Consider the following 87,158-nt stretch of genomic DNA (forward strand, 5'->3'; position numbering starts at 1 on the left):
GTAAATAGGCAGTATGCCCGTCATGGCCACATGCGTGCATGACCCCTTCATTTACGGATTTGAACGGAACGTCGGCTTCTTCGGTAATCGGCAATGCATCAAAGTCTGCGCGAAGTCCTATATTTTTTCCCGGCTTGCCACCTTTAATCGTTACGATAATCCCGTAGCCGTTCCCTACGTTTGAATGAATCTCCACATCTTTTCCTTTATAAAAGTCGAGAATATATTGTGCAGTATTTTCTTCTTGGAACGATATTTCAGGATGCTGGTGTAAATGTCTCCGAATTTGAATGATTTCATTTTTGCGGACTTCCAGCATGTCCATTAGTTTTTGTCTCATGATTACCACTCCTAGGCATCTATTTTAAAGAAAATATGCAAGCGCCAGTACTCGACGCTTACATTATTAAAAACTACTCGGCTGATTTGCCTGCATTTTTCGGAACGAGGAATACTACTGACAAGATGGAAAGGACACCGAATATAACATTAATGATAATCCCTGTTGTTGCGGCAAACTCCAGATTGCCGTTTGCAGCAGCCGCGCCGTATGCTGTCATGGAAATGGCGACACCGAACGCACTACCTAAAGAACTTGCCATTTTATATACGCCTGCCGCTTCCCCTACTTTATCGGAAGGTGCATTGGACACAGATGTATCTGTCGAAGGTGTTGCATAAATTCCTAAACCAAGTCCGAATAAGGCGAATCCTACGAACACTGCAATTGTATACGCTAAATCCGGCAGGAAAGTTAATCCCATCAAAGCGACACCAATCGTAGTAATTATGCCACCCCAAATCATTGGCTTTTTCGCACCGACACGTTGAAGAATCTTTTCACCTACACGAATCATCGCCAATACCGTCACTAAATAGCCGAGTGAAAGTAAACCCGATTGGAAAGCATTAAATCCGCGTCCGACTTGTACATACGTATTGGCTACTACTAGTGTTCCCGCAATTGCATTAAGTAAAAAGTTCGATATCGTTGCACCTGTATAGGCTTTATTTTTAAATACCGCAAAATCGATTAATACGACTTCTTTACTTTGTTCTACTTTAATAAATACAATTAGTCCAACAACTGCAACTGCCGCAAGAATTAATGACTTAGCGCTTGTCCAGCCAAAATCTGCTCCATAAGTAATAAAGATGTTTAAAGCAACCATCGTTACAGCAAAGATCGCTAAACCAAGATAGTCAAATCGGAATTTACCTGAAGATTCTTGTTTACTTTCTGGTGTATCTTTCAGTAAAAATAAACCAATAAGAGCAAAGATGATTGAGAAGATGAAAATCCATCTCCAACCTAATGATGTTGCAATGGCACCACCTGCAAATGATGCTACACCTGAACCACCCCAAGAACCGATAGACCAGAAACTTAGCGCTCTTTGACGATCTGGACCATCAAAATATGCTTTGATTAAAGCAATTGTGGAAGGCATAATGAATGCTGCCGATAGACCGATAATAATTCGGCCAATAATTAATAAAACCGCACCTTGTGTCAATACTAAACAGAGCGAACCAAGAATGCTTAGCCAAAAACCGATGACCGCTATTTTTTTACGTCCAATTTTGTCAGCAAGACCACCTGCCGCTACGATGAACATCCCTGAGAATAAAGCCGATAAGCTAATCGCTATATTTATCGTGCCAAGCGAAATACCTAAATCTTCTTGAACAGCCGGTACAACGTTTACCATCGCTTGAGCAAATAACCAGAATGTAATAACACCGAAGACAATTCCGATGATCATTTTATTCGTACCTTTATAAGTATTCATAATAAATCCTCCATATTTTTAAAGCATAACTATAATGTCTTCAAAACTCTTTAAACCATACTTTCCACCCGCAAAAGAATTGGTCAAAAAGAAAAAGCAATCGCTGCGATAAATACGCAACAGTTGCTTTGAACTTTATTACTTATATTAACCACCAGATAAACCTGTTCGCATACGTCATATTTAGATTAACTGTCTGTTATGTTGAATCGTTTCAATAAATTTTTCGATAGTTGTCGTTAAGTACGCATCTGCCCTGCGGATAAAGACTGTTTTAACCTTGCTGTATTCACCCGGCAATTGATGACAAGCAATTTCTCCGCTTTTTTCCAGGTGGGCTACCGCCGATCTTGGCACAAATGAAACGCCTAGTCCCATTGCGACACTGCGTATAATTGTTTCCAATGTGCCGAATTCCATTACTTTTTGAGGCATCGCACCTTCTTGCTCATACCATTTTTCCAGACGTGCCCGGTATCCGCAGCCTTTTCTAAAGCATAGAAACGGGACACTTTCCAATTCATCCAGCTTCAGATGTGGTGAATTCGAAATTAATACAAGCTCCTCATCAAATACTTCATATGACTCAAGATCCGGATGAATATTCGAAGCGGTAATAAATGCCCCATCCAATTTATAATTTAATACTTTTTCCTCTAACTTTTCCGTGACTCCTGTTATTAGTGACAAGTCTACATTTTCATAGCTTTTTATATAGGAAGACAAGATGTTCGGTAAATGATAAACCGTTTCCACTGTGCCGATTTCCAGTTTGCCGATTGGTTCTTCTTTATTAAGGACAGCCCGTTTCATTTCATCCGTCAGCAATAATATCTTTTCACTATAGGCCAATAGTTTTTTTCCTTCAGGTGTTAAAATCATTCCACGACGATGTCTGTTGAACAATGGTGTATTTAACTCCACCTCAAGCTTTTGAATTCTTGATGTAATATTCGATTGTACATAATTCAACTCTTTTGCAACTTCTGTAACGGTGCCTTTTTCTGCAACGAGCTGAAAAATTTCCAAATCTTTAAACTCCATCCTTTTTCACCATCCTTCTATATTCCTTTCTACTATGGTATCAAAAAATATGATATTAACAATGTTTTTTATTCATTTTACGAGATATCATTTCAATTGTAAGATGATGTTGTTAATAATTGAATGAAAGAGGTAAATAAGATTGAAAAATAATGTTCTAATAGGTTCTATCCTTTGTTTTATAGCTGCAGTATCATGGGGTGCAATGTTTCCGGTAGCACATGATGCGTTTAAACATATAGATCCGTTTTACTTTACGATTTTCAGATATGGCGCGGTAACGCTTATTTTAGTTGCGCTGCTATTATGGAAAGAAGGAAAGGGCGCTTTCCATTTGGAAGGGAAAGGCCCTCAGCTTTGGTTTTTCGGTACTATGGCCTTTACAATTTATAATTTGCTTATTTTCTGGGGCGAGGATTTGCTCGGACAATCCGGTGTTATGACGGCCTCTATTATGGAATCGCTCATGCCGATGATTTCGATTGTCATCACGTGGATGATTTTTAAGCACCGTCCAACCCTGTTTACATTACTTTGTGTATTGCTATCATTTATCGGGGCGGTATTAGTAATTACAAAAGGCGACCTGCAGGCATTTTTAGGCACGACGGGTCAGTTTATTCCGTCTCTGTTAATCTTTATTGCTGTTGTTGGCTGGGTTATTTATACAATGGGTGCCAATGAATTCAGTCATTGGTCTGCTTTGCGCTATTCCACTTTGAGCTGTTTACTTGGAACGGTAACCGCATTATTCGTTACTTTAGGTGCAACAATATTCGGTGCTGTACCGGTACCGGCTGTCAATGATGTAGTCGCAGTTGGTCCGCACTTACTGTTTATGATTATTTTCCCGGGTGTCATTGCATTACTCGGCTGGAATATCGGGGTTAGTTACCTTTCACCTTTGAATGCATTACTGTTTATCAATTTCGTTCCTGTCACTACACTGTTCATTTCCATTATTCAAGGAAATGCTGTGACGGTGTTTGATATTGTCGGAACCGTATTAATCATCATTGCGCTTCTATCCAACAATCTGTATGTAAGAGTGCGTGACAAGAAAAGAACCAGTCATTCGGTACAATCTAGATGGAGTGAAGGGGTTTCTTAAATACTGACTAAGACTTAATACAAATAAGCGTATCTATCAAATGAGATAGATGCGCTTATTTAAATTTCGCTACTTTTATCGTTCATTTTAATAGTTTCCTTATAATAGTATCTTTTAGGTTAAAATACGCTTAACAGAAATGTCATTTTATGGCGAAGTATTAATATGAAAATGGCTGTTGAATGTTGAGAAGATTAATTAGCAGGAGTTTGATTATATCGGCTAGACGGCTAATCTTATCGATTATTACTGATTAGCCTTTTTCTATAAGTTAATGTTTATGCCTTTCTGTTCGGCCGCTCTCTCGGTGTAATGTTGATAATATAGTAACTAATAATCAAAATCAGAATTACCCCTGCGAAAATGAGTGTATCAACTGCGGAGTCATGTTCAACAATAATGAGTCGGAGCATTGCCGTAATTCCGATATACATAAAATAACGAAGCGGGAAATGATAATCCTCTTTAAAGTACTTCACAATCATCGTGATAAACTCGAAATACAGAAAGAATACTAAAATTTTAGCCAGAAAGTATTTGTATTCATGCTTTTCCCCATTAAAAATGAACTTTAAAAGCTCAATCATTTCGATGATGAGCATGACGCAAAGAGCCAATGCCAGTATTGTTAAACCAATATTCAATATAACTTGCAGCACTTTCGGAATGATTTCTTTATAGGGCTTAGGTTTGGATAAAAACTTCATTTATACACACCTCCAGACGTTATATTTTCAGATTATTCCATCACTGGAGGTGTGTCAATTTTGTAAGCGATTACTATTCTAAAAAATTATTCGTATAAAAAATTGCTTCCATATTTTATAGGGAAATGGATGGAGATTCTGCTGGCAATTATTTTTTCCTTTTGATTATCAAAGTTATATCGGATTTACTATTTTAATATTATGGTTGGGACAAAATTAAGTTGCATCTGTCCCAGCCATGTTTATTTACTGACTGCCTTTTTCTTATGGACAACGCCATTGATAAATAAAACAACCATTAAAAGTATCGACAGAATAATTGTCACTTTAGAAATTTCCGTATGTAATACAAGGGCTGATAAATTATTTAATAAAATAACTGCGCATAATATAAACGATAAATTAGCAATAAACCGATTGCTCAAGTTCTATGACACCTCTAATCTCATCTTATTTCATTCCGATCGGCAAATAATACGATAAATTATTTGTAATCATCCCGCCAACACGCAATCCCATTGCTGCCGGCTTTCCGCTTATTAAAAAACTGCCGACCAGTAATTCCCCTGTTTGTACTCCTTTTTCGCTTTGGAATGTTGTTTTCGGCTGCTCGATAAATTGCTGGTACACTTTTGGATAGTGCGTATACGATTTTTGGGCATCTTCTTTTATAAGCTGTCCGTCTTCAGCATAAATTCCCACCGTATCCCCCTCGCGGCCATATACCGGTTTCTTCACATAGCGTAACCCTTTTTCGATGAATGGAGTGTCTTCCAAATACGTCGGTAAAAAGTATTCAGCAATCCATTCATGCTCTTCAGGTGTGAAAAATGCATTTTTTTCTTCATGCAATCCCCAGATTATTGCCTGTACTGCTTTATTTTGCAGTAAAAATGCAGAAGGCGGGTTGAGGATCGTCAGCAAATTCATCTCTACCAATTCTATTAACCACAATCCTATTCTATTCTGCGCATCATCTTCGTCCAAAATTAAGTTTTCAATCGGAAATGTCGGACGATACAGTAAGTCGATACGCTTTCCGTCTTCATCAAACAATCCCACACCTTTTTGTATGTGCAACTGATGTAAAGGCGTAAATTTCGCTCCGGGCACAAATTGCATTATGTAAAGCGCAGTGTAATAGTCTTCTATATTATCTTCATGTGCGGTAAAAACAATATGGGCATCAGGCGAAAATATACTTTGGGCAACACTTTTTCGCACATTGCTTTTTAACAGCTCTTCCCTTTCGGCATTCGGATTTTTCATACCGAATGCTTGGCAGATTAGTTCATTTACAACAAACAATTCCTTGATGAATGTAGGTGTATCGGCATTCATTTCAATACATTTATAGCCGCCGTTATTTGCAATGAAATCAAAACGGGCTATTACACTTTCGGCTTCCAGTGTTTTCATTCGTAGTAAAGGAAGCGTTTCTTCCGGATACCCCATTTCAAGCAGTGCTTCATCCGGAATATTACGTAATAAATGGGCTGTCTTAAAATAGATTTTCCCGGCACATTCTGTAGCTATTCGGACTTTTTCGACCTCTTCATCTGTTACTTCATAAATATCATAGAGGGCGTACTCCTCATCATATAAATCTGCCCAAAATTGGTCGATTTTCTCATAAAACAGGCTGCGGTCGCTGTTCGTCATGAATTGCTCAGCTCACTTTCATCTCGGTTACATAAATTACGTAAACCCCACGATCTTCGTCAATCTCCGTAGATGTTACGAGCATTTGCCCAATGGACGGTATATCCACTATGTCTTTCAATAAATAGCGGATCACTTCAAAGTGAGTATTACAAGGAATACGCGACAACAGGCGATAATTTTCACGCTCATTCGGATTTCTGAATTCTATATGTATGCCCCGTTCGCGAAAGTTTTTCTCATCCTCACCGGATAAATTGCGGCCCATCTCCTTTAAAACAAGTACTTCCATATCTTCTTCCATTTCATTCGATACAAGCTCATACTGTGTACCGCGCATAATAAAATAGGTGCAAAGCTGTCTTGCATAAAACTCATCGATTCCTACATTTGTTTCCGTGTATTCATAAAACGGCTCATAATGCCCATTTCCCTTATCTACATAGTAAATTAAACGCTTCACTGTTTTCGCTCCTTAAATTAATAAGATATGCATTTCGCTACAATCCACCCAACCGCAATTGATAACGACAATAACATTGTTCCGACTGCACGATTATCTTCTTCAATCGCCTTTTGAATACTGAATCGGATTGTTATAACTTCAGCTAGGAAAAATACAACTACTTGTGCTACAATCCCAATCGCTCCCCATAACGCCATATCCATTAAAGAAATCGAATATTCGGCAGCTGCGCCTAATACAATTGCCAGTCCGACGACTTTACCACCTAGTAGCATTGCGGCCGATACATTCCTTTGTGCGATCAACTGAAATTCTTTAATCTTTGGTGTACTGAGCGTAAACAGCACCATTCCGATGATTAACAAACCTAAAGATACACCAAGATATGATAAAAAGTTTAAATACCCGTTCATATTATTTTATCTCCCCTATCCTCCATAACTTTTTGTGCCACTGCCAAAACCTGAACTGGTTCTTGCGGCTTTAAAACTATCGCTGTTTTTATAATTTACATAGCTGCTGTCGCTGTTTAATGCCGATTTATTATTGAAGTATCTGCCTCCAAAAAAATAGGCTCCATAATATCCCGAACGGCTTTCGTCACAGCGCCATACACCTTCTTCTTCCGACCAGTCCCAATCCCTGCAGCTTTGGTCAGTAGGCTTTGGCGGTAAACTGCTGTTTGAAGTACCGCAGCCTGCCAAGCTTAAAGTAAGCGCAGTTGCTGAAACACCGGCCATCAATTTCTTCGTCTTCTCCATCTGTCTTGGCCTCCATTCCCTTTCCTATTTATTCTTACGTAACAGCAGTAAAAAAAGATTCTATAAGTTTTTATTTTGGTACTTTTGTAGAATAAAAAAATCCTGTACAGGAAAACAGGATTTATAATATATGTTAATTATTTAGAAACAGAAGAAAATAGCTCCCAGCCCAAACAAACATCGCGATTCGTGTAATTATGTAGACCGCATGTTCGGAAGATGTCAGCTTTTTTTCTTTTTTCATTTTTTTAAAATGCCTGTAAAAATATATACCGCATATAAGAAGGATTACTCCCGAAATTTGAAAGGCATTTTCCAATATATTTTCCAAAACACCCTCTCCTATTCTATTCTCATCATTTCACACAATGAAATATAAACGATTTTGCCTGATTAGTAGCCGGCTGTAACTTGAAATCTTCATAAGTGTTCACTATCGAAAAGCCCGCTTTTTTAAGCGATGACGAAATTTCTTCAAAGCTGCGGAATATTAGCTGGACCTTTGCTTCGTGTGTAATATCCGTGTTAACATTTTTGATTTTTTCATAAAAGGTAAAAACATTACGATCTAATCCTTCATATTCATCCCAATACAGCAAAGGGTCTCCTGTATATACATCTTGAAGTTCGTCTACTGTCTCATCTTTCTGCCACTCTTCCCATGTTTTTGCTTGAGGGTTCCGTGCATCAAAAATAAAGTGCCCGCCCTGCTTTAAAGCTGTGAATACATCTTGCAGTACACTATTCCAGCTCTCTTCGGTAATAAAGACCTGCGCAACATTCGCTGTCATGATTACGGCATCATATGCGTTAGCTGTCAGGTCCTGACTATCGCCGATTATCCATGAAACCGATTGTGCATGAGCTTTGTTTTGCGCACGAAGAACGGCTTCTTCATTTGGATCGATTCCAGTTACTTCATAACCCGCCTTTGCCAATTCTATCGTTACCCTGCCAGTACCACATCCCAAATCGGCAATCTTTTTAGCTTTTGTTAATTGCAGCAACTCCATGAAGAAATCATCTTCTTTCCCCCATGTATGAAGCTGATCGTAGTAATAGGCAATCATTTAACTACCCCTGCCTTCCTTTTGAGCATCCATTCTGTTATTATTCCTACTGCAGCCCCCACAAAGATTGGCAGTAAAGCAATTTCTGTATATGAGAGTGAAATTTTAAATATAAGAAAATTTATATCAGCTAAATAACCGATAAAATATAAAACGGCTATTGTTGCAAACGAGGCAAGTAATGGAATCCAAAATACTTTTCCCATTATTTCATCTCCGTTCTATTCTATTTATTGTCCATTAGCTTTTAATCAACCAAATTTAATTCTCCCTTATACCAAGTCGGTACAGGATTGTTCATACCGTCAAACCATTCCAAAACATTTTTGGCCTGATTTTCCATTATGTTTAAATCGTCTTCCCCGTAATCTAAAGCCCAGGCAAGGGATGACAGCATATTACTGCTAATATAAAAAGTAAGTAGTGAGAAAAACTCCATCGGCGGTGTTCCGTTAAAATAACCGTTAAGCTGCCCTGTAGCAAAGTACGGGCTGATATCGGCGCTCCACACGATCCGGTTAAACTCTTCCCATGGGTCACCATAGTCACTGCGGTTAAAGTCAATTACATACAGCTCTTTCTGCGGAGAAATAACCATATTCCCGACATGGAAGTCACCATGATGAAAACATTGCTCCCTGCCTTCCAAGAGGTGTCTGTTCTCTTCAATATACCGAATAATTTTATCGTCACCAGCTATTTTTACATCACATTCCTGGTACATTTTAATTTTACTGTCCGCTTTACGGTTAAATCGCGTTGCCCATTCTTCCTGCTCTGCCGGTGCAGAAATGCTGTGAACTTCCTTCAGTATTTGCCCTGATTTCACCCCTAGTGAATACTGTTCGGCTTCTGACAGGTTCGGCAGTATGTGCTCCGCGTCTTCACCGTCACACCAAAGGAAAATAGTATAGACACTTTTGCCGTTGTCACACACTCCAAAATCAACAGGCCATGAAACAGGCAAGCCCCTTTCAGCCAAACACTTTATAATTTCATATTCACTTTTCTTTTTGTCATATTCTGCGATATCGCATATGCGAAGCAACAGCCTCTCATTTGTAACTGTTTCAATATAGTACTTTTTATCGTCCGACCATCCCTTATGGATCGCTTCAATTTTTTTGAATGTATTGTAGTTTTTTATATCGACCATAGAGTTCCTCCACTTGTTAGAAATTGTATGTATTAGTTTAACATATTCAAGTACATCATTTTCCAAATCAGTTGAGATTCATATTCTAAAATTTATAGTAAATGCAGATAATATCCGATCAGTCCAAACCCGATTAATATGCCGCATAAAATCTTGAATACAGAAGTTTTTTGAAGTGCGGGATATAAGATTTCCGATACGGTAACTATAAAAATCATCCCCATCGCGAAACTCATGAAGATAGTATTGATTAACGAATGAACAAGAAAACTACCGATAAAAGCCCCTAAAGCTACCGGAACCGATACGATTAGTGAAATTACTAAAACAGTAAATAGATTAAATCCAGCCAAAATTAAAGGAATAAACAAAATTATTCCCTCGGGAATACTATGAAACAAAAGTGTTTGCAGTAAGGCCTTTGTAAGCTCGGGTTGTTCATTGGCCCCTAGCGTGATTCCAATCGGTAAATTGTGAACCGCAAAACTAAGCATTAATATTAAGCCAGTTCGAATATATAATTTCTTTGTTGTGTGACTGTCTTTATCTTGTTTGAAGTGCAATCTGCTATGCAGCACTTTGAACAGCATCATCCCTAGAATAAATCCGATAATCGTACTGAACCAGCCGCCCGATTCTACAGCTTCCGGGAGTACTTCAAAACTGATCAAACCTAGAATTACTCCTGTACAAAGCGCATACATAATATGTGCTCTTTGGTTAATTCCTTTAAAAAGCCAAGCGACCGTGCCACCAATGAATATACCTGCAGAAGTCCAAAAAAAACCTAGGAGCCACATCAATATCACCTTTCACTGAGTATAGTTAGTCGTATGGTTAATGCGGATGATTTATGAACGTAAAAAAACCGTATTTAAGTAGGGGCCTACTTTAAATACGGTAAATATAATTTAATTTGATTATGCTTCCAAAGTTAAAAGTCCGTCTTCCATACGGTAAACTTTATCGCAAAACTCCAGCATACGTTCGTCATGGGTTACCATGATTGCGGCTTTATTGCGTTCTTTAACTTCTTTTCGGATTTGCTTTACGACTTCAAATGCACGCTTAGAATCTAAGCTTGCTGTTGGTTCATCCGCTAAAATGATGTTTGAATTATTGACGAACGCACGGGCGATTGCAACACGCTGCCGTTCCCCACCCGATAGTTCATTCGGGAATTTGTTCAACTTCTCACCTAACCCTAATTCTGTTAATAATGTTTTCGCAAATATTGTATCTTCCGCTGTTACTTTGCCTTTCATTTTGCGTACTAGCAGCAACTGATCCAACACTGTTAAATACGGAATTAAGTTGGATGTTTGTAAAATGAACCCGACATCTGTTAAGCGGAAAGTCGATAGATCTTTTTCTTTCATCTTGCCGATATCTGTACCGTTAACAAGTACTTCACCTGTCGATGGCTGAAGTAATGCCCCAGCAATCGACAAAAGTGTACTTTTCCCTGAACCTGATGGACCGATAATAGCGATGAACTCACCCGGGTTTACTGTAAGGGATACATTTTTAAGTGCATCCACTGTAGAGTCCCCTTCTTTAAATGATTTCGTTACGTTTTTCAGTACTAAACCTGTCATTTATTCCACTCTCCCAATCGCTGTTAAAGGATCAATTTTTGTCACTTGGCGGGCTGAAATAACAGAACCTAAAACGGATACAATCAATAACACAATCGCATATAAAATAACCATTTTAAAGTCTAAGTTAAATGGCATTCCCTCTGGAAAAACAAGAGCTGTCAAGTACGTTAATATAATGCCGGCAATGATGCTGATCAGTGATAACACGAATACTTGTGAAATAATCGATTTTTTAATAAAGCTGTCTGATGCACCAATTGCTTTCATGACACCAAACTGCTGTGTTTTCTGCAAAATGAATACATAGAAGAATACCGCAATAATAATAGCTGAAATGATGAACAGGAAGGCAAGCATCATATAGATTGTTCCGCTTTCTTCTTTATAACCTGGCATTCCCATTACTGCTTCTGATTTTGTAAATATTTCAATTTCATCAAAGTTGTTTTCGATTTTTTCAGCGTCAATTTCTGTACCTTGTAATGCAACGATTGCTACTGGACTCTCTAGACCATTATCTGATTCTGGTGCTGCAAAAGCATAGCTTTGCCAAACGTCCAAGTTTACAAATACACTTGGCAAATGGTTGAATGTTTCACCTTTTGTTATGCCGACTACTGTTAATTCGATGCTAGAGCTTGTCACTTCGATTGTATCACCGATTTCGTAACCTTTTTCTTGTAATGATTCGTCAATGATAACACCCGACTTATCTTCAGCAGACAATTGTTTACCTGCTACAACTTTTGGCTCGATAAACTTACCTGGTTCGATTCCAAGGAATGCTACGTCTACTTTATCTTTCGCATCCGGTGACTTCACGATAACAGTAGATTGTCCAAATTTAGCGGCCTCTTTGACACCATATTGCCCTTCCACATCATCTGCAATCGTACCCGTTACCTTCGTTTTCATCATTGTTGCTTCAGAGCCTTCTTCATAAATAAAAAGATCTCCGTCAATATTTTTCATTGTTGCTGCGGCTAATGACGATAAGCCATTACCTAATCCCGATAAAATAAATACAAGCCATGCGATAAGCATAATAATTGCGCCAATCATCATGAAACGTTTTTTCGCGTGTTTCATTTCTTTAATTGCTAAAAACATTTTAAATCCTCCTTAGTTTATATAGGCACCGATTCTTCAATTGTTCTATTTACTGGAAAACTGACCACCTCTAAATAAGTTATCCTATTTTTAAAAACTATATTTTAATAGTAAATTATAGCTATTAAAAATTGGATAAATTTAATTTTCTTCTATTTCGTTTATAGTATAGACCTTAAATATGAACTTTATATAAACTATTTAATATTTTATATAGAAGTTTTGCGAAGGGTAGTTAGTTATATTAATATAAAAAACCATTCGCTTATTTAATAGATAAGCTGTTAAACGGAAATAAAGTTGTGGACTGTAATAAGTGAAAAGTCTTATATTTAAGTATACTTAAGGTAATAATGTCGCATCCCAATTTCCTAGTTTCATCCATATCAATTTTAGAGCAGCATGAAATAAAGATATGGACTCAATACCTAAAAATTTATTTCTGGTAAGCCACTTATGTATCAAATATTACTACTTTGTATTTATCCTTTTCTTTCCCAACCATTATTCAAAATTTCTTATTAGAGACTTGCATAATCTCCTCTAAATGTTTTTCTGCTTTTGGTTCTAGTTTCCTTAATCCACTAATCGCAAGTATTTTATATTTTTTTATTTCATCATCTTTAAAATGATTTTCAATACATTGATCAATCAAGCGAATTTGATAATCTCCCTTTGATTCTATAAAAGATGAAATATATTTTGCTGATATTGGGTACTTCTCTTTCAACCTCATATCCATACCTATTCTTGTATATAAAGTGAACTGAGTTCTTTTAATTATTTTCCCAGCTTGTTTTTCGTATAAAGACCAATCGTTTAGTATACTTTTGGCTTTCTTTAATAAATTTAAATCTCTTTCATGGTTTATTTTTTCACTTGTTTTACTCTTACCTCTTTGGGAATTCGGTAAGTTTAACTCTAACCATTTGTTGTCATAGCGAGCTAGTCTAGCATACAGACTTTGATTTTTATCATGTAATTCTGAACGAGAATAATTTGGAAATTTATCGAGTATTTTTAGCCACTCTTCCTTATCCGCGTTTTCTTGAATACGTATTTTTTCTTTAAGCTCTTGTTTTTTCTTCATCTTCCCAATTTCTACATAGTTATGGCCTTCTCTTATTCTTCTTAAAACCGTCCCATTACTTATATTTGTTATTTTAGCTATGTCTTTTACAGACATTCCTTTACTAACTAGAATGTCAAATTCTCTCTCCCACTCTTTTCCTTTCGCCTTTACCCTATGATGGAAAGCTTTTATTTCATACGGATTTTTCTCTCCATCATATAAAACATAAGCAAAACCACAACTACATGTAAATAACCCCTGAAACACGTCTCTATTTGTATTGTGAGTAATAGTAGTGTTGGTGAGTACTGCGGAGCGTTTGAGCCAGCAGTGCGGAACTTTAAGCCAGTGAATGCGGAGTTTTGAGCCACCGATTGCGGACAATTGAGCCACTTTTAAGAAAAGGAAAACAACTACTGAAATTGCAGCTAGTTGTTTTCCTTTTTAATTTGAAAATAATCTATCGCTTAAGTGGTTTTAGACCATGGCGCTCGCGCATCGAGACTTCGCCATCAATTAAAATGTGGTAAGAATCATGTACAATACGGTCTAAGATAGCGTCTGCGATTTGGGCATGGCCAAGTTTCGCGTACCAGCCTTCCGGCGCAAATTGAGAACAGAAGATAGTTGAGGCCTTTTTTAAACGAGCCTCCACAATTTCGAAAACGTTTAAAACTTGTTCCTCTGATAGGTCTGTTAAAAGCCATTCGTCTATAATGAGTAAATCGATTTTTTTGTAATGCTGAATAAGTTTTCGGTAGCTGCCATCTGCTTCATATTTCGCTACAGCTAGTTCATCTAGTAGTTCCGGGAGGCGTATATATTTAACTTTGTGAAATTGACGGCAGGCATGAACACCGAATGCATTGGCTATATAGCTTTTTCCGTTGCCTGAAGCGCCCATTAAAATGATGTTGTGGTGATTTTGAATGTAGTTTCCTGTAGCTAATTCTAAGATGAGGTTTTTATCTAAACGGCGATCTGGATGGTATTCAATATCTTCAATGGCAGCCGACGGCTCATTGAACGTCGCTTGTTTGATTAAACGAGCGAGTTTATTCGATTTGCGGCGATCATATTCTGTATCTGTTAAGAGACTAAAAAGATCATTAAAATCCATATCACGATAGGCTGGATTTTGGTTGATTTCCTGATAGAGTTCCGCCATTGCGCTTAAACCCATTTCTGAAAGCTTACGTAGTGTTTCTTGTTTACTCATTTTTTCTCCCTCCCGAAATAAGCAGCACCACGTGTAAATCCGTGATTTTCATTCGAAGTTTTTATGGATGGTACGCTCTTTGTTTTTGAAGCCTGTTTTGTTCTTTCTAATAGGCCTTTTAAAACTGTATTAGAGGGGCTTGATGAGATTTCAAGTAACGTCTTAATGGCTTGCTCAAGTTCTTCTGCCGTATATTTCTTCACCATGTTTTGTAATGTACTTAAAATTTGGAGTGCTTTTTTCTCTACATGATTTTCTAAAATATACGCGACATATTTTTCCGTAAATGAACCGATGGTTGTTGCCCATTTAGTTACGTTTTCAGGATTATGTTCTACGTAAGAACGATGGTGATCTGGCATATGATCAATGTTTGTAGAATATTGTCCTATCTCACCTTTTAATCGTTTATGGGATGCAATTCGTGCTTCTTTAAAGTACACTTCAATTAGATCTGTTGTTAAACGAATATCGACCGATTCACGGGCGTATTCGTAAGGGACGGAATAATACATGCGTTCAACTTGGATGTGGTAGTTCAGTTGAACCTTGGCGGTTTTCCATTCCGTCATTTTGAAGCGTGTTTGAGGCAGTTGCTGGAGAGTGCTTTTCTCTTCTTCCTCAAATACGCTTTTTCGTGTTCCTGGACGTTTTTGAAAATCGGTTGTGTTGATTTCTTCTAATTTTTCAGCGATATACTGATTCAGCTCGTTAATGTGAAAACACTGTGCGTTGCGTAATGCAGCGATGATTTGTCTTGAGGCATGTCCTACGCTACCTTCGGCACTTGGCTTATCTTTTGGCTTTTGCACACGACTTGGCACGATAACTGTACGATAGTGATCAGCCAGTTCACGGTATGCCTCATTTAAAACAGATTCTTCGCGTTTCGCTTTAATGACACCGGTTTTTAAATTATCAGGTACAAGGGTTTCCGTAACACCACCAAAATAATCGAAGGCATGGATGTGTGCTGTTAACCAACTCGTCGATTTCATGTCTAAAAAAGCTTCTACATACATCATTTGGCTGTACGGCAAAGCAGCGACGAATACATACGCAGGCATTTCTTCACCTGTTGCACGGTCTCGAATAGAGAGTGTTGCACCAGCCCAATCGACTTCCATAATTTCACCTGGCTTGCGTCTTAGCGGCATCGTTAGTTTAAATTTTCGCGCATAATGACCATATTTTTCAGCGAATGTCCGATAGGCATAGGGGATTTTCTCTGCTTCCTTTGCAGCTAGCGCGTACTCGTGATGTAAAAGTTTGAGCGTCACATGCTTTTTCTGTAATTCTTTATGCACCTTCTCCCAATCCACAGGATAATAGCCTTTTTCAATTGGCTGTTTCTCGGGGTAAAGATATTCCTCTAGCCAAGCGTTTGTCATCGTGTCGTTTAACAAAGTAATCCTGAGATTTCTCGCACGTTGGATTACGTCAGATATGGTATTGCGAGAGTGTCCGGTGCTAGCGCTAATCGTTCTTTGGCTAATGCCATCAAAGGAAAGAGCTAGTATTTTACGGTAATCAATCATAAAAAATCCTCCTGTTCTGAAGTGTCATGCTGGGTGGCATGCTCCTTCATTATACAGGAGGTTTAAGGGAATATATGTAAGTGGCTCAAAGTTTCCGCACTCGGTGGCTCAATTGTCCGCATTGAGTGGCTTAATGTTCCGCACTAGTGGTCTTTTTTGATCGCAATATTCAGTTGGAAATTACTTCTTCTAAATAATGCTTTGATAATGGATTCATACATGGCCACGGCCCTGTTCCAAATGGTTGATACTGAGGTGTTGCATTAAGGAAATTTTCAACTGATTCATTCAAGGTCATCATTAATAAAATATGTCTAATTGGATGTATATTTTTTAATCTTTCAACACTTAAATGTGATAACCAATCATTTTTTAACGGATTAGAATTAAGTACATCCAATGTTTCCTCATTAAACCTTGCCAGTATTAAATTAGCTAATTTACTTTTTATTTGTATAGGTTGACTTCCAATTCCGCTGATTTTAATAAACTCATAATACTTTTCATAAAGGTCCCTGTAACTTATGGCGTCTACTTTATTTTTAAAGAAATATTCTACATTTCCTGATATATCTAACAATATCTCAAAAACCTTATTTTCTAGTTCAACTTCTTCTGATAAGTTCATATTATGATCTGGCATTATAAATATATTTATAGGATTTTTTTTTATATTTATATTTAATTTGAATAGAGCTTTTTTGTGCTTACTACATACCATTACTCCCGGAACTTGGAATATTCTATTCCAAAAACATTCACCATGATTTTCCAACTCTTCTTTAACGCACTCGCTACAATAAAAGAAATTCTCTTTTTCAGGAATGTCCCAGGTGAACCTTTTTCTACTCTTCACATAAATATCTAAAGAACTTGAAGTAACAGGTCTTCCATTCATAAATGGGGCGTAAAATGGAAAGATGGTATGGTCATATAAAAAATAATCTTCTGTATATTCATTTGAAAAATGTTTGATTTTAGATACAAGTATATTTATGTGGGCAATATAATCTTCATACATAACGGGCCACACAATATCAAATGTATCCTTTATAGCTTTTCTTTTAGATACAATCCCCATATGACTAGCGTATCTAGCAGCTAAGCTATAAATACTTTCATTTTTATATGGTTGAGGAAAATAACCAAACATTAAAGTTTCACCTACTTAAATTAATATATTAGTTTTATACTAACACCCTTTAATAAGTAGCACATACAATTTTTATTTTCATATGGTAGACAATAAAAAGTGTAGAGCACCTGTTTATTAGGTGCTCTACACATCCATAAAAATTTTATTCTCTGGTAAACTAAAAGTTAGCGAAATAAAGTGTAGCTCTCATATCTGCAATATATATCAATATTAGCGTTAATCAACCTGATATTACTTAAAGAGACTCTAAATTTCACCTAGATTCAAAATTTTCCTTCCAATAATAATTACTTAACACTTCAGCAAGAGCTTCCGTTGATCGATGAAGTTCTTCTACCGTATTATCTACTCCCCCAATTTCTATAATTAATGAGTTAGGGGCGAGATCTTGATTATAAATTCCATTTCCCTGACTACTACTTTTTTTAAGTATGCCTTTTGACAAAGCTGGGTATCTATTCTCTAATAGAGTATGTAGATTATTCGCAAACTGAAGATTTTTTTCATATTCCGCATGACCAGTTCCCACTACAAAAAGTAGAGTAGCATATTTTGTTCTATTTATTTCAGTCGTTGTATTTTCTTTTCGTAATGAATCACGGTGAATATCTATAAAGTATTCAAGGTCTTTATTTTCATTTTGTGATAGTTGCACTAGCTCCCTTGAAACATTGTAAGAGCTGGTGTAATCTAAGTTCCTAGAATTCAAAAGTTGTACAATATCTACTGTCTCAACTTTCGTTCCTACTCCCCTTTGGTCCATTGCTCGCCCAAGCATTTTTCCAACTAATGTTATGTTTGCTACTGAATGATAAGCTTCTTCTGGTCTGATTGTATCTTTTAGATAAGGCAAAAAGGATTCCCTACTATGGGAATGATAAATATAAACAACTTCTTTACCAAAAGTAGAGTGGATAGCCGAAATTTCTTTAGGTGATTTCATATTTCCAAAAATCCCCTCAATATTTTTTAATCGAAGAGTTCTGTCTTTTGATACTATTTCCATAGGTGGTTTTAATTCATCTCTATCCGTATTTTCAAAAGTCTTATCCTCTTCTGAATTTTCTATAGAGAAATTAATAGTGGGATCTTTTTTATTTAAAACACTATTTATAACTTCGTTTTCCTCATTATTTTTATTATTAAGATTGTAGGTCATTGCCAACCAAATAGTAGCTATTGCCCAGATAATAAAAAGGAAAATCGCAATATAAAGAAGTAATTTTGCTTTATTATTTCCCTTTCTTTTGTTCTTATCTTCTGTTAATTTAGGAGACATTTTGACCCTTCCCTTGCTATATTTATTAATTTAATCAAGTATTTAAAAACACCCTCAAGTAAATCCCAACTATTACTTGAGGGTGTTTTTATATAGGTTCTTTCTTATTTAATTAGCAATCTAGAAACTTATGTTAGATTACTTCTACTTGTCCCATCATTCCGTTTTCTTCATGTTCAAGAACATGGCAGTGGAACATATATATACCTTTATTATTAAATTTCACGGCTAATTTAACTGTTTGACCAGCTTCAATTGAAATTGTGTCCTTCCATCCCTGCAAGTTTACAGGTGGCTCATTCCCATCTATTGAAACAACTTTAAATTGAGTACCATGAATATGAAACGGATGAATCATGCCACCCATCGCATCTGGTTTATTGTAAATCTCCCAAATTTCTGTTTCACCTTGCTTCTGGGTAAAATCAATTCGATTCATATCAAATTGTTTATCATTAATATATACCATTTTTCCCATACCGAAAAGTTCTAGTTTTTTCGTAACGGATAAACTTCTCTCTTCGTCTGTCACTGCGTAATCATTCAAACTAGTTGAAATTTCTATCGGATTTGTTTTTTGCTCATCAATAATAAATGGTAATAAAATTGTATCGTCTTCATTCAAAAGTGCAATTTCACTTTCAGAATCAAATTTTGAAAAATCCACAATAATTTCTGCACGCTCACCAGGTGCTAATGTAATTTCACTCAATTCAATTGGGCTATTTAGGAAGCCACCATCACTTGCTATTTGTTGGAATTTATCACCCGTATTTAATTTAAATGTGTAGTTTCGTGCATTCGCTCCGTTTAATAAACGAAGTCTCACTTTTTCTTTTCCTATTGTCAGCTTTGGGTTTAATGTACCATTCACTAATAAAGTATCTCCGATAGTGCCATCATCATTGCGTACTGCTTGGTAATCAAACTGTTTTTCGTCAGTGAATTCTCTATCTTGAAATACTAATGGAAAATCATTTACCCCATATTCTTTTGGTAAGGTTAGATTTTTAGAATTAGCATCTTCAATATAAATTAATCCTGCTAGACCTTTATAAACTTGTTCAGCAGTAGAACCCTCCGGATGTGGGTGGAACCAAAGTGTTGAAGCCCCCTGACTAACCGTAAACTTCACGTCTTCCATTGCGCCTGGTTCTAAGAGCTGATGTGGACCACCATCACCTTCACCTGGTATATCTACTCCATGCCAATGAAATGTGGTAGGTTCGGCTAATTCATTTTTTGTTCTAAAAATTACTGATTCTCCTTCATTTACTCGAATAACCGGACCTAAATATGAACCATTATATCCAAATGTTTTAGTTTGAATTCCTTTAAAAATTTCTGTTGTACCTTGTTGAGCATTAATATTAACAATTCCATCTTTCGGTTCAATTAATTTTGGAATAGCTAACTCATTTTCCCCCGTTGAGTTATTAAGTGCAACAAGGTTCGTATGACTTGCATGACCGTTTTCCATATCCATTTCTTCCTTTTCCTCGTCAGTCATGTTCGAATGGTCCATTCCCTCCATGTTTGTCATGTTTGAATGATCCATATTCCCATGTCCGTCAGATTCAGAACTATCTGCACTACATCCCGCAACAATAACACTACTAATTAGTAATGTAGTAACTAAAAAATTAAATTTCATGAGAATTTCCTCCCTATGTTTCGTTACAATTACTGTAACAAATAAATATGGAAAAATTATGGAGTTTAAGGGAGCCACCAAATTTCGTAAGTCAACTGTCAAAGTTTATTCGAACTGTATTTCGGAATGAATTTTTAAATACCCGTTATCATAACTATTTGGAAGCATTTTTATTATTGCAGTATTAAGACATGATATAATTAAAATGTTAAGAAACTCCAATCCATCTAATAGCGAAAATAAAAAGTAGAAGAATTAATACGGGGAATCTTCGGGAGCAACAGCGAAAGAAGAAAGGGGGAAACTATGACGAAAAAAATACGAAGTGATTTATTTTATTTGAAACAATTTGGTTTTAACGATTCACTTTTACAAGCGATTTTTCAGTTGAAATTAGACCCCATCGTGAGTATTTTTAATAACGAAAATGAATTAATTATGGAAATTGAGAGTAAATTTACAGATAAAGATAGGGAATTAGCAAGAGATTATCAGCAATATAAAAACTTCAAATCGGAATTATTTAATACAGAAACTTTTTTAAAAGATAGAAAGAGTAAGATTTATTTTAAATACGATTACAATGAATTGACGGCTTTAATTCCCAAAAAAATCATGCCACTTTTTATGTATTCAAAAGGTGATATTTCACTATTATCCTTAGATAGAAAAAGAGTCGCTATTGTCGGTACACGTAACCCATCAGAGAAATCTATTGAATTAACTAAGAAAATAACCCAAAAATATGTTAGCGATAATTATATTATTGTGAGTGGACTAGCTGAGGGCATAGATACGGTCTCACATGCCACTACTCTAGATCTTGGTGGAAAAACGATTGCAGTGCTGCCAACAAATTTCAATAAAATTTATCCCAAAGAAAATAATGATTTAGCGGATTTAATATCTGATAAAGGTTTATTAGTAACAGCAATCGGTCCTAAAGAAAATACTTATAAATCAAGCTTTTTAGATAGAAATCAATATGTTGCTAATATGAGCGATTTAATAATAGTTGTTGAAACAAACTTAAAAAGTGGCACTATGAATACTATTAGAAATGCATATGAAGCTAATAAAAAGATACTTTTTGTAGATCAAGGTGATGAAGCGCTAAATAATAAAATTTGTGAATTTGGAGGGGAAATGATAAATGACAAATAAATTGATTCTTATTTCAAAGTTAGTTTTTTTTACTGAAGAAAATGAACTGATTGAGAAAAACTTAAGGATATGTGATTTATTTAGTGATGCTAATATTATATTAGCTATTGTTGCTAGACAAAGTACAATTAATATACTGAAAAGTAAATTACCCGAAGAATATAAGAAGAAAATAAAATTATTAAATCGAAGTAAAGATACAGAAGCAAAAATAAAAGATTTGAAAGAAAGAGGTATAATTATAGGAATGGTAGGTATTGTTAATGAAGATGCTTTATTTTCATTCCATTGTAAAATTCCATTGTTTAACCCAGAGTCGTTAAGTAATAGAGTAACTGTTTCAGAGAAAGTTGAAAAATATGGTTTACCCATATATGACTTTAAAGACGTGATAGATTGCTTAAAGGCATATGAAATACACAAACAAAATTACTTTCAAATGATTTTTGGAGACTCATTTAGCGTTATCAGTTTAAATAACGCGAATACACATTATAGACCTGAAGAAGAAGCAAGAGTTAAAAAGATTTTTGAAACTAATTTAAAGGGTATTGAATCTAAACGTGAACAAAGAATATTACTTCTTTTATTATTCCATCTTATAAACGAAGTAACAACTAATAGTTACTACGAAAAGGTAGATTATTGGGGTACCTTTCCATCTTCTAATCCTCAAAACACATTTACTTCAGTTTCATTCTTAAAGGAAGCTGTTAGAGTAATTCTTAATGGAGGACCAAAAAAAGGACCAGAAATATTACTCCGACATCAACAAATGCCAGCTAAACATAACAGTGGGGCAATTCGTTTGAAAACTAAAAGTAATAATGATTTCGAAACTTTAATTGTCAATCCAGCTTTAAAAAATAACATTAAGGGAAAAGTAATTTGTATTATTGATGATTATATTACAAATGGCTATTCAGCCGAGGCAACAAAACACTTACTGTTGGCTGCAGGCGCTAAAGAAGTGATATTCCTTTCATTTGGTAAATTCGGCAAAAAATACTTTTCAACTGATTATTTAATAGAGGGAGATGTATATTCTAAATATACTTATGAATTTATAAAAGAAAACCTTTATGAAGGTAATTTTGGTAAAGAAATATTTTATAATTCCAATAATGATTCGGAAATTTCAAATTTTGCAGACTTGATTTAAACCTGTTATAAATCTATAAAAGATATAGGTAATTTAAGACCTATTAAATTCATCTTTCAGCATCCAGCGACCGCTTTACAGAGAAATACCAATTCTCCAATTGGACTTTTACTTTCCTTTAAGACTCAAACAATCTTCAACAATCGTGTGCGATTGTTGAAGAAAGAATGGCAACCATATTTTTACTCCCTAAAATGTAAACGGTGTACTGCATTTAGGATATGTTATTCCACAGCTAATTCTCTTTCAGTTACCCATTTATGATTGGTTACTTTTTCACCTGTTGTCGAGATGTAATCTACCATATAAACTGTTGTTTTCTCAACAGAATCGATTATTGCAGTTGCACCTTTCATTCCTTCCATGTGATCTGCTATAATCTTGACTTCTGTCCCAACCTCTATAGGCTCCTTACCAACACCCTCCAATTCCTCTTGGATAACCCATTTATGATTTATTACAGGCTCTTCACCATTTGTAGGAGTATATGACACTGTATATACAGTTGTATCGTATGCCCCTATAATTGTAGCTTCAGCACCTTTCATACCTCCCATATGATCAGCCTGTATGATTGCTGTGTTTCCAACAGGAAAGGTGGGGTTTTCAGCTTTTATTATTCCTTTAGGAACTTCACCTGTTCCAGAATGATTCATATTATGCCCTGTCATTTCTTTACTTGAAGCTTCTTCTTGAGATGATTTTTCGTTATCATTCCCTGCACATGCTGAAAGAGTTAGGATTGCTGTAGTTGTAAACATCCAGATTATTAGCTTATTTGCCACATGAATTCCTCCTATCATATAGCAATAGTTTTTGTATGATACCTTTAAATATACATAAATTTTTATAATGAAAGCCCCTCCATTCATAGAATAGAAACAACTATTCATCATTCCAGAATATTTCCAACTTTAATTTTATTTTTCTAACTCCCTAGTGCTAAACAAATTTATAGTAAGAATATTGACGAAAGATACATAATAGTTAATGTTAAACCTATTAACAATGCTAAAAAACTAATTCCCTTAAGGTCTTCATTCTTTTCCTTTTTTCTATATTCTTTATATGTTAATTCCCCCATAGTAAATCTTAAACCATTCTGATTAGGACTTACTGAATAGAATCTCCCCTCAGTATCTTCTAAAACTGCTTTTGATATCAATGCTCTTCCATCTCCAAAGTTTTCAAGATTCTGAGGTTCAATAATACTATCATCAGCAAGCTCTAATTTTATCATCTTGTACTTTGATTGTTTTCTCATTGTTTCACATATCCTATAAGCCTGCAGTTCAATAAAATTACTAGAAATACACACTTAACTCAACTCACTTCTAATTTAGATTTTAAACATGTTATTTTATTATATTCCTTTCCCTTTAAATTTCTCCTATAATTCAGGGTTTAAAAATTTATAAAAAAGCCTAAGAATTCTTAGGCTTTCAGATTGTTGTAACCGTCAAGTAGAATTAAACAGTTTTTCACAAGTAAGTTTCAACAGTTTTCACCAATTAAGTTTCAACAGTTTGATGTTGGAATAAAGCCTTTCTATATTTCATTCGAATACTATCTGCCTCTTTGTCAAATGTGATAATCTCACTTCGATGAAGTAAGCGATCCAAAATAGCGGTTGTTAATGTTGGGTCTCCTAAAAACTTCCCCCATTCTCCTGGACCTTTGTTTGATGTCAATATAAATGCAGCTTTATCATATAAATCATAGATAAATTGAAAGAATAAGTTAGCTTCCTGAGCTTCGTATGTCATGTACATCACGTCATCAATGATAATCAAATCAGATGTAATAATCCGCTTGTAACGAGTTTTCGACTTGTTGGTATATTCTTTTGTTTTTAAAACATACATGAGTTGGCTCATGGAGATAAAGGATACTTGGTATCCTTTCTCCACGGCGTGTATTCCTAAAGCGATCGACAAATGCGTTTTACCAGCTCCAGTTGGGCCCATCATAATTAATGTGAAATATTCTTCAACCCAATTCAATTCTTTTAGAACATTAAGTTGTTTTTCTCCTATTGCTGATTGTTCATTCAAGTTATATTCTTCAAAAGTTAACTTCTCTGGAAACTCAGCCCACTTCATTAATCTCTCATTATTCTTTTTCTCTCTACAGTTCAATTCGTAACTCAAGATTTCGTGAATCAATTCATGATAAGTCCAATTCTTTGATTCCGCTGCTCGCATTAGATTCGGCAACTCTTTTGCTGTCTCAGCCAGACGTAGGGTGCGACATTTGTCTTGTAATAATTCGAAAGGATGGGTCATATTAATCTCTACCTCCAGCTAAGACTTTTAAATAAATATCTTCAGATCGTTCTGGCGCAATCAAATCCTTATATTTCTGATTCAGTTCAATAGCCGAAGGAGAGCCTTTTTGGCTCTGTATAGATAGAGAGTTGGCAATATCCCGAAAATCATTCGCACTTGTCATATTGAGTTTTTTCACCTCTTCTAATGCCTGATCACAATGATTAGGGTAAACCTTTATTGCTTGTTCAAGTACTTTTAATTGATCAGTTAAATGTCGAGGGTATCGCTCTTTTAATTGATGTATTAACCACTGAATATTTTCTTTATCTAAAAATACATCTTCGATTTGTTTGATTAATAATTCTCGTTTAGATGTTCCGTATTCTCGATGGGAAGGGTCAGAAATAACACGACCTCGTTCACTAGAAATTTTATGTTTTGCTAATATTGAGCCAGTTTGCTTTAATCGAATAATTAACCAACCATCATCTTCTTGAACATATGCAATATTAGGCGCATCTCCTCTGAATGTACCTTTTGGTACACTATATCGATTTCCGCCAAAACGAATGACATTGTCCTTTTGTATACTTCTTGTTATACTAGAAGCGAGAATATTCTCGAAAATATAGGTACCAGAGACTTTCTTTAAGTGTTGCTTTTCGAGGGCGTGCACTTCAGAAGGTCTCTTTTTCGTATTATGATGTACCTTATAGTTTCCTGTTCGTTTGAGCCAGGCATGACAAGATTGATTCCAATCTGTGATGTTACCAAATACACGATGTTTACTGAAGTTATTTTTGATAAACTTAACGACTTGTTCGATTTTTCCTTTCGACTCCGGGTCGCTTTTTCTACAAAGATATATATTAAATTGCCGTGTTTGATGGTATTTGGTAAATTCCGATGTCATAATTAAATCACCTGCATTTTCACTTACTGCTAATAACGCATCCTGATCATAAACAATTTCTTCAGAAATTCCCCCGAAATAATGGAAAGCACTCTCATGCATTCGAATGACATCAGCTGTACGAAACGGACGATCTAACCACTCCGCATATTTATACCTTGAATGAGAAAGTATAAAAGCAATGAAGTACAAACGCTTATTATGACCATCTTTATCCTTTACCACTGTTTGACCAAAGTCTACCTGTATTTGTTTTCCCATTGGTAGTTCTGGAACAGTGGCATATGTACGTTGAGTCAAAACTTTCGGGATATGATAACGATCTCTTAATTCATTTAAGTAATTCCGAACGGTATTTTCAGCGACCTCTTTAAAGTTGAATTTCTCCTCCAACCAATCATAAACCTGTGCTCCTGATAAATCAGGATGTTCACGTAACCATTCAAGTATTTCATCATGAAACTGATCCAATTTTTTCTCCCTAGTCCGTAAGGAACTTATGAACTCTTCAAATTCCTCAGTCGTCATATTCAAATAATCTATGACTGTATTTCTTGATATATTTAACTTTTTTGCAATTGCACTTTTTGAGAATCCCTCTTTATATAATCGGTGGATCTCTATATAATTCATAAACCTGTTCACTCCTAATTCCTCACCTTCAATAAACTTAATATAAGTATATTGAAAGAATGATAGTTTTTGGATAACTGTTTAATCTTATTTGGGGAATTCTGTTGATTTCTATTTGTGGAAAACTGTTAACTCTAGTTTAGCGTTTACAATTGTCGACAAAAGGCATCGAGAGTTCGCCTCTCGATGCCTTTTGTCTTTTCGTTCCCCAAATTAATGTACAGAATTTGGGGAACGTATCTCCTCTTCGAGGGAAGATGCCCTCATCTAAGCTCCTTGCCAAGTCCATGTGGCAAGTTTCTTCAAGTTCATGGCAGCAAAAGTAAGCATCGCCTGCATGGACAATTTTTTAAGGCCCCTTAAAGTTGTCCATCGCATACCATGCTTTTCTTTTGCATCCGCAAAGACACGCTCAACCGTTTCTTTACGTTTCGCATAGATTGATTTAATTTCATGATGATGACGAAGATGTTCCGCTTCTTCTACATATTCGGCCCAAATATGACGTTGAATCAATTTCGTATGATTTTTGCTTTCTGTACATTGTGCTAAAAATGGACAGTTGGCACAAATCGCGGAATTTGATTTGTATTGGCGGTAGCCTTCTTTCGTAGTTGTCACATATGGTAACATCTGATCATTTGGGCAAATGTAGCAATCATAATGTTCATCATAGACATACTCATGTTTACGGAAGAAGCCATCTTTCGTTTTGGGTCTTGTATAAGGAAGAACAGGCAACATTTGATTTTCTAACAAAAAGTTCGTAATCGCAGGCGTTTTATAAGCAGCATCCGCAGCAACAGCCACTGGCTTTTTCACACGATGAATGACCTTTTCAACAAGCGGTTGCAGCATATGACTATCATGGATATTACCAGGTGTCACAATCGTTCCTAATACAAAGCCACGTTCATCTGTCGCTGCATGAAATGAATAGGCAAATTGTTTTGTCCGTTCGTCCTTCACATAGTAACCACTTTCAGGGTCCGTTGTGCTCTCTTTGATTTCTTTCCATTCTTCCTTTTCAAACTTCTCCGGTGGAAACGGCTTTTTTCCGTTCTTTTCACGGTCTATGTTTAGTTCTTCCTGTAGCTTTTCTTCATAGGCACGTGTCTCTTTTCGAACCATCTTTTTATCAAATTTTCGTTTATTCGCACTTGCCTTCACATGCGTGGAATCAATAAAGATATGGTCAGCTGATAATAAACCCGCATCAACGATTTCTTTCAAGATGCGATAGAAAATCTGTTCAAATACATCTGTATCCTCAAAACGCCGCGTATAATTTTTCCCAAACGTCGAGAAGTGAGGCACTTCTGTATGAAAACCGAAGCCTAAAAACCAGCGGTACGCTACATTCGTTTCAATTTCCTTAATCGTTTGGCGCATCGAACGAATACCAAAAACGTATTGAATCATTGTCATTTTAAATAAGACAACAGGATCAATACTTGGTCTACCGAAAGGTGAATATAAGTTTTCAACTAATGGATATACAAAAGAAAAGTCAATGGCTGCATCTAATTTACGCACGAGATGATTTTCTGGGACAAGCTGTTCAATCGTCAACATTTCTAATTGATTGCGTTCATTCATTTGGTTTTTAGTCATCATATCGGGACACCTCTTTGATTTAAATAAACTTTATAAGAAAGAATAGATCAAGTTGATTGGAATGGAAGGGGCGACTTCTGCGGGAAAAGCGGGACTGCCGATACACCGCAGGAGCGTAGCGACGAGGAGGATTGGCACCCGCCCGCGAAACGCGTCCCCTGGAATGGAAATCAACGGTTTTCATTAGTTAACTTTATTTTAAAACAAAAAAGACTGTAGGCAAACTCGAATTTCTTCGAGTTTGTCTACAGTCTGAAAGCCTAAGAATTCTTAGGCTTTTTTTATTTTAGCAATTATTAATCTTTAAAAGTTGAGCATTGATTGCACAAATAATCGTACTCAACGACATAACTGCTGCACCTATTGCCGGTGTAATAACAATACCAACGCTATAGAGAACACCAGCTGCAAGAGGAATTGCAATAATGTTGTACCCTGCAGCCCAACCAAGGTTTTGAACCATTTTTCGGTGACTAGCTTTTGAAAGCTTTAATGTGCTTAGGATATCTACTGGATTACTATTTACTAAGACAACATCCGCTGTTTCAATGGCAACGTCTGTTCCAGCTCCAATTGCAATCCCTAAATCTGCCTCAGCTAACGCTGGTGCATCATTCACTCCATCACCAACCATCGCTACTTTCTTTCCACCTTCTTTTAACGCTTTTATATTATTAGATTTTTCATGTGGTAATACCTCAGCGATAACTTGTGTCATTCCCAGCTTTTCACCTACATAGTTTGCCACTCGCTCGTTATCGCCCGTCATCATAATCGTTTCAATCCCTAAATCCTTTAATTCTTTTATCACTTTATAAGATGATTCGCGAATAATATCAGCTAATGCAATCATGCCTTGTAACATATTATCTTTTAATACAAAAATAACTGTTTTTCCTTCTTGAGCTAGCTTTTTAAAAGTTTCTTCTTCGAATGAAATATTACTTTCTCTTAATACACCTGGACTAACTATTGCAATTTCAAAACTGTTAACCTTCGCTACAAGGCCTTTACCAGTTAAATTTTGATAGTCAGTTACTTGATATACTTCTAAATTACGTTTTTTCCCTTCTTTAACAATTCCCTTAGCTATTGGATGTTCAGACTGCAATTCAACAGAATATGCGAGTTTTAATAGTTCTTCTTCACTGATATTTTCTGCTGGATGAACATCTGTTACTCCAAAATTCCCTTCTGTTAAGGTACCTGTTTTATCGAATACAATACGATTTATTCGATAAGCACTTTCAAATGAAGTACGATTTCGTATTAATAAGCCATTTTTTGCTGCAATAGAAGTCGATCTAGATGTAACAAGCGGCGTAGCTAATCCAAGGGCATGTGGACAAGCAATAATTAAAACAGTAACCATTCTTTCTAATGCAAAATCAAAATCACCTGTAACCGCCCAATAAGCCAACGTAATAAGACCTGCAACAATTGCAACATAAAATAGCCACTTTGCAGCAGTATCGGCAAATCCTTGAGCTTTTGACTTCGTTTTTTCTGCATCACTTACTAATTGAATAACCTGAGCAAGGTAAGTATCACTACCTGTTTTTGTTACATTTATTTTTAATACACCATCATTATTAATAGCTCCACCAATAGCATTCATTCCTGCAGTTTTTTCAACAGGAACAGACTCTCCCGTTAACATTGATTCATCTACTGTTGAATGTCCTTCAAAAATCACTCCATCTAAAGGAATTTTTTCTCCTGGCTTTACTAATATATGATTTCCAGGTTTTAAATCTTCTACAGAAACATCAACAATATTTCCAGAGGCATCAATTTTATGAGCCTCTTTTGGCATTAATTTAATCAGCTCTTCTAATGCCTTTGATGCCCCCATAATTGATTTCATTTCAATCCAGTGACCTAATAGCATAATTACTATTAAGGTTGCTAATTCGAAGTAGAAGTCACTTCCTTCAATAAAGAATGCAGTTAACGTACTATAAACATAGGCAGTAACTATAGCCAATGTAATTAATAACATCATACCCGGGGCTCTTTCTTTTATTTCACTCCATGCGCCAAGTAGGAATGGCTTTCCCCCGTAAAAGAAAACTATTGTAGATAATAAGAATAATAAGAAAGTATCACCAGTGAAATCCACATGATACCCAAATAACATTTGAATCATCATAGATAAATACGATATTGGTATAGTTAATACTAATGATACCCAGAAACGCTTTTTGAAATCTCCAATTGAGTGACCATGGTGCTTATCATGCCCTCCTTCATCATGTCTACGGTGAGTATGGCTATGATGTTCAGATTCATTATGTGAATGATGATTCGGTTCAGATTGAATATTTTTGCTATACTCTTCCCCATAATGATTGGACTTCTCATTTAAACTTTGACTACGATGTTCATGTACCTCATGTTTATGTTTAGATTGGTGATGATCATGATGATGTCCCTTATGGTTATAATCCTCTTTGCTTTTTGATTCCATGTACTTACCCCTTTTCAATATTAGATAGGAAAATTATTAAGAATGGTATTACATACTTAGAATTTAAAAAACTACAATAACCTTAAATTGATAGGCGGAAATAAGTTTTACTACATTAAAAATTTTTCATTAGAAATACTACCCTAAATATAATATACATGTTAATTATGCAAAATTTATCAAAATCAATCCTAGTTCATACATTTACGGAGGTAATGGGCATTCTCACTTTTACCTAACAATTATCTTTCCAACCATCCCCAATTCTTTATGTCCTGGAACTGTACAAACAAATTCATATGAACCAACAGTGGTTGGTATAAATCTTATGCTTTGTTTTTCTTTAGAGTTTGCGTGTAAATGAATCATATTAGCTTTCGAACTATGTTCATGATCTGATTCAATCTCATTAATATTAGGTAGTATTACTTCAATATCATGTTCTACATTATCCTCATTATTTAGTATTAGATTTACTGGTTGATTCTTTTCTAAAATAATTTCTGTCTGTTTATATTTCATATTAAAAGTTTGAATAGTAATATTTCTCGTATCTATAGCCTGATTATTATTCTCTGTTTTGGTATGTGCATGGGCGTTATGTATTAATTGCTCTTTAGCTTTGACCTGTTTCTCTGCAAATGTTAACCCTCCCAAAAAATAAGCAGAAATAAATATTCCAATTAATAAAGGTTTTAAAATCGCTACTTTGCTTTGTAAATATTCCGTACCATTTTTTCGAGGCAGAATAGCAAATAAAAAGATTGTTGAAATTGATAAAAAAAGGAAAATCCTCACTAAATACAGCGACTGATTTTCATTTATCATTTCTCCTAACATGGCCCCCATCATACCACTCATTATTCCAGTCATTGTGCCCTCTAATACAGCTAGCAAACTATAGTTCATACCAATTAATAACCCCGCAATCGAACCTATTAGGCAAGCTAACATTGTCGAAAAAAATAATTCACCTTGATATGAAGCACCAAGGAGTATCCCTACTGTTAAACCAGTGTTCATACTAAAAAACATTGTTATCATCATGCATTGCATCAAATTAATTTTGTTCTTCTCATATCTAGATATCATCAAAACACATATTGTTAGCACTGCCAGTGAGGCTAAAATAAATATTTGATAAAACCCCATCAATCCAACCTTTCTCACTTTTTTAATTTATACCCTTATATGGTATGCATAAATCTGTTATTTAATTAAAGCTTCTTGTTTTTTCTAAAAATGATGTTTGCTTCTTTTAGACCTACAAGATTTACAATTAAAGTAATTTAAACTGTTTATTTGATTTAATCTGCATAATTTTGTTACATAAATGAAAAATTTAATGTGCAGTTTCTATGTTAACCTTACATTATTCATATTAAGTAGTGTTTTTTGAGAGGAGTAAGGTAATAGGTGAAGAAGAAATGGTTACTACCAATATTTGCATCCTTTATGATTTTCACAAGTGTTGGTGCAAATAATACAGAAGCAGCAGCAGTATCTGATTTAACAACTACTGCAAAGAATTATCTTGGAGCCCCATATAAACTGGGTGGGACAAATATTAAAACAGGTGTTGATTGTTCGGCATATACACAATTAGTATTTTCTAACTTGAGTATTTCCTTAAATCGAACTTCAAAAGCACAATATCAACAAGGAACTTCAGTTTCAAAAAGCGAATTGGTAGCTGGCGATCTTGTATTTTTTAATACTTCTGGTTCAGGTGTTTCTCATGTTGGAATATACATAGGAAGTGGAAAATTTATATCAGCAACACCGAGTTCGGGTGTTAAGATTGATAAAATAAATGACCCTTATTATTGGGGATCTCGTTACATAGGAGCCAAACGTGTTGCAGATTTCACAACTGAAGAACAAACTGAAGTTAAAGGTTCTGAAATTGATTTCAGTGTTTATGCATCTCGTGGTGAAGTAGCTCTACAACTTGCACAAGCATTAGGATTAAATACCTCTGATACAAGTTCATCATTCACAGATGTAAAATCATCTTCTGAATATGCAGGTGCTGTAACTGCGTTAAACAAACTAGGTATATTTAGTGGCGATACAAACGGTAAATTTAATCCAAATTCACCTATTACACGTGGTCAACTTTCAAAAGTATTAGTTAAAGCTTTCAATTTAAAACAACAAGGGAATGCAGAAGTATTTTCAGATGTTCCCGCATCTCACTGGGCTAAAGATTATATTTCAGTCTTATCCTCTAATAAAATTACGAACGGTAAGGGTGACGGTACCTTTGGCTTAAACGATAAAGTTACGTTAAAACATTTAGATGCCTTTTTGAATCGGTTAACTAAATAAGTGAACGAATAGAATAGAATAGAATAGAATAAAAAAACATTAATATTTCTCTAAAAAAAACGCTTGGTATAATGGATACCAAGCATTTTTTTATATCCCCCAATACGTAATGGTGTCAAGGATGCCAATGAAAATCAGCACAATTCCTGCAATCCTTTGTATGACTCTTCCTGCCTTCAAACTTCTTCTCATGATTAAGCCCTTTACATCAAAACACCATATTAGCCCTAAAATCAAAATAAGAGGTATTGATGTTGCGATTCCAAATATTGCCGGGAGCACTAATCCATAAGATGTAGATGCTACTGTAGGCATTAGCCAAACGAAAAAGAGGACAAACATTGTCGGACAAAATGCAATTGCAAAACTTGCACCTAAAAGGAATGAGCCTACTTTTCCCTTTTTTAAACCTTCTGCTATATGAAAATTAAAGCGACTTAAAAATTGAAACTTTAAAAATCCTAATAGTACAAATCCAGTAATAATTAATAAGGGACCAATTATTTTACGAAATAATGGAAAGTACTCCGTCATTTTTGTTTCAAATGATTGACCAAAAAACCAGGCTAATAATCCGATGACACTATAAACCATTACTTTTCCAATAATGAAAGATGTAATTACTCCCCAACTGTTGTTTATTTGAATCGTTCGATTTCCATAAAGGGTTATTGCGCTAATATTTCCGGTGAGTTGACAGGGAGCTACGGCGCCAATTAACCCTAGAAGAAGGGCTATAAAAATTGGAGAATGATCATATGAATGTAAAAAAACAGAAACCGGGTTACTGATTATTTGACTTATTTGAGACAAAAAATTATACATTTTATTGTCACCTTCTCTAGTTATTTATGGAATGCTAATTTGCCCCAACTTGAACTTTATCTATAGATTGAAAAATATATCTCCCCCTCATTTACATACATTTTCCTACCTTACCTGCTGTATCTCATAGAACATATCCCTAAATCAATTTCATTGTTGTGATACAAGTACCGTCATTTTCAAATGTAGAAAATTCAGATTCAACCTCTTTTCCTTGATGCTCAATTTTTATTTGGAAAGTTTGTTCACGCGGTAGCCATAAATCAATAAATCCATTCACTTCTGTTCTTAATATGTCATCAACTAGGACATTACCTTTTGCATCCTCAATGTATACATTAAACTCTTCACTTACCATTTCACCCTGACACCCCGTTAAACTATGATTTTCGCAAGGATGTGTTTCATTTATGTAAGGGGCAATCGAAACAAAAAATTCATCTTTAGGAAGGTCATATACTTGCTCATTTCCATCGTTTTCTTTTACTAATAATTGTTTAGATGTTATAGAAGCGGACTCAGCTGTAACATTTCGGGCACTATAGTCTTGAACTAATTCCTTAATTTCTCTACTTTCAGTTTTTATAGAACTGTTTTCCTCAATCTTATTTTCTTCACTACAAGCTGTCATTAGAACAACTGCAAAAATAGTACTAATAAGCATTTTAAATTTCATTTTTACTTTACACCTCTTGGTTTTTATTTAAATTTAAGTCCATTTATAACCGATTCCCCAGACAGTCTTTAGAAATTCACTAGTAGGAAAACCTGCTTTCTTCAACTTTTCTCTCAAATTGCGAATATGGGAATCAACTGTTCGAATATCCGTTTCTGTTTCATAATCCCAAGCCGCATTGAGCAATTCTTCCCGAACATAAACTTTAGAAGGTCTAGACATCAGCGCCTTCACAATAAAAAATTCTTTCGATGTAAGTTGAGCTTTCGAATTTTCGTAATACAAGGAATACTTTTCCGTGTCTAAATAGAATTCGTTATAAACAACATTTTCACCATTACTCTCATCTACTTCTGGAACTCTTCGTAAAATTGCATTAACTCTGGCAATCAATTCTCTTTCATCAAATGGCTTTGTGAGATAATCATCAGCGCCGATATTTAATCCCTTTACTAAGTTCAGTTTATCTGATCTTGCGGTAAGCATAATTATAGGGACTTGTGAGAATTCACGTATCTTTTTACAAACTTCCCATCCATCCATTTCAGGCATCATTACATCTAAAATAACCAAATTTACTTTTTCATTTCTAAGTGTTTCTAAAGCATTTTTCCCAGTTTTTTCTTTTAGACATGTAAATCCGTGTGGAACTAGAAATAATTCAACTAAATCTAACATTCTTTGTTCATCATCCACTAAAAGAACGTTTTGCATTTATTTTTTCTCCTTTTATATCGTTATTTTAAACGTACTACCCTTCTCTATTTTGCTTTCGACCTCGATGGTTCCTCCATGTGCATCTACTAACTCTTTCACAACAGCAAGACCGATTCCTGAGCCACCATACGCACGTGATCTTGATTTTTCAACTCGATATAATTTTTCAAATATAAATTCTATTTCGTTTGATGGAATTCCAATACCAGTATCAATGACAGAAATAACTGTTTTTCCATCCTTTTCATATGCTTTTAAACAGACCTCTGAATTCTCGTTGGAGTATTTTAAAGCATTATCTAATAAATTTAGTAGTATTTGTTCTAATCTAAGAGCGTCAGCATAGATGTGTAAATTGCTTTCACAAACAAAATTTAGTCTGATTTTTTTTATTTCAAATAAAGGGGCTACCAACTTATAAATATTCTCTAAAAATGGTTTGGCCAAAAAGTGTTCTTTAGAAATGGTGAAGGAGTTTTCATCCATTCTTGCCAAATCTAATAAGTTTCTCATTAATTCTTTCATTCGATTTGATTCTTCACTAATAATTTCTAAGTAATATTTACGATCCTTATCACTCAAATCTTCTCTTTTTGCAACTTTCGAGTATCCAATCAAATATGTTAGTGGTGTATTTAATTCATGAGCAATAGAAGCAAGGAACTCATTTCTCTCATTCTTTAATCGTTCTAAGTCATTTGCTAATTTGTGAATGGAATTCGATAAGTCACCTAGTTCATCACTCCCTAAATTCGGTAAATTCACTTCAAAATCACCTTTACTTAATTTCTCAGTTGCTTCTTTCATTCGGATTAACGGTCGAGTAAGAATTTTAGATAGTAATGCATATATAATAAATAAAACGATTAAACCTATAATCCCAGATATAACAAAATGCAAGTTCATGTCATCAACCATTTGATTAATTGATTTTGTACTTTGAAACATTAAGACTACACCTGATCGATTTTGATCTACTACGTATGGGTGTACGCTGACAATGTACGGTAGGTTTCTCCAATCCGAAACTACTATGTAATCTTTTCCACCACTAAAATCGTCTACAAAAAGTTGATACTCTTCTTGCAACATATAGGATTTATCGGAACTACCAATAATGCTTCCTGTCCTATCTATTATCATCACTTTTCGATTTTCATTTTTTTCCATTAACACAATATGTTTTATTGTTGTATCTGAATAATGTTCAATAAGGACGTCTCGATGATTTGCACCATTTGCCAATAATAACGAGAACTCTTCTTCGACCCTATTATTAATCATATTTTGATGAAGGTAATACATTAGAAGCGATTCCATTATTAGCACCACTATGAAAAAACAACCCGCTAATTTTGTAGAAATTTTATTCACTTTTATTTTTGCTCTCCTCACATCAAAATGTCTTAAAACATAAATAGATTGTTAGCTAACTTAACTTTCTTTCTAAAATCCTGTGAATCCACCAAAAAATGGCGTTAATAACGCAATAATTTTTGTCATCCAATCAAAATACAATAAAATTCCCATTATAATCATAATAATGCCACCTATCTTCATAAAAACGTCACTACGTTTTTGAAGAAATTTCATTTTCCCTATAAATAGAGACATTATTAAAAATGGAATCGAAAAACCAAGTACATAAAATAACATATACCATATGCCTCTATTTGGATCCGATATCCCTAAAGCAATAACTCCTGCCAAAATTGGTCCAGTACATGGTGTCCAACCTGCAGCAAACCCCATACCGATAATGATGGTGCCTAAATATCCCTTTGGGCGTGATTTAAATAAAAACTTTTTTTCCGCTTGAAGAAAATCAAATTTGAGGAATCCGAGAATTACTAAACCAAAAATAACAATAATAATTGCGCCGATTTGTCTGAGTAAATCTTGATACTGAATGAAAAGTGTTCCAATAATAGAAGTTGAAAATCCTAACGCCATAAAAATTACAGAAAAGCCTAATAAAAAAGATAATGTATGTAATAATGCTTTGCGATTTAATATGCCCTTTTCTTCTTTGAGTTCGTTAAAGGAGATTCCTGTAATATAAGATAAAAATGCCGGATAAAGAGGTAGTGAACATGGAGAAATAAAAGACAAAAGTCCAGCTCCAAATGCAAGAAATAGGTTTAATTGGGTAACCAAATATTTTCACTAATCCTTTCATAAAATCGTTTTCATTATTTTATTTAGTAATAGCTAATGTTAGTATAAGTAATAAATATGGAGAAATTATGCAGAAAATTAATTTATAATTGTTTTGATTTAATAAGATACATAATAACCTGATATAGAAATATGGTAATTTAAAATAAAAAAAGATGTCCACCTTTTGATGGACACCTTTATGACTTTATTTAGTAGATAGTTCGTTTTCTGTTACCCATTTATGATTTTTTACTTGTTCTCCAGTTGTTGAAGTAAAATCAACCATATAAACAGTTGTTTCTTCAGCTGAATCTATTATGGCAGTTGCTCCCTGCATTCCTTCCATATGATCAGCATTAAGTGTTACTTCTGTTCCCGGTTCTAGAGGTGCTTCACCCGCATCCCCTGTTTCTTCATGAATAACCCACTTATGATTTTTAACAGGTTCTCCTCCTGTAGTCGGTGTATAGGAAACAGTATATACAGTTGTATCATAAGCTCCTACAATTGTTGCTTCAGCATTTTTCATACCAGGCATGTGATCGGTTTGAATAATTGCGTTACTCCCAACAGTAAATGTTGGATTTTGAGCTTCTTTCAAGTCTTCTGGAACTTCACCTGACCCAGAGTGATTCATTGTAGCGTGATCCATGCCTGTCTCACTTTCCTTATCAACTCCGGCTTCCTGTTCCTTTAACACTTCGTTTGTTTCTTCTTGTGTGGATTCATTTTGAGAAGTATTTTCATTACCTTCTCCCCCACATGCAGAAAGTGCTAAGGCAGCAGAGATAGAAATAACTCCAACCATAAATTTATTAGCCATTATAAATCCCTCCTATAACTATTAAGGTATTTACCCATAGTTGCCAAAACCAAACTTGGACTGTAGGATTCATTCTCGCTTTGCCCGTTTATGGGTGGCCTACTTCGTATTTAGATAAATTAGAACTATTTCTATGATCATGTCAGGAACAGTTTAAAATGATACCTTCTTCGTATTGCATGCTGCATATAGCTATAGTGCCTGGGCTTATATTTCTAGATTAATTGCGATTGCAAGTAATAATTCAATGCATAGAAGTATTATTCGTATTTTAAAACTACACAAAAATAGCAAGACTACAAACTTTTCACAAACTTTCTCGCTATACTAACTGCATTGTTTTATCAATAAAGGTTAGGAGAATTTCTCATGAAAATATTTCAAAAGTTAAGTCCCGGTATTGGTATTGATTTAGGGACAGCCAATACATTAGTTTATATTAAAAATAAAGGGATTGTTTATAACGAGCCTTCTATACTAGCTAGAAATACACATACACAAAAAACTATTGCGATTGGGCATAAAGCAAAATCAATGCAAGGTCGTACACATTCTGGTATAGAGACAGTTCGTCCTATTCGTGACGGAGTAGTTGCGGATTTTCAAGCGACAACCGAAATGATTCAGCATTATATAAAAGAGTTGACTCAAAAAAGCTTTGTTGGACGAAAACCATTTCTAGTTGTTACAACTCCCTCTTATCTAACGAGTGTAGAGCGAAGAGCTTTCATTAATGCAGCAATACAAGCTGGGGCTAAAGAAGCCATTATAATTGAAAAAACGTTTGCTGCTGCCATTGGTGCGGGTCTTCCTGTTTGGGAGGCAACAGGATCAATGATTGTCGATATTGGTGGTGGCACAACTGAAGTTGCAATTCTTTCGCTTGGCGGTGTCGTTATCTCAAATTCCATAAAAATTGCGGGAGATGAAATGGATCGGCTCATTATCAAACATGCTAAACATGCTCATCAAGTAGTCATTGGTGAAGCGACTGCTGAACAAATTAAAATCAACATCTTTAAAAACGAAGCAAACGGGACACTGGATGTGCGTGGTCGTGATATGGTGACTGGACTTCCAAGGACAGTAAACATAACGGCTACTGAAATTGGCGTTATTTTAGAGGAAGCGATTGAGCAGATTTGTTTAGTTATAAAAAAAACTTTAGAACAAATACCCCCTGAACTTGCCTCTGATATTATTGAACGTGGTTTAATATTAAGTGGTGGTATGGCACTTTTGCCACCACTTGAAAAAATCGTCAGTGAGTACACGCAATTACCAGTTATTTTAACAGAAACGCCTCTAGAAATCGTTGCAAAAGGGACAGCAAAAATTGTAGATGAGCCAAATATCATTATGTAAAAAAGGAGCGATTAATATTAAAAAGATCTTAGTTGTAGAAGACGAACATTATATGCAAGAACTTATGCAAATCCAACTTCAAAATCAATTCGAATTAACATTAAGTGATAATGGAGCAGATGCTCTACAAATTGTGAAATCACAAAATTTTGATGTCATTTTATTAGATATCATGCTCCCGTATCTAAATGGTTTTGAACTCTGTCAGGAAATTCGAAAGTTTTCTAACGTACCCATTCTCATGTTAACAGCTCGCACAGAACTTCAAGATACAGTAAAAGGACTAGAAATAGGAGCAGATGATTATGTGACTAAGCCATTTGATTTTGAAGTCCTAATTGCTCGAATTAAATCACTTCTTAGACGTTCATCTTTTACGATGGACAATGAAAGTAATATACAAATAATTTCTCTTAATAATGGAACATTATTATTAAACTTGGATAATAGACATGTCATATTTGACAAACAATCCATTGAATTAACTAGTAAAGAATTTCAGCTTTTAGCATTATTAGCTGAGTCTCCAGAGCGCGTATTTACACGTGAGAAGCTCCTTGAATTACTTTGGAATTATTCAGAAGAACGAGAACTTCGTGCAGTTGATTCTCATGTCAAAAACATTCGAACAAAATTCAGAAAAGTCCGTCCTGGTGTAAAAATCATTCAGACTATTTGGGGCATGGGTTATCAGCTCATCATTCCCGAGGCGCATTAAAATGAAAAAAAATAGTGTCGTAACGAAGCTTGGCATTGTGATTATGCTGTTATTTTTAACAATCCTTGTCCCCTTCGCCATTTTAATAGACCGTATTTTCTTAAACGTTTATACATTGTACTTAGATGAAAATGTTCGTGCTTTAGGCGATCGTATTGAAGTTGCCGTGACGGAAACAATGGAGAATGACCCGAATGTATTTGTCAAAATCCATTCACTAACAGATCATGATTTAGCATTCTTTAACAAACAAGGCATCATTGAGTCAGAAGGGTACCTCGAATATCATAAAGGCAGTAAAATATCTGAAGACTGGATTACACGCTTACAGTTAGAGGAATATCTAGCAGGAGAACGTGTGATTCCAAAAACAGGAGAAAATATTTATTATATTGTAAAACCCTTCATTAAGGATGGCGAATTTAATGGCGGTGTTGTTATTTTTTCATCCATTAGTGAAATTCATGCCAAAATGCACGATGTACGTGACTGGGTTATTCGAGCTATAGTAGGTGCCATTGTTTTAGCTTTAGGTTATACAATTTTCCTTTCATGGCGTCTGAGTCGTCCATTAGTTGAAATGGAAAAGGCTACGCGTGAAATTGCTAAAGGAAATCTTAAAACAAAGGTAAGTGTTTCTTCAAGTGATGAAATCGGCTCTTTGGCTACGGCCATTAATGACTTGAGTGTTGAGTTGAATGATTATCGAACTAACCGTAGTGAATTTTTAGCTAATATTTCACATGAGCTTCGAACACCAACATCCTATTTAAAGGGATATGGCGAAATCATTAAAAATAAACGCTATGAATCCAATGAAGAACTTGAAAAATACGCTGGCATTATTGAGAATGAAGCGAATCGTTTAGCAAAGCTTATTCAGGAATTATTTGAGCTTTCGAAAATGGAAGAAGGCAATGTACATCTTTATTTTCAGTCTGTTGATATTGAAGATCTTGTAGAATCGGTTGTTGAAAAAGTCCAACTAAAAGTAGAAAATACTAACAATCAAATTCGAGTAAATATTGAAGAAGGGCTACCTGAAATTGAGACAGATGGATTACGGCTTGAACAACTTTTGATCAATTTAGTTGAAAATGCTGTCCATTATACCGATGGCAAAGAAATTGATATCACCGTAAAGCGGCAACATAAACATGTACACTTTATCGTTCGAGATCATGGCCCTGGCATCCCAGAGCAAGATTTACCGTTTATTTTCAACCGCTTTCACCGAGTGGAAAAATCCCGTGCCCGCAATCTAGGCGGCTCCGGTCTGGGGCTTGCTATTGTAGCAGAATTAACCAAGCACTTGAAAGGGGACATTCGAGTTGAAAGCACACTTGGAAAAGGGGCTTGTTTTACTCTTTCTTTACCACTGACCTATCATGATAAATAAAGCGAATTGATAATAATTAATTTGTTTGCTTACCTGTTTATTCTCCATATTTTCTACAAATTCCTTCGCTACACTACAAAGTATCAAGATTTTAAGAGGTGTAAAAATGTGTGGATTTGTAGGATTTATTCATGGATCGCAGCCCATGCCATATAAAAAAATTATGGAGCAAATGCTTAAAACAATCGTTCACCGCGGACCAGACAGTGAGGGTATTTACTCAGATGATAAAGCAACATTAGGTTTTCGTCGTCTAAGTATTCTTGATTTAAGTTCAGCTGCTAGCCAACCCTTTTCATCAGAAGATGGAGAAGTAGTGCTCGTTTTTAATGGGGAAATTTATAACTATCTTGAGCTACGGGAAGAACTTAAGTATTACGGCTATAAATTTGATACTACATCGGATACAGAAGTATTATTAAAAGGTTATCTACATTACGGAATACATGTTTTACAAAAGCTACGAGGAATGTTTGCTTTTTGTATTTGGGATAAAAAACAAAATTTTCACTTCATCGCACGTGACCCTTTTGGCATTAAGCCGCTTTATTATACGCAAAATACCACAGACAATTCTATTTTATTCGGCTCTGAAATTAAATCATTTCTTCCGTATCCTAAGTTTCTAAAAGAGTTGAACGTTCAAGCACTACGACCCTTTCTAACGTTTCAATATTCTGCGTTAAATGAAACTTTTTTCAAAGGGGTTTATAAGCTGACACCCGGTTCATATATGCTCGTTCAAAATGACAATATGCAGATTAAATCGTACTGGTCACATCAACTTATACCGTCAATAGATACACTGGAAACACACGTCCAAAACATTAAAGAGACATTAAAAGAATCTGTTAATAAACACACTATTAGTGATGTAAAAATAGGTTCATTTTTATCGGGAGGTGTCGATTCAAGTTATATTGCAAAGCTTTTAAAGCCAGATACTACCTATAGCGTGGGATTTAAAGGTTATGAATCCATGTTTGATGAAACATCTTTAGCAAAAACCTTATCAGAGGAATTGCATTTCGAAAATAAGCAAAAGCATATTACAGCAGATGAAGTGTTTGAGGCCTTACCGGAAATTCAGTGGCATATGGATGAGCCTGATTCTAACCTTTCTTCACTCCCTCTTTACTTTTTAGCAGAGCTGGCGAGTAAAGATGTGAAAGTCGTCCTTTCTGGAGAAGGTGCCGATGAACTATTTGGTGGTTATGAGTGGTATAAACCTTCTGAAAAAATGGAGATTTATAAAAAAGTACCAGCTTCTATACGCCATATGCTTGCAGTGGTTTCAAAAGCTTTTCCATCAAATAAGTATACAAGGTTTTTTAAAAATGGACCTAAAACGATTGAGAATCGTTTTATCGGACATGCATTTGTTTGGCAAGAAGACGATGCACTTGAATTATTAACTGAAAAATACCACGTTGGACCTTCAGTGTGGGATGTTGTTAAGCCCTATTACGGTAGAATACAGGGTGCTGATGATGCTACGAAAATGCAGTACCTTGACCTACATGTATGGCTACCAAATCAGATACTATTAAAAGCAGACAAAATGAGCATGGCCCATTCGCTTGAACTTCGTGTGCCTTTTTTAGATAAAAAAGTCTTTCATGTGGCAAGTGGTATTCAAACAGATTATAAAATAACATTAGCTGATACTAAAATTGCACTCCGAAAGGCTGCTTTAGAGGAATTGCCTGAAGAATGGGCAAAGCGTAAAAAACTTGGCTTCCCCGTTCCAATGCGACATTGGTTGCGTGAAGAAAAATACTATCGCAAGCTAAGACAAACTTTTGAAAAAGCTTATATTCGTGAATTTTTCGACCAACAATTATTACTAAGCTACTTAGAGGAACATTACGAAGGGAAAGAAAATCATTCACGCTACGTTTGGACAGTTTATGTATTTTGTGTATGGTATGAAAAATATTTCCCTGAAAATTGTGATTTACTCGATTGGCCATACTAAAATTATCATTGAGAATCGATTATACTTAGGCAAAAAACTTAAAGGAATCTATATGGAACAATTATTTTTTGACATTGTACAAAATGAAAAAACCTTCGCTTGGGTATATCAATTTTTAATCATGGTGCTTGTTTCAATGATCCCATTTGCACCGATACCAGTAGTCGCTACATTTGTTGCTAGTAATCATGGTTTTCTCGCTGGTTTTCTAATAAATATACTTGGGACAACAATGGGCTCTACCCTTTTATTTTTACTAAGCAAACGTTTGCTACGACGTATTGCACTGAAATATTTAACGAATCGAAAATATTTAACGAAATATCTTAAACTAATTAAAGAAAATGGATTTTCAGCAGTATTACTTGGGCGAATCGTTCCGATTTTACCATCAGCTGGCATCAATTTCATTGCTGGTATTTCAAATGTTCGTCTCATACACTTTGTTACCGCAACCTTTTTAGGGAAATTACCAACTATTCTAGCCTTTACATTCGCAGGGCAACAAATAGCAGCAGGCAACTGGTATACTGTATTAATTATTGCCATTTACTTATTCGCTTTATTTTTAATTGGGAAAAAAATAAAGCAACAGTGGAGTAAATAAATAGAATCCACTTGTAATTATCCAAATAGATTTACATGTCCCCTCCCTCTATAAATGTTGATATATCAATGGCTTACGCCATTTTTAAGCGTCCAAATAGCCCTGCATTCCAAAATGGACAACTAAATTATATGATTATCATATTCAAAAAGCTAAGGACTTGAAATGGTTTGAGCGGATGATCGTGTTTTAAAACATGGAGTTTGGAAAGTATTTATAATCGTAAAATTTCTAAAGCAACAGGTACAAAAGAAGTAAAGGAGCAGACATATTAGTCACGACTAATATGTCTCGCTCCTTATTTTTTATAACTTTTTGAATTATGTCTTGATAAGTTATAAGCATTCAATCTTAATATTAAACTTAAACTGGCGTTCAAGGTATTAGAGCATTATAGTGTCACCTCTAACTAATTAACGCTGCAACTGTAGGTATTGCAACTCCACCCACAGTAAATTAACGGTTGCAGGTACAACCTAATGTTTAATTTTCAATAGTAAATCAACTGGGGACAAATTTTTCCTATTTCGTTAATTCATCCGCACTGAACACCTTTATACGAAGTATAGAAACCCCTTCTCCAATACCCAGTGATGTTGAGCGTATATTTAAATAGAAATTAGCACAATTCCCTATTATAAAATAGATTTATTAAACCTTTTTATACCGATTCAAGAAATCACTTCCACCCATACGTTTTAAAAATTTATGGAATGCTTCCCGCTTTTTACCTAGTTCTGAATATTCGATAATAATTTTTTCTACGGTATTGTACAATTCTTCCGGAGTAAGATTCTCCAACATCAATGAACCAACTTCTGCGTCTTTCCCTTTTGCCTTTCCACCTACATACAAATTGTAATGGTCTCTAATCTTCATAACACCGATGTCGCTTAACATAGGTTCACCACAACCAATTGGACAACCTGTATAAGCAACTTTCAAGGTAAATGGAACAGGCTTTCCAGCAATACGACGATTTAATTCTTTTGCAATCGGCATTCCTTCTTCTTCTTCCCCTTTACAGAAATTACAAATTCTTAGGCTTTTTACAAAGTTGCCAACTGGATAACAAGCTAATCCTACATTCTGAAATTCTTCTATAATTTCTTCTATCAAATCTTCCGGTATTTCTATATAGAGTTGTTGAAATGTAGTTAACTCAAGTTCTTCGTCTGCATTCATATATTGTAATATGGTAATAAGTTGTTTTGAGTTGAGTTTTGCTCCAAATCCAATTCCTCCATTAATGGCAATCTTAATTTTTTTACCGCTATCTTCCATATAAATTTACCACCTTCCATAATCATTAATCACAATGATAAAGGTAAATAATTGTCAATATTAGACCTGTCACTAAATATAGTGACAGGTGATATTGATTATTTTATTTCTGTAATTTAACTCTTTGTAAGCGTAAAGCGTTTAATACAACTGACACCGAACTGAATGCCATCGCTGCACCAGCTACCCACGGTGCAAGTAACCCTATTGCAGCAATTGGAATTCCAATCGTATTATAAGCAAATGCCCAGAATAAGTTTTGTTTAATATTACGCATTGTTTTTCTACTCATTATGATTGCATCCGCAATACTATTTAAATCTCCCCTAATAAGTGTAATATCTGCAGCTTCCATGGCTACATCCGTACCTGTACCGATGGCCATTCCTATATCGGCTGTTGCAAGTGCAGGTGCGTCATTAATTCCGTCACCAACCATCGCTACCTTTTTGCCCTGTTCTTTCAGCTTTTTCACTTCTTCAGCTTTCCCCTCAGGGAGCACTTCTGCAATAACTGAATCAACACCTACTTCTTTACCAATTGCTTGAGCTGTTCGTTCATTATCGCCTGTCATCATAATCACTTTGATACCCATTTCTTGTAATCGATGTATTGCTTCCTGAGAAGTATCTTTAATTGTATCCGCTACTGCAACTAGCCCTGCATATTTGCCATTAATTCCGGCTAACATAGCTGTTTTCCCATTGCGTTCTAATTCTTCCATCGCAGGAAGAACAGATTGTATATCAATACTGTATTGCTGCATGAGTTTACGAGTGCCAACAATAACTCCTTGACCTGAAACTGTTGCTTGAACACCATAACCCGGAATTGCTTCAAAATATTGAATATTACCAAGTTCAATGCCTTTACCTTGTATCCCTTGAACAATCGCTTGTGCTAATGGATGCTCTGATTGTTTTTCTGCTGCACCTATTAGTGATAAAAATTTCTCTTCATCTTGAGCTTCTACTACTAAAACATCTGTTAATACAGGTTTACCATGTGTTACAGTTCCTGTTTTATCCACTACTACTGTGTCAATGCTTTGTGTTTGCTCTAAATGTTCGCCGCCTTTGAATAAAATACCAAATTCAGCTGCTCGACCTGAGCCTGCCATAATGGAAGTTGGTGTTGCTAAACCAAGTGCACAAGGACATGCAATCACCAGGATTGCAATTAATACTTCAAGTGCCGGTGTAAATTCACCAGGCTGAACCCATATGAACCATACTAGGAAGGAAAAGATAGCAATCCCTACTACAATGGGTACAAAAATACCTGAAATTTGATCCGCCATACGTTGGATAGGGGCTTTTGAGCCTTGTGCATCTTCTACTACTTTAATAATCTGGGCTAACGCAGTGTCACGACCAACTTTTGTTGCTGTCATTTTGATAAAACCATTTTTATTAATGGTTGAGCCGTATAATGTATCACCTGACTTTTTATCTACTGGTAAGCTTTCCCCTGTTAACATGGATTCATCAACAGCAGATGCACCTTCTATTACCTCACCATCAACAGGTATTTTTTCACCCGGCTTTACTAAAATAATGTCCCCTATTATTACTTCTTCTAATGGTACTTCTTTTTCAATTCCATCACGTACGACAATAGCTGTTTTTGCTTGAAGACCCATTAATTTTTTGATTGCTTCTGATGAACGACCTTTTGCCTTTGCTTCAAATAATTTACCCAAAAGAATTAATGTGATTAATACTGCACTTGTTTCAAAGTATAGGTGTGGTCCATGGTGTGTTCCAGCAGTTACAATAGCTTGGTATACACTATAAAAATAGGCTGCTGAAGTCCCCATAGCGACAAGTACATCCATATTTGCACTGCCATTTCGAAGTGCTTTATAGGCACCTACATAGAACTGCTTCCCGATAATAAATTGTACGGGTGTTGCTAATATCATTTGAATCCACGGATTCATTAAGAAATCTGGTACATACAAGAATGATGTAAATGAAAAGTGACCGACCATCGTCCATAATAATGGCAATGATAAAATCGCTGAAAATATAAATTTACGTTGTTGATCCTTAATATGCTTTTCTCGGTGATCTACTTGTTCTTTTTCATCTTGCTTTTGGTGCGCACCGTAACCTAGCTTTTCTACCTTTGCAATAATTTCTGAAATAGTTACTTCCGAAGGGTTAAATTCAATTGTTGCTTTTTCAAGTGCTAAATTGACGTTAGCAATTGCAACACCTTCCATTTTGTTTAATCCCTTTTCTATACGTGTCGCACATGCAGCACAAGTCATTCCAGTAATCTCGAATTCCGTTTTTTGTTTGACGACCCCGTAACCAAGTGCTTCGATTTTCTTTTCAAAATCAGCTTCATTTAGTTTTGAAGGATCATATTTAATCGATGATTTTTCCAGTGCTAAGTTAACGGTTGCTTGCTCAACACCTTCCATTTTATTTAATCCTTTTTCAATCCGTGTTGCACATGCAGCACACGTCATTCCGGTAATTTGAATGCTAGCTTCTTTTGATATTGTACTCACGAATTTCTCGCCTCCTAATACCTCATGGGGGTATATTTTTTTGAAAATGAGAGAGTGCTGTGAAAGCACTCTTATTTTACATCGTACCCTTGGTCATCAATCGTTTCTTTAATGGTATCAATAGATACTTGCGTTTCATTAAATGAAACTTCCACTTGTGCAACATCTAATTTTACTTTTACTTCGTTAACTCCTTCTAATTGACCAACACTTCCTTCGATAGCCTTTACACAATGCCCACATGACATTCCCTGTACATTTAATGTTACATTTTGCATTTATTATCTTCTCCTTTAAATGAAATTTTATTTATTCAGAACTTAAATACCCAGAGGTATTTTTAAGTTTTTATTTTTTCATTAACTTTTGAATTGTTACCACTAATTCGTCGAGTACCGCTTCATCACCTTCTGAAAGTCGATCAACTACACACCCTTTTAGATGACCTTCTAAAAGAATTTTGGCTACACTATTTAATGCAGATTGTGTGGCAGAGAGTTGTGTAATTACATCATCACAATAAACATCTTTGTCTATCATTCCTTTGATTCCTCGAATTTGGCCTTCGATACGATTTAATCGACTTGTTAAATCTTTCTTTACACGTTCCGGGTGATGACTTTTCCTGCATGCTTCATCAGATCCAGTATGACCTTCCACATCTTTCACTGAGTTTTCCATTATCATAACCTCCTTCCTTTAAAAACAATATAACATACCCCCATACCGTATGTAAAGTAGGCAGATAAAACAAAACAAATTCATTACTTTATTAAGTATTAAGCATAGAAATTAACTTACTGCTTTTTAGTCTCAACAATTTAAGAAATTTTACTCTATTATTGAACATTTTAAACAGGTCTACTTTAAAAAACCCTTAATATTTAAGACTTTCTTTAAAATCTTGCACCTTCTAAAAAAATCCCCTATTTCTTGTATTTCGGTTATTTTAAAACCCAATTGGGGTAATATAATACGGAATTAATCAAAGGAGGGAAATATAATGGCACATGAAAAATACCAGTCTGTAATTGATTCACTTCATGAATGTATGATTGCGTGTAACCATTGTTATGATGCTTGCTTAAAAGAGGAAGATATTAAAATGATGGCAGAATGTATCCGCCTTGATAGGGAGTGTGCAGATATTTGCGCTTACTTCGAACAAGCGATAGGAAGAGGTACGCCGTTTATTTCACAGTTTGCAGAATTGTGTGCAACAATTTGTGAAGCATGTGGTAATGAATGCAAAAAACATAATCACGAACATTGCCAGAAGTGCGCTGAGTCTTGTTTTAAATGTGCAGAAGCTTGTAGAAAACTCATTGCTTAAATTCCCCTATAAAAAAGGAGGGCATTTCCTACAGGATACACTTCCTTTTTAACATGATTAAAACAGCCAACCCTTTAAAGGTTGGCTTATTTTAATTGTTTATACGCAACTATGCTCTCCGATGGTAAACGTAGTTTGGAAGCTCAACTCTAGCCAAAGGTTTTAACCAATTATAATTATATAACGCTTGAAATTAACCCAAAATATAACGAAATGATGCAGAATATTCCCATGAAAAAAGGAACAACTGCTTGCGTTCTTTTCTTGAAACTATAAATGCTTAGCACCATAAAGATTGTGGCAACAATGAAAAACAATATATTAATTGTGTTAAATCCAAATTGAAAACTCATCGAAGCGTCTATGGTGCCTGAATAAAAATAACTGAAAACAGGCGATGGCCCACTACTTGCAAGCATAATCTCGATACTATGTGGGGGCTCCTGTTGACCTAAAATTCCAGTTGAAACAAACGTAAAGAATAGGAGGACACTTTCAAACTTCAACCATGGTATAGGGTTAATTTGCTCTCGTCGTTTCAACTTATGCCTTATCCAAAATCCATTTATAAAAGCAAAAATTAGTACTGGTATAATTGAAAGATGCTTTATTAATAGTGCTTGCCCATATGGTACCATCCATGAGTCTGCATACTCCCTAATATCGATAACCAGTGTCATTAGTAAGAATCCAGTTCCTGAAATAGTAATAAAACAAACGATTGCTAAAGGGGTAAACCACTTTAGAAATGAGAGCCAATTTTCTTGGCTTTTAGAGCACCAACCAACAACTAATAAAATCCCAACCCATATAATAACGGCTAGAAAATGCAAAGAATGAAAAACTAGTCCACTCCATTCAGTTAATGATGCTGCATGACTAGCCCACCCCAATGCTAACAGAAAGGCAAGAGTAAATATTAATGAAATACCGGACAGCACTTTGCTCTCTAAAACCGGGAATACTGAAACAAAAAAATAAAAGAAAACTCCAATTATGACTGTAATATTCCAGGCCATTCCTACATCAAAGCCTCCTAGAACATTTATCAATGTAGTTCCTAGACCGATATCTTCATAAAGAAAAAGAACGATTCTTAATACAGATGCAACCGAGAAAATCACAATCCCTAATATTGATAATTGAATTAACCTTTTAGGGATAACTAACTTAGGTTTGCACTGTTCTGGTATAAATTGAATTATAAATGAACCAATAAGTAACGAAAAGCAGAGATACAATAAAGTTTCAGAAATATAAACCAAAATCACTTATTTTGCCCTCTTCCTATAATCCAACCAAAGAAACCTCCAGCTATGGTAAATAAAACCACAAGAATTACAACCAGTATGTCATTTGAAGCTAATTTTGTTGAGGATTCTATTGGCAGTTCTATTTTTTTTTCTTCTATTTCTTCTCCAGGTATATCAGATGGTTCTTCCGTATCTTCAGCTTCTATCTGATTTTGTGAGCCTTCTCGATTTACTGTAAATGGATATTCCCCCTGTATTGGGTGGCCATCCACACCAATAATCTTCCACTCCACTGTATATATACCATTGTCTAACGGTGTCATAAATCCCCCTGTCATTCCATTATTGCTTACTAACACGTTAATACCTATTTCCTCATTTTCCTTATTAATGACTTTTACCGTACCAGATTCAATTTCTGTATTAAATTCTAATTTAACTTCATAGATGTCCTCAGTTATTACTTCACCATCAGAAGGCGATGATTTAGTTAAACCAGTATGTGCATAGACACTCGCTGATAATGTAAATATAAAAATTAGTGTCGAAAAAATTATTCTCTTCAATTCAATTTTTCCTTCCATTATAAATCTTCAAAATAATATTCTAATTATGTAAAGAGAGTTAAAAAACAAATATATAATTATTCGCCACATCTATATAATGATTTATCTTTAAACATCCTCCTTTTAACCTCTTCAATGAAAAAGGGCTTTCATATTTCGAAAGCCCTTATCATTATTCTTTCACTCTCATAAGCCGTAAACTATTTAGCGATACCAAAAGTGTGGCCCCCATATCTGAAAGAATGGCAATCCAAAGTGTTAACCAACCTGGGATTACTAAAAGTAGTGCAAGGAATTTAATACCTATCGCAAAAGCAATGTTAACCTTGATAATATTTAATGCTTTACGACTTAACTTTACAGTGAATGGTAGTTTCTTTAAATCATCGCCCATTAAGGCAACATCAGCGGTTTCTAATGCCGTATCGGTGCCAGCACCACCCATGGCAATACCTACTGTAGAAGCTGCTAATGCTGGTGCATCATTAACGCCGTCTCCTACCATCGCTACATTTCCAAACTGGGATCTTAATTTTTTAATAAAACTTAATTTATCTTCGGGCATTAAGTCTGCTTGTATTTCAGATACCCCAACATAGTCACCGATTGCGCTTGCAGTCCCTTTATTATCACCCGTAAGCATAATTGTTTTTTGAACACCAAGTTGGTGCAATTTATTAATTACCTCTTTGCTCGATTCACGGACTTCATCAGCTACGGCAATTATTGCTAGTATTAATTTTTCAGTTCCAATTACCATTACTGTTTTACCTTTATTTTGAAGTTCCGTTACATCTTGTTCTAAATTGTGGCTAACATTTACCGAACCCATATCCTTAAATAGCTTTGGACTACCAATATAATATGTTGTTCCCTCAATAGTGCCCATAACTCCTTTACCTGTAATTGAAGTAAAGTCTTCTACTACAACATTAGAAAAAGAAATTGAATCCTTTTCTGCCTTTTTAACAATTGCTGTAGCAAGTGGATGTTGAGAACGAGTTTCTAACGCAGTAATTACTGCAAGTAAATCTTTTTCATTTACGTTATTTTCTATGATTTTATAATCTGTTACAACGGGAACACCTTTTGTTAAAGTACCTGTTTTATCAAATGCGATTGCTTTTAAAGCGCCCATTTCTTCTAAATAAACGCCACCTTTTATAAGGACACCCTTCTTCGCCGCATTTCCGATTGCGGAAACAATTGAAATTGGTGTAGAAATTACGAGTGCACAAGGACAACCAACTACTAAAACGGATAATCCTTGATAGACCCAAGTTTCCCAACTACCATCAAAGAAAAGAGGTGGTACTACAGCAACTAATCCTGCGATTAGCATAATGATCGGTGTGTAATACTTTGCAAATTTATCTACGAATGCCTGGGAAGGTGCTCGTTCAGCTTGTGCTTCCTCAACTAATTCAATAATTTTTGAAATGGTTGTATCTTCAACTAATTTTGTTATTTTAACTTCAAGTAACCCTTCTTCATTTAATGTACCTGCAAATACTTCATCATCTAATGTTTTACTGACAGGAACAGATTCACCCGTAATAGCTGCTTGGTTTACAGAAGAATAACCATTTACCACAACACCATCCATCGCAATTTTTTGGCCAGGTTTTACAATCATAATGTCCCCAACTGTGATTTCATCTACATGGATTAATATTTCCTGACCATATCTTCTAACAAGGGCCTCTTTTGGAGCAATATCCATTAATGAACGAATTGATTGTCTTGCTTTATCCATTGAATAGCGCTCAAGTGCTTCGCTGATTGCAAAGAGGATCACAACAATTGATGCTTCTGCCCATTCTCCAATGAACGCTGCACCAATTACAGCAACTGTCATTAATGTTTTCATATCAAAATCCAGACGACGCAAGTTTTGGAAACCTACTTTAAAAAGAGAGAAACCTCCTATAACAATCGATGCGATAAACAGTAACGAAGTAATGAGATTATCTTCCCCATTTACGAACTGTGAAAGATAACCAAAAATAATAAAGAGAACAGCATACAATAAAGTACTGTGCTTTTTGTAAAAGGGTATTTTTACCTCTCTAATCTCTGTACTTTCGTTCTTAGTATTTCCCACTTGTCGATCAGGCTTTTCAGGCAACACCTTTAGATTTTCAAAAGCACCTGCTTTTTCTAAATCTTCAATTGTTGCTTCGCCTACAACACTAATTTTTGAAGCACCAAAGTTCACCTTTGCCTCTTGTACCCCAGGAATTTCTTTTACGTTACGCTCAAACTTCCCTGCACAGTTTGCACAAGAGAAGCCTTCCACCCGGTAAACATTCTTTATTTCTTTTGGAGTTATTTGACGTTTTGGCTTTTCTACAGTGACTTTTAAATTTTCAAAAGCACCAGCTTTTTCTAATTCCTCAATTGTTGCATCACCATATACACTAATTTTAGAGGCACTAAAGTTTACTTTCGCATCTTGTACTCCAGGGATTTCTTTTACGTTACGCTCAAACTTCCCCGCACAGTTTGCACAAGAGAAACCCTCAACTCTAAATACCTTTTTATCCTCTAATTCTTCGGCTGAATTATTCAACTCGAACACCTTCCTTTTGATGGGCAAATGCTACTTCTATGAGTTGCTTAACATGATCGTCATCCAACGAATAATAAACTAATTTCCCTTCTTTACGGTATTTAGCTATTCCTAGATTTTTAAGTAATCTTAAATGATGTGATGCCGTAGCTGTAGTTGCTCCTACAATATTTGCAACGTCACAGACACACAGTTCATTTTGTGACAATGCATAAGCAATTTTAATTCTTGTGTCATCCGATAAGGCTTTAAAAATTTTGGCTACTTCTATTGGGTTTTCCGTAGATAATTTTTTTTGAATCGATACTACATTTTCTTCATTTATACACGTGATTTCACACACATCGTTTGCTTTCTGCAAATTATTCACCCCTTCATTCAAATTATTATTTGATTGTATATATACTATGCTATGCTTTTACATCTAAATAGTCAAATGCATATTTGAATATTGCGATCAAAAAAGACCACTAGTGCGGAACATTAAGCCACTCAATGCGGACAATTGAGCCACCGAGTGCGGAAACTTTGAGCCACTTACATATATTCCCTTAAACCTCCTGTATAATGAAGGAGCATGCCACCCAGCATGACACTTCAGAACAGGAGGATTTTTTATGATTGATTACCGTAAAATACTAGCTCTTTCCTTTGATGGCATTAGCCAAAGAACGATTAGCGCTAGCACCGGACACTCTCGCAATACCATATCTGACGTAATCCAACGTGCGAGAAATCTCAGGATTACTTTGTTAAACGACACGATGACAAACGCTTGGCTAGAGGAATATCTTTACCCCGAGAAACAGCCAATTGAAAAAGGCTATTATCCTGTGGATTGGGAGAAGGTGCATAAAGAATTACAGAAAAAGCATGTGACGCTCAAACTTTTACATCACGAGTACGCGCTAGCTGCAAAGGAAGCAGAGAAAATCCCCTATGCCTATCGGACATTCGCTGAAAAATATGGTCATTATGCGCGAAAATTTAAACTAACGATGCCGCTAAGACGCAAGCCAGGTGAAATTATGGAAGTCGATTGGGCTGGTGCAACACTCTCTATTCGAGACCGTGCAACAGGTGAAGAAATGCCTGCGTATGTATTCGTCGCTGCTTTGCCGTACAGCCAAATGATGTATGTAGAAGCTTTTTTAGACATGAAATCGACGAGTTGGTTAACAGCACACATCCATGCCTTCGATTATTTTGGTGGTGTTACGGAAACCCTTGTACCTGATAATTTAAAAACCGGTGTCATTAAAGCGAAACGCGAAGAATCTGTTTTAAATGAGGCATACCGTGAACTGGCTGATCACTATCGTACAGTTATCGTGCCAAGTCGTGTGCAAAAGCCAAAAGATAAGCCAAGTGCCGAAGGTAGCGTAGGACATGCCTCAAGACAAATCATCGCTGCATTACGCAACGCACAGTGTTTTCACATTAACGAGCTGAATCAGTATATCGCTGAAAAATTAGAAGAAATCAACACAACCGATTTTCAAAAACGTCCAGGAACACGAAAAAGCGTATTTGAGGAAGAAGAGAAAAGCACTCTCCAGCAACTGCCTCAAACACGCTTCAAAATGACGGAATGGAAAACCGCCAAGGTTCAACTGAACTACCACATCCAAGTTGAACGCATGTATTATTCCGTCCCTTACGAATACGCCCGTGAATCGGTCGATATTCGTTTAACAACAGATCTAATTGAAGTGTACTTTAAAGAAGCACGAATTGCATCCCATAAACGATTAAAAGGTGAGATAGGACAATATTCTACAAACATTGATCATATGCCAGATCACCATCGTTCTTACGTAGAACATAATCCTGAAAACGTAACTAAATGGGCAACAACCATCGGTTCATTTACGGAAAAATATGTCGCGTATATTTTAGAAAATCATGTAGAGAAAAAAGCACTCCAAATTTTAAGTACATTACAAAACATGGTGAAGAAATATACGGCAGAAGAACTTGAGCAAGCCATTAAGACGTTACTTGAAATCTCATCAAGCCCCTCTAATACAGTTTTAAAAGGCCTATTAGAAAGAACAAAACAGGCTTCAAAAACAAAGAGCGTACCATCCATAAAAACTTCGAATGAAAATCACGGATTTACACGTGGTGCTGCTTATTTCGGGAGGGAGAAAAAATGAGTAAACAAGAAACACTACGTAAGCTTTCAGAAATGGGTTTAAGCGCAATGGCGGAACTCTATCAGGAAATCAACCAAAATCCAGCCTATCGTGATATGGATTTTAATGATCTTTTTAGTCTCTTAACAGATACAGAATATGATCGCCGCAAATCGAATAAACTCGCTCGTTTAATCAAACAAGCGACGTTCAATGAGCCGTCGGCTGCCATTGAAGATATTGAATACCATCCAGATCGCCGTTTAGATAAAAACCTCATCTTAGAATTAGCTACAGGAAACTACATTCAAAATCACCACAACATCATTTTAATGGGCGCTTCAGGCAACGGAAAAAGCTATATAGCCAATGCATTCGGTGTTCATGCCTGCCGTCAATTTCACAAAGTTAAATATATACGCCTCCCGGAACTACTAGATGAACTAGCTGTAGCGAAATATGAAGCAGATGGCAGCTACCGAAAACTTATTCAGCATTACAAAAAAATCGATTTACTCATTATAGACGAATGGCTTTTAACAGACCTATCAGAGGAACAAGTTTTAAACGTTTTCGAAATTGTGGAGGCTCGTTTAAAAAAGGCCTCAACTATCTTCTGTTCTCAATTTGCGCCGGAAGGCTGGTACGCGAAACTTGGCCATGCCCAAATCGCAGACGCTATCTTAGACCGTATTGTACATGATTCTTACCACATTTTAATTGATGGCGAAGTCTCGATGCGCGAGCGCCATGGTCTAAAACCACTTAAGCGATAGATTATTTTCAAATTAAAAAGGAAAACAACTAGCTGCAATTTCAGTAGTTGTTTTCCTTTTCTTAAAAGTGGCTCAATTGTCCGCAATCGGTGGCTCAAAACTCCGCATTCACTGGCTTAAAGTTCCGCACTGCTGGCTCAAACGCTCCGCAGTACTCACATATTTGAATGTTTCTTTTTATTTTAGTCCCAACTAAATGTAATAAATTATCATATAGATGGGACTAGGATGTTCTTAAATAGTTGAAGTGATTCAGTTTTATCATAATTTTAATATCAAATGATTTAACGTATACACCCAAGGATTGTTATATTCTATTTTCTTTAACAAGAATTATTTTTCTATACATTCCATTCAGCATTACAGAACTATCTTCTTCTACTTGTATATTTTGATTATTTGTTGAGATTATTTCTTCAAAACTACGACCTATATCCGTTCCTAGAAGCATAATAATCGGTCTTATTAGAACTTTTGTAAACGAAAGTTTCTTGTTTTTAGGTATAAATTTATCAAACACAATAATCTTTCCCCCCTTTTTTAAAACCCTTGTCATTTCTTGAAAGCATTTATTTGCATCGGGTACAACAGAAAGAATTAGGCTTGCTACTATATAATCGAAAGATTCATTTTCAAAAGTCAAATCTTGAGCATCCATTTCAATAAATTTTATATCAGAATTAATAAATTTAGCTTTAGCATTTTCTAACATTTCAGGTGAATAATCAATTGCTACTATATCCAAATCAGAGTAATTGATTAATTCTAAATCTGCACCTGTACCGACACCGACAAATAACACCCTTTGTTTCTTTTTGAATGCTATTGAATCAAGTATTTGTCGTCTAGCTTTTAAGAAGATACCCGTATTAAAAAACTGATCATATATAGGTGAACCGATTTTATAAATAAATTTATTCCATAGATTGTTCATTTTGTTCACTCCAACTGTTCATGGTTATGGGAATAAAAAAGGTCGAATCATGTTAATTTCTTTCACTTTCCATTTGAAGATTCCTTTACTTAATTCTTTTTTTTAAAAACAACAAAACCATGCAGATACTTATTAAGGTAAATGCGATTAAAGCTAAAAAAGGTATGGTTATAAATTCAAACCAATTTATGTATTGAGCACTACATGGTACTCCACTTACACAAGGTTTAATTCCACCAAAACCAGGGATTTTTTGTTCTAGATAATGAAAAAATGAGATAACCCCTCCAAAAATTGATAGAGGTAAAACATATTTTCTTACAGATATATCACTTTGGAATGTTCCAATACCCAAAATTAAAACCAATGGATACATAAAAATACGTTGAATCCAACATAAATCACAAGGTATAAACCCTCTTATTTCACTAAAATAGAGACTTCCTAAAGTGGCTATAAGTGATACGAACCAAGCAAAGTATAATATCCATACCTTTTTATCACTTTGAGTTTGATCACTATTCATTTTTATTTGCCCCTAATTCACCATCAATTATCTCCTTGATTTCTTCGTAATCAAACGGATTCTTAATAGTAATTCCATTAATATTAATAGTTGGTGTTTGAGTTACTTTATGTTTCATATATAGATTTTTATCAATATTAACTTCATCTACTGTTAATTCTTGGTCAATATTTTCTTTTAATTGTTCTTGGTTAATAGAAGGAAATTCACTAGCAATTTCAAGTAACTTTTCAGTCGTTACCCATACATCATCATGCATTGCCGCTTCAGGTTGGTTAGCAAATACTTTTTCATGAAAATCCCAATATACTTCTGGATTTAGCTTGTAAACAGCTTCGGCTCCCAACGCTGCCAATGTCGATTCCTCCCCATGGAACAAAACGTTTATATAAGAGAACTTAACATCACCCGATAAAACATATTCTTCAACAAGCTGAGGATAAATTGTCTCTCCCCAAGCTTTACATGATGGGCATTTGAAATCCCCAAATTCAACCACTGTTACAGGAGCATTATCTTCCCCTATTATTGGTTGTCCCTTTATGTTTACATCAAGTCTCACATCTTCTAGTTCATCTGATATTTGATTGTTATTCACAATTACAATTGCTGCAAGCAAGGCAACAGCGACTAATGTAAGAATAACTACAAACTTCATACTTGATTTTTTCAAAATAAAAACCCCCTTTTTTGTATTTAATCTTAGTTTTATTTAGTGAACAAGTGATAACTTTTGCTCTAAATTTTACCATCACCTTTTCCAATTTAATCCTTATTGTAACAAATTGCCTTTCTCATACAAATATTTATTTGATTGTTTGATTGACAATTCTGTGTCTTCGTATATTTAGTAGATCGCGTATTAAATAGGTTAATTAATATAGTAATTATGAATTAATAGGAGCATAGGGGATAACTAAGTCTTTTTTTGAAAATAATAAAGATTAAAATACATACAAATGGGGGATAGCTCTTCTGTAAGGGATTAAATTCCGTATAATCTTATGCCTACGCTATGTATAATGATCCTTTGTATTTGCCTATAAATAGGAAATAATTCAAATTACTATTGATATGAGTTTAGATAATCAAATAAGTTTCATGTTTTTACAAAAGGTGTCTTTCTTTTTTTAGGAAATCTAACATATATTAAATAAAATTTTAAAAACAGGGGGTAATTAAAGTAGGAAGGGGGTTGAGTCCAATGGACAAACGCTTACAGAAAATGTATACTAATCAAAATAAAAGAGAATTGGGAGTGGTGGACTTGACGGTAGAAATTCCAGTAAAACCCACTGAAAAAGTTGATAATAAGGTAACAGAAAAAATAAAATCAATTAAATCCAATAACAAAAACAATATCCATGAAATGGTCGAAGCTTTAGGTTTAGATGGAAAAGCTTTTGGTCAAAATTTGATGGATGTTTATAGGCAAAGTAGGTAAAAAATGACTACAAACAACCCTATTAGCATTCAAGCATCTAAATATTATATAGATGCTTGTTTTCTTTTAACTTTAACGCAACCAAATGATAAAAGACACCAAACTGTAATTGATTTTATTCAGGAAACCGGAAATAGGAATATAACATACGCAATTAGTAATCATGTTTACACTGAAGTTTATAATAATATTTTTAAATTCATCATTAAAAGAGCGTTGTCAACTTTTCTGAAATACCAAAGAAAAATACATGCTAAACATGGGAAAATTGACTTTTTAACTGATAAAGAAAAGGATTTTCTGATAGAATTAGAAGCAGTGCAGTATCTCAATAAAGTAGCCTCTCATAATTTCGACTATTATAATCGAAAGCCAGAAAACTTATTTATTCAGGACTTGATAAAAGTTGCAAAATTAAATGCAAATAAAGTTCAATTATTGGATTGTTTCTATAATAAAGCCAAGGATTTATATGATGGAATAATTCTAATAATTGAAAGCCAAGGAGTAAATTTCTCACACTTAAATTCAAGTGAAAATGATTTACAAAATGCTATTAATTACCAGCTACATTATCAACTTGACTCAAGTGACTCTCTACATCTAGCCATTGCAATCAATAACGGTTGTGATAAATTTGTAACTCTTGATGGTGATTTCAATCACCCTACTCTAGCATTGAATGTACCATTGGTAATTGACAAAATAGCATGATTAAAACAAGCCAACCCCATTAAGGTTGGCTTGTTTTAATGTTCCTAATATATACTGTCCTAAAAATATTTTGCCTTTTATAACTGCGTTTTATTTTATCTTTTACTACTGATTATAAATTAATGAGAAGAATTTACAATTCACGTAACCCTAAAGAATTAGACAATTTCGTTTCTATATTAAGATTAATTTCATGATCTAATTTAGAGTAAAAAGATGCTTTTATTCGTAAGCGTCAAATAGCGGCCACCTAGTTTTAGGCAGCCGCTATTGTTATGTTATCTATATAGTTCGTTTTGGTACGTGGCAGTTGGTCGGAATTTTATCTGACCAAGGCATCAACGCATCTAACGCTGCGTCGTCTGTTCGTTCAATTAACGGCAGCTGTTCCAAGACATACGTTAAATATTTCAGCGGATCGAGTTGGTTCTCTTTGGCTGTTTCTACAATACTGTAAATGACAGCACTAGCCTTTGCGCCTTTTGGAGAACTCGCAAATAACCACGCCTTGCGACCGATAACGAACGGTTTAATCGAACGTTCGCCTCGATTATTATCTAACTCTAGACGACCATCCTTTAAAAATACCACGAGTTTTTGCCACTGATTTAAACAGTATGTAATGGCTTCACCTAATTTTGTTTTTGGTGCGACACGGGCTTTTTCTGTTTTTAGCCATACTAAAAAATCATCTAATACAGGTTTACTCTGCTTCAGACGTTCATCGTAGCGACGTTCAGGTGTACAGTCGTCCATTTTATTAATCTTTTTGTCGATCGCAAATAAACGATTACAGAATTGAAGGCCTATTTTTGCGGCACATGGCTGCTCTGTATTTTGTAGATTTGCTGGTAAGGATTTCAGTGCTTCATCATATTTTCGACGCGCGTGCGCCCAGCACCCGACCAACTCGACATTTTTCAAGTCGTGATAACCTGCATATCCATCGACATGGAGATAACCTGAAAAACCTTGTAAAAATGCTTTGGGATGTTTACCCGAGCGTGTAGTTTGATAGTCATAAAGCACGATGGGCGCTACTTCTCGACCTGTTCGATACATCCACATAAACGATTTGCTTGTCGCAGCGCGACCAGGTTCATTTAATACTTGTAAACTGGTCTCATCCGCATGGGCAATATCCTCTTGTAGTAGTTTTTTATGAAGATGATGATATAAATGGATAAGCCATGTGTTCGCCCCATACATCATCCAGTTCGCCATCGTTTGACGTGAGAGTGAAATGCCCATTCGCTCTAATTGTTTTTCTTGTCGATAAAGCGGAAGACCTTCACAATATTTTTGGCTCATCAAATAAGCCATCGCTGATGGCGAAGCTAAGCTACCTGGATACATAGGCGCTGGCATTTTCGCTGTGACGATAGGTGTTTCTGTTCCTTCTTTTTCACAATGACGGCAGCTGTAAATGTGTTGAACATGTTCGACCACTTCGACTTGTGCCGGAATGATTTTCAATTCACGACGGATTTGTGTACTCATTTCGTGTGTCTTTTCACCGCAACACAAACAAACCTGCTCTTCTTCGCTTAAACGATAGTGAATCGTTTCGACAGGCAAGTTTTCTAACATCGCTTCGATTTGACCCGAACGCTTTTTACGTTTATAGGTAACCGTTTCAAGCGTCGGTTCTTCGACCGTGTTATCTGACGTCATTTCCATTTCATTGAATAGCGTCAGCGTAAGTTGATCTTGGTTGGTTTTTTCACTTGAAGCACCATACTTCTTTTGTTGGCTCAGGCGGAACTGTGCTTCCCACCAGTTGAGTTTAGCCAGTAGGGCTTCATTTTGTTTTTCCAACGCCGCATTCTTTTTTGCGAGTTCTTCAATTGTAAGTGTTGGAGTAAGTTCGATTTTTACCATAGATAAAGAAATTCGACCTGATTAGCCGAATTCCTTTTTCAAATGACAACTTTAGCAGAAATCTTCATATGTGAGGATTTTTGATTCATAGGTAACCCTTCGAGTAACCATTTAAATTGCCTGCCTGAAATTTTCAATGGCGTAGTCGCTTCATCGGGCCAGTCAAACAGGCCATCTTCTAAACGACGATAAAAGAGCCAAAATCCATTATGGTCCCAGTGAAGGATTTTTAATTTATCCTTTTTTCGGTTACAGAATACAAAGAGATGCGATGAAAAGGGATCAAGCTGAAAGCTTTCTTGTACAATTGCAGCGAGACCATCCACGGATTTCCGTAAATCTGTTGGTCCACACGCAATGAACACTTGATCCATTCTTAAATTAGTGAACATGATGTTGGACAACCTGAAGGACTTTCGTTAAAGTCGCTTCATCAAAATCGGGTGGACAGTCAATGGTGATGCCATTTAATTTAATCGTAATGGGAATCGTTTCAGGTAGAACAGGCTCTTGTACAACAACAGGTAACCACTGAGCAGGTTGAATTTTTGTCTGCGTCCGTGATTTACGCAGCCACTGATACATACTTTGAACAGGTACATTTTCTTTTGCGCACCAAGCAGCAACGCTTGCTTCACCACTCGTGTGGAAAGCTTGAATACGAGATTGCCACATCAGCTGACGTTCTGATCGTTTCATAAAAAAACCTCCAACTTCATTCATTGTCATGATTGTCTCATGGCCATTGAATTCGTTGAAGGTGTGCTATATTTGGCGCTTACTTTTATTCCAGCTTTTCGCCTAATTCTCCATAGCGATAGGTCTTCTAAATCTAGATGCTCTATGGACCACTTAATTCGTCTCTTCTGAAATTCTTCTAGTGACTCACTTACATCATCTATATATTCCTTAGTTAGAGGCAGCTTATGTAATTTCTTTTCTAATAAGGATAAATGTCTAATTGTCGTTCCTATTTTACTTAGAGTTAACCTTATAGGTTTTTGACTGTTTCTTAATTCAGCAACTGCTACTTTAACTTCTTTTAATATTTGAAGATCTCTTTCATGCCAGTTAACTCTAGTTAGATTATTTTCTTGCTTAACTTTTGCAGGTGAATTTTCTAACAGCCATTCTTTATCATAGCGATAAAGTCTCATATAAAGTGATGGGTTAATTTTTCTTAATTGTGTTCTTGAATAATCCGGAAATTTATTTCTCAATTCTAGCCAAAGGTTCTTAATTTTATTTTTTTCATTATTAACGACCTCTATTACTGTTTTTTCTTTGCTCTTGGCATATTTAATGACTGTTTTTGCGTCCACTTTTAATATTCTCGCGCAAGCACTGTAACTTAATTTTTCTTGATTAATCAAATGATTAAGCTTTTCAAACCATGTATCACCAAACTCTTTTATTCGTCCAATTTTTAATTTATCTTTTGTTGTGACATCAGGCCCCCTCCTAGAATACACAAACCCACATAGACAATGAAAAGTTCCAACAGGTTTCTTCGTATCACAACATGTTGTTACATTTAAATCTGTAATTACAGGCTTTAAATAATGTTCTGCAGCAGCATTTAAACAGAGGAACGGTCCTATACCAAATGGGTTATAAGCAGTATTATGATGGTCATAAATTGTATCTACAGATTCCCCAAAAAAATGAATAATTAATAAATGTCTAACGGGATGAAAAGATTTCCTCTGCTTTCTAGTTATCGCTCTTAACCAGCATTCTCCATCTACACCACTAGGTAACGATTGCATTAATTTCAAAAAGCCTAAACCATAAAACTTTATAAAATCTTCTTTTAATTTTATTTGGTTGATGTTACCATTTACATTGATATATCCATTTTTTCTTAAAATAGCGCGGTAAATAGCTGATAAATTATCTGGGCAAAAATTATAATTTTTAATTGTAATTTTATAACTTTCCCTTGCTAGAGAAAATAAAAAATGGGTGTTTATCTTTGAAAATTTTTCTATATTCTCCTCTTTTAAAGCACAAATATTAATATTTGTATTAGTAAGTTGGGTATTTACTTGTCTGAAATACTCCATGCTCTCTTCTAGAAAAGACATATGATCGAGACATACAAACACACTAGGTAGCTGATGATACGTTCTCCAATAAGTTTCGCCGTATTTATCCGTGTCTTCTTTCCAACACTTCGGGCAATATTTAAAATACATAGATTCTTTTACTGTACTCGCTACTTGTCCAGTCAAGTAATGTAATTTATTTTCACCATTACCATTTATCATATATTCCTTTATTTTAGCTTTAACAGCATCTGTATTGAAATTCGTATAATAATTGTAAAGCGTATGATTATTGATCCAGTCATTAATACTTCCTTCTGTAAAGTGGCGGGCATTTCTAAATAATAGTTTTAAATCTGTAGTTAAATCTGGAATAATATACTTTTTCTTCCCAAATAAGTCCTTTGTAGTCTGAGTAATTGATACGTTTCCTGAATGATGATGGTACCTGCTTATTACACTATAAATTAACTCATCTTTATAGAACATTGGAAAGAAAGGTATCACATATATTCCCCCTATAGCATAAATTCATCTAAGGGACTTTTAATATATCCCTCTTCCATTAATGCCTCATAAGCGGACTTTTTATTCTTTTTTCCATTATTAATGATTAATTTTAATTTATTATTTCTAGATGTTTCCTTTCTAACAGTTCTCTTCTTTGGTTCATCCTCTATATATTGAAGTGAAGCGGTCATTAACTCCTTTATATTTAAATCAGGATTCTTATTTATTAAATATTTCGCAGTCTTTTCTGCAACCTTCTCATCAATTTCCAAATTAATTAATGACATAACTAATTTTTCAGTAAGAGAAACTTCTGTTATTAATTTCGTTTGTCTCAACTTTTCTTTCTTTAACTTGGCCTGCTCTCTTATATCAATTGCAGGTATTCGATTTAGAAGATATTCTTCAATATCTAAAGGAATAATATCCTCAAAATTTGCTATTTCTCTAGGATTTCCTGATTTAAGAGCATCTAAGGATGCCCGCATTAATTGTAACTCTTCTTTTACAACCTTCTTAATTAAAGCTGGTGTTACTTTTTCGGTCCCTGTTTCGATTGCCCTAGATTGAGCAAGAATAAAAATTTTAACGGCAACATCAATAATTCCTTGGCTTTCATAATATATAGTATCAATCATTTCACGGTTTAGTTCTATTGGATGAGTAGTCCATTGATAATCCCACATTGAAGTAATCAATACTTCCCAATCATCATTATTTTCCATCTGTTGCCAAACCATATCCCCTTGTCCACTACTTCTACGTGCTTGTCTAAAATCTTTTTGTAATAATGCTCTTGCCTTCATCGTTCCAATAAACATAACCGGAATGCCAATTTCATTTACTAATGTGACAAAGAAATTTAACATTGTTTCAGAAGCATTTCCTTTTGCTGTTAGTAAATGTTGAATTTCATCAATGATGAGTACTCCTATGGCATGTATTCTTGAAATTTGTGCAATTCTTATAACCATAGAACTTATTGAATTTCTGTTTTTCCCATATTTATCATAATAATTTGTACCAATTAGTGTATCTATTTGTTGAAAGAAATTTATACATAATGTCTTAATATTCCCATCATGTGGGCAATTTAATTTTAGCCAAACAATTTGTATCGTATTTAAAGGATGTTGATGTAAAATTACTTGTGGATATAAAGATAGAATTCGTTCGATAGCAGAAGTTTTACCTATACCAGGAAACCCCATTAAGGTAAAACTGGACGCTGATGACCTCTTGTCAGGAGATATTTCAAGTTCTTCATCTGTTAAAAGTTTACCGTGCAATTCATTAAGTAATTGTACATGTTTCTTATTTAAAGGATTTCTATTTGTATAGCCATGCCTAATAAACCTGGAAAATTTCTGTTCTAAAGTTATCGTCTGATTTATCGGTTGGAAAAATTGAGTTAATCGTATGAGCGCATGATAACGATGTGTTGCAGAGAGATTTCTTTCTCTTTCGTGATAAGGTGGCAAAAAGTATAATTGATCAAACGATTCTTCACGCGATAAAATAATAGGCATTGCCTCAATTAGAGGATTTCCATTATAATCTACTATCCCTTGATCTCTGTACGTTGCAATAGGAATTTCTCTTCCATTTTCCAACATCACTATTCTGGCTTTTTCCATTTTAACTCCTTTTTTATTTATTATTTTTTTTCCTTCTTTGATTAAATAAATCTTTAATCGAAGGAACTTTTGCTTCTGTACTATTTTCCTTTATTTCTTTAATCTCAATAACTTCAGCACTCCTATCTTCTGAATTAATTGTTAAGTCAAACGCTTCTTTATCACGTTGTATAGATTTTTCAATATGTCTGTTTACCCTAATACTTTTTGTTTTTTGGGCTTTGCTTAAATTACTTGTTTGAGTTTTGTTAGCATCCTTCACTGCTTCCTCAATAATCGACTCTATACGACTATAGAAGTTAATTTCTTCTTGCAAGGTAACCTGTTCATTATCTTTGAAATCTTTATTTTCTCTTTTTCTTAAATCTTCAACTTCTTCAATAGCTCTGTCTATATATCTTTCTTGATGTTTTAAAAGTGCACATGATTCGAAAATTCTTTTATCATTTGTATGCATATAAATATTGTTAACGCTTCTTGGATCATATGAAATATCAACTTTCCATGATTTATTAACTCTAGATTTTACAAACCAAGATTCTTTTAATGCTGTTTCACAGCTATAAAGCATACCCTTAAATTTTATTCCTTTTGGGGTTACAGTCGCTTTATCTTTTGGCATCAAGTAAAACTTAATAATATTATTGTCGACTACTCTTAATTTTCCCGCTCTATTTTTTATTCCCCACTTCCACAGTTCTAATGGAGTAGGCTTGATATTCTCTTCTATCATTCCAGTATCTCTTGTATAGCCTTTAGCATAAAAATTCTTGTTATAATATAATACGAAATTAATAATTAACTTAGTATATTGTTCAAGAGTTAGTTTTGCTTCTAACCGATAATCTGTTGCTCCCCTTTCTCCAAAATCTTTTTGAATAAAGCCGGGAAGAAATGGCTTAATTTTAGATTGTGTTGTATCAAATAGCTTTTCTACAATTCCTTTCCAATCTGGTCGATATGAGGGAGTATTTTCAATAGATATATTTAAACCTTCTATTAAATTATTTACGTTATGTCCTTCTAATTCTCCCCTGTCACCTAAAATTATTTCTGGTAAATGTGCAGAAGGCCACCAATCCTCTAATATGTTTATTCCATATTTACTGCAAAATTCTTTCTTGTTTGAAGCAGCATTGGCAATTGCCATCATCATGCCTGCCCAAGATGGTCCTTCAAAACCTATATAAATACCTGTAATCATCCTTGAATAAACATCTACCACATAATAGACAATAGGTCTACCTACTATCCAATCGGAGTTATAATTCGAAACCAAGTATACATCCGCAATTGTCGCATCAATTTGATATCTTGAACCAGGGCCTAACGTTTCATAAGTTGAAGACCCTAATATGGCTCTATTGTTTCGTTCAAAACTTTTTATACCTTCACGCTCTTTTTTTACATGTTCAATACTAAATTCTTGTTTATACCAATACCTAAACTGATCAAAAGTAGGAATACTATTCTTATCCAAAATAGTAATATATTTAACACCATCCTCATATCTGATACCTGATGCAAAGAAATCCCTAATCGTCATTTTATATGCAAATACTAATGTATTTTTCTTGTCTGACAGATAATATTTCCTTATACCTTTTCGAAAAATCTCCTTAATATCCTCGGTAATATTAATTCCTATGGTATCTCCTAATCTTGGGCGTCCTCTTTTTTTCTCGCTAGTTCCTCTTTGTTTTCCTCTGGCCCCCGATTTGTTGTACATTGGCACTAGAGTATTTATTGTCTTTCCCCCCTGCCAATATCTTCTTAAATATTTATATAAACTTGTTTTAGCAAATTGTTTTTTGCTTTGTAATTTTCTAATTTCTTTGCCTCGTAACTCAGTGATATAAATGGATGGTTCGTTTTGAACCAATTCTTTAATTAAATCCCATGCTTTATTTCTAATTTCTACCTCCCTCTATAAATGTTGATATATCAATGGCTAGCGCCATTTCTGAGTGTCAAAAAAAATTTTTTATGACACATACATCTATCGTTATTTTGTAATTCTTGATTTTTTTTACAATGCGTCCGAACGCTTCGCTAAAGGATGATCCATTAATTGGTAATAGCTATCCTGATCCAGTACCGTATATTGATGCACATTTGGATCTCTGCGTTGCTTATGATGACGGACCCTCCCATGTCTCTAGGCGTCTAATTGCGCGTACATTCCTTCGTTCGGTCTATTCATAAGGCAGAGGCTGGCGATGCTCCTTTAGGGACTCATTTGAATTCATTCAACGGTCGGATGGTGAAAATAATGCCGGCTTCTCCGTGTCATCCTCTTGTTTTTGACTTCTACTAGTGATATTAAGCAGCCGTTTGAAGACTAGCGAAATCGGTCATCATTTGATGTTCGTTAAACATTGTTTTCTTTTTGCATAGGGCATGTAAAATCTTCAGTAACTTCCCACATAACACGACGATGGACTGCTTCTTTCGAAGCGGATTGATGGTGCGTGTAGTGTAATATTCATGTAGTTGTTTGAACGCTGGATTATGCAAGATTAAAGGCATCATTACTCGAAAGAGGAGGGCACGAAGTTTTCTTCTCCCTCGTTTGGAAATCCTTTTTTGTCCCTTTTGCTGACCAGAAGAGTTTTCACGCAATGTGAGTCCCGCTAGTTTAATTAATTGGCGTGGATGTGCATATTGCGTTAAGGAACCTACCTCTGATAATAAATCGACAATTGTAACATCACCGATTCCAGGTACCGATGCTAAATATTCATAATCCGTCATTTGTTTGGCTAACTCTACGAGCTGAGTTGTTAATTCATCAAGCTGAACCTGCATCAATTTGTGCTGTGAAAGAAGCGTGGCAATTTCGAATTTGGCCATCACTAAACCTTCTGTCAGTCCGATTGAGCTTTCTGCAACCTCGACTAATTGCTTTGCCTTTGGTAACTGCGGGCATTTCATACCCTCTACCTGCCGATATAAAAATAGTAATTCTTCTGGTGATTTGCCTACAATATCTGTTGGCAACGGTGTCATTTCAAGGACCGCATACGCCATTTTCCCAAAGCTTTTAAACACTTGTGTGAATTCAGGGAAAAAGCGATCTAGCCAACGGATAATGCGATTTTGTAGGGCATTTAAATCTTCTTGAACCTTTGAACGTAAAGTCGTTCCATTTCGTAACTCAGACTCGATTCCTTCAAGATGTCGGGGATAGCTGAAACGACCGTCTCTCATAAGGCGAGCAATGACTAGCGCATCCTTTTGATCATTCTTCGTTTGCAGATTGTCATCTAATTCTTTCGAACGATTGACGTGCATTGGATTGACCATCACAAATGGAATCCCATAGTTCGTTAAAAAAGCAGCTAAGTTCATCCAGTAGTGACCCGTTGGCTCGAACCCAACGAGAATTTCATGTTTATCATAAGTTGCTTTAAGCGCCATTAGGCGTTCATAAAGGTTTTCAAAACCAATACGTGATTGCGCGATTGGAAATGATTTTTGGAGCACTCGACCTCGATCATCAATTGCACATGCATAATGTTTATGTTTAGCAATGTCGATGCCGATAACTAGAGTATTTTCAGAAACTTGATTAATTTTCTCATTCGTATTAAAATTCATTGGAATGGAGTCCTCTCTGTAGATGTATGAGTCAATGACCGTTGACACTCAAGCATCATACAAGAGGGCTTTTTTATTTTCAAGTCCCCGAAAATCTTTCTAACAGGAATGCTCCTTATTACTCAATTCATTAAAAAGTCTTTTTTGAGAAACATTTTGTTCAAGCTTTATAATTTCCCCATCAATAATTTCTTTAGACAATTCGTCTATTTTCTTTAATTTAGGTAAAGCTTTAGGTGAATCTATATCTATTATATAAGTAATTAAGTTTGATTCATCAATCCATAAAATTCGATATACTTGCTCGTTTGTTATATTTTTCACTAAGTCGTTAACCGCTAATGGAATCAATTTTATCTCCTCCATTCTCTTTAAATGTTAATTCACTCACTTTAAACTTCCTTATATCAAATTTCTCATTCATATTTAGGCGTATTATTTTTCTTGCTGTAGAATATTTAAAATACGAAAGGGCGGTTCCTGTTTCTAAGTTGTACTCTTCATCGAATTTATTACAAAAATCATTAATTTTATAGCTTACATTATATTCAGTTTGTTTTAATTTTTCCAAAAACTCTAACGATAATAATTTATCCTCATCAGACTCAAGCTTGAAAAACTTGTGTAACCACTGAATATTGTTTATCATATCCGTTGGCAACTCTTTCTCCGTAATAATTGCCCAACAAACTCCTTTTCTCTCCCAATAATCACGTTCTATTTCAAATTTTTCAATTACCCTTGGGTTTTCTAATTCTATACTTGGTTTTATCGTCCGAGCTAAATATGTCTTATTTCCATTCTTCATAATAGTAAGGAGAAAATCTGTTGTCATAGGAATTAGTGTTCCTGTAGTTTCATCAATTGAATGAGTAATTCCTTTTTCCCCTGCAATTTTACTAGTAACTTTCCAATCCAAAGGATATTGCTCTCTAATATCTACAATTTCATCCGCCCATTCCAACAGAAAAAAATAATTTCTTTCTAAATTTGAAAAAAATTCATGTTTTCTATTTGTTTTCCATCCCTGTAGCCTAGTAACATTCCCTCTAGAAGAAAAATCTTGTACCTTTAACCAGGGGATATACTCTGATAATTCTCCTTGTCCTCTACCTTCATTTAAATAACGTGTAATTTTTTCTTTTGTCCAGCTACTTTTCCTCTTAGCCATTATTTCACACCCCATTTCTTTGAAATAAAAAAAAAATCGTATTTAAAGTTAAATCACTTTAAATACGATTTTACACAAATAAAGAAAATAGTATATAGTATTTTTTTAGTCCACAACTTTATTTTCTAGTCCATAATTTTATTTTCTAGTCCACTACTTTGTTTCTTAGTCCAGTACTTTATTTACTTTTAACATAAGCGAATGGCTTTTATATTCAATCCTATTCAACCGTAACTGATTTTGCCAGGTTACGAGGTTTATCAACGTCACAACGACGGTGAAGTGCAGCATAGTAGCTGATCAATTGTAATGGTACAACAGATACAAGCGGCGTTAATAGTTCATGTACTGAAGGGATGACTAAACGATCTCCCTCTTCTTCCATGCCTTCCATTGCAATAATACATGCGTTGGCTCCGCGCGCCACTACTTCCTTCACGTTACCGCGAATATTAAGCGCCACACCTTTTTGTGTAGCTAAAGCAAAGACTGGTGTACCCTCTTCGATTAATGCAATCGTACCGTGTTTTAACTCACCACCGGCAAAACCTTCTGCCTGAATGTACGAGATTTCTTTAAGTTTTAAAGCACCTTCCAATGATACACAGAAGTCCATATTACGACCAATGAAGAATGCATTGCGTGCGATTTTTAAATAATCTTCGGCAATCTGCTCCATTTCCTCTTTAGAGTCGATAATTGTCTGGATGCCGTTTGCAACAATCGCCAGCTCCTGTTTTAAATCAAAGTTCAGTTCAACACCTAATTCCTTTGCCACTGCATAGGCAGCTACTGCTAAAACAGCTACTTGCGCAACATATGCTTTCGTAGATGCTACAGCAATTTCCGGTCCGGCATGCAATAGTAATGTATAATCCGCTTCACGTGAAAGTGTCGAGCCCTGTACGTTCGTTACAGTTAACGCCTTGTAGCCAAGCTCTTTGATTTTCACTAATACTTGACGGCTATCCGCTGTTTCACCTGATTGTGAAATGAAGATAAATAAAGGTTTTTTCGATAGCAATGGCATATTATAGCCAAACTCGCTTGAAATGTGTACTTCTACTGGAATACCGGCGATTTTTTCGAAATACTGTTTCCCGATCAGGCCGGCATGGTAACTCGTACCTGCTGCAATAATATATAGACGGTCAGCTTCCGCTAATGCTTTTAGAATATCTTTATCAACCGTAACATCTTCACCCTGTTCATATGCTTGAATGATTTTACGGATAACAGTAGGCTGCTCATCCATTTCTTTTAACATATAGTGAGGGTATGTTCCTTTTTCGATATCAGAAGCATCCAATTGTGCTGTATATGGTGCACGCTCAACAACGCGGCCATTTAATGTTGTAATTTCAACTTTATCTTTACGTACGATTACAACTTCTTTATCGTGCAATTCGATAAACTGGTCAGTTACTTGCAGCATCGCCATTGCGTCTGAAGCGATAACGTTGAAGTCTTCACCTACACCTACTAATAAAGGTGATTTGTTTTTCGCTACGTAAATCGTTTCCACATCTTCATTATCTAAAAGTGCTAATGCATAAGAACCGTGCACTAACGATAATGTTTTACGGAATGCTTCCAGTGTAGATAAGCCCTCTTTTGCAAATAAGTCGATTAACTGTACGATAACTTCTGTATCTGTATCAGAGTTCATCTGAATTCCTTTAAGATAAGCTTTTTGTAATAAGTGATAGTTTTCGATAACCCCGTTGTGTACAAGCGTATAACGGCCTGAAGCACTTGTATGAGGGTGTGCATTTAAGCGGTTTGGTACACCGTGAGTTGCCCATCGTGTATGGCCAATCCCAACAGCTGCTTCTACATCGCCATCAACTGCTTTACGTAAATCTGCAATACGCCCTTTTTCTTTGAAAACTGTTACGCCTTCTTCATTGTGTACAGCGATCCCTGCAGAATCATAGCCACGGTACTCTAGTTTCTCTAAACCTTTTAATAAAATCTCTTTCGCGTCCAATACGCCGTTATATCCTACAATTCCACACATAATCCGTTTCCTCCAATGTAATCGCTGCATCGAAGCACAATTTGGCAACACAAAAGCAGACTACGAAATCTGCCTTTTTTCGCCTAGTGCGCTTTACGGAAAGTTAGTTCGAAGGTGATGTTTGCTCTCGTTTAGCAAAGCTAGCACGCATCGGTAACATTCCTGCTCTTTTTTAAAAGGTGATGTAGCTGAATATTATTTTTAATTGTATGCCGTTTCGCTTTTCTGTCCAGAAAATCACTTCTCTGTTTTAAAACGAAAGTTACAACCGGGCATGTGCGATCGGGAGGCATCCGCCGAAATTTCGATAAACCTCCACCTCGTCAACTAAGGATTGCGTCCGCTCGATTTCCTTAGTTCTGGCGCTATAATTGTTTTCCGATTTTGTATGCGCGTTTTTCTCTCCTTTTGCGCAGCTCAGCCATTTCCTATATCTGAGCATTTACATCATACACATAAACAATTTCACCGTCAATCCTACGCTATCATTGTAAGCGCTTCACAGAAAAACTTTTTCTTTAAGAAGAGTATGGCTGTTTCCCTACTTGTGTGAATTTTTCCCGTAAGAAAAAATATCCCGTTTTGACCTGGGAAATGAGGTTTGTAACAGCAGTAAGTTGTCATTCCCACTGATTACAAGACTCACTCCACATGACATCAAAACGGGATATGCACTATTTTCTATCGTATGCAAAGAGCTCGATTAAAGCCCCTTCTCTTCTAATAAATTTACAATTTCTCGGTTAAATGCAGGTAAGTCATCCGGTGTACGGCTTGTTACAAGCTGTTTTTGACAAACGAATACTTCTTCATCATGGAAGTTTACCCCTGCATACTCCATATCGACTTTAATCGATTTATAACCTGTCGCATCTCGTCCCTCTAATGACTTCGCCGTAATTAGCAGCTGTGGTCCATGGCAAATTGCAAAGACAGGTTTCTTTTCATCCATAAAGTACTTTGCAAATGCTACAACGCGCTCATCATCACGAAGTAAATCCGGTGAAAAACCACCTGGAATAAATAGCGCATCAAAGTCCTGCGGGTTCGCCTCTGCTACCCCTTTATCAATCTGAACTGTCGCTTCGCCATTTTTACCTGTAACCGATTTATTACCTTCTTTATCGATCGTAACAATTGTATGCCCTGCAGCTTCTAGTGCCTGTTTAGGACTTGTGAACTCCACATCTTCAAACTTGTCAGTAATTAATGTTGCAATTTTAGCCAATGTAAAACACTCCTTCGTCTTATTAGGATACTCTACTTAGTTTCCCATATTTCTTGAAATTGAAACATATTTGCACGAGACACGTTCTTTTATTAAAACAAATGTAACTAGTTTCAAATCCATTCCCTCAATAGCAGAACAGTTTAAGTATTCATTAGAACCGTAAAATTTATAACTGGTTTTAAGCGGTAAAAAGACATTTAGAGCTAACTATGCGTTCTTTTTACTAGAAGAGTTGGAGGTGGTATTAGCAGAGTTGCACCCGATATTAGAACTTCTCATATGGATACTCGAAAACTTGAGATACATATTAGAACATAGGACGCCTTTATTAGAAGAACGAGATTTTATTAGAACTTTTTTATTTTTATTCGAACTTAAAGCCCGCATATTAGAAAATCCGCATTCTGCCAACGACAGCATGCAAAAAAACACCGGAAGCAATGTCTCCATCACTTCCGGTGCATCTATCAGTTTTATTCAGCTAAACCCATTTCTGTACGTACTACATCAGCAATACGTGTAACATAGTTTTCGCAAGCCTCTTCAGAAGCTGCTTCCACCATAACGCGCACTAAAGGCTCTGTACCTGAAGGGCGTACTAATACACGACCATTGCCTGCCATTTCCGCTTCTACTTCAGCAATGACAGCTGCCACCTTTTCATTTTGTGTTACTGCATGTTTATCTGTTACACGTACGTTTACTAATTTTTGCGGATAAATTGTCATTTCCCCTGCAAGTTCAGAAAGCTTTTTGCCTGTTGCCTTCATAATATTCACTAACTGAATACCTGTAAGCAGACCGTCGCCTGTTGTATTGTAATCTAAAAATACAATGTGACCTGATTGCTCGCCACCTAAGTTGTAGTCATTTGCACGCATCTCTTCCACAACATAGCGGTCCCCAACTGCTGTTTGAACACTTGTCATTTCATTGTCTTCAACCGCTTTATAGAAGCCCATGTTACTCATAACTGTAGAAACAATCGTGCCTTTGTTTAAGCGACCTTTTGCCTGCAAATATTTGCCGATGATGAACATGATCTGATCACCGTCAACAATCGTACCATTCTCATCTACAGCGATCAAACGGTCTCCATCTCCATCAAATGCTAAACCAACATCCGCTCCGCGCTCCGCGACGAATGCAGCTAACTTTTCAGGATGTGTTGAACCGACACCTTCATTGATGTTCAGTCCATCCGGAGAAGCACCCATTGTTGAAATATCTGCCTCTAAATCTGCAAATAAATGTGTTGCTAGAGAAGAAGTCGCACCATGTGCACAGTCTAATGCCACATGTAATCCTTCAAAATCTTCTTCAACTGTTTGCTTTAAGTATGAAATATATTTTTGCCCACCTTCAAAGTAGTCTGTTACTGAACCAACAGCAGCACCTACTGGACGTGGTAATGTATCTTCTTCTGCATCAAGAATACGTTCGATCTCTTCTTCTTGTGCATCCGTTAATTTAAAGCCGTCTGGACCGAAAAATTTAATGCCGTTATCTGCAACAGGGTTATGTGATGCTGAAATCATAACGCCTGCTTCAGCATTCATAACACGCGTAAGATACGCAACACCTGGTGTACTAATTACACCTAAACGCATAACTTCTGCTCCAATTGAAAGAAGACCTGCAACAAGTGCACCTTCCAGCATCTCCCCAGAAATACGTGTATCGCGTCCAATTAATACTTTCGGGCGATCTTTAGCATCCTTCGTCAGCACATAGCCGCCAATACGGCCTAGTTTAAATGCCAACTCTGGTGTTAGTTCACTATTTGCGACACCGCGAACGCCATCTGTTCCGAAATATTTACCCATTTACTTTTTCTCTCCTTCAACGCTTGAAATACCATACGTTTTTAAATTTACCACCTAAAGTGGATTGCTTTGTTTATTGATAGTTAGTTTCCATCTGTCTCTTCACTATTAGAATCTGCATCTATATCTGCTTCACTATCTTTTTCCTGTTCACGAACTGGTTCTCCGCTCACAGTTGCATTTACCTTTAGTTTCTCTTGTGATAACTTAGTAGCCCCTGTAGGAAGCTGAATTTTAAATTCGTGAGAACCGGATTTTTTTATTTTTGAAACATCCACGTCTACGACAACTTCTTTTAATGCATCCACTACAGATTTCGAACCATATACCGTTATGTTAGATTTTTCCGGGGATAAACTGTCAATTATAAGCCCCTCTACTGGTTCCCCAATTTCATTGATCTTAATCGGGACTTCTCGACTATATTCATTAATTTCTACTTTTACATTGACCTTATCCGGATTAATGCTGACATCGAGCTTATTCAGTTCACGATCGAGTACTTTTACAGCCGCTTCCTGTTCAAATGATTTATTCACATCTTTCTCACCTGAAACCGTCGCCTTTACATAACTTATGTTATCAATGACACTCTTCGCGCCTGTTACCGCTACTTTTGACGGTTCTGCCGTCATCTCGTTCAGTACAAAGTTCTCAGCTAAAAGGCGGTTATTCATCTCAGGCTCTATACGAAACTGTTCAGTAACCTTTTCTTCAATTGTTACATTAATTATTCTCGGCTCAATGGATACATCCAGTTTTTCGGAAAAGTTTTCTTGATGTATTGTAACGCTATGTTCACCAATTAACAATGAGTTTAAATCGACAAAAAGTTTGAAATCCTTTTCAAGCTTTGTTTTCATTACAATTTGTTTCGGTCCTGAAATTTTCACATCAACCGTTGCAGGGAGCCCTGTAACAAATAAATTATCGGAATCATAATAAACTTCCAATGGCACATTTGTGATGACATCTGTTTCATTGGATGTGCTCGAGTCCGTTTCACGTTTTTCCTCTGTTTGAATATACAGGAACAGTGCCACCGCTAAAAACAAAGCGGTTAAACGTAGCATCCATGAGCTATCAAATATTTTATCCATTCTTTTTCCCTCCCCAAGTCCACTTAGATGCTAAGTTAGAATCTTGTTCAGGACCAAACCATAGTTTACGCAGTAATTCTTCAAATTCTGTAATAGTGAGATTACGGTGTAAATTACCGTTAGCTGTAATACTAATCGCACCTGTTTCTTCAGATACAACAATTGTAATTGCATCTGTTACTTCACTTAATCCAAGTGCTGCCCGGTGACGTGTTCCAAGTTCTTTGGAAATAAACGCACTTTCCGATAATGGTAAATAACATGCCGAAGCGGCAATTTGGTTTTTCTGTATAATTACAGCCCCATCATGAAGGGGTGTATTCGGGATGAAAATATTAATCATTAATTCAGAAGAAATCGCGGCATCCATCTTAATGCCTGTTTCTACATATTCATTTAATCCTGTATCTTTTTCAATCGAAATAAGTGCTCCAATTCGTCGTTTCGCCATATAATTCACTGATTTTTTCATCGCTTCAATTAAGCGTGACTGCTCATCTTCCTGCTGGTTATTAGTGCGTTGGAAAATCTTGCCTCGACCAATCTGCTCAAGGGCCCGGCGAATTTCCGGCTGGAATATTATAATAATGGCTAAGAAACCCCAATCAATTACTTCTTGCAGCAACCAGTCTAGGGTGTCTAATCCGAAAACGTAGGTAGCAAATTTCGCCAACACCACAATTAATAACCCTTTTAATAATTGAACGGCTTTCGTTCCTTTTATGAGGGTCAATGCTTTATAAACTACATACCATACGAGCAGTACGTCCAGTACTTTAAAAATCATATCTACAGCAGCAATGTCTGTAAATTGTTCAATTATTTGCATGTGGCATCCCCCACCTTTACTTGCTAATCCATCTTGGTTTTAGTATAGCATAATTCTGTCAGGGATTAACTTTCCTAACAGAAAAAAGTCTACCCAAACGAGTAGACTTTTCTTTCTATACTAAAACGGCTTTTTTTGAGAAAAGTTCCGATTTATTCAGGAAATATTATTTCTTGATTTAATGGCTTTGACGACAATTGTATGTCGTTACTCATTAAAAACAGCAACTGCTTTTTTGAAGCCATCTTTAATTTTGTACCATAGCCACTCGAACATTTCATCGATTTCCTCTACTTGCCCTGTAACAACTGCCGTAGATGCCATGTAGTTGCCATTGATAACCGTAATATTGCCGTCCACTTCCCCTTCGACAATAATATCACCGTTTTTCACAACAATATCACCTTTTACAACTTCACCGACCGGCACTTTTACCGTTTGTCCTTCAACGACTAAATTAGGCTGTTTCGTCACAGAAAATTGTTCATCGTTTGGAAAGCTGCCCAGCATCGTGGCACTCATACATAAAAAGAATACTGCAGCAGCAACAAGCACAGGATGCTGACGGAACCAGCGTTTGATCCCGGCAGAACTTTTAAGTTTCGGTAAGCGACTTATCACTTGATCCTCAAAGCTCGGAGGGGCAGTAATATGTGCTGCACTCTTGATAAACGCAACCGTGTCACTTAATTCATGCATATGTTGTTGGCAATCAGGGCATGTTTGTAAATGCTGCTTCAAAATTTGTTCATGCTCACGACTAATATCACCATCTAAATATTCGTGCATATAATCCACGAATTCTGATGCACACGTTTTCATGCGTATCTTCCTCCTACAAATTGTTTAACTGCTTTCTTAACGCTTCACGGCCACGGTGAATCCGCGTTTTTACTGTTCCTAAAGGCATATCCAAAATTTCGCTTATTTCCTGAAGGGACAGTTCTTCAATATATTTTAAAACAATAACCGATCGATACTTATCGGGGAGGCGGCTAATTTCATATTGTATTCGGTCCTGAAGCTCCATCTGTTCAATTGCCTCTTCCGGCAATTGCTCATCTGCTGCAATCTGTGAATACATATTCAGCCCTTCTGTCCCGGCTACCTCCGCATCTAAATAATAATCGGGCTTCTTTTTACGAATTCGGTCTATGCAAAGATTTGTTCCAATTCGGTAAAGCCATGTTGAAAATTTTCGATTTTGATCATACGAATGTAAATTAATATAGGCACGTATGAATGCCTCCTGTGCAATATCTTCTGCTTCCTGTTTATTTCCAAGCATTCGATAGCACACTTGATACAGCTTGTGCTGGTAGAGGTTAACGATGTCGGCATATGCGTTTTGATCACCTTTAAGCACTTGCTTTATTCTTTTATTAACTAACGCATCCATTTGTCTTTCCTCTCCACCTTTTCAGCTGTTCTATATATACGGATTGCTTTATAAAAGGTTTCATTTTCTCTAAAAAATTTTTTCCACCCATAAATATGTGCCTTTATTATAACAAACTTCGTAACGACCAATCGATTTTTTTCGTAATAATCATACTAAAGTTTCGCCAAATAAAGAGCCGATTAAGGCAACCGCTACATCTGCTGTTTTATTTCGTTCATCTAGTATAGGATTTACCTCTACAAACTCCGCCGATGTCATTAAGCCGGATTCCTGGATCATTTCCATTGCTAAATGACTTTCGCGGTAAGTGATTCCACCTGCTACAGGTGTCCCCACGCCAGGAGTATATAAAGGATCTAATGCATCCAAATCAAGTGATAAATGGAGGCCGTCTATTTCCGATTGTTTGAAGTATTTAAGCGTTTCTTCCATAACATATGTCATTCCAAGCCGATCAATTTCGTGCATTGTGTATATTTTAATGCCTCGTTTTTTAATTAGCTCCCGTTCCCCTTCATCGATAGAACGGCCACCAATGATAACAATGTTTTCGGCTTTGATTTTAGGTTCTGCATGTAAAATTGATGTTAGCCTTTGATGTCCTAATCCAATACTTGTCGCTAACGGCATCCCATGAATATTTCCGGATGGCGTCGTTTCCGGTGTGTTTAAATCTGCATGGGCATCAAACCATATAACGCCCAGATTTTTATATTTCATCGATAGACCTGCCAATGTACCAATTGCAATACTATGGTCGCCTCCTAATACAAGCGGTATGTACTCCTTTTTTACAACACTCCATACTTTTTCGGCCAGTGCTGTATTGACTTTAATTACTTCTTCCAGATTAAGCAGCTTTTCATCTTTCTGTACAGCTGCATCCCCCACAATGACTTGAATATTCCCTTCGTCTTCAACATCATACCCAAGATCAGCCAAACGCTGCTGCAATCCTGTATATCTAATTGCACTCGGTCCCATATCTACCCCGCGGCGCTGTTGCCCATAATCACACGGTACCCCTATGATTGAAATTTTCTTATTCACCATTTCTGCATCCCCTAACGTGTCATATAATTTTTTCTATTCTCTTCTCCGCTCATCCTCCTATAAAAATTTCGAGCAACTAAAGGATTTTCCCTTTTTATATGCAAAAAATCCTTTACTTATATATAAGTAAAGGATTGTTATTTGATATTTAAGTGCACTTCTAAGTTTATAAAATAAAAGTGAGCCATGAAGGACTCGAACCTTCGACCCTCTGATTAAAAGTCAGATGCTCTACCAACTGAGCTAATGGCTCATAAAAAATAAAAAAAATGGCTGGGGTACCTGGATTCGAACCAGGGCATGACGGAATCAAAATCCGTTGCCTTACCGCTTGGCTATACCCCAAACATTTTATAGATGGTGGAGGGGGACGGATTCGAACCGCCGAACCCTAAGGAGCGGATTTACAGTCCGCCGCGTTTAGCCACTTCGCTACCCCTCCGACAAATGATGCAACACTGTTAAAGTTTAATGGTGGAGGATGACGGGCTCGAACCGCCGACCCCCTGCTTGTAAGGCAGGTGCTCTCCCAGCTGAGCTAATCCTCCATACATAACAAGTGTTACTGCTTTATTTTTTTATGAAGCCTTAAATGGTGACCCGTACGGGATTCGAACCCGTGTTACCGCCGTGAAAGGGCGGTGTCTTAACCACTTGACCAACGGGCCGTTATAAGTTGTTCTCTTGAAGACAAGATTTATAATATCATCATTTTTTACATAGTGCAAGCCTTTTTCAAAAACTTTTTTAAAAAAGTTTTATTATTTATTTTTAATAGTAAAAAGGCAAAAAAAATGGCTCCGAAGGCAGGACTCGAACCTGCGACCTGCCGGTTAACAGCCGGATGCTCTACCAACTGAGCTACTTCGGAACGTTGCTATTATACAGTTTGTACAAGTCATCTTTCGTACATTTATTATTATAGCAACGATTTAAATTTATACAAGTAGTTTTTTGAAATAATTTGAACATTTTATTTATGAGACTTTTCCTCCATTGGAAAAGCCTCATTATAATGAATAATTGTTTTCAACTACTGCTTTATAAACTCGGTAACTTCATCAATCAGGCCTTTAGTTAGCGGTAAGTCAGGGTTGTAATAGCTCGCAATATTTTGTTCTCGATCACCTTCTATATCTTTTAACACATGATTCATCTTATCGAAATAGTGTATTACCGCATCATTATTTGCTGCATATAAGTTTTCCGCATCTTTTTCGGTTACTTGAATATCTTTTTTCCCTTGAAGAATGATAACCGGAACATTAACCTTACTTATTTCATGCTGGGGATCGTATTTAAGCCATGAAATCATATATGGCTGAACAGACGGTCTAAATAAGGATTGAAGCTGTGCTGATACTGTTTCCACCTCTTTACCCACTTTTAATTGCTGCAGTATTTTTTCCGACTCCATCAATAAATTCGGAGGTAAGCTTGCTGACAATTGTTCCATTAAAACTTCATCTGCCGGTCTTCCAATACCTGCTACAGAAATTAGAGAGGCTATGTCATTTTGCTGGGCAGCAATGGTCATAATTAATGCACCTTCACTATGTCCTAATAAATGAATTTCATTAAAGCGATCATCCTTTTTAGCATAGTCTACAATAGATTTAACATCCTCTATATATACATCAAATGTTAAGTCCGCTTCATTTTTTATTAATGCACTATTATCACCGACTCCACGCTTATCGAAACGAATGGAAGCTACCCCTTTCTCCGCTAAGCTCTCTGCAATCATCTTTAAACTATTATTGGAACCTGCTCCTATTGTGTTGCCGTCTTTATTTGTAGGACCCGACCCTGCATGGATAATAACAAGCTCTCCCGTGGCTTTATCAGGCATTTCCAATGCTGCTTTAAGCTCTCCGCCGGAAACAGGAATCAACAGCTCATCATACGTAACAGGGGTCGCTGTATAAGGCTTTAACGTGATTGGATAGGACTGTCCATTTTGCGTAAACGTCCCTTCTATCGTCCCGTTATTTAGCGTTCCGGTAATTTTAACGAGAGATCCGGCTAAATTAATAGTGATGGCCACATCCGACCCATTATAATTAATTGATTCAAATGCAAAATCAATGAGTCCTTGTGCAGGTACGGAAATGCTTCCACTCGCCTCTTCCAAATTTAATATGATTTCAAGAGGCGACTGCGGAATTTCAATCATTCCTTGCCACTTTCCTAATAGCGCTTCCTCCATCTGCACAACCTCCTGCTTTGTTTGTTCTTCCGCTGTTGACTTATCTGTCCTTTCACTATTACAAGCTGACAGCAATAACACAACAGCTAAACTATAAACAATCTTTCGCATGACTCTATCCTCCCATTCAGTCTTTACTTCCTTTACGGTCGGAGTAGGGAAAAGTTTCAAAATAAAAAGCCATCAAAACGATGACTTTTATTTTAAATTAAATTACGGGCAACAAATTCCTGAAGTTTTTCATAGTCACTGACTCTTTGATTACATAGTTGTGAGTCATCACAAATGTAGTTGCTGTAAGATGTATAATTATCCCCATTGCCCTTTACTGTAGCTGTAAACAAATGAACTGCACTGTTCTGATTACAAATTGAACAGACACCTTTAATCGGGTGATGTGCGTCTATAACTCCACGTAATGCCGTGTAGTTGCCGTCCTTTTCCAGTACAATATATTGGCGGTTTGTTCCTTTATCCAACCATGATAGATAACTGATTGCCTGCCAGTCAATTGTCTCCAGTTTAGGTAGCTTCAGCTTCTTATCTTTTTTAAACAGCTTTTGCAGACCTTGCTCGGAAATTGGTTTAAATGGAATAGTATATGATTTCAGGCTTTGGAAAAATAGTTCTGCCCCAATAGTATCTTCAATCGTTTCCACTTCTTTAATTATATCTTCATCTACATGTGTCAGTCTTTCTCTTAGCTCTGTAATTGCCAGCTCCCGTACAGCTGCAACAATCTTTTTGTCATTCGATGCTAGCTTTGCCTTCAGTATTTTATTTACTTGCTGCTCGATTAATCGTAAGTCCACTACTGTTAAAAATGGTGCTGTCATGTTACTTCCTCCGATGTTTTGCTTTGTAAGAACTTTTACATTCATTAATCGTATTTCTTTCTGCTTTATTGGTCAACTACTAGAGCAATCCTCATATCAGGCAGACGAAATTTAGATAAAAGAAAAACCAAAGCAGGGTCCATTTTCAGGGCACCTTCTTTGGTTTAATTTATTATGAGTTCCTACTATTTTTTTATAGTAGCGATACAACTAATATAAAAAAGCCACTACTGACTAAATCAGCAGCGACTTTTTGAGCGAAGCGACGTCCTACTCTCACAGGGGGAAGCCCCCAACTACCATCGGCGCTAAAGAGCTTAACTTCCGTGTTCGGTATGGGAACGGGTGTGACCTCTTTGCCATCATCACTTCACTTGCACATGGATGTGCTGGCGTCTACGTTACCACAGGACGTGGTGCTTTTAGTAGACGTTCCTTAATTGGCTTCCAATCCACTAGGTGTCTTGAAACCCTTGAAAAAATGTTCATTCTTTCAAAACTGGATAAACGTTTCATTGAGTTTGTGCAATAAAATGTGGTTAAGTCCTCGACCGATTAGTATTCGTCAGCTGCATGCGTCACCGCACTTCCACCTCGAACCTATCTACCTGATCGTCTTTCAGGGGTCTTACTTACTTGCGTAATGGGAAATCTCATCTTGAGGGGGGCTTCATGCTTAGATGCTTTCAGCACTTATCCCGTCCATACATAGCTACCCAGCGATGCCTTTGGCAAGACAACTGGTACACCAGCGGTATGTCCATCCCGGTCCTCTCGTACTAAGGACAGCTCCTCTCAAATTTCCTACGCCCACGACGGATAGGGACCGAACTGTCTCACGACGTTCTGAACCCAGCTCGCGTACCGCTTTAATGGGCGAACAGCCCAACCCTTGGGACCGACTACAGCCCCAGGATGCGATGAGCCGACATCGAGGTGCCAAACCTCCCCGTCGATGTGGACTCTTGGGGGAGATAAGCCTGTTATCCCCGGGGTAGCTTTTATCCGTTGAGCGATGGCCCTTCCATGCGGAACCACCGGATCACTAAGCCCGTCTTTCGACCCTGCTCGACTTGTAGGTCTCGCAGTCAAGCTCCCTTATGCCTTTACACTCTACGAATGATTTCCAACCATTCTGAGGGAACCTTTGGGCGCCTCCGTTACTCTTTAGGAGGCGACCGCCCCAGTCAAACTGTCCGCCTGACACTGTCTCCTACCCCGCTAAGGGGCATGGGTTAGAAGTTCAATACAACCAGGGTAGTATCCCACCGACGCCTCCTTCGAAGCTGGCGCTCCGAGATCTCTGGCTCCTACCTATCCTGTACAAGTTGTACCAAAATTCAATATCAGGCTACAGTAAAGCTCCACGGGGTCTTTCCGTCCTGTCGCGGGTAACCTGCATCTTCACAGGTACTATAATTTCACCGAGTCTCTCGTTGAGACAGTGCCCAGATCGTTACGCCTTTCGTGCGGGTCGGAACTTACCCGACAAGGAATTTCGCTACCTTAGGACCGTTATAGTTACGGCCGCCGTTTACTGGGGCTTCAATTCACAGCTTCGCTTGCGCTAACCGCTCCTCTTAACCTTCCAGCACCGGGCAGGCGTCAGCCCCTATACGTCACCTTACGGTTTTGCAGAGACCTGTGTTTTTGCTAAACAGTCGCCTGGGCCTATTCACTGCGGCTTCTCTAGGCTATGCACCCAAAGAAGCACCCCTTCTCCCGAAGTTACGGGGTCATTTTGCCGAGTTCCTTAACGAGAGTTCTCTCGCACACCTTAGGATTCTCTCCTCGACTACCTGTGTCGGTTTGCGGTACGGGCACCTCTCACCTCGATAGAGGCTTTTCTTGGCAGTGTGAAATCAGGAACTTCGCTCATACGAGCTCGTCATCACAGCTCAACGTTATAGTATGCGGATTTGCCTACATACACGCCTTACTGCTTGAACACGCGCAACCAACGGCGTGCTTACCCTATCCTACTGCGTCCCCCCATTTCTCAAACGGTGAGGAGGTGGTACAGGAATATCAACCTGTTGTCCATCGCCTACGCCTATCGGCCTCGGCTTAGGTCCCGACTAACCCTGAGCGGACGAGCCTTCCTCAGGAAACCTTAGTCATACGGTGCATGGGATTCTCACCCATGTTTCGCTACTCATACCGGCATTCTCACTTCTAACCGCTCCACCAGTCCTTCCGGTCTGACTTCAACGCTGTTAGAACGCTCTCCTACCACGCATACTCAAAGTATGCATCCACAGCTTCGGTGAATCGTTTAGCCCCGATACATTTTCGGCGCAGCGTCACTCGACCAGTGAGCTATTACGCACTCTTTAAATGATGGCTGCTTCTAAGCCAACATCCTGGTTGTCTAAGCAACGCCACATCCTTTTCCACTTAACGATTACTTGGGGACCTTAGCTGGTGGTCTGGGCTGTTTCCCTCTTGACTACGGATCTTATCACTCGCAGTCTGACTCCCGTGTATAAATATCCGGCATTCGGAGTTTGTCTGAATTCGGTAAAGCGAGATGCCCCCCTAGTCCAAACAGTGCTCTACCTCCGGTATTCTCAATCACGAGGCTAGCCCTAAAGCTATTTCGGAGAGAACCAGCTATCTCCAGGTTCGATTGGAATTTCTCCGCTACCCACACCTCATCCCCGCACTTTTCAACGTGCGTGGGTTCGGGCCTCCAGTGAGTGTTACCTCACCTTCACCCTGGACATGGGTAGATCACCTGGTTTCGGGTCTACGACCACGTACTAATTCGCCCTATTCAGACTCGCTTTCGCTGCGGCTCCGTCTTCTCAACTTAACCTCGCACGTAATCGTAACTCGCCGGTTCATTCTACAAAAGGCACGCTATCACCCATTAACGGGCTCTAACTACTTGTAGGCACACGGTTTCAGGATCTATTTCACTCCCCTTCCGGGGTGCTTTTCACCTTTCCCTCACGGTACTGGTTCACTATCGGTCACTAGGTAGTATTTAGCCTTGGGAGATGGTCCTCCCGGATTCCGACGGAATTTCACGTGTTCCGCCGTACTCAGGATCCACTCTGGAGGGAATGAACTTTTGACTACAGGGCTTTTACCTCGTTTCGCGGACCTTTCCAAGTCGCTTCGTCTAGTTCATTCTTTTGTAACTCCGTATAGAGTGTCCTACAACCCCAAAGAGCAAGCTCTTTGGTTTGGGCTCTTCCCGTTTCGCTCGCCGCTACTCAGGGAATCGAATTTTCTTTCTGTTCCTGCAGGTACTTAGATGTTTCAGTTCCCTGCGTCTGTCTTCAACACGCTATGAATTCACGTGAAGATACTATCCGATTAAAGATAGTGGGTTCCCCCATTCGGAAATCCCCGGATCAAAGCTTACTTACAGCTCCCCGAGGCATATCGGTGTTAGTGCCGTCCTTCATCGACTCCTAGTGCCAAGGCATCCACCGTGCGCCCTTATTAACTTAACCAAAAGTTAACACTTGGAACGAGTCCAAGATTTAAGTTTACACGTCAATTGCTT

General features: G+C 36.3%; 78 protein-coding genes, 6 tRNA genes and 2 rRNA genes (1 of these 86 cut by a window edge). 14 read left to right on the forward strand and 72 right to left on the reverse strand.

Features of this window, described 5'->3' with window-relative positions; translation table 11 throughout:
- From MKZ25_RS18290 to MKZ25_RS18300, 3 genes are all read right to left on the reverse strand, one after another.
- Window positions 1-340 carry the 5' portion of an amidohydrolase gene (locus MKZ25_RS18290; RefSeq protein WP_340802737.1) on the reverse strand. 845 nt of this gene lie to the left of the window's left edge, so only the first 340 of its 1,185 coding nucleotides appear in the window; the start codon lies at window positions 338-340; its stop codon lies off the left edge, out of view.
- 73 nt (window positions 341-413) lie between these two features.
- Entirely contained in the window at window positions 414-1,793 is a 1,380-nt protein-coding gene (locus MKZ25_RS18295) for an MFS transporter (RefSeq protein ID WP_340802738.1), read from the reverse strand.
- A gap of 183 nt (window positions 1,794-1,976) precedes the next feature.
- The gene (locus MKZ25_RS18300; RefSeq protein WP_340802739.1) at window positions 1,977-2,837 is read right to left on the reverse strand and encodes a LysR family transcriptional regulator; all 861 of its coding nucleotides are present in this window, start codon (window positions 2,835-2,837) and stop codon (window positions 1,977-1,979) included.
- Window positions 2,838-2,979: 142 nt separating this feature from the next.
- Between MKZ25_RS18300 and MKZ25_RS18305 the strand changes: the two genes are divergently transcribed.
- The gene (locus MKZ25_RS18305) at window positions 2,980-3,948 is read left to right on the forward strand and encodes a DMT family transporter (protein ID WP_340802740.1); all 969 of its coding nucleotides are present in this window, start codon (window positions 2,980-2,982) and stop codon (window positions 3,946-3,948) included.
- A gap of 278 nt (window positions 3,949-4,226) precedes the next feature.
- On the opposite strand, the gene psiE is transcribed toward MKZ25_RS18305, so the two are convergent.
- From psiE to MKZ25_RS18395, 18 genes are all read right to left on the reverse strand, one after another.
- Complete coding sequence (psiE, locus tag MKZ25_RS18310; RefSeq protein WP_340802741.1) at window positions 4,227-4,655, reverse strand: phosphate-starvation-inducible protein PsiE; 429 nt, start codon at window positions 4,653-4,655, stop codon at window positions 4,227-4,229.
- Window positions 4,656-4,897: 242 nt separating this feature from the next.
- A complete protein-coding gene (locus tag MKZ25_RS18315) occupies window positions 4,898-5,080 on the reverse strand; it encodes a hypothetical protein (RefSeq protein ID WP_340802742.1) in 183 nt (60 codons plus the stop codon).
- A 25-nt stretch (window positions 5,081-5,105) separates the two neighbouring features.
- The gene (locus tag MKZ25_RS18320; protein WP_340802743.1) at window positions 5,106-6,317 is read right to left on the reverse strand and encodes a glutathionylspermidine synthase family protein; all 1,212 of its coding nucleotides are present in this window, start codon (window positions 6,315-6,317) and stop codon (window positions 5,106-5,108) included.
- 7 nt (window positions 6,318-6,324) lie between these two features.
- Window positions 6,325-6,780 carry an RNA helicase gene (locus tag MKZ25_RS18325; protein WP_340802744.1) on the reverse strand — a complete coding sequence of 152 codons (456 nt, stop codon included), beginning with the start codon at window positions 6,778-6,780 and terminating at the stop codon, window positions 6,325-6,327.
- 17 nt (window positions 6,781-6,797) lie between these two features.
- A complete protein-coding gene (locus MKZ25_RS18330) occupies window positions 6,798-7,196 on the reverse strand; it encodes a DUF350 domain-containing protein (RefSeq protein ID WP_340802745.1) in 399 nt (132 codons plus the stop codon).
- Window positions 7,197-7,211: 15 nt separating this feature from the next.
- The gene (locus tag MKZ25_RS18335; protein ID WP_340802746.1) at window positions 7,212-7,544 is read right to left on the reverse strand and encodes an aminotransferase yhxA; all 333 of its coding nucleotides are present in this window, start codon (window positions 7,542-7,544) and stop codon (window positions 7,212-7,214) included.
- A 356-nt stretch (window positions 7,545-7,900) separates the two neighbouring features.
- Complete coding sequence (locus MKZ25_RS18340; RefSeq protein WP_340802747.1) at window positions 7,901-8,614, reverse strand: class I SAM-dependent methyltransferase; 714 nt, start codon at window positions 8,612-8,614, stop codon at window positions 7,901-7,903.
- On the reverse strand, window positions 8,611-8,820 hold the full coding sequence (locus tag MKZ25_RS18345; RefSeq protein WP_340802748.1) for an ATPase: 210 nt from the start codon (window positions 8,818-8,820) through the stop codon (window positions 8,611-8,613). Before MKZ25_RS18345 ends, MKZ25_RS18340 begins: the two co-directional genes overlap by 4 nt.
- Before the next feature lie 41 nt (window positions 8,821-8,861).
- Window positions 8,862-9,770, reverse strand: a complete 909-nt coding sequence (locus MKZ25_RS18350) for an aminoglycoside phosphotransferase family protein (RefSeq protein ID WP_340802749.1) — start codon at window positions 9,768-9,770, stop codon at window positions 8,862-8,864.
- Between the two features lie 92 nt (window positions 9,771-9,862).
- The gene (locus tag MKZ25_RS18355) at window positions 9,863-10,441 is read right to left on the reverse strand and encodes a ZIP family metal transporter (RefSeq protein WP_340802750.1); all 579 of its coding nucleotides are present in this window, start codon (window positions 10,439-10,441) and stop codon (window positions 9,863-9,865) included.
- Window positions 10,442-10,690: 249 nt separating this feature from the next.
- On the reverse strand, window positions 10,691-11,368 hold the full coding sequence (locus tag MKZ25_RS18360; RefSeq protein WP_340802751.1) for an ABC transporter ATP-binding protein: 678 nt from the start codon (window positions 11,366-11,368) through the stop codon (window positions 10,691-10,693).
- Window positions 11,369-12,481 carry an ABC transporter permease gene (locus tag MKZ25_RS18365; RefSeq protein ID WP_340802752.1) on the reverse strand — a complete coding sequence of 371 codons (1,113 nt, stop codon included), beginning with the start codon at window positions 12,479-12,481 and terminating at the stop codon, window positions 11,369-11,371.
- 508 nt (window positions 12,482-12,989) lie between these two features.
- Window positions 12,990-13,937, reverse strand: a complete 948-nt coding sequence (locus tag MKZ25_RS18370; RefSeq protein WP_340802753.1) for a TnsD family Tn7-like transposition protein — start codon at window positions 13,935-13,937, stop codon at window positions 12,990-12,992.
- 76 nt (window positions 13,938-14,013) lie between these two features.
- Window positions 14,014-14,772, reverse strand: a complete 759-nt coding sequence (istB, locus tag MKZ25_RS18375; protein WP_293927736.1) for an IS21-like element helper ATPase IstB — start codon at window positions 14,770-14,772, stop codon at window positions 14,014-14,016.
- Complete coding sequence (istA, locus tag MKZ25_RS18380) at window positions 14,769-16,310, reverse strand: IS21 family transposase (RefSeq protein ID WP_340800721.1); 1,542 nt, start codon at window positions 16,308-16,310, stop codon at window positions 14,769-14,771. The genes istB (MKZ25_RS18375) and istA (MKZ25_RS18380) overlap by 4 nt, the downstream gene beginning before the upstream one ends.
- 169 nt (window positions 16,311-16,479) lie before the next feature.
- On the reverse strand, window positions 16,480-17,463 hold the full coding sequence (locus tag MKZ25_RS18385) for a TnsD family Tn7-like transposition protein (protein ID WP_340802754.1): 984 nt from the start codon (window positions 17,461-17,463) through the stop codon (window positions 16,480-16,482).
- A gap of 256 nt (window positions 17,464-17,719) precedes the next feature.
- Entirely contained in the window at window positions 17,720-18,745 is a 1,026-nt protein-coding gene (gene spoIIP, locus MKZ25_RS18390) for a stage II sporulation protein P (RefSeq protein ID WP_340802755.1), read from the reverse strand.
- A gap of 133 nt (window positions 18,746-18,878) precedes the next feature.
- Window positions 18,879-20,399, reverse strand: a complete 1,521-nt coding sequence (locus MKZ25_RS18395) for a multicopper oxidase family protein (protein WP_340802756.1) — start codon at window positions 20,397-20,399, stop codon at window positions 18,879-18,881.
- A gap of 306 nt (window positions 20,400-20,705) precedes the next feature.
- On the opposite strand from MKZ25_RS18395, the gene MKZ25_RS18400 reads away from it, so the two are divergent.
- Window positions 20,706-21,563, forward strand: coding sequence for a DNA-processing protein DprA (locus tag MKZ25_RS18400; protein WP_340802757.1), 858 nt, complete (start codon window positions 20,706-20,708; stop codon window positions 21,561-21,563).
- Window positions 21,553-22,725, forward strand: a complete 1,173-nt coding sequence (locus MKZ25_RS18405; RefSeq protein ID WP_340802758.1) for a phosphoribosyltransferase — start codon at window positions 21,553-21,555, stop codon at window positions 22,723-22,725. The genes MKZ25_RS18400 and MKZ25_RS18405 overlap by 11 nt, the downstream gene beginning before the upstream one ends.
- Before the next feature lie 224 nt (window positions 22,726-22,949).
- On the opposite strand, the gene MKZ25_RS18410 is transcribed toward MKZ25_RS18405, so the two are convergent.
- From MKZ25_RS18410 to MKZ25_RS18440, 7 genes are all read right to left on the reverse strand, one after another.
- Window positions 22,950-23,528, reverse strand: coding sequence for a YdhK family protein (locus MKZ25_RS18410; protein WP_445326887.1), 579 nt, complete (start codon window positions 23,526-23,528; stop codon window positions 22,950-22,952).
- Between the two features lie 149 nt (window positions 23,529-23,677).
- Complete coding sequence (locus MKZ25_RS18415) at window positions 23,678-23,989, reverse strand: hypothetical protein (protein WP_340802760.1); 312 nt, start codon at window positions 23,987-23,989, stop codon at window positions 23,678-23,680.
- Window positions 23,990-24,236: 247 nt separating this feature from the next.
- Entirely contained in the window at window positions 24,237-25,010 is a 774-nt protein-coding gene (gene istB / locus MKZ25_RS18420; RefSeq protein ID WP_340800556.1) for an IS21-like element helper ATPase IstB, read from the reverse strand.
- Between the two features lies 1 nt (window position 25,011).
- The gene (gene istA, locus MKZ25_RS18425) at window positions 25,012-26,541 is read right to left on the reverse strand and encodes an IS21 family transposase (protein ID WP_340800555.1); all 1,530 of its coding nucleotides are present in this window, start codon (window positions 26,539-26,541) and stop codon (window positions 25,012-25,014) included.
- Window positions 26,542-26,808: 267 nt separating this feature from the next.
- Window positions 26,809-28,158, reverse strand: coding sequence for an IS1182 family transposase (locus MKZ25_RS18430; protein WP_340802761.1), 1,350 nt, complete (start codon window positions 28,156-28,158; stop codon window positions 26,809-26,811).
- Between the two features lie 286 nt (window positions 28,159-28,444).
- Window positions 28,445-30,628, reverse strand: a complete 2,184-nt coding sequence (locus MKZ25_RS18435) for a copper-translocating P-type ATPase (RefSeq protein WP_340802762.1) — start codon at window positions 30,626-30,628, stop codon at window positions 28,445-28,447.
- Between the two features lie 231 nt (window positions 30,629-30,859).
- Window positions 30,860-31,780: a plastocyanin/azurin family copper-binding protein gene (locus tag MKZ25_RS18440; RefSeq protein ID WP_340802763.1), complete on the reverse strand. Its 921-nt coding sequence runs from the start codon at window positions 31,778-31,780 to the stop codon at window positions 30,860-30,862.
- A 264-nt stretch (window positions 31,781-32,044) separates the two neighbouring features.
- Here MKZ25_RS18440 and MKZ25_RS18445 point away from each other — a divergent pair, with 264 nt between their 5' ends.
- Entirely contained in the window at window positions 32,045-32,959 is a 915-nt protein-coding gene (locus MKZ25_RS18445; RefSeq protein ID WP_340802764.1) for a C40 family peptidase, read from the forward strand.
- 90 nt (window positions 32,960-33,049) lie between these two features.
- On the opposite strand, the gene MKZ25_RS18450 is transcribed toward MKZ25_RS18445, so the two are convergent.
- The 6 genes from MKZ25_RS18450 to MKZ25_RS18475 all read right to left on the reverse strand — a co-directional run bounded on the left by MKZ25_RS18450 (window position 33,050) and on the right by MKZ25_RS18475 (window position 38,160).
- Window positions 33,050-33,784 carry an urease accessory protein UreH domain-containing protein gene (locus tag MKZ25_RS18450; protein WP_340802765.1) on the reverse strand — a complete coding sequence of 245 codons (735 nt, stop codon included), beginning with the start codon at window positions 33,782-33,784 and terminating at the stop codon, window positions 33,050-33,052.
- A 139-nt stretch (window positions 33,785-33,923) separates the two neighbouring features.
- Window positions 33,924-34,460, reverse strand: coding sequence for a CueP family metal-binding protein (locus tag MKZ25_RS18455; protein WP_340802766.1), 537 nt, complete (start codon window positions 34,458-34,460; stop codon window positions 33,924-33,926).
- Window positions 34,461-34,493: 33 nt separating this feature from the next.
- Complete coding sequence (locus MKZ25_RS18460) at window positions 34,494-35,174, reverse strand: response regulator transcription factor (RefSeq protein ID WP_340802767.1); 681 nt, start codon at window positions 35,172-35,174, stop codon at window positions 34,494-34,496.
- A 15-nt stretch (window positions 35,175-35,189) separates the two neighbouring features.
- Complete coding sequence (locus MKZ25_RS18465; RefSeq protein WP_340802768.1) at window positions 35,190-36,551, reverse strand: sensor histidine kinase; 1,362 nt, start codon at window positions 36,549-36,551, stop codon at window positions 35,190-35,192.
- Window positions 36,552-36,623: 72 nt separating this feature from the next.
- On the reverse strand, window positions 36,624-37,334 hold the full coding sequence (locus tag MKZ25_RS18470; RefSeq protein ID WP_340802769.1) for a cytochrome c biogenesis CcdA family protein: 711 nt from the start codon (window positions 37,332-37,334) through the stop codon (window positions 36,624-36,626).
- A 208-nt stretch (window positions 37,335-37,542) separates the two neighbouring features.
- Window positions 37,543-38,160, reverse strand: coding sequence for a YdhK family protein (locus tag MKZ25_RS18475; protein ID WP_340802770.1), 618 nt, complete (start codon window positions 38,158-38,160; stop codon window positions 37,543-37,545).
- A 369-nt stretch (window positions 38,161-38,529) separates the two neighbouring features.
- Here MKZ25_RS18475 and MKZ25_RS18480 point away from each other — a divergent pair, with 369 nt between their 5' ends.
- From MKZ25_RS18480 to MKZ25_RS18500, 5 genes are all read left to right on the forward strand, one after another.
- On the forward strand, window positions 38,530-39,525 hold the full coding sequence (locus MKZ25_RS18480; protein ID WP_340802771.1) for a rod shape-determining protein: 996 nt from the start codon (window positions 38,530-38,532) through the stop codon (window positions 39,523-39,525).
- Entirely contained in the window at window positions 39,503-40,243 is a 741-nt protein-coding gene (locus MKZ25_RS18485) for a response regulator transcription factor (protein WP_340802772.1), read from the forward strand. Before MKZ25_RS18480 ends, MKZ25_RS18485 begins: the two co-directional genes overlap by 23 nt.
- Window position 40,244: 1 nt before the next feature.
- On the forward strand, window positions 40,245-41,642 hold the full coding sequence (locus MKZ25_RS18490; RefSeq protein WP_340802773.1) for a sensor histidine kinase: 1,398 nt from the start codon (window positions 40,245-40,247) through the stop codon (window positions 41,640-41,642).
- Between the two features lie 106 nt (window positions 41,643-41,748).
- On the forward strand, window positions 41,749-43,620 hold the full coding sequence (gene asnB / locus MKZ25_RS18495; RefSeq protein WP_340802774.1) for an asparagine synthase (glutamine-hydrolyzing): 1,872 nt from the start codon (window positions 41,749-41,751) through the stop codon (window positions 43,618-43,620).
- A gap of 52 nt (window positions 43,621-43,672) precedes the next feature.
- Entirely contained in the window at window positions 43,673-44,227 is a 555-nt protein-coding gene (locus MKZ25_RS18500) for a TVP38/TMEM64 family protein (RefSeq protein WP_340802775.1), read from the forward strand.
- 651 nt (window positions 44,228-44,878) lie between these two features.
- Here the strand turns inward: MKZ25_RS18500 and MKZ25_RS18505 are convergent.
- The 4 genes from MKZ25_RS18505 to MKZ25_RS18520 form a co-directional block, all read right to left on the reverse strand.
- Complete coding sequence (locus MKZ25_RS18505; protein WP_340802776.1) at window positions 44,879-45,511, reverse strand: nitrite reductase; 633 nt, start codon at window positions 45,509-45,511, stop codon at window positions 44,879-44,881.
- A gap of 103 nt (window positions 45,512-45,614) precedes the next feature.
- Complete coding sequence (locus tag MKZ25_RS18510) at window positions 45,615-48,032, reverse strand: heavy metal translocating P-type ATPase (protein ID WP_340802777.1); 2,418 nt, start codon at window positions 48,030-48,032, stop codon at window positions 45,615-45,617.
- Window positions 48,033-48,103: 71 nt separating this feature from the next.
- Complete coding sequence (gene copZ / locus MKZ25_RS18515; RefSeq protein WP_340802778.1) at window positions 48,104-48,310, reverse strand: copper chaperone CopZ; 207 nt, start codon at window positions 48,308-48,310, stop codon at window positions 48,104-48,106.
- 70 nt (window positions 48,311-48,380) lie between these two features.
- Window positions 48,381-48,713 carry a metal-sensitive transcriptional regulator gene (locus MKZ25_RS18520; protein ID WP_340802779.1) on the reverse strand — a complete coding sequence of 111 codons (333 nt, stop codon included), beginning with the start codon at window positions 48,711-48,713 and terminating at the stop codon, window positions 48,381-48,383.
- Between the two features lie 322 nt (window positions 48,714-49,035).
- Here MKZ25_RS18520 and MKZ25_RS18525 point away from each other — a divergent pair, with 322 nt between their 5' ends.
- Complete coding sequence (locus MKZ25_RS18525) at window positions 49,036-49,365, forward strand: four-helix bundle copper-binding protein (protein ID WP_340802780.1); 330 nt, start codon at window positions 49,036-49,038, stop codon at window positions 49,363-49,365.
- A 176-nt stretch (window positions 49,366-49,541) separates the two neighbouring features.
- Here the strand turns inward: MKZ25_RS18525 and MKZ25_RS18530 are convergent, their stop codons facing one another.
- From MKZ25_RS18530 to MKZ25_RS18545, 4 genes are all read right to left on the reverse strand, one after another.
- Window positions 49,542-50,636, reverse strand: a complete 1,095-nt coding sequence (locus tag MKZ25_RS18530; RefSeq protein WP_340802781.1) for a copper resistance D family protein — start codon at window positions 50,634-50,636, stop codon at window positions 49,542-49,544.
- On the reverse strand, window positions 50,633-51,202 hold the full coding sequence (locus MKZ25_RS18535; protein WP_340802782.1) for a copper resistance CopC family protein: 570 nt from the start codon (window positions 51,200-51,202) through the stop codon (window positions 50,633-50,635). The genes MKZ25_RS18530 and MKZ25_RS18535 overlap by 4 nt, the downstream gene beginning before the upstream one ends.
- A gap of 154 nt (window positions 51,203-51,356) precedes the next feature.
- Entirely contained in the window at window positions 51,357-53,756 is a 2,400-nt protein-coding gene (locus tag MKZ25_RS18540) for a heavy metal translocating P-type ATPase (RefSeq protein WP_340802783.1), read from the reverse strand.
- The gene (locus tag MKZ25_RS18545; protein WP_340802784.1) at window positions 53,749-54,117 is read right to left on the reverse strand and encodes an ArsR/SmtB family transcription factor; all 369 of its coding nucleotides are present in this window, start codon (window positions 54,115-54,117) and stop codon (window positions 53,749-53,751) included. Before MKZ25_RS18545 ends, MKZ25_RS18540 begins: the two co-directional genes overlap by 8 nt.
- Window positions 54,118-54,373: 256 nt before the next feature.
- On the opposite strand from MKZ25_RS18545, the gene istA (MKZ25_RS18550) reads away from it, so the two are divergent.
- On the forward strand, window positions 54,374-55,915 hold the full coding sequence (istA, locus tag MKZ25_RS18550; protein ID WP_340800721.1) for an IS21 family transposase: 1,542 nt from the start codon (window positions 54,374-54,376) through the stop codon (window positions 55,913-55,915).
- Window positions 55,912-56,670, forward strand: a complete 759-nt coding sequence (istB, locus tag MKZ25_RS18555; RefSeq protein WP_293927736.1) for an IS21-like element helper ATPase IstB — start codon at window positions 55,912-55,914, stop codon at window positions 56,668-56,670. Before istA (MKZ25_RS18550) ends, istB (MKZ25_RS18555) begins: the two co-directional genes overlap by 4 nt.
- Window positions 56,671-56,977: 307 nt before the next feature.
- Here the strand turns inward: istB (MKZ25_RS18555) and MKZ25_RS18560 are convergent, their stop codons facing one another.
- The 3 genes from MKZ25_RS18560 to MKZ25_RS18570 form a co-directional block, all read right to left on the reverse strand.
- Window positions 56,978-57,604 (reverse strand): class I SAM-dependent methyltransferase, encoded by a 627-nt coding sequence (locus MKZ25_RS18560; protein ID WP_340802785.1) that lies wholly within the window; start codon window positions 57,602-57,604, stop codon window positions 56,978-56,980.
- An 85-nt stretch (window positions 57,605-57,689) separates the two neighbouring features.
- A complete protein-coding gene (locus MKZ25_RS18565) occupies window positions 57,690-58,130 on the reverse strand; it encodes a disulfide oxidoreductase (RefSeq protein ID WP_340802786.1) in 441 nt (146 codons plus the stop codon).
- The gene (locus MKZ25_RS18570; RefSeq protein ID WP_340802787.1) at window positions 58,123-58,803 is read right to left on the reverse strand and encodes a DsbA family protein; all 681 of its coding nucleotides are present in this window, start codon (window positions 58,801-58,803) and stop codon (window positions 58,123-58,125) included. Before MKZ25_RS18570 ends, MKZ25_RS18565 begins: the two co-directional genes overlap by 8 nt.
- A 531-nt stretch (window positions 58,804-59,334) precedes the next feature.
- Between MKZ25_RS18570 and MKZ25_RS18575 the strand changes: the two genes are divergently transcribed.
- Together MKZ25_RS18575 and MKZ25_RS18580 are read left to right on the forward strand one after the other, a co-directional pair.
- Window positions 59,335-59,574 (forward strand): hypothetical protein, encoded by a 240-nt coding sequence (locus MKZ25_RS18575; RefSeq protein ID WP_340802788.1) that lies wholly within the window; start codon window positions 59,335-59,337, stop codon window positions 59,572-59,574.
- Between the two features lie 3 nt (window positions 59,575-59,577).
- Window positions 59,578-60,288 carry a hypothetical protein gene (locus MKZ25_RS18580; protein ID WP_340802789.1) on the forward strand — a complete coding sequence of 237 codons (711 nt, stop codon included), beginning with the start codon at window positions 59,578-59,580 and terminating at the stop codon, window positions 60,286-60,288.
- Window positions 60,289-60,570: 282 nt separating this feature from the next.
- Here MKZ25_RS18580 and tnpC read toward each other — a convergent pair whose 3' ends face one another.
- The 27 genes from tnpC to MKZ25_RS18715 form a co-directional block, all read right to left on the reverse strand.
- Window positions 60,571-62,169: an IS66 family transposase gene (gene tnpC, locus MKZ25_RS18585; protein ID WP_340800993.1), complete on the reverse strand. Its 1,599-nt coding sequence runs from the start codon at window positions 62,167-62,169 to the stop codon at window positions 60,571-60,573.
- A 38-nt stretch (window positions 62,170-62,207) separates the two neighbouring features.
- Entirely contained in the window at window positions 62,208-62,561 is a 354-nt protein-coding gene (gene tnpB, locus MKZ25_RS18590; RefSeq protein ID WP_340800994.1) for an IS66 family insertion sequence element accessory protein TnpB, read from the reverse strand.
- On the reverse strand, window positions 62,551-62,868 hold the full coding sequence (tnpA, locus tag MKZ25_RS18595; RefSeq protein ID WP_340800995.1) for an IS66 family insertion sequence element accessory protein TnpA: 318 nt from the start codon (window positions 62,866-62,868) through the stop codon (window positions 62,551-62,553). Before tnpA ends, tnpB begins: the two co-directional genes overlap by 11 nt.
- Window positions 62,869-62,894: 26 nt before the next feature.
- A complete protein-coding gene (locus MKZ25_RS18600; RefSeq protein WP_340802790.1) occupies window positions 62,895-64,724 on the reverse strand; it encodes a TnsD family transposase in 1,830 nt (609 codons plus the stop codon).
- An 11-nt stretch (window positions 64,725-64,735) separates the two neighbouring features.
- On the reverse strand, window positions 64,736-66,364 hold the full coding sequence (locus MKZ25_RS18605) for an ATP-binding protein (RefSeq protein ID WP_340802791.1): 1,629 nt from the start codon (window positions 66,362-66,364) through the stop codon (window positions 64,736-64,738).
- A gap of 13 nt (window positions 66,365-66,377) precedes the next feature.
- Window positions 66,378-68,246 (reverse strand): Mu transposase C-terminal domain-containing protein, encoded by a 1,869-nt coding sequence (locus MKZ25_RS18610; protein WP_340802792.1) that lies wholly within the window; start codon window positions 68,244-68,246, stop codon window positions 66,378-66,380.
- A gap of 440 nt (window positions 68,247-68,686) precedes the next feature.
- Entirely contained in the window at window positions 68,687-69,964 is a 1,278-nt protein-coding gene (locus tag MKZ25_RS18615) for an IS110 family transposase (protein ID WP_340801188.1), read from the reverse strand.
- Window positions 69,965-70,063: 99 nt separating this feature from the next.
- A complete protein-coding gene (locus tag MKZ25_RS18620; RefSeq protein WP_340802793.1) occupies window positions 70,064-70,315 on the reverse strand; it encodes a hypothetical protein in 252 nt (83 codons plus the stop codon).
- Window positions 70,296-71,135, reverse strand: coding sequence for a TnsA endonuclease N-terminal domain-containing protein (locus tag MKZ25_RS18625; RefSeq protein ID WP_340802794.1), 840 nt, complete (start codon window positions 71,133-71,135; stop codon window positions 70,296-70,298). The genes MKZ25_RS18620 and MKZ25_RS18625 overlap by 20 nt, the downstream gene beginning before the upstream one ends.
- Before the next feature lie 220 nt (window positions 71,136-71,355).
- Entirely contained in the window at window positions 71,356-73,155 is a 1,800-nt protein-coding gene (glmS, locus tag MKZ25_RS18630; protein WP_340802795.1) for a glutamine--fructose-6-phosphate transaminase (isomerizing), read from the reverse strand.
- A gap of 703 nt (window positions 73,156-73,858) precedes the next feature.
- Window positions 73,859-74,383 carry a type 1 glutamine amidotransferase domain-containing protein gene (locus MKZ25_RS18635; protein ID WP_340802796.1) on the reverse strand — a complete coding sequence of 175 codons (525 nt, stop codon included), beginning with the start codon at window positions 74,381-74,383 and terminating at the stop codon, window positions 73,859-73,861.
- Between the two features lie 476 nt (window positions 74,384-74,859).
- Window positions 74,860-76,212, reverse strand: a complete 1,353-nt coding sequence (gene glmM, locus MKZ25_RS18640; protein WP_340802797.1) for a phosphoglucosamine mutase — start codon at window positions 76,210-76,212, stop codon at window positions 74,860-74,862.
- An 83-nt stretch (window positions 76,213-76,295) separates the two neighbouring features.
- The gene (locus MKZ25_RS18645) at window positions 76,296-77,312 is read right to left on the reverse strand and encodes a CdaR family protein (protein ID WP_340802798.1); all 1,017 of its coding nucleotides are present in this window, start codon (window positions 77,310-77,312) and stop codon (window positions 76,296-76,298) included.
- A complete protein-coding gene (gene cdaA, locus MKZ25_RS18650; protein WP_340802799.1) occupies window positions 77,305-78,141 on the reverse strand; it encodes a diadenylate cyclase CdaA in 837 nt (278 codons plus the stop codon). Before cdaA ends, MKZ25_RS18645 begins: the two co-directional genes overlap by 8 nt.
- A 207-nt stretch (window positions 78,142-78,348) precedes the next feature.
- Window positions 78,349-78,963 (reverse strand): anti-sigma factor family protein, encoded by a 615-nt coding sequence (locus MKZ25_RS18655; protein ID WP_340802800.1) that lies wholly within the window; start codon window positions 78,961-78,963, stop codon window positions 78,349-78,351.
- A 13-nt stretch (window positions 78,964-78,976) separates the two neighbouring features.
- Window positions 78,977-79,540, reverse strand: coding sequence for an RNA polymerase sigma factor SigW (sigW, locus tag MKZ25_RS18660; RefSeq protein WP_340802801.1), 564 nt, complete (start codon window positions 79,538-79,540; stop codon window positions 78,977-78,979).
- A gap of 150 nt (window positions 79,541-79,690) precedes the next feature.
- Window positions 79,691-80,593: an arginase gene (gene rocF / locus MKZ25_RS18665; protein WP_340803049.1), complete on the reverse strand. Its 903-nt coding sequence runs from the start codon at window positions 80,591-80,593 to the stop codon at window positions 79,691-79,693.
- 183 nt (window positions 80,594-80,776) lie between these two features.
- Window positions 80,777-80,849: transfer RNA gene (locus MKZ25_RS18670), tRNA-Lys, on the reverse strand.
- Window positions 80,850-80,866: 17 nt separating this feature from the next.
- Window positions 80,867-80,941, reverse strand: a tRNA-Gln gene (locus tag MKZ25_RS18675).
- Window positions 80,942-80,954: 13 nt separating this feature from the next.
- Window positions 80,955-81,038, reverse strand: a tRNA-Tyr gene (locus MKZ25_RS18680).
- Window positions 81,039-81,068: 30 nt separating this feature from the next.
- A tRNA-Val gene (locus tag MKZ25_RS18685) sits at window positions 81,069-81,144 on the reverse strand.
- Window positions 81,145-81,189: 45 nt separating this feature from the next.
- Window positions 81,190-81,264 (reverse strand) — tRNA-Glu (locus tag MKZ25_RS18690).
- 127 nt (window positions 81,265-81,391) lie between these two features.
- Window positions 81,392-81,467 (reverse strand) — tRNA-Asn (locus tag MKZ25_RS18695).
- A gap of 162 nt (window positions 81,468-81,629) precedes the next feature.
- Window positions 81,630-82,916, reverse strand: a complete 1,287-nt coding sequence (locus MKZ25_RS18700) for an alpha/beta fold hydrolase (RefSeq protein WP_340802802.1) — start codon at window positions 82,914-82,916, stop codon at window positions 81,630-81,632.
- A 92-nt stretch (window positions 82,917-83,008) separates the two neighbouring features.
- The gene (locus MKZ25_RS18705) at window positions 83,009-83,641 is read right to left on the reverse strand and encodes a FusB/FusC family EF-G-binding protein (protein WP_340802803.1); all 633 of its coding nucleotides are present in this window, start codon (window positions 83,639-83,641) and stop codon (window positions 83,009-83,011) included.
- 257 nt (window positions 83,642-83,898) lie between these two features.
- Window positions 83,899-84,014 (reverse strand): 5S ribosomal RNA (rrf, locus tag MKZ25_RS18710).
- A 162-nt stretch (window positions 84,015-84,176) separates the two neighbouring features.
- Window positions 84,177-87,105, reverse strand: a 23S ribosomal RNA gene (locus MKZ25_RS18715).
- Between the last annotated feature and the right edge of the window lie 53 nt (window positions 87,106-87,158).

This window comes from Solibacillus sp. FSL W7-1464 (assembly GCF_038004425.1).
Taxonomy (GTDB): domain Bacteria; phylum Bacillota; class Bacilli; order Bacillales_A; family Planococcaceae; genus Solibacillus.

What these genes read in the sequence shown, in the direction of transcription:
- MKZ25_RS18295 (WP_340802738.1), bottom strand. Translation starts at nt 1,793, where the DNA reads ATGAATACTTATAAAGGTACGAATAAAATGATCATCGGAATTGTCTTC.
- MKZ25_RS18300 (WP_340802739.1), bottom strand. Translation starts at nt 2,837, where the DNA reads ATGGAGTTTAAAGATTTGGAAATTTTTCAGCTCGTTGCAGAAAAAGGC.
- psiE (WP_340802741.1), bottom strand. Translation starts at nt 4,655, where the DNA reads ATGAAGTTTTTATCCAAACCTAAGCCCTATAAAGAAATCATTCCGAAA.
- MKZ25_RS18320 (WP_340802743.1), bottom strand. Translation starts at nt 6,317, where the DNA reads ATGACGAACAGCGACCGCAGCCTGTTTTATGAGAAAATCGACCAATTT.
- MKZ25_RS18330 (WP_340802745.1), bottom strand. Translation starts at nt 7,196, where the DNA reads ATGAACGGGTATTTAAACTTTTTATCATATCTTGGTGTATCTTTAGGT.
- MKZ25_RS18335 (WP_340802746.1), bottom strand. Translation starts at nt 7,544, where the DNA reads ATGGAGAAGACGAAGAAATTGATGGCCGGTGTTTCAGCAACTGCGCTT.
- MKZ25_RS18340 (WP_340802747.1), bottom strand. Translation starts at nt 8,614, where the DNA reads ATGATTGCCTATTACTACGATCAGCTTCATACATGGGGGAAAGAAGAT.
- MKZ25_RS18345 (WP_340802748.1), bottom strand. Translation starts at nt 8,820, where the DNA reads ATGGGAAAAGTATTTTGGATTCCATTACTTGCCTCGTTTGCAACAATA.
- MKZ25_RS18350 (WP_340802749.1), bottom strand. Translation starts at nt 9,770, where the DNA reads ATGGTCGATATAAAAAACTACAATACATTCAAAAAAATTGAAGCGATC.
- MKZ25_RS18360 (WP_340802751.1), bottom strand. Translation starts at nt 11,368, where the DNA reads ATGACAGGTTTAGTACTGAAAAACGTAACGAAATCATTTAAAGAAGGG.
- MKZ25_RS18365 (WP_340802752.1), bottom strand. Translation starts at nt 12,481, where the DNA reads ATGTTTTTAGCAATTAAAGAAATGAAACACGCGAAAAAACGTTTCATG.
- istB (WP_293927736.1), bottom strand. Translation starts at nt 14,772, where the DNA reads ATGAGTAAACAAGAAACACTACGTAAGCTTTCAGAAATGGGTTTAAGC.
- istA (WP_340800721.1), bottom strand. Translation starts at nt 16,310, where the DNA reads ATGATTGATTACCGTAAAATACTAGCTCTTTCCTTTGATGGCATTAGC.
- MKZ25_RS18385 (WP_340802754.1), bottom strand. Translation starts at nt 17,463, where the DNA reads ATGTTTGGTTATTTTCCTCAACCATATAAAAATGAAAGTATTTATAGC.
- spoIIP (WP_340802755.1), bottom strand. Translation starts at nt 18,745, where the DNA reads ATGTCTCCTAAATTAACAGAAGATAAGAACAAAAGAAAGGGAAATAAT.
- MKZ25_RS18395 (WP_340802756.1), bottom strand. Translation starts at nt 20,399, where the DNA reads ATGAAATTTAATTTTTTAGTTACTACATTACTAATTAGTAGTGTTATT.
- MKZ25_RS18400 (WP_340802757.1), top strand. Translation starts at nt 20,706, where the DNA reads ATGACGAAAAAAATACGAAGTGATTTATTTTATTTGAAACAATTTGGT.
- MKZ25_RS18405 (WP_340802758.1), top strand. Translation starts at nt 21,553, where the DNA reads ATGACAAATAAATTGATTCTTATTTCAAAGTTAGTTTTTTTTACTGAA.
- MKZ25_RS18410 (WP_445326887.1), bottom strand. Translation starts at nt 23,528, where the DNA reads ATGATAGGAGGAATTCATGTGGCAAATAAGCTAATAATCTGGATGTTT.
- MKZ25_RS18415 (WP_340802760.1), bottom strand. Translation starts at nt 23,989, where the DNA reads ATGAGAAAACAATCAAAGTACAAGATGATAAAATTAGAGCTTGCTGAT.
- istB (WP_340800556.1), bottom strand. Translation starts at nt 25,010, where the DNA reads ATGACCCATCCTTTCGAATTATTACAAGACAAATGTCGCACCCTACGT.
- istA (WP_340800555.1), bottom strand. Translation starts at nt 26,541, where the DNA reads ATGAATTATATAGAGATCCACCGATTATATAAAGAGGGATTCTCAAAA.
- MKZ25_RS18430 (WP_340802761.1), bottom strand. Translation starts at nt 28,158, where the DNA reads ATGATGACTAAAAACCAAATGAATGAACGCAATCAATTAGAAATGTTG.
- MKZ25_RS18435 (WP_340802762.1), bottom strand. Translation starts at nt 30,628, where the DNA reads ATGGAATCAAAAAGCAAAGAGGATTATAACCATAAGGGACATCATCAT.
- MKZ25_RS18440 (WP_340802763.1), bottom strand. Translation starts at nt 31,780, where the DNA reads ATGGGGTTTTATCAAATATTTATTTTAGCCTCACTGGCAGTGCTAACA.
- MKZ25_RS18450 (WP_340802765.1), bottom strand. Translation starts at nt 33,784, where the DNA reads ATGTATAATTTTTTGTCTCAAATAAGTCAAATAATCAGTAACCCGGTT.
- MKZ25_RS18455 (WP_340802766.1), bottom strand. Translation starts at nt 34,460, where the DNA reads ATGAAATTTAAAATGCTTATTAGTACTATTTTTGCAGTTGTTCTAATG.
- MKZ25_RS18460 (WP_340802767.1), bottom strand. Translation starts at nt 35,174, where the DNA reads ATGCAAAACGTTCTTTTAGTGGATGATGAACAAAGAATGTTAGATTTA.
- MKZ25_RS18475 (WP_340802770.1), bottom strand. Translation starts at nt 38,160, where the DNA reads ATGGCTAATAAATTTATGGTTGGAGTTATTTCTATCTCTGCTGCCTTA.
- MKZ25_RS18480 (WP_340802771.1), top strand. Translation starts at nt 38,530, where the DNA reads ATGAAAATATTTCAAAAGTTAAGTCCCGGTATTGGTATTGATTTAGGG.
- MKZ25_RS18485 (WP_340802772.1), top strand. Translation starts at nt 39,503, where the DNA reads ATGAGCCAAATATCATTATGTAAAAAAGGAGCGATTAATATTAAAAAG.
- MKZ25_RS18490 (WP_340802773.1), top strand. Translation starts at nt 40,245, where the DNA reads ATGAAAAAAAATAGTGTCGTAACGAAGCTTGGCATTGTGATTATGCTG.
- asnB (WP_340802774.1), top strand. Translation starts at nt 41,749, where the DNA reads ATGTGTGGATTTGTAGGATTTATTCATGGATCGCAGCCCATGCCATAT.
- MKZ25_RS18500 (WP_340802775.1), top strand. Translation starts at nt 43,673, where the DNA reads ATGGAACAATTATTTTTTGACATTGTACAAAATGAAAAAACCTTCGCT.
- MKZ25_RS18505 (WP_340802776.1), bottom strand. Translation starts at nt 45,511, where the DNA reads ATGGAAGATAGCGGTAAAAAAATTAAGATTGCCATTAATGGAGGAATT.
- copZ (WP_340802778.1), bottom strand. Translation starts at nt 48,310, where the DNA reads ATGCAAAATGTAACATTAAATGTACAGGGAATGTCATGTGGGCATTGT.
- MKZ25_RS18520 (WP_340802779.1), bottom strand. Translation starts at nt 48,713, where the DNA reads ATGGAAAACTCAGTGAAAGATGTGGAAGGTCATACTGGATCTGATGAA.
- MKZ25_RS18525 (WP_340802780.1), top strand. Translation starts at nt 49,036, where the DNA reads ATGGCACATGAAAAATACCAGTCTGTAATTGATTCACTTCATGAATGT.
- MKZ25_RS18535 (WP_340802782.1), bottom strand. Translation starts at nt 51,202, where the DNA reads ATGGAAGGAAAAATTGAATTGAAGAGAATAATTTTTTCGACACTAATT.
- istA (WP_340800721.1), top strand. Translation starts at nt 54,374, where the DNA reads ATGATTGATTACCGTAAAATACTAGCTCTTTCCTTTGATGGCATTAGC.
- istB (WP_293927736.1), top strand. Translation starts at nt 55,912, where the DNA reads ATGAGTAAACAAGAAACACTACGTAAGCTTTCAGAAATGGGTTTAAGC.
- MKZ25_RS18560 (WP_340802785.1), bottom strand. Translation starts at nt 57,604, where the DNA reads ATGAACAATCTATGGAATAAATTTATTTATAAAATCGGTTCACCTATA.
- MKZ25_RS18565 (WP_340802786.1), bottom strand. Translation starts at nt 58,130, where the DNA reads ATGAATAGTGATCAAACTCAAAGTGATAAAAAGGTATGGATATTATAC.
- MKZ25_RS18575 (WP_340802788.1), top strand. Translation starts at nt 59,335, where the DNA reads ATGGACAAACGCTTACAGAAAATGTATACTAATCAAAATAAAAGAGAA.
- MKZ25_RS18580 (WP_340802789.1), top strand. Translation starts at nt 59,578, where the DNA reads ATGACTACAAACAACCCTATTAGCATTCAAGCATCTAAATATTATATA.
- tnpC (WP_340800993.1), bottom strand. Translation starts at nt 62,169, where the DNA reads ATGGTAAAAATCGAACTTACTCCAACACTTACAATTGAAGAACTCGCA.
- tnpB (WP_340800994.1), bottom strand. Translation starts at nt 62,561, where the DNA reads ATGTTCACTAATTTAAGAATGGATCAAGTGTTCATTGCGTGTGGACCA.
- tnpA (WP_340800995.1), bottom strand. Translation starts at nt 62,868, where the DNA reads ATGAAACGATCAGAACGTCAGCTGATGTGGCAATCTCGTATTCAAGCT.
- MKZ25_RS18605 (WP_340802791.1), bottom strand. Translation starts at nt 66,364, where the DNA reads ATGGAAAAAGCCAGAATAGTGATGTTGGAAAATGGAAGAGAAATTCCT.
- MKZ25_RS18615 (WP_340801188.1), bottom strand. Translation starts at nt 69,964, where the DNA reads ATGAATTTTAATACGAATGAGAAAATTAATCAAGTTTCTGAAAATACT.
- MKZ25_RS18625 (WP_340802794.1), bottom strand. Translation starts at nt 71,135, where the DNA reads ATGGCTAAGAGGAAAAGTAGCTGGACAAAAGAAAAAATTACACGTTAT.
- glmS (WP_340802795.1), bottom strand. Translation starts at nt 73,155, where the DNA reads ATGTGTGGAATTGTAGGATATAACGGCGTATTGGACGCGAAAGAGATT.
- glmM (WP_340802797.1), bottom strand. Translation starts at nt 76,212, where the DNA reads ATGGGTAAATATTTCGGAACAGATGGCGTTCGCGGTGTCGCAAATAGT.
- MKZ25_RS18645 (WP_340802798.1), bottom strand. Translation starts at nt 77,312, where the DNA reads ATGGATAAAATATTTGATAGCTCATGGATGCTACGTTTAACCGCTTTG.
- cdaA (WP_340802799.1), bottom strand. Translation starts at nt 78,141, where the DNA reads ATGCAAATAATTGAACAATTTACAGACATTGCTGCTGTAGATATGATT.
- MKZ25_RS18655 (WP_340802800.1), bottom strand. Translation starts at nt 78,963, where the DNA reads ATGAAAACGTGTGCATCAGAATTCGTGGATTATATGCACGAATATTTA.
- sigW (WP_340802801.1), bottom strand. Translation starts at nt 79,540, where the DNA reads ATGGATGCGTTAGTTAATAAAAGAATAAAGCAAGTGCTTAAAGGTGAT.
- MKZ25_RS18700 (WP_340802802.1), bottom strand. Translation starts at nt 82,916, where the DNA reads ATGCGAAAGATTGTTTATAGTTTAGCTGTTGTGTTATTGCTGTCAGCT.
- MKZ25_RS18705 (WP_340802803.1), bottom strand. Translation starts at nt 83,641, where the DNA reads ATGACAGCACCATTTTTAACAGTAGTGGACTTACGATTAATCGAGCAG.